This is a genomic window from Stenotrophomonas maltophilia group sp. msm1, from assembly GCF_032025805.1.
GTDB lineage: Bacteria > Pseudomonadota > Gammaproteobacteria > Xanthomonadales > Xanthomonadaceae > Stenotrophomonas > Stenotrophomonas hibiscicola.
Map to the genome: position 1 here is coordinate 565,617 of NZ_JAVSKH010000002.1, position 112,723 is coordinate 678,339.

The window sequence follows — 112,723 nt, forward strand, 5'->3', positions numbered from 1 at the left end:
ATCGGAGACATCGCCCGGGAAGATCGCCACGTGGTAGCCGCGCTCGGTCATCGCTTGCTGCCAGACGCGGGCCTTGGCCTCGTCGCGGTAGTTGGTGGCGACCCGGTGGCCCTGGTCGGCCAGGCGTTGGCAGATGGCGGTACCGATGCCGCCGGTTCCGCCGGTGACCAGTGCGACGCGAGATGTCATGGAGTGCTGTCCGGGTATCAGGTGGGTGAAGGGGGATTCTGCAACATCGGCGCGGAAAGTGCGCCGGCCGGCAACAGGACGTCGGTCCGCGGCAGCCGCGCCGGGTCGAACGCCCGTTGCGCAGCCTCCAGCAGCGCATCCCGCTCATCGGCGCCGTCCAGTGCGGCAGGCGCCTGGCCCAGCAGCTGCCAGAGCGCGCGCAATACCGGCACCGGCCGCGTGCTGTCCACCGGCAGCGACGCCAGCGACTTGGACAGTTTGTGCCCCGGGGCATCGAGCAGCAGCGGCAGGTGCCAGTAGCGTGGCACGGCCAGGCCCAGCGCCTGCTGCAGCAGGATCTGCCGCGCGGTGGAATCGAGCAGGTCGGCGCCGCGCACCACTTCGGTCACGCCCTGTTCGGCGTCATCGACCACCACGGCCAACTGGTAGGCCCAGCAGCCATCTGCACGGCGCAGCACGAAGTCGCCAACCTCGGCATGCACGTCCTGCTGCTGCGGGCCGCGCAGGCCATCGTCGAAGTGCACGATGCTGCCCGGCGGCACGCGGAAGCGGACGGCAGGGTCCGGTCGCGGTTGCCGCGCAACGCAGCGGTGATGGATGCCGCCGTTGGCAGCCAGTTCGCTGCGGCTGCAGTGGCAGATGAAGGCCAGATCGCTGGCCAGCAGCACGTCCAGTGCGGCCTGGTAGGCCTCGCCGCGGGTGCTCTGCCAGAGGATCGGGCCGTCGTGGGCGAGGCCGAACGCGGCCAGCGCCTGCAGCTGTGATGTGGCGGCACCGGGCACGGTGCGCGGCGGATCGACGTCTTCGATGCGCAGCCGCCACAGGCCGCCATGGTGGCGGGCCAGCAGCCAACTGCCGAAGGCGGCGAGCAGGGATCCGGGATGGAGCAGGCCGGTCGGCGAGGGCGCGAAGCGGCCGCAGGGAATGGGGGAGGTCATGCTGGCTGAATCGTCGGTCAGGTTGGCGCTTGAATTCAAGCTGACCACGCCGCAAATTGACCGGTATCGACCCCTTCCGAGCCGGATTTTCCCATGTTTACCCGCATTGCCCTGTTCCTGGCGACCAACTTCGCGGTCCTGATCCTCGCCAGCATCGTGATGTCGCTGGCGGGAACCGACCCGAGCAAGATGAGCGGTCTGCTGATCATGGCCGGCATCTTCGGTTTTGGTGGCTCCTTCATCTCGCTGCTGCTGTCAAAGTGGATGGCCAAGCGCTCCACCGGTGCGGTGGTGATCACCGAGCCGCGCAACCAGACCGAGCGCTGGCTGCTGGCCACCGTCGAGCGGCAGGCCAAGGCGGCCGGCATCGGCATGCCCGAGGTGGCGGTCTATGACGGCCCGGAGATCAATGCCTTCGCCACCGGTGCCAACCGCAACAACGCGCTGGTGGCGGTGTCCACCGGCCTGCTGCACAACATGAGTGAAGACGAGGCCGAAGCGGTGCTGGGCCACGAGATCGCCCACGTCGCCAACGGTGACATGATCACCATGGCACTGCTGCAGGGCGTGCTGAACACCTTCGTGATCGTGCTGGCCCGCGTGGTCGGCGGCATCATCGACAGCGCGCTGTCGGGCAACCGCGAAGGCGGCGGCCGCGGCTTCGCCTACTACATCATCGTGTTCGTGCTGGAGATGGTGTTCGGCCTGTTCGCGACGATGATCGCCATGTGGTTCTCGCGCCACCGCGAGTTCCGCGCCGATGCAGGCGGTGCCTCGCTGGCGGGCCGCCAGAAGATGATCGCCGCGCTGGAGCGCCTGCAGTTGAACCACGGCCAGAGCACGCTGCCGACCCAGATCGCCGCGTTCGGTATTGCCGGTTCGACGGCCAAGAAGCTGTTCATGAGCCACCCGCCGCTGGAAGAGCGCATCGCCGCGCTGCGGGCGTCGACGGTGGCGTAACTCTCTGCTCCTTGTTAGTGCAGGAACGCCTAGCCCCGCGCCGGGCGTTTTTGTTTTGCGCGCGCACGCATTGGTGGCGCCAGGCGATGCCTAGGATCATTTCCGCGACCGCGGAGGGGTGTCACTTCCGCGACCGCGGAGGGGTGTCACTTTCTTTGCTCGTGCAAAGAAAGTAACCAAAGAAACACGCCGCCGGGGCGCGAGCCGACGTGCTGCGCACGCCGGTACCCTGCGCTCCTCGGCCCGTCGAGGGACGGTGCGGGAACTCGCTGCGCTCAGACACCCGCACCTCTTCGCCCTCGCCTGACCTGCGGTGCTCGGCTCGCTCAAGGCGGACCCAACGTCAAATGCCACAGCTGCACCCAGTAGATCCGCGCCACGTGTGGATGCTGTCGATCTTGATCTTGATCTTCCAGTCCGCCTTGAGCGAGCCGAGCATCGCAGGGGAATCAGGGGCGAAGAGGCGCCGGTGTCTGAGCGCAGCGAGTTCGGCGCCGTCCCCTGATTCTCCGAGAAGCGCAGGGAACCGTCGCGTAGCGACGGCTCGCGGCTGGCGGAGCGTTTCTTTGGTTACTTTCTTTGCGCGCAAAGAAAGTGACACCCCTCCGCGGTCGCGGAAACGACTCTCCGTGCGCACAAACGAAAACGGCACCTTCGCAGATGCCGTCCCCATGAACCGCTTTACGCGAAACCTCAGAACTTCGCGTCGAACTCGGCGGCGTAGCCGGTGTTCACCAGCACCTTCTGCAGCGACTCGGCCACCTTCAGGTTGCCGGCTACGATCTGGTGGGTCTCCGGGCCACGGTTGTCCATGCGGCCCAGGGTCGCGCCCTTGAAGTCACAGACCTTGCCGCCCGCCTCGCGGACCAGCAGCAGGCCGGCGGCGATGTCCCACGCCTTCACACCGGCTTCGAAGTAGGCGTCGGCGCGGCCGCAGGCCACGTAGGCCAGGTCCAATGCGGCCGAACCGGTGCGGCGGATGTCCTCACCGTGCACCAGCAGGGCGTCGACCGCCTTCAGCTGGGCGCTGGCGCGGCTGCGCTCGCGCGGGGCGAAACCGGTGTGGATCATCGTGCCTTCCAGATCCTTGCGGTCGGCCACGCGGATGCGGCGGTCGTTCAGCACGGCACCGGCACCCCGGCTGGCGGTGAACAGTTCATTGCGCAGCGGGTCGAAGATGACCGCGTCGGTCGGCTCGCCGTTCTCGACCAGCGCGATCGACACGCAGTAGTGCGGCACGCCACGCAGGTAGTTGCTGGTGCCGTCAAGCGGGTCGATGACCCACATCTGGCGACGCTCGCCCTGCACGCCACCTTCTTCACCGAAGATGCCGTAGTCCGGGTAAGCGCGCTTGAGTTCCTTGACGATGACCTTTTCCGCGTCCGAATCCACTTCGCTGGCGTAGTCCATCCGGCCCTTCTGCACCACGTTCAGTGCCTCGAGCTTGTTGATGTTGCGCAACAGGACGTTGCCGGCGAGGCGGGCGGCCTTGACCATGACGGTGACGGCGGGTTTCTGCATGGCGTTGGCTCCCGGAAAGGCAGAAGAGATGGACTGGCGGGGGAAAAGAGCGGGTCCGGCGCAGTGGCCGGCCGCACAGTTTACCATTGGTCATCGTCCAGCTCGACCTTTTCCCTGTTCATGTCCCAGTTTCCCGCCGCCACCCGCCTCCGATTCGTCCTGGTCGGTACCCAGCATCCCGGCAACATGGGGGCCGCCGCCCGTGCCCTGAAGACCATGGGCCTGGCCCGCCTGGTGCTGGTCGCTCCCGAAAAGCCTCTGGACGAGGAGGCCTTCCGCCGCTCGGCCGGGGCCGAAGATGTGCTGGGGGACGCCCCGGTGGTCGCCACCCTGGCCGAGGCCGTGGCCGATTGCCGCCTGGTGCTGGGCTGCACCGCGCGTGCCCGCCGCGTCCAGCTGGAGGAATACCTGCCGGCCGACGCTGCCGCCCGCGCGGTGGCCAAGGCGGGCGAAGGTGCCGAGGTCGCACTGGTATTCGGCCGCGAGCGCACCGGCCTGACCAACGAGGAACTGCAGCTCTGCCATGCGGCGGTGCACATCCCGTCCGATCCTGAGTTCAGCTCGCTCAACCTGGCGGCCGCCGTACAGGTGCTGGCCTATGAAACGCGCATGCAGCTGCTGGGCGCGCAGCCGGCCCCCAATCCCGAGCCCGGCTTCCGCGAACAGGCCGCCAGCCATGAGCAGATGGAGAGCTTCTTCGCCCAGCTCGGCGACACGCTGGACGAGATCGATTTCCACAAGGGCCGCGCGCCGGAATCGGCGATGCGCAAGCTGCGCCGCCTGTTCCTGCGTAGCGAGCCAAGCGAGCAGGAAGTGCGCCTGTTGCGCGGCATCCTCGCCGACACCCAGCGCATGGCGCGACTGGCACAAGCAGGCAACAAGGACAGCTGACGACGTTCTCATTTTTTCGGGTAGTCTGTCTGGATACCCAGGGGGGGAATGAAGCCTGTGTCGGGTCTGCGAAAGGCAATGCAGGGGGGACTGCTGAGCCTGGCCATGGTCCTGCTGGCCGGGACGGTGCGTGCAGCACCGGACCACGTGCTGGTGCTGGGCCGGATCAGCGATGATCCCAAGGCCCACTACGAGCAGCTTCAGCCCTTGCTGGATTACGTGGTGGCGCGCATGCACGACGTTGGCATCAAGGAGGGGAGGATCCTGATGGCACGCGATCCACAGCAGATGGCCAGCTATCTGCGGCGCGGTCGTGTCGACTGGGTCACGGAAACCTCGGGTACGGCGGTGGCGCTGGGCCAGCGCAGTGGCGCCCGTCCGCTGCTGCTGACCGAGCGCAACGGTGTGCGGGAGTACCAGACGGTTTTCTTCGTGCGCCGCCACAGCCCGATCCAGCGCATGCAGGATCTGCGGGGCCATCGCCTGGCCCTGCAGAACACGTCGTCCACCAGTGCCTACCTGGTGCCGGTGATGACGTTGCTGCAGGAAGGCCTGTCGCCGCAGATCCTGGCCGGTGCATGGGACATGCCGGGCCCAGATAGCGTGGGCTACGTATTTGCACGCAGCGAGCTGAACATCGCGACGTTCGTGCACAAGGGGGTGGTTGACGTGGGAGCAGTGAGCAGCGTGGACTGGAATGACGAACGGCGGATGCCAGCAGCGTTCCGGCGCGACTTCCGCGAGCTGTTGCGCACCGAACCCTACCCGCGTGCGGTGGAGATGGTCCGCGCCGACCTTGATCCACGCGTGCGCGATCGCCTGCAGGAAGTGCTGCTGCAGGCGGCCGGCGACCCGCGGGCACGGGGAGCGCTGCATCGGTTTTTTGGCACTTCCGGGTTCCACCGTGTCGATGCGCATGCGCAGCAGCGGCTGGATGAATTGAAACAAGGATTGACGCGCGTGCGGATGGAAGTGGAATGAAGTGGCTTGGCTCGGGGATGCAGGCCCGGTTCCTGCTCGCGATGGGCGGGGCAATGGTCGTGGTGATCGCGATCCTGGCAGTGTTGTTGGGGCGGCAAGCGGCGATGCAGGGCGAGGTGCGCAACCTCAGCGGTGGCGTCATCCATGAATTGTTCGACCGCAGCGTGCGCAGCCGCGGCGAGGCGATGGCGCGCGAGTTGTCCGATGCGCTGGCCAACCCGTTGTACTACCGTGACCTGGACCAGGTTGGCGTACTGGTGCGCAGTACTGCGCGCCAGCCCGTGGTGCGCTACGTGCTGGTGTTCGACGAACGCGGCCGGCTGGTTCACGACGGCTCGGTCGAAGTATCCGGTTTCGGCCAGCCGATGGCTGATCCTCTTGCACCCAGGGCCGCGGCTGCGCAGGCGCTGGTCGTGCAGGAGTCGCCGAAGGTGCTCGACAACACCATGCCGATCATGGTCGGCAACCAGCGCATTGGCGGCGTCCGCGTCGGCATGGCGCTGGATGAGGTGCAGCAGCGCGAGCAGGCAGCCAACGCCACCTTGGGCGAACGCCTGCAGCAGGTCGGCAGCCGTCACCTGGGCTGGCTGCTGTTGATGCTGGGCCTACTGGTGGTGATCGGCGTGGTCGTTATCCTGTACGTGCAGCGTACTCTGGTTGCGCCGATCCGTGATCTCGCCGTCGCTGCCCGTCGCATCGAGGCGGGCGACTACCAGACGCCGCTGGCCGAGAACACCCGCGACGACGAGGTGGGTGAACTGGTGCGCGGTTTTGCCCGCATGCGTGATGCGATCGCCCGCCATGACCGCGAAGTGCGGCGCATGGCCTATACCGACGCGTTGACCGGGCTGACCAACCGGCTGGCATTCCGCGAGGCGCTTGATCATCGGTTGATGGCTGCCCGTGCCGCCAATCACCGGTTGGGCCTGTTGTTCGCCGATATCGACGACTTCAAGCGAGTCAATGACACCCTTGGCCACGAAGCTGGCGATGAAGCACTGCTGCAGTTTGCACAGCGTATCGATCGCGCGGTCACCGAAGCCGGGGGCGATGAAGCCCTGTTGGCGCGCTTCGGCGGAGATGAGTTCGTGATCCTGGTGGGCGATGGTGATGTGGCCGCAAATGCGCGGCTGCTGGCTGAAGTGCTGGTGCGGGAGCTGGGCAAGCCGCTGGTGGTGCAGGGCCGGGAACTGTTCCTGGGTACCTCGATCGGCGTGACCCTGTTCCCTGACGATGCGGCCGATGCCACCACCCTGCTGAAGAACGGCGACATTGCCATGTACCAGGCAAAGATGGCGGGCAAGAACTGCTATCGCTATTACAGCCGGGCGATGGACCATGCAGTCGAGCGTCGCGTGCATATGGAACAGGAGCTGCGCGGCGCCTGGGAGCGCGGCGAACTGCGCCTGGCCTACCAGCCGATCTTCCGCATGCGCGACCGCCGCATGGTCGGCGTTGAAGTGCTGCTGCGCTGGCAGCACCCGACCCTGGGCACGATCCCGCCTTCGGTGTTCATCGAGGTGGCCGAGCAGAGTGGCCTTATCGAAGTCATCGGCCCGAAGGTGCTGCGTGCGGCCTGCATGGAGGCCGCGCAATGGCCGCGCGGGACGGCCGGGGACGACCTGTTCGTGTCGGTCAACGTGTCGCCACGGCAGTTGCGCGGCGGCGAACTGCCGGCACTGGTGGCGCAGTGCCTGCATGAGTCCGGGCTACCGGCCTCGCGCCTGCATCTGGAGCTGACCGAAACCGCCGTGATCGGCGACGAGATGGTGGCCGCACAGCTGCTGGACAAGCTGCACCGCACCGGCGTGAAGGTCTGGCTGGACGATTTCGGCACCGGCTTCTCCGGTCTCAGCCATCTTCGCCAGGTACCGGTGGACGGGGTGAAGATCGACAAGAGCTTCGTGGCCGACATGCAGCGCGATCCCGACGATCTGGCGCTGACCACGGCGATCATCGCCATGGCCCACGCACTGGGCATCACCGTGGTGGCCGAGGGCATCGAGCAGCAGGCGCAGTTCGACCTGCTGGTGCAGCGCGGCTGCGATCTTGGCCAGGGCTACTGGCTGAGTCATCCGGTGACCGCCACCGAAGTGGTGCGGATGATCGAATCGGGCCTCTGACCGACACAAAAAAAAGGGACGGAGGGGAGTAAGTCGCTTATGCATTTGCGACTTAATCCCCTCCGTCCCCTTTTTTGGGGCTACAGCGGACGCTTGCTCGGGTCGCCGGGCAGTTCGCGCACCAGTTTCGGGATCAGATAACCGGACAGGCGCGCGGTCAGGCCGGCAATCAGCGCCTTGGCCTGGGCGTCATCCACTTCGAAGTGGGCCACGCCCTCGACCCGGTCCAACTGATGCAGGTAGTAGGGAAGCACGCCGGCGTCGAAGCTGCGCTCGCTCAGGTCCTGCAGGGCCTGCACGCTGTCATTGACCCCGCGCAGCAACACCGCCTGGTTCAGCAGTTGGGCGCCGGTAGCGCGCAGGCGGGCCATCGCCGCGTCCACGCTGGCGTCGAATTCATTGGCATGGTTGGCGTGGACCACGATCGCCAGCGGCCAGGGCAGACTGCCCAGCCAGGAGACCAGCTCATCGTCCACGCGCTCGGGCAGCACGATCGGCAGCCGGGTGTGGATGCGCAGGCGGTGGATATGCGGGATGGCGCGCAGGGCATCGGTCAGTTCGACCAGCTTGTGCGTGGCCAGCGACAGTGGGTCACCGCCGGACAGGATCACCTCGTCGATGTCCGGGTCGGCGGCGATGGCGGCTACGGCCTCCTGCCAGCCACCCTTGGCGGCGTTCTCCGCGCCATAGTCGAAGTGGCGGCGGAAGCAGTAGCGGCAGTTGATCGCGCAGCTGCCGGTGGCGACCAGCAGGGCGCGGCCACGGTACTTCTGGATGACGCCGGTGGCCTTCCTGGCGGCGCCATCGCCCACCGCATCGAAGCTGAACCCGGGCGCGGGACGCATTTCCTCGTCGATCGGCAGCACCTGGCGCAGCAGCGGATCGGCCGGATCACCCTTGCGCATGCGGGCCACGAACCCCTCCGGTACGCGCAGCGCGAACTGGGCCATTGCCGCTTCCGAGACGCCCAGCGCGGCCGGGTCCAGCTGCAGCCGGGCCAGCAGGGCCTGTGGGTCGCGCAGTGCCTGGCGCCAGAGCTGCTGCCAGCGCGCGGGCGCGCCTGGCGACTGGGGCCGGGGGAAGGCGGAAAGCTGCATGGAGAGGGGGCCTGCGGTTATCATGGGGGCAGAAAAACAGTCGCCCACCGGCATCCGGTGGGCTTTCCATTCTAACGGCTCGCCGCACCCGCGGCGTTTCTGCCACTCAGGAGTTTACGCATGGCCAGCTACGGCATGAACGACGTCAAGAACGGGATGAAGATCCTGGTCAACAACCAACCGGCCGTCATCATCGACACCGAATACGTCAAGCCGGGCAAGGGCCAGGCCTTCACCCGCGTGAAGTACCGCCTGATCAAGGACGGCCGTACCCAGGAAGTGACCATGAAGTCGACCGACTCGCTGGATGCAGCCGACGTCGTCGACACCGACATGAACTTCATGTACAGCGATGGCGAGTACTGGCACTTCATGGATCCGGAATCCTTTGAGCAGGTCCAGGCCACCAAGGCCGGCATGGGCGGCGCCGAGAAGTGGCTGAAGGGCGAAGAGTCCTGCGTGGTCACCCTGTGGAACGGTGAGCCGATCTTCGTGCAGCCGCCGAACTTCGTCGAGCTGAAGATCACCGAGACCGATCCGGGCGTCCGTGGCGACACCTCGGGCGGCGGCGGCAAGCCGGCCACCCTGGAAACCGGCGCCGTGGTCCGCGTGCCGCTGTTCGTCAACCAGGACGAAGTGATCCGCGTCGACACCCGTTCGGGCGAGTACTCCGCACGCGTCAAGTAATCCGGCGCAGCCGGATTACCTGTAGAGCCGAGCCATGCTCGGCTTTCCGGGCATAACCCGGAACCCGTTGCTGGCGCCCATGGCGCCGCAGCGGACAGCCGCCGGGCATGGCCCGGCGCTACCGCCTCCCGCCAGGCCCTTCTCCAATAGCCAGTGAGCCCGCATGAGCGATAGCCCGCACCTCCCCGAAGCCTGCGACCTGCTCATCGAAGCCGGTTACGTCGTTCCGATCGAGCCGCATGCGGTGGTGCTGGAAGACCATGCCGTGGCCGTGCGTGGCAGCGAGATCGTGGCCATCCTGCCGCGTGCCGAGGCGCGCGCGCGCTTCCGTGCCGCCCAGGTAGTCAGTCGCCCCGAGGCCGCGCTGATGCCGGGCCTGGTCAACGCCCACACGCACAACCCGATGACCCTGCTGCGCGGCGTCGCCGACGACCTGCCGCTGATGACCTGGCTGCAGCAGCACATCTGGCCGGTGGAAGCGGCGGTGATCGGCCCCGAATTCGTTGCCGACGGCACCACCCTGGCCATCGCCGAGATGCTGCGCGGCGGCACCACCTGCGCCAACGAGAACTACTTCTTCGGCGACGTGCAGGCCGCGGTCTACAAGAAACACGGTTTCCGCGCGCTGGTGGGCGCGGTCATCATCGATTTCCCCACCGCCTGGGCCAAGACCGACGACGAGTACTTCGCCAAGGCCGGTGAACTGCACGACCAGTGGCGCACCGATCCGCTGATCGCCATCGCGTTCGCGCCGCATGCGCCTTACACGGTCAACGATGCCAACTTCGAGCGGGTGCGGATGCTGTCCGACCAGCTCGACATGCAGGTGCACCTGCATACCCACGAGACCGCGCAGGAAATCAACGATTCGATCAGGCTGCACGGCCAGCGCCCGCTGGCGCGGCTGGATCGGCTCGGCCTGGTCAACGACCGCCTGATTGCGGTGCACATGACCCAGCTGACCGATGCGGAAATCCACCTGTGCGCCGAGCGCGGCGTGAGCGTGGTGCATTGCCCGGAATCCAACCTGAAGCTGGCCTCCGGTTTCTGCCCGGCCTGCGCCCTGCAGCGCGCAGGCGTGAACCTGGCGATCGGTACCGATGGCTGCGCCAGCAACAACGACCTGGACATGTTCAGCGAGAACCGCACCGCGGCGATCCTGGCCAAGGCCGTGGCCGACGACGCCACTGCACTGGATTCGGCAACCACGCTGCGCGCGTCCACGCTGGGTGGCGCACGCGCGCTGGGCTTCGGTGACCGCATCGGCTCGATCGAAGTCGGCAAGCAGGCCGACCTGGTCTGCGTCGACCTGTCTGCGCTGGAAACCCAGCCGCTGCACAACGTGCTGTCGCAACTGGTGTACGCCACCGGCCGCCAGCAGGTCAGCGACGTCTGGATCGCCGGCAAGCCGAAGCTGGTGCAGCGCGAACTGGTCGGCATGGACCTGCCGGGCATCATCGCCAACGCGCGCCAGTGGCGCGAGCGCATCCGTCATATCCGCGCCTGATCCCTGGCGCCGCAAGGACCCCTCATGACTGCCCCCCACGCTTCCTCCAATTTCGATCAGGCCGAGCTGGACAAGTTCGCCGCGCTGGCCAACCGCTGGTGGGACGCTGACGGCCCGCAGAAGCCGCTGCATGCGCTGAACCCGGTGCGCCTGAAGTACGTGGCCGACCGCGTGCCGCTGCGCGGCGCACGTGTGCTCGACATCGGTTGCGGTGGCGGCCTGTTGAGCGAAGCGCTGGCCCAGGCCGGCGCCGACGTCACCGCCATCGACCTGGCCCCGGAGCTGGTGAAGGTCGCGCGCCTGCATGCGCTGGAAAGCGGCGCCAAGGTCGACTACCGCGTGCAGGCCGCCGAGGATCTGGCCGCCGAGCAGCCGGGCAGTTTCGATGTGGTCACCTGCATGGAAATGCTTGAGCACGTGCCCGACCCGGGCGCGATCATCGAGGCCTGCAATCGCCTGCTGAAGCCGGGCGGCCACCTGTTCCTGTCGACCATCAACCGCACCGCCGCCGCGTTCGCGGTGGCGATCGTCGGCGCCGAGTACGTGGCGCGCCTGCTGCCCAAGGGCACGCACCACTACCAGGAATTCATCAAGCCGGCCGAGCTGGCGCGCTGGCTGCGCGAGGCTGATGTGCAGCTGGTGGATGTCAGTGGCATGGCTTACGAGCCGTGGCGCAACCATGCCCGCCTGAGCAGCCGCACCGACATCAACTATCTGGCCTACGCGGTCAAGCCGGCATGACCTCTGCACGCTTCCCGCGCGCGGTGCTGTTCGATCTGGATGGCACCTTGCTGGACAGCGCGCCGGACTTCGTCGCTACCTGCAACGCGATGCTGGCCGAACGTGGTCGTGCACCCATCGATCCGGCCGCACTGCGCCCGGTGGTGTCGAAGGGCTCGCGGGCGATGGTCTCGGCTGCCTTCCCGGAACTGGACGTCGCCGCACGTGACGCGCTGATCCCGGAGTTCCTGCAGCGCTACGAAGCGCTGATCGGCCAGCACGCAGTGCTGTTCGACGGCGTGGCCGGCATGCTCGCCGCGCTGGATGAGGCCGGTACGGTGTGGGGCATCGTCACCAACAAGCCGGAGTACCTGGCGCGCCTGATCCTGCCGCAACATGGTTGGCAGCATCGTTGCGCGGTGCTGGTCGGCGGTGACAGCTTGGCCGAGCGCAAGCCTCACCCGCTGCCGCTGCTGCACGCTGCGCAGGCCATTGGCGTTGCTGCCGAAGACTGCGTGTACGTGGGTGACGACGAGCGCGACATCATCGCCGCGCGGGCCGCGGCCATGCCGTCGGTGGCGGCGCTGTGGGGCTACCGCCTGCACAGCGACGATCCGCTGGCCTGGCAGGCCGACGTGCTGGTCGAGAACGCTGAACTTCTGCAACTGGCCAGTCTCTGGCCGACCCGGCCGGCAGCCCCGGCCCAGCCGTAAGGAATGGTGTAGTGAGCAGTACCGCGCTGGACAGTTTCCTCGACAAGTGGCGCAGCCGTTGGCCGGAATGGTCGGTGGCCGCCCCGTTCGTGGCCGAATCGCAACGCGAGCTGGCCGTGGCGTGGTTTGCGCTGCTGCAGGAGTTCGACGACATGCTCAACACCAGCGGCGACCCGTTGCCGGCCGACGCCAAGCTGGCGTGGTGGGGCGAGGAGCTGCGCAGTTGGGCCGGGCATCGTTCGCGCCATCCGCTGGGCCGGCTGCTGGAGCCGGTGCGTGCGCCGTGGGCGCAGTTGGCCGAAGCGCTGCCGGATCTGGTTGAAGCACGCACCGTCGCGCCCGATGCAGCCGGCGCCGAGCGCGCGCTGGCCAACTACGCCGAGGCCGTAGCCGCAGTGGAGGCAACCTTGTTCGCGGACAAGCCGCGCACCGGTGCCGGTCGCGCGGTGCAGCTGCAGACCCTGGCCCAGCGCCTGCAGGATGCCGGCGTGGCCGGTGTGCCGCGCAGCCTGCTGGACGGTGATGCCAGCACCGCTGCGCAGCGCTGGGCGCAGCATCTGTTGAAGGGGTGGGGCACCCGCGTGCCCGGCCCGCGCCCGCGCCGCGTGTGGTCCAGCCTGGCGCGTGCCCGTGTGGCCGCGCAGGCCGCAGGCAAGCCAATCGAAGCCACTCCGGTGCGCACCCTGCTGCGCGTGTGGTGGGCGGCGCGCGGTTGATTGATCGCCACTGGTAGTGCCGGCCGCTGGCCGGCAGCTCGGGCGCGTTGCGAAGGTGCATGGAGTGCTGGCCAGCGACCGGCATTACTGGTGCCGCAGCGGTAGATCCACGCCATGCGTGGATGAATTTCCAGTACTCGATAGCCCTCAGAATTCCCGTTGCGCTTCGACTGAATCAAGGATCGCTTGTCGCTCAAGCGGTGAGACATTAGTGCCCAGTTGCGTCTGCCGCACACTCTCCACCGCGCTGATGACAGCGGTCATGGCATCCAGGATTTCCTCGCGTTCAACGGTTTCGATGATCTGGGTGCGGCGGTCCATCGCGTTGAATCCATCGATGTAGTCTGTTGCGATCTGGGTCAGCGCCTCAGTCAGCGCTGCGGACTGCCCGGCCAGTTGAGCAGCGCGATCCAGCGCGCTTCTGCGCGCATTCCGATAGAGCGTAGCCGCCTTCTTGGCTTGCCCGGCACTGATGCCCGATCGGCCTTCCCAGTCGCGGAAAGGGTTATCCATGTTGTCGGCCAGCCAGTCGGGTTTTCGCGGGCGCCGCACATCGAGGTCGAGTTCGTCCGGAGCCAGTGACTTGAACGATTTCTTGACTGCCCTGGCCAGAGCATCAGGTGCGCTATGGAGTCTGAGCAACGTCAACTGTGGCCAGCAGGATGGCGATGGAAACTCGGGCTGTTCGGGAAATATTTCCGCAAGTGACAGGAACTGAAGATCTGCGAGTTTGCCCAGCGGAAGCAGCGTCGAAGTACGGCAGAGACGTCCTGCCACGGCCAGTGCGCTCAGTCTAGGAAACCGCGCAACCACGCGATCAGGATAGAAGCACTCCACCTCCCAAAGCTCCAGTCTTCCCAATTCGGGAAGCCCTGCCCACGGGAGGTTCGGGTCTTCCACGCAGACGGTCAGGTTGCAGCCGTTGCATTCGCTGCTGATGACCAGCGAGCTGTCGCAGGCCCCGATGATTGTGAGGTTCTCGAGAGTACTGCTGAGCCGCACATCTTTGAGGCCGGTGACATCCAGCACGAGACGGCGGATGTGCGTTCCGCGCAGATCGAGTATCGGATCCTGCTGCCCTGAGATGCGCATGCTTGTGATCAATGGGCGGGTGCCAAGCCAGCGAAAGAGTCCGTCATGCGATTTGGTGATGCCAATAGATTCCAGCATGGGTAGCTGGTTGAACAGTTCCAGCGAATCGGCCGCAGACAGGGATTCGCTATCAAGAGATCTTGCGTCACGCGTTACCGTCCAACCATCGCCTTGGACGAGCACTGTCTTGTCCGGGGGCGCCAGCTGCGATGACAGGTACGCCTGCGTCATCTGCGGATCGTGTGCGTCCCAGATGCGCTGATGCAGAATTGCCGTTCCATCGGGCCAGCTACTGAACATTCTCGGAGCGTCCAGAAGCATTGGTTCGCGCCAGCCCACAAGCTGGTAGCTGCGAGGCATGGCCCCATGCCATGCAACAACGTGCTGATAGGGGGAGGGCCGTTTCAGCAACGTCGGGTAAGTGAACTCGGCCGGTTGCATCGCATTGATTTCTGTCTCGGTGGGTAGTGTTGGACCACTCCAGTCGAGGGTTACAACCGGCCACGAGCCGCCCGGCTCGGTAGGGGTGAGCTGAAACGCGACAAACGCTCCGAGGCGTGGATTGAAGCTGGCGTAGATGTCCCCGGCCTTCGGCATGGATGGCCACCCTGTTGGAAGACCCCCAACCATAGAAAGCCTGCGCGCATGTCGGCAATGAATCGGTCTCGCGACTTGTGTGTCAGATGATAATTATTCTTTCAGATCAATTGCTTGTCGGGGGCGGGGCTATTTCCACTCTGAGGGGTACGGGCCGGTTGCGACATTTTTTAAGCGATGCCATTGCCCGTGAGTGACCGGGCGCGACCATTCATCGGGCGTGGTAGTACCGGCCGCAGGTCGGCATCCAGATTCGCCGCGAAGATCATGGGATTGCCGGCCAGCGGCCGGCACTACCATTACTTCCGCTCCAACACCAGCAGCGGGTCGATACGGGTCTCGAACCAGTTCATGCCCCAGTGCAGGTGCGGGCCGGTGGCACGGCCGGTGGCGCCGACGGCAGCGATCACCTGGCCCTGCTCCACACGGTCGCCGACTTTTACGTCGATGCGCGACAGGTGCAGGAAGTTGGAGCTGACCCCGAAACCGTGGTCGAGCAGCAGCGTGCCACCGGTCAGGTACAGGTCGGGGCCGGCGAAGGTGACGATGCCGGCGGCCGGTGCCTTTACCGGCGTGCCGGTCGGCACCGCGATGTCCATGCCGGAATGACCGGCACCGGGCTGGCCGTTGTACACCCTCGCATTGCCGAAGCGGCCGCTGATGCGGCCCTGGACCGGCCAGATGAAGGTCTGGGTGAAGTCGGTACGGTCGTCGTCGCGCGAACGTGCAGCGGTTACCTGCGCCTGTTCGCGCTTGATCCGCTCGGCAATCGCCGCCGGCGGATTCACCGTCTTCGGTGGCACCCCGTTGACCCGCTCGGTGGGCCAGTCGCGCGGCGTCACCGCGATGGTTGCGGTCTCGCTGCCACCATCGGGGCGTTGCACCTGCACGTGCAGCGGACCCTTCTCGTCGCGGCCGATGCCGAACACGACGCTGCCATAGCCGCTCACCCGCAGCTGGCGGCCGGCGTACTGCACGCGGCTGCCAGCGGGCACCTTGCCGATCACCAGCGCGCCCTGTGACGCACTGGCCGGGAACACCACGCGGCTGTCGATCAGGCTGCCGATGCCGTCCTGTGCCTGCGCCGACGGTGCGGTGAACAGGGGCGCGGCCAGCAGCAGCGCTCCGAACAGAAGTGCCGAACGCATCAGCGGTCGTAGGTCATGCGCTGGCCGGCGGGTTCGCCCACCAGCTTGCTGCCGTCCCACACCAGCTGGCCGTTGACCCAGGTGGAGGCGATGCGCGAGCGGAAAGTGGTGCCTTCAAACGGCGACCAGCCGCACTTGGACAGCACGTCCTCGCGCTTGACGGTGAACGGCACGTCCTCCACCAGCACCAGGTCGGCAAAGTAGCCTTCGCGCAGGAAGCCGCGTTCTTCCACGTCGAACAGCTGCGCCGGCGCATGTGCGAATTTCTGCACCACCTGCTCGCGGGTCAGCTTGCCTTCGTGCACCCGCTCCAGCGCGGCCACCAGCGCGTACTGCACCAGCGGCAGGCCCGACGGCGCCTGCGCGTAGGGCTTCTGCTTCTCCTCCCAGGTGTGCGGCGCGTGGTCGGTGGCCAGCACGTCCAGCACGTCATCGGCCAGTGCAGCGGTGATTGCCTCGCGGTCGGACACTTCCTTGATCGCCGGGTTGCACTTGATCAGGTTGCCCTTGGTCGCGTAGTCCGGGCGCGCGAAGTGCAGGAAGTGCACGCAGGTTTCGGCGGTGATCTGCTTGCGGCTGCCATCGGCGCGGATCAGCGGGCCCTTCTCGAACAGCGCCAGCTCGTCGGCGGTGGAGATGTGCAGCACATGGAGGCGGGTGCCGTGCTTGCGTGCCAGCGACATCGCCAGACGGGTCGACTTGATGCAGGCCTCGCGCGAACGGATATCCGGATGCATGTCCGGGGTCAGCGCGTCGCCGTACTTTTCCTGGAAGGCCTTCAGGTTGGCATCGATCATCGGCGTGTCTTCGCAGTGCGTGATGATCGGGGTCGGGCATTCGCGGAAGATCGCATCCAGCGTTTCCGGGTTGTCCACCAGCATGTTGCCGGTAGAGGCGCCCATGAACACCTTCACGCCCGGGGCCTTCTTCGGGTCCAGCGCACGGATCGCTTCGAGGTTGTCATTGCTGGCGCCATGGTAGAAGCCGTAGTTGGCCCAGGCGCGGCCGCGCGCGAGTTCGTACTTGGCTTCCAGGATGGTCGAATCCAGCGTCGGCGGGTTGGTGTTGGGCATGTCCATGAAGCTGGTCAGGCCACCGGCCACGGCCGCCGCCGATTCGCTGGCGATGTCGCCCTTGTGGGTCAGGCCCGGTTCGCGGAAGTGCACCTGGTCATCGATCATGCCGGGAAGCAGCCAGCGCCCGGCCGCGTCCACCACCTGCTCGCCGTCGCGCGGCGCCAGCCCATTGCCGATCTGCGCGATGCGGCCGTTCTCGATGCGCAGGTCGCCGTCGAAGGTGCGGCCTTCGTTGACCATCCGGGCGTTGGTGATGAGGGTGGAGGACATGTCAGTGTTTTCCTGTGCAACGGCAAGAGGGGGCGTGGTTGGATTCGGGCACCGGGTCGAAGCCGCCGGGGTGGAACGGGTGGCAGCGGCCCAGCCGGCGCGCAGCCAGCCAGCTGCCGCGCAGCGGGCCGTGCCGCGAGATGGCTTCCATCGCGTATTCAGAACAGCTCGGCACGAAACGGCAGCGTGGCCCCAGCAGGGGGCTGATGAAGCGCTTGTAGAAGCGCAGCAGGGCAATGAGCAGGCGCGAGATCACCCAGTCATCTTATGCCAGTTGGCATGAAGGCCGCATTTGTGCAGGATGGGCCGTTGGTCGCATGTCGCCGATGGCCTGCGACCGGTACCAGCACCTTCGGGTGCTGGCCAGGTTCCGTACCGCGCAAGGCGGTCCGTGTTCGTCGGACTGCCCATTGGGCGCCTTGGCTCCAAGACTGAATGGGGCAGGGTGCCGAGGTTGCTGCTGCGGGTCGGGTAGGCTATAAAGGCCCGCTTTCCCGGGCCCCGGGGAATCCAAGGAAGAGCGTTTCGTGGCTGCTAAAAAAACTGCAAAGAAGGCCGCAACGGCCGCCAAGAAAACCGCCAAGCCTGTTGTGAAGAAGTTGGCGGCAAAGCCCGTTGCCAAGAAGCCGGCCAGCAAGCCGGCGACCAAGGCAGCGTCCTCGCAACCGGCGGCCAGGAAGGCCACCGCAAAGAAAACGCCGGTCAAGGCAACCAAGCCGGTGGCGAAGAAAGCCGCTGCGCCCGCCAAGGCCAAGCCAGCCGCTGCCAGCAAGAAGGCGCCGGTGAAGAAGACCGTCAGCAAGGCTGCGCCGGTGAAGAAAGCTGCCGCCAAGCCGGTGGCCAAGAAGGCCGCCGCCAAGCCGGCGCCGAAGGCGGTGGTGAAGAAGGCTGCAGCCAAGCCGGTCGCCAAGCCCGTAGCAAAGAAGGTCGCTGTGGCCAAGCCGGTCGCCACGCCTGCCGCTGTAAAGAAGGGTGCCAAGAATGTTGCCGCGCCGGCCGTGAAACCGGCCCCGGCCCCAGTAGTGAAGTCCGCACCGAAGCCTGCTGCCAAGCCGGCTCCGGCCAAGCCTGTCCCGGCCAAGACCGTGGCAGTGGCAGCAGCCCAGCCGGCCTCCAAGCCGGCCCCGGCCGCCGCTCCTGCCGCTTCGAAGGCCCCGCAATCCAAGAATCCCGTGCCCGTTTCGAAATCGCCTGCCAAAACCGCCGTGAAATCCGATTCCGCCCCGAAGACCGTGTCGCGCCCTGTCGGCAAGGTTGCCGTGGCCGTCGCCGCCCGCTCGGCAGCACCGGCCCCGCGCAGCAAGTACAAGGTGGTCGAATACAAGACCGACGAAGCCACCGGCCGCCCGATCCTGCCGGCTGGCTACAAGCCGTCCTCGGAAGAGGAATACATGAGCCCGCTGCAGCAGGAGTATTTCCGCCAGCGCCTGCAGAACTGGCGCGCGGACCTGGTCGAAGAGTCCAAGCAGACCATCGAGAATCTTCGTGAGGAAGTGCGTGACATCGGCGATGAAGCCGAGCGCGCGACCCGCGAGACCGAGAACTCGCTGGAACTGCGTACCCGCGACCGCTACCGCAAGCTGATCGGCAAGATCGACAGCACCCTGAAGCGCCTGGAAGCAGGCGACTACGGTTACTGCGTCGACACCGGTGAAGAAATCGGCCTGGAGCGCCTCGAAGCGCGCCTCACGGCTGAACGCACCATCGACGCCCAGGAGCGTTGGGAGCACCTGCAGAAGCAGCAGGGCGACTGATTCCTGCTCGTTGTGTGGTCATGCGAAAAACCCGGCCTCGGCCGGGTTTTTCGTTGGGGTGGTTGGCTGAGTAGAACGGCGCCTTCCGCGTATCAGAGGGAGCCTGCGGGTGGGTCCGGGCAGGACACGCTGCAAGTACATCCCTGTAAGCTCGGCCGCGGCATCCATGCCGCGGACGGTCCTGCCCGGACCCACCCGCAGGCTCTCGACGGTTTCCTGCGTGCGCGGCCAATGTAGAGCCGAGCCCACGCTCGGCTCAGGCCGACAGGAGCGGTCATGCGTGCTCGCGGCTGTTGAGTCCGCCTTGTAGCGAGCCGAGCACCGCAGGGGAATCAGGGGCGAAGAGGCCGCTCTATCCTGTAGAGCCGACTGCTAGTCGGCTGGCTCTCCGCGCCGTCCCCTGATTCACCGAGGAGCACAGGGCACCGGCGCGCAGCGCCGGCTCGCGGATGGCGGAGCGTTTCTTTGGTTACTTTCTTTTCGCGAAAAGAAAGTGACAAGCCCAATCATCGAGGGAGAGCAACGGCCCCAGCCAAACACCCGGCGCCGCCGAATCCGCTGTTAGCAGCGTCACTGCAGGTCGCGAAGATTCAATTTCCGCAATGTCGGGTTCTTCCACGCGGTGATCCCGGCCACGCTCAGCACCGCAAACCCACCCAGCACCACGGCCGGCACCAGGCCGAGCAGCTTCGCCATCGTGCCTGCATAGAACGCGCCCAGCTCGTTGGACGAACTGATGAAGATGCCGTTGATCGACGACACCCGGCCGCGCATCTCTTCCGGCGTGGCCAACTGCAGGATGGTCGATCGGATCACCACCGAGACGCCATCGAAGGCCCCGTAGAACAGCAGGATCAGCGCCGACAGCCAGAAGTGCTGCGACAGGCCGAAGCCGATCACGCACAGGCCGAAACCGGCCACCGCGAACAGCAGCACGCGGCCGGCATTGCGGTGCAGCGGGTGGCGGGCCAGCCACAGGCCCACGCACACCGAACCGAGCGCCGGCATCGCGCGAAGGATGCCCAGGCCTTCCGGGCCGTGGTGCAGGATTTCGTGCAGGAACGCCGGCAGCATCGCCACCACGCCGCCGAGCAGCACCGAGAACATGTCCAGCGCCATCGCCCCGACCATGATCCGGTTGCCGACAACGAAGCGCGCGCCTTCGGCGATGCTCTTGAAGATCGGCGCGGCGGGACCGGTGTGCACCGGTTCTTCCACCGTCAATGTAGCCAGGCAGGCCATCGCCACCAGCGCAAAGGCCGTAGCCACCGCGTAGGAGAGGCCCTTGCCGCCGAAGCCGACCAGCACGCCGCCCAGCGCCGGGCCGGCGACCATGCCGGCCTGGAACACCACCGCGCCGAGGCCTGCGCCGCGCGCGAACTGATCGCGGGCCAGCACGCGGGCGAACAGTGCGTTGTAGATAGGTGACAGGAAGGCGCGGACCATGCCGGTCAGGGCGATGGCTGCATAGATGGGCCACACGCCTTCAAACGGCAGCCAGCCCTTGGCCACGCTGGTCAGTACCAGCGCGGTGGCGATCAGCCCGGAACAGGCCGCCATGCCCAACCGACGCCGCGGCAGATGGTCGACCAGGTAGCCGGCGAATGGCGCCACGCAAAAGAACGGCAGCACCTCGGCCAGACCGATCAGGCCCAGCGAGAACGGATTGCGGGTGACTTCGTAGATGTGCCAGCCGACGGTGACTGCCACCACCTGGTAGGACAGCATCGCGAAGATGCGGTAGGCCAGCAGCTTGGCGAAGCCGGGCCGGGACAGCAGGCCCAGCGCGGTGTCCTCGGCTGTGGCAGGCTCGTTCACGACGGATCGCGCTGCAGCTGGGTCTGCGCGGTCTCGCGGATGAAGGCCAGCATCGCAGCCACACCATTGCTGCGGGTCGGAGACAGGTGGCGGGCCAGGCCGATGTCCTGGATATAGCTCGGTTCGGTGGCCAGGATCTCCCGCGCCGAGCGCCCGGAGTACACGCGCAGCGCCAGGAAGATCAGGCCGGAGACGATGGCCGAATCACTGATGGCATGGAAGCGCAGCGACTGCGCATTGCCTTCCGGCACGATCCAGACCATCGACTGGCAGCCGAGCAGGCGATGCTCTTCGGTCTTCCATTCTTCCGGGAAGGCCGGCAGCTTGCGGCCGAGGTCGATCAGGTACTGGTAGCGCTCGGACCAGTCGCCGAAGAAGCCGAATTCCTCGGCGATGGCGGTCTGGGCCTCGGCGGCGGTGGGTTCAAGCGGGAACGGGGAGTCGGTCACAACAGTCTCTACAGTGGGGGCGGGGCCGGCGGGCCGCCCCCGGGGCGGGGCAGCAGGTCAGCCGCGCTTGCGCGACCAGCGCACGCCCTGCGGGGTGTCTTCCAGCACGATGCCTTCGGCGGCCAACTGGTCGCGGATGGCATCGGAACGGGCGAAGTCGCGCGCCTTCTTGGCCGCAGCGCGCTCGTCGATCAGGCCCTGGATACGGGCATCGTCGCCGTCAGCGCCCGCAGCGGTACCAAACCACTGCGCCGGATCGGCCTGCAGCAGGCCCAGGGCCAGGCCGGCACCGAGCAGCTCGGCCTTCAGGCGCGACTGTTCGGCGGGGTCCGTGGCACGACGCGCCTCGGCCGCGATGCGGGCCACTTCGGCCAGCGCCTGCGGGGTGTTGAGGTCGTCGTCGAGGGTCGCTTCGACCGTGGCCGGAATCACCGCGCTGGCCTCGACCGAGGCCAGTTCGCGCAGGGTGCCGTACAGGCGGTCCAGCGTACGCACCGACTGTTCGATCAGCGCATCGGACCAGTCCAGCGGTTGACGGTAGTGGGCCGACAGCAGGGCCAGGCGCAGTGCCTCCGGCGGATGCTGGCGAACCAGGTCATGCACGCGCTCGATGTTGCCCAGTGACTTGCTCATCTTGGCGCCGCCGAAGTTGAGCATGCCGTTGTGCAGCCAGTAGCGGGCGAAGATCCTGCCGCCATGCGCGCATTCGCTCTGCGCGATCTCGTTTTCATGGTGCGGGAACTGCAGGTCGACGCCGCCGGCATGGATGTCGATGGTCTCGCCCAGGTGGGCGGCGGCCATCGCCGAGCATTCGATGTGCCAGCCCGGGCGGCCACGGCCCCAGGGCGATTCCCAGCCGGGCAGGTCGTCGCTGGATGGCTTCCACAGCACGAAATCGCCCGGATCACGCTTGTAGGGGGCGACATCGACGCGGGCGCCAGCCAGCATCTCTTCCGGATCACGGCGCGAGAGCTTGCCGTAGCCTTCAAAGCTGGCCACCGCAAACAGCACGTGGCCTTCGGCGGCATAGGCATGACCACTGGCGATCAACTGCTCGATCATGGTGATGATCTGCGGCATGTGCGCGGTCACTTCCGGCTCGATGTCCGGCGGCACCACGCCCAGCGCGGCCATGTCTTCACGGTAGGCGGCGGCGAACCTGTCGGTGATGGTGCTGATCGGCACCCCCTGCTCGCGCGCGGCGGTGTTGATCTTGTCGTCCACGTCGGTGATGTTGCGGGCGTAGCGCAGTGCGCCGAAACGCCGCCGCAGCAGGTCGGCCAGCACCCCGAACACCACCGGGCCACGGGCGTTGCCGATGTGCACGTAGTTGTAGACCGTGGGGCCGCACACATACAGGGTCGGACAGGCCGGGTCGAGCGGGGTGAACGGTTCGAGCTGGCGAGTCAGGTTGTTGTGCAGGCGCAGGGTCATGGGGCTGTGGCTGGGGGACAAGTCTGTGATTTTAGAACGTGTCGCTCCCTTTGGGGGCGCTGGTTGCCACCGGGGGACGCCGGAGGGAGCCAGGGTGGGGTGGGCAGGAGCGGCGTGGACGGGTAATGTTCAGCCCCTTGCGCTCGCCACTGCCTACACTATCGCCGTGTCCTTGCTCCCGTCGCCACTGAAATCCACCGCATTGCTGACCCTGGCCTGCCTGTCGGCGCTGCCCGCAGTGGTGCTGGCGCAGGAGGCCGAGCCCCGCAACCGGGTGGTGATCGTGGAGAACGTGAAGTTCGACTACGCCCAGGTACTTAACGTCGAGCCGGTATTCCAGACCCTGCGCGCGACCCGTACCGAGGAGCATTGCGAGCCGGTGTCGACCCGCACCCTGGCCCCGGTCAACGTGACCGGCGAGGAGCCGGTCGAGGACAAGGGCCGGATCAGCCGTTTCTGGGACTCGGTGCGCTCGATATTCAAGCGCAGCGACGAGGAGCCCTCCGAAGAGGCCGGCCCCGAAACGCCGGCCCCGGCGCCTGCCAACAATGGCCCGATGCTGACCCGTGACTGCCGCATCGTGCCGGTGGGGCGTGAATTCCGCCGGCCCATCGCCTACGACGTGGACTACGTCTACAAGGGCACCAAGTATCGGTCGCGGCTGCCGGAAGACCCGGGCAACCGGCTCAAGATCCGGGTGTCGATCACCCCCTGGGTCGGTCCTGAGCAGGGCGCCGCCGGCAATCCCTGATTCTGCGACCCCGGCCCCTTGCGCCGGTCACGGCCGCATGCAAAGATATTCGGCCATGAAGCTCACCGACTTCCAGCACGACAGCAGCGCAGCCCGACAGGCGTCGGGCATGACCTCGCGTGCGCGTCGACCGGAACCCCACATTCTCGCTGGGTAACCGGAGCTTTTTGCTGTTCGTCCGAAAAAAAACCCAGCCCGCCGGCTGGGTTTTTTCGTTTCCGCGTTCTGAAAGCTGCAACTGCAACCTTTTCGTTTCACCTTTGCTTCCTGTTTTCCCTTCCACCGCGTCGAACCCGGCGCCGCCACGCAAGGAAAGAAGATGTCCCCCAAGCACTTCCTGAACACCCAGGACTGGAGCCGCAGCGATCTCGACGCATTGCTGACCCAGGCCGCGCTGTTCAAGCGCAACAAGCTCGGCGACCAGCTCAAGGGCAAGTCGATCGCGCTGGTGTTCTTCAACCCGTCCATGCGCACCCGCACCAGCTTCGAACTGGGCGCGTTCCAGCTCGGCGCCCATGCGGTGGTGCTGCAGCCGGGCAAGGATGCGTGGCCGATCGAGTTCAACCTCGGCACGGTGATGGACGGCGATACCGAGGAACACATCGCGGAAGTGGCCAAGGTGCTGGGCCGTTACTGCGACATCATCGCCGTGCGTGCGTTCCCGAAGTTCCAGGACTGGGCGTACGACCGCCAGGACATCGTCCTCAACAGCTTCGCCAGGTATTCGCCGGTGCCGGTCATCAACATGGAGACCATCACCCACCCGTGCCAGGAGCTGGCCCACATCATGGCGCTGCAGGAGCACTTCGGCACCCAGGACCTGCGTGGCAAGAAGTACGTGCTGACCTGGACCTACCACCCCAAGCCGCTCAACACCGCCGTGGCCAACTCGGCGCTGACCATCGCCACCCGCATGGGCATGGACGTGACACTGCTTTGCCCGACCGCCGACTACATCCTCGACGAGCGCTACATGGGCTGGGCCGAGCAGAACGTGGCCGAGAGCGGTGGTTCGCTGAAGATCAGCCATGATGTCGACAGCGCCTACGCCGGCGCCGACGTGGTTTACGCCAAGAGCTGGGGAGCGCTGCCGTTCTTCGGCAACTGGGAACCGGAAAAGCCGATCCGCGACCAGTTCAAGCACTTCATCGTCGACGAACGCAAGATGGCGCTGACCAACAACGGTGTGTTCAGCCACTGCCTGCCGCTGCGTCGCAACGTGAAGGCCACCGATGCGGTGATGGATTCGCCGCAGTGCATCGCCATCAACGAAGCCGAGAACCGCCTGCACGTGCAGAAGGCGATCATGGCCGCGGTTGCCGGGCGCTGATTTTTTCCGATTCAATCATTTCCGCCGGGCACGGCCCGGCGCTACCAGGACATACCCTCCCCATGAGCAATAAAGACGTCGTTCTCGCCTTCTCCGGCGGCCTGGATACCAGCTTCTGCGTGCCCTACCTGCAGGAGCGTGGCTACAACGTGCACACCGTGTTCGCCGACACCGGCGGCGTGGATGATGAAGAGCGCGATTTCATCGAGAAGCGTGCCGCCGAGCTGGGCGTGACCAGCCATGTCACTGTGAACGGTGGCCCGGCGATCTGGGAAGGCTTCGTCAAGCCGTTCGTGTGGGCCGGCGAAGGCTACCAGGGCCAGTACCCGCTGCTGGTGTCGGACCGCTACCTGATCGTGGATGCCGCGCTGAAGCGTGCCGCCGAACTGGGCACCAACATCATCGCCCACGGCTGCACCGGCATGGGCAATGACCAGGTCCGCTTCGACCTGGCCGTGAAGGCGCTGGGTGACTACCAGATCATCGCGCCGATCCGCGAGATCCAGAAGGAACACACCCAGACCCGTGCCTACGAGCAGAAATACCTGGAAGAGCGCGGCTTCGGCGTGCGCGCCAAGCAGCAGGCCTACACCATCAACGAGAACCTGCTGGGCGTGACCATGTCCGGTGGCGAGATCGACCGTTGGGAAACCCCGGGCGAAGGTGCGCGTGGCTGGTGCTCGCCGCGCAGCGAATGGCCGGAACAAGCGCTGACCGTCACCCTGAAGTTCATTGAAGGCGAAGCGGTTGAACTGAACGGCAAGGCGCTGCCGGGCGACCAGATCCTGGCCCAGCTCAACAAGCTGTTCGCCCCGTATGGCGTGGGTCGCGGCGTCTACACCGGCGACACCGTGATCGGCCTGAAGGGCCGCATCGTGTTCGAGGCCCCGGGCCTGGTCTCGCTGCTGGCCGCACACCGCGCGCTGGAAGATGCGGTGCTGACCAAGCAGCAGAACCGCTTCAAGCCGGACGTGGCGCGCAAGTGGGTGGAGCTGGTGTACGAAGGCTTCTACCACGACCCGCTGAAGACCGACATCGAAGCCTTCCTGAAGTCCTCGCAGGCCAAGGTCAACGGTGAAGTGGTGCTGGAAACCCGTGGTGGCCGCGTCGATGCGGTGGCCGTGAAGTCGCCGCACCTGCTCAACACCAAGGGTGCCACCTACGCGCAGTCGGCCGACTGGGGCGTGGAGGAGGCTGAAGGCTTCATCAAGCTGTTCGGTATGAGCTCGACGCTTTACGCGCAAGTCAATCGCTGAGCGATTGAATTGCGCGCGCGTCTCCCGCGCATTCCACCTTAACCCTGCGCCGTTGGCGCGCCCCCTTCAACAAGAAGGGGGCTCTCCACCAGACGCATCACGGTAGCGCCGGGCCATGCCCGGCGGAATTCCACAGGATCTTTGTTTCATGCTTGAACAGACGCTCGATCACCTGCAGGTCCTGGTGTCCTTCGACACCCGCAACCCGCCGCGCGCGATCACCACCGGTGGCATCTTCGATTATCTGCGCGCGAACCTGCCCGGCTTCAACGTCGAGGTGATCGACCACGGCGCCGGTGCGGTCAGCCTGTACGCCGTGCGCGGGACGCCGAAGTACCTGTTCAACGTACATCTTGATACCGTGCCCGATTCGCCGCACTGGAGCGCCGACCCGCACGTGATGCGCCGCCTGGACGACCGCGTGGTCGGTCTGGGCGTGTGTGACATCAAGGGCGCGGCCGCCGCACTGGTGGCCGCAGCCAATGCCAGCGACGGTGACGCGGCCTTCCTGTTCTCCAGCGATGAAGAAGCCAACGATCCGCGCTGCATCGCCGCGTTCCTGGCCCGTGGCCTGCCGTATGAAGCGGTGCTGGTGGCCGAGCCGACCATGAGCGAAGCGGTGCTGGCGCATCGCGGCATCAGCTCGGTGCTGATGCAGTTCGCCGGTCGTGCAGGGCACGCCTCGGGCAAGCAGGATGCGGCTGCCAGCGCGCTGCACCAGGCGATGCGCTGGGGCAACCGCGCGCTGGACCATGTGGAATCGCTGGCTTCGGCGCGCTTCGGTGGGCTGACGGGCCTGCGCTTCAACATCGGCCGCGTCGAAGGCGGGATCAAGGCCAACATGATCGCGCCCGCTGCCGAAGTGCGCTTCGGTTTCCGGCCGCTGCCGTCGATGAACATCGACGCGTTGCTGGCCACCTTCGCCGGGTTCGCCGAGCCGGAAGCGGCGGTATTCACCGAGACCTTCCGTGGCCCCAGCCTGCCGGCCGGCGACATCGCCGAAGCCGAGAACCGCCGCCTGCTGGCACGTGACGTGGCCGACGCGCTTGAGCTGCCGATCGGCAACGCCGTGGACTTCTGGACCGAGGCCTCGCTGTTCTCCGCCGCCGGTTACACCACCCTGGTGTTTGGCCCGGGCGATATTGCCCAGGCCCACACCGCCGATGAGTTCGTGACGCTGGACCAGCTGCAGCGCTACACCGACGCCGTGCACCGCATCATCGCCGCCGGCGCCTGATTCTTCCCTTTCCGACGAAACCGAAATGTCTCCTGCCCTCCAGCCCCACCGCCAGACCCGCCAGACCATCGTGCGCCTGCTTTCCAGCATGGCCAGCGCGAAGGAGATCAGCCAGTACCTCAAGCGCTTTTCGCAGCTGGATGCCAAGCGCTTCGCCGTGGTCAAGGTCGGCGGCGCGGTGCTGCGCGACGATCTCGACGCGCTGACCTCTTCGCTGTCGTTCCTGCAGGAAGTCGGGCTGACCCCGATCGTGCTGCACGGCGCCGGCCCGCAGCTGGATGCCGAGCTGTCGGCGGCCGGCATCGACAAGCAGACCGTGAACGGCCTGCGCGTGACTTCGCCGGAAGCACTGGCGATCGTGCGCCGGGTGTTCCAGCAGTCCAACCTGCGCCTGGTCGAGGCGCTGCAGCAGAACGGCGCGCGCGCCACCTCCATCACCGGTGGCGTGTTCGAGGCCGAGTACCTGGACGTGGATACCTACGGCCTGGTCGGCGAGGTGAAGAAGGTCAACCTGGCGCCGATCGAGGCCAGCCTGCGTGCGGGCTCGATCCCGGTCATCACCAGCCTGGGTGAAACCGCCGGTGGCCAGATCCTCAACGTCAACGCCGACTTCGCCGCCAACGAGCTGGTGCAGGAACTGCAGCCGTACAAGATCATCTTCCTGACCGGCACCGGCGGCCTGCTGGACGAGGCGGGCAACGTGATCGATTCGATCAACCTGTCCACCGAGTACGACCACCTGATCGCGCAGCCGTGGATCCACGGCGGCATGAAGGTGAAGATCGAACAGATCAAGGATCTGCTCGACCGCCTGCCGCTGGAATCGTCGGTGTCGATCACCCGCCCGGCCGACCTGGCCAAGGAACTGTTCACCCACAAAGGCTCGGGCACGCTGGTGCGCAAGGGCGAGAAGGTGCTGCGCGCCACCGCCTGGAACGAACTGGACCTGCCGCGCCTGAAGGGCCTGATCGAATCCAGCTTCGGCCGCACCCTGGTGCCGGACTATTTCCAGAAGACCAGGCTGCTGCGCGCCTACGTCAGCGAGAACTACCGCACCGCGGTCATCCTCACCGACGAGGCCGAAGGCGTGTACCTGGACAAGTTCGCCGTGCTCGACGACGCACAGGGCGAAGGCCTCGGCCGTGCGGTCTGGAACGTGATGCTGGAAGAAACGCCGCAGCTGTTCTGGCGCTCGCGCCATGGCAACCCGATCAATCACTTCTACTACGCCGAGTCCGATGGCTGCTACAAGCAGGATCAGTGGAAGGTATTCTGGTTCGGTGCCGATGGCATCGACCGGATCAAGACCTATGTCGATCATTGCGCGCAGCGCACCCCGAGCCTGCAGGGCTGAGCAATGAGCAACCTCGATGCCTGGAACACGGTTCCTACCCTGCGCGGCCAGCACGTAACCCTGCAGCCGCTGCAGATGGAGCACGTGCCCGGCCTGCGCGATGCGCTTGAAGGCAGCGGCCTGGACCAGCTCTGGTACACCCAGGTGCCATCGCCGGAACAGGCCGAGGCCTATGTGCGGGCCGCGTTGCAGGCGCAGAGCGAAGGCAAGGTGCTGCCGTTCGTGATCCGTGATGCGGCGGGTGACATCATCGGCAGCACGCGCTTCTACGACATGGATGCCAGCGTGCCCAGGCTCAGCCTCGGCTACACCTGGTACACGCCGCGCGTGCAGCGCACCGGCGCCAACACCGAAGCCAAGCTGTTGCTGCTGCAGCACGCCTTCGAGGCCATGGGCTGCATCAGCGTGGTACTGGAAACCAGCTGGTTCAACGTCACCTCGCGCACCGCCATCGCGCGCTTGGGCGCCAAGCAGGATGGCGTGCTGCGCAACCACAAGCGGCATGCCGATGGCACGCCGCGCGATACCGTCATCTTCTCCATCATCGATGCGGAATGGCAGGGCGTGAAGCGCCACCTGCAGTACCGCCTGGACAGTCACGCATGAACGATTCGACCTTTACCCTGGGCATCGTCGGTGCCCGCGGCCATACCGGCGCCGAGCTGATCAAGCTGGTGGCCGCCCATCCGCGGCTGGAACTGGCTTTCGTCTCCTCGCGCGAGCGCGCCGGGCAGCGCCTGTCCGACCACCACCCGGAATTCCAGGGCGAGCTGCAGTACGAAAACCTGGACGCCGACGCAGTGGCGGCCAAGGGCGTGGATGCGGTGATCCTGGCCCTGCCCAACGGCTTGGCCGCGCCGTTCGTGGCCGCCCTGGAGGCGGCGAAGGCGGATACCGTCATCGTCGACCTCTCGGCCGACTACCGCTTCGACAACAGCTGGTATTACGGCCTGCCGGAGCTGACCCGCGGCCGCTACAACGGCCAGAAGCACATCAGCAACCCGGGCTGCTATGCCACGGCGATGCAGCTGGCGGTGCATCCGCTGCTGGACCTGCTGGCCGGTCCGCCGCAGTGCTTCGGTGTCTCCGGCTACTCCGGCGCCGGTACCACGCCGTCGGACAAGAACAACGTCGAACTGCTGGCCGACAACCTGATGCCCTACGCGCTGACCAACCACGTGCATGAGCGGGAGGTGTCGGTGCAGCTGGGTGTGGCTGTTGAATTCATGCCACATGTCGCACCGCATTTCCGGGGCATCACGCTTACCGCCAACCTGTGGCTGAACCGCGTGCAGACCCGCGAACAGATCGTCGAGCGCTTCCAGCAGGCCTATGCCGGCGAACCCCTGATCGACGTGGTGGATGAAGCGCCGTGGGTCAGCCGTATCGCCGGCCGACACGGTGCCCAGGTCGGTGGCTTCACGCTCGCGCCGGGCGGCAAGCGGGTCGTCGTGGTGGCGACCCTGGACAACCTGCTGAAGGGCGCGGCCACCCAGGCCATGCAGAACCTCAACCTCGCGCTTGGCATCGACGAACTGACGTCGATCCCGCACTGAATACGCATTCCGGAGCCCCCATGGCAGACCTTCTTTGGCAGAAGCCCGGCGTCGCCGTCGACGCCCAGATCCAGACCTTCCTCGCCGGCGACGACGTGATCCTCGACCGCGAGTTCTTCCTGCATGACATCGCTGCCAGCGCCGCGCATGCGCAGGGCCTGCAGCACATCGGCATCCTCAGCGCCGATGAACTGGCAGAACTGCTGCGCGAACTGGAGATCCTGGCGCAGGACTTCCGCGAAGGCCGCTTCGTGCTCGATACCCAGTACGAGGATGGTCACTCGGCGATCGAAGCGCGCCTGACCGAACGCCTCGGCGATGCCGGCCGCAAGATCCACACCGGCCGCAGCCGCAACGACCAGATCCTGGTCGCCACCCGCCTCTGGCTGAAGGAGAAGCTGCAGCGCGTGGCACAGCTCAGCGCCGAAGCGGCCGAGGTTGCGCTGGACCGCGCACAGGCCGAGAAGGACCTGCCGATTCCCGGCTACACCCACATCCAGCGCGCCGTAGTGTCCTCGGCCGGCATGTGGTGGGCGGGCTGGGCCGAGGCCTTCATCGACAACGCCATCCGCGCCCGCGATACCCATGCGCTGGTCGACGCCAATCCGTTGGGTACCGCTGCCGGCTACGGCGTGAACCTGCCGCTGGACCGCGAGCACACCACGGCGGCGCTCGGCTTCGCGCGCATGCAGATCTCGCCGATCTATGCGCAGCTGTCGCGTGGCAAGTTCGAGCTGGCTGCACTGGAAGCGCTCGGTGGCGCCACGCTGGACCTGCGCCGCATTGCCTGGGACCTGTCACTGTTCACCAGCGCCGAGTTCGGCTTCGTTGCGCTGCCGGCGCAGTACACCACCGGCAGTTCGATCATGCCCAACAAGCGCAATCCGGACGTGATCGAGCTGATGCGTGCGACCCACGCCAGCGTCGCCGCAGCGCGTACCGAGATCGAGCAGCTGCTGTCGCTGCCGTCGGGCTACCACCGCGACCTGCAGTCGTCCAAGGGGGCCATCTTCCACGGCTTCGGCCGTGGCCTGGCCGCGCTGGAACTGCTGCCGGCGCTGCTGGCCAATCTGGAATGGCGTGACGACAAGCTGCGCGCGGCGATTGATTCGGGCATGTATGCCACCGACGTTGCGGTGGAAGCGGCCGTGGCTGGCGTGCCGTTCCGCGAGGCCTACAAGGCCGCAGCTGCCGGTGCCGACAGTGCAGGGCAGGGACGCACGCCGGAAGGCAGCCTGGCCGCCCGTGTGTCGCCCGGTTCGGCGGCCGACCTGCGCCTGGATGAACTGCGCACGCGCTGGCAGGCGCTGTCCTGATGGCGGGCACTGTCTACCTGGTGATGGCGATGCGCCGGCCGGACTTCAACGATGCAGCGGTGCAGCCGCACCGCGATTTCCTCGATGCGTTGCAGGCGCAGGGCAAGCTGCAGCTGACTGGTGGTTTCGCCGACGGCAGTGGTGGCGCCTATGTGCTGTGCAACGTGGACAGCCTGGCGCAGGCGCAGGCCATCGTCGCCACCGATCCGCTGGTGACGATGCATGCCTCCGACCTGACCGTGCACGAATGGAACACCCGCTGAGGCCCTGACTGATGACTCTGCATGCCAGCCACGTCGCTTCGCCGTTCCCGGAACAGGCGCTGCCGCCGTGGCGGCGTGCGGTGCTGAAAGTGGGCAGCAGCCTGCTCGCCGCCGATGGCGGCGGCCTGTCGCCCCGCCACGCGCTGGGCCTGGCACAGTTCGTTTCTGCCAATGTACTGGCCGGACGTGAGGTGGTGATCGTCTCCTCCGGCGCGGTTGCGGCGGGGCGGGCGATCCTGCCGCGGGCCGATGAGCCCGGCGCGGCGATGGCGGCACGGCAGGCGCTGGCCGCGCTTGGCCAGGCCCAGCTGATCGGGCTCTGGCAGCGCTTCTTCGAGCGCCCGGTGGCGCAGGTGCTGCTGACCCATGACGACCTGCGCAACCGCCGCCGCTACCTCAACGCACGCGCCACGCTCAACGAACTGCTGCGGCTGGGCGCGTTGCCGGTGGTCAACGAGAACGACACTGTGTCGGTGGATGAGCTCAAGCTCGGCGACAACGACAACCTGGCTGCCACCGTGGCGGCGCTGGTCGACGCCGATGCGCTGTTCATCGCTACCGATATCGATGGCCTGTACAGCGCCGACCCGCGCACCGTGGCCGATGCGCGGCCGTTGCACGACGTGCCGGAGCTGGGTGACGAGGTGCTGGCGATGGCGGGCGGCGCCGGCTCGCGCGCCGGTACCGGCGGCATGCGCACCAAGCTGGAGGCGGCGGCGAAGGCCGGGCGCCTGGGCATCGAAACCTATCTATTCAATGGCCGCAGCGGTGACGTGGTGCGCGCGCTGGCGCAGGATCGCCTGTTCGGCACCCGCATCCATGCCGCACGCAGCCGCGAGGCCGCCCGCAAGCACTGGCTGCGGCATGCACCGCTGGCCGAGGGCGTGATCGTCATCGATGCCGGTGCGGCACAGGCGATGCGCGAGAAGGGCGCCTCGCTGCTGCCCGGTGGCATCACCGGTGCAGAGGGCGTGTTCCGCCGCGGCGACATGGTGCAGGTGTGCTGGAACGCGCCACAGGGCCGCGTCTGCGTGGCGCGCGGAGTCAGCCAGTACGCGGCCGATGATGTGCGCCGGATCGCCGGCCGCCATTCGCGCGACATCGAGGCCGTGCTGGGCTACAACTACGGTGGCAGTGTCGTCCATCGCGACGATCTGGTGCTGCCATGACCGGTTTGAAGGACTCCCCGATGAGCGAAATCGAAGCGCAGGCGCGTGCCTGCCGTGACGCGGCCCAGATCGTTGCCGGCCTCGACAGTGCGGCGCGCCGCACGCTGCTGCTGGCAATGGCCCAGGCACTGGAAGTGAATGCCGGGCTGATCCTGGCCAGCAACGCGCGGGACCTTGCTGCTGCGCGCGACAAGGGCATTGGCAGTGCCATGCTCGACCGCCTGGCGCTGGACCCGGCACGCCTGTTCGCGATGGCCGAAGCGGTACGCGAAGTGGCGGCGCTGCCCGATGCGGCCGGCCAGGTCACCCGCGACGAAGTGCGTCCGAATGGCATCCGCGTGCAGAAGGTACGCGTGCCGCTGGGGGTGATCGCGATGATCTACGAAGCGCGCCCGAACGTGACCGCCGAAGCGGCCGCGCTGTGCCTGAAGGCCGGCAATGGCGTGATCCTGCGCGGTGGCTCCGAGGCGATCCACTCCAACACCGCCATCGCCCAGGCGCTGGCGGGTGCCTTGCAGGCCAATGGCGTACCGCCGGCAGCGGTGACCGTGCTGACCGACCTGCGTCGCGAAGCAATGCTGGAACTGCTGCAGCTGCATGAGCTGATCGATCTGGCGATTCCTCGCGGCGGCGAAGGCCTGATCCGTTTCGTTGCCGAGCATGCGCGGGTGCCGGTGATCAAGCACTACAAGGGTGTCTGCCACCTGTTCGTGGATGCCAGCGCCGACCTCGGCAAAGCCCTCGATCTGCTGGTGGATGGCAAGTGCAGCCGGCCGGCGGCGTGCAATTCCCTGGAAACGCTGCTGGTGCACCGCGAGGTCGCCGAAACGTTCCTGCCGCGCGTGGCGCAGGTGCTGGGCGAGCGCGGCGTGCAGCTGCGCGCCGATGCGCAGGCGCAACCGCTGCTGCCGGGCAGCACGGCGGCGACCGAGGAGGATTACGCTGCCGAGTTCCTCGACCTGGTGCTGGCCGTGCGCGTGGTTGATGACCTCGAGGCGGCCATCGCGCACATCCGTGCCTATACCTCCGACCATACCGAAGTGATCGCCACCGAAGACGCCGGCCATGCCGAGCGCTTCGTCACTGCGCTGCGCTCGGCGGTAGTGATGGTCAATGCCTCGTCGCGCTTCTCCGACGGTGGCCAGCTGGGCCTGGGCAGCGAGATCGGCATTTCCACCACGCGCCTGCATGCGTACGGCCCAATGGGCCTGGAAGCACTCACCGTCGAACGATTTGTCGTGCGCGGCGAAGGGCAGACGCGCAAGTAGATCCACGCGATGCGCGGATGCACTTCGCGGTAGACCCCGGTGCCGACCAAGGTCGGCGCCCACCAGGCCCAAGCGCCGACCAGGATCGGCAGCTACCAAAGCAAGCGCCGACCCGGGTCGGCGACTACCGGGGCGTCACACCACCTCGCGGCGGATACCGATCGGCCGCGCGTGATCGTCCATGTGCAGCGTGGCGGCCTTGCAGCCCAGCAGGCGCTCGGCAAGGCCGGTGCTGGCACCCAGATCGGCCGCGACTTCATTGAGGCTGGCCAGTGGTCGCGGCAGGCGTCGCTCGTGGCCACGGAAGCGCGCGCGGTTGTACTCGGCCCAGCCGATCAGCAGCACGCTGGCACACAGCAGCATCAGCGGCAGTGCCACCAGCACATAGGGGTCGAAGTGGCTTTGCCGTTCGTACAGCTGCTGCCAGGCCAGCTGGCCGCCGATCAGCCACGAGAACAGGGTCACCAACGGTGCCCACAGGTAGAAGTAGAACCCCCAGAACGCGAGGGTGACGAAGCCCCAGGCGGTGCGCTGGAAGCGTGGTTGGCGATGCGGCTTGCGGATCATCCGCGAGTCGAAGCGGTTGGACGGGCGTTGTGCCTTCATCGGATCCCCCGATCGGGACTGGTCCAGGTGGCGCGCTTGCTGCGACGGCGCAGCAGGGTCTTCGGCAACGCCACCAGGGTGGTGGAAAGACTGATCAGCCAGTACGCCATCGGGTACCAGATGACCCAGAAGTAGTTGCGTCCAATCTGTGTTTCGTAACGACGGTCGATGATCAGGCTGCTGGCGAACTGCATCAGGCAGACCAGGGCCAGGATCACGCCATGCCATTGCGGCAGCAGGCTGGCGATGTACAGCTGCGGCGGCATGTCGATGAGCTTGCCCAGCACCCACAGCACCACGATGAACAACATGGTGTAGGCCCAGATAACGCTCAGCACGTACTCCAGCAGTACGCCCCACATGCGCCGCTCCTTCCAGTGCAGCAGTGAACGCGCATGCCGCAGCATCACTTCCACGCCACCCTGGGCCCAGCGCAGGCGCTGCCGCCACAGGCCCTTGAGGGTCTCCGGCATCAGGATGAAGCACAGCGCATTGGGTTCGTAGCGGATGTCCCAGTGCGCGCGCTGCAGGCGCCAGCTGATGTCGATGTCCTCGGTCACCATGTCATCCGACCACCAGCCGACCTGGTGCAGGGCGGTGCGGCGAAAGCCTGCGATCACTCCGGAGATGGTGAAGATGCGCCCGTACACGCGCTGCGCGCGCTTGATCATGCCGATGATCGACGAGAACTCGGCCACCTGCAGGCGTCCGAGCAGGGTGGAGCGGTTGCGGATGCGCGGATTGCCGGTCACCGCGCCGACCCGGTTGCCGCTCACCAGGTGCCAGATCATCCAGTGCAGCGCGTGCTCCTCCAGCATCGCGTCGCCATCGATGCACACCAGGTACTCCGAGCGGGCCGCCAGCGCACCCATGCGCAGCGCGTTGGCCTTGCCGAGGTTGCGGTCAAGGTGCAGCACGCGCAGCCGCGGATGCTTCGCCGCCAGCACGTCGAGCCGGGCGCCGGTGTCATCACTGCTGCCATCGTCGATGGCGATCACCTCGTAGTCGGCCGGATAGCGCTGTGCCAGCGCCGCGCCGAGCGTGTCGTCGAGGTTCGCGGACTCGTTGTGGCAGGGAATCAACAGGCTCGCGAACGGTGGATCGACCATCAGCGGCGGGTCGTTGCGTGGGCGCGAATGGCGTTCGCGCCGGAAGTAGTAATACAGGCCGCCCGACATCCAGAAGAACGCCATCACCATCGGGTAGTAGAAGGCGAACTGGAACAGGACCTGCAGCAGCGGATGCATGTCCATGTCACTTCTCCGGGTACGGGAAGTTGCCGGCGGACATCGCCGCGCGGGCATCATGGGTGGAAGGCTGGCCGGCGATGAAGTCATCCGGGTACCAGGCGAAGTGGTGCACGCCCTGCGCCTGCAGCTGGCGGATCTGCGCGCGCAGCCGCTCGGCGGGAATCGGTTGCCCGCTGCGCCAATCGACGGTCTGCAGTTCGAACAGGGTGTGCTGCAACTGGGGATCGTGCGCGCGCACCGCGGCCAGCAGCTGGTCGAGCCAGCGTTCCGGATGCCTGCTGCCTTCCATCCACGGCATCGCCATCAGTGCGGTCTGGTCGTAGGCCTTGTTGAACAGGTCCAGGCGCTGCGCGAACCAGGCCTCGCTCTGCGGACGCAGCACCGGCTCCGCGTACAGGTTGCGCACCGTGGCCAGCTTCGGCCGCCAACGCTGCGCACTGTCGCGCAGGGCCAGGGTGAAGTCGATCAGCGCCTGTGTGCGTGCGCTGCCGTCCGTACCGGCCGACAAGGTGGGCAGCTCGGTGTCGCGCAGGTAGCCATCATCATGGAAGAGCAGGCCTTCGAAATACGAATTGACGGCCAGATCCTCGTAGATGTCGAGCATGATCTGGCGTGCCTTCGGATTGGTGAAGTCCAGCCGGTACATGCCGTCGGCATCACCGTTGTGGATCGCCAGTGCCTTGCGCTGCACGGGGTCGGGCAGCTCGAAGCCGAGCACCGGCAGCCATGCGTAAACCTTCACCCCCGCGCGCGACTTCAGCTGCCAGGCGACCCGGCTGAACAGGTCCGCGCGCATCGGCATGTGCCGGTTGGGGAAGTACAGTGCATCGGCGGTGTTGTTGCCGTCCGGATCGGCGAACGCCTGCAGGTAGACGTGGGTGGGCGAGATGCGCTTGACCCGCTCGATCAGCGCATCGAGGTTGCGCCCCTGCTGCGCCGGGTCCGGGTCGTACACATCATCCAGGTCGACCTGCAACGCGCGGATGCCGTCGAGCGCAACGTCGCGCCGCAGCTCGTAGGCGAGGCCCTCCACGGTCGGGTTGTCGCTGACCAGGAAGCGCGCCAGCCCATGCAGGTCGCTGGCCACTGGCGTGCTGCGGCCTTCCAGATCGAAGGACACCGGCATGCCCAGCTGTTCGGCGATGTCGTTGCTCAACTGGTTGTAGGCCGCGTACGGCCAGACAATGGCGCGCGGGCGCACGCCCAGATGCTGCTGGATGCGCTGCACGCTGCGGCCGAGATCGGCGCGCAGGCGCTGCTCGTACTGCGCCTCGCTCTCGTAGCTGCGCGTGGCCGGCCGGTAGATGCGGGTGACCACCGCTGGCGTCGAATTGCCCTGCGGATTGGCAAGCACTCCGTGGTGCAGGTCGTCGGTATGGCTGGCCACTTCGATCAGGCCGCTGTCGTGCATCTGCTTCAGCTGCGCCCAGGTAACGAAGTCATCGTGGCCGAACGGCCGGTAGCCATAGTCGATCGTGCGCCCGGGTGCCATGTCCACGTAATCGGTGATCACTGCCACCAGCGCCGGGTAGCGGTACGCCTGCAGCAGCGGGAACGCCTTGTCGTAGACGCTGCGCAGGCCATCATCGAAGGTCAGCAGTACGGGTTTCGGTGGCAGCGTGGCGCGTCCCTGGGAGGCGTCGATCACCTGCGACAGCGAGACCGGGTGATAACCATGCGCGCCGAGCCAGTCCAGGTGTGCGGCGAAGTTCTGCGTGCTCACCGCATAGGTATCGGCATCGCCCTTGGCCGCGACCCGGTCGCGGATGTCGTGGTAGCTGAGGATCAGCAGGCCGTTGTCAGTGGCATCGAGATGCAGGGCCTGCTGCGCGAACGCCGGCGGCGTGGCGGCCAGCAGCAGGAGCACGATCAGTCGCAGGATGCGGGCCATGTCACTCTCCCCAGCGCAGTGCGGCTTCGAAGCCGATATGACGCTCGCGGTGGCCGTCGTAGACCGGCCGCGACCAGCGCACGCCGTACTCGAACACGCGGCCCTGGCCCAGCTGCCATTCGTGCATGTAGGACACCGAAGGGACCAGAGCGCTGCCGAAGCCGTCCTGCCAGTAGTCACCCAGCGAGACCGTCAGGCGGTGCCGGAAGTGGCGCTCGTAGTGCCGCCACAGCTGCTGGTCGATGCGCAGCCCGATCTCGACCATGCGGTCGCGCTTCGGGTTGAAGTAGGGCGCGTCGTCGCGGCTGCCCCGGCTGGTGTAGGCACTGGCCAGGCCGTCGATCAACCAGCGCGGGCGGGTCAGCAGGCGCTGTTCGATGCTGGTGCTGAACAGCTCGCGGTGGTTGCCGTCGTCGTAGCGGAAGCGGCTGGCGCCGAACATCCAGTGGGTCAGCTCGCTGCGCCGGTAGTCGACCTGCGCGCTCACGCTGTCAGCGCTGATGCCCGCCACGCGCGCCTGCATCGAGGCTTCCGGGTCATTGCGTGCGGCCACCAGCCCGGCATGCCAGTAATCGTTGAACTGCCAACCCACGCCGATGCGCAGGCCGGTATCGCCAATGTGGTCGTTGGCGCGCAGTACCGCCGCTTCCGCATCCAGCTGGCCGAAGCGGTAGCGTACGCCCGCGCCCAGCCACAGCGGGTCGATGCGCTGGTCCTGGAAGTCGACCGAGCGCCTGTCGGCCAAGGCGAACAACCGCCAGCGGTCGTCGAGTACCGGTGTCTGCACTTCGACCCCGTAGTGACGGTCGTTGTTGCCCAGCGGCGAGGTGCCGCCACCGCCGGAGCTGCGACCAGTGTCGGTCCATGCCTTCAGCTGCCAACCGCGATGCGCCCGCCAGGCCTGGTCCATGCGTTCGACGGCGGGTTGGGTCGGGTAGCGTGCGACAAGATCGTCGTGCAGTGGCCTTGCCAGGTCATCGCGCTGCAGGGCGACGTAGGCCTCCTCCATGCCCAGCCGCGGCTCGATGTCGCGAGGGTCCAGCGCATGTGCCATCTGCTGGCGCTGCAGTGCCATGCGTGGCCATCCGCGCATCATGTACACGCTGCCCAGCGCGCTCTGCAGTCCACCGTTGCCGGGTGCGATCTCCACCATTGATTCCAGGTCGCGCTGCGCGGTGGGCAGGTCACCGCTGTAGGCGCGTACCATCGCCAGGTTGAGGTCAGCTTCGTAGCGCGACCAGTTCGCGTATGGGGATTTGCCATTGCTCCAGCGCCACGCTGGTTCCTTGTCGCGCCATGCCTGCAGCAGGTCGATCGCCTTTTCCTGCTGCTCGCTTTCCAGGTAGGCGTAGGCCAGTTCCGAATGCGAGGCGTCGCGCGCCGGATCGCCAGCGACGGCCGCCTGCAGCACCGGGATGGCTTCTTGCGGGTGCAGGGTGCCCATCAGCGAATCGCCGACCGCAGGCAGCACATAGTCGGGCAGGGCATGGCCTTCGGCCTGCAGTGCGCGGGCTTCCTCGCGCACCTGCGCATGGCGGCCCAGCCGGTTGAGCAGGATCAGCCGGTCCATGCGGACGCGAAGCGGCGCCTGCGCGGGCGGGGTGCCTTCGCTGGCCAGGTAGCGCTGCATGCGCGCCAGGGTCGATTCGGCTTCTTCCAGGCGGCTGTCTTCGCTGCTGCTGTAGGCCAGGCTCCAGACCACCCGCTTGGCCAGGTAGTCGCCTTCGATGCGTTGCTTCTGTGCAGCGTCGAACAGCTGCGGGCGCTGCTGGTACAGCTCCCAGGCGCGCCAGGCGTTGCCGATGTCGCCCAGGGTCAGTACGCGCAGCTTGAACAGCAGGTCGTCGTTGGGTTGCTCTTGGCTGGCGCGCTCGATCGCGCCGAGGGCATCCAGCCAGCGGGCCTGGTCGCGGTAGCGGCCGATCTCGGCCAGGGCCGCCTCGCGGTCAGGCGGGGCGGCGCCGCTGGCCCAGGCCAGGGCGGTGCAGGCAAGGCCGACGCAGAGCGCCAGCCGGCGGTGGACAACCATTGGGGACCCCCTTGGCTTCCGAACCAGACAACCTGAGAAATGTGACGCACATCACATGCCAGCTTTTGGCGTGGCCGTGGCCCGCGTCACTCCCTTCGTGCATTCCCGTCCAGCAAGGACGGATACAAACCCGGACAGCGACCTGCAATGTCTTGTCTGAAACGAGAGTCCCCCGCACACCGAATGGTGGCCTGGGCGGCGCTGCCGCCCCCATGCCCGATGCCGGCACGCGGCAAGGATGGGCATTCGTGGGCACTATCCGCCCGGAATTGTCAGCCCGGCGTCAAAATGCGCAGACGGGCTGACGAGCGGTAGGTGGGGCCGGTTGCGAGGCCCTGCGCGGCTTACCAGAGGTCTTCCAGCTTGCGCGGCTTGCAGGCCACCCAGGAGGCGCACAGCATCAGGGTGGCGCAGCCGAACAGGAAGCTGAACGGGAGCGTCCAGCCGTTGCTGACCGTATGCAGCCAGCCGACCAGGAACGGCCCCAGGCAGCTGAAGCTGTAACCCACGCCCTGCATGAAGCCGGACAGTGCCGCCGAGCCGGTGGGGGTGCGCGTGCGCAGGTTGATCAGGGTCAGCGCCAGCGGGAAGGTGGACGGGCCGACGCCGAGCAGGCACGCCCACAGCAGGGGGGCCTTCATCGGTGCCAGCAGCAGGCCGGTGAAGGCGATCACGAACGAGAAGAAGCCGATCAGCACCAGCGGGAACGGGTTCTGCATGCGAACTGCCATGGATGGAATGACCAGCGACGGCAGCAGGCCCAGCGCCGAGAACACTGCCACCATCACGCCACCGAACGCTGGCGTGCCACCGGCCTCGACCACGATGCGGGGCAGCCAGGTAAACATCGAATAGGTCATCAGCGAGGTCATGCCGAACATCAGCGTCATGCTCCAGCCCAGCGACGTGCGCCAGACCTTTCCGTGCGGCTGTGCGGTCGGATCGGTGGCGCCGGTCAGCGGTTTCGGCGCGCGCCTGGCCAGCAGCAGCCACGGCAATGCGGCGGCCAGCGCCAGCAGTGCCCACATGCCCAGCGACACGCGCCAGCCTGCGGCATTGGCCACCGGCACCGCCAGCAACGCCGGCAGCATCGTGCCCAGCTGCAGCACGCTGATGTAGAGCGTGCTCATGGTGCCGACCTTGTTGGCGAAGTAGCGCTTCACCAGCGGCGGCACCACCACGTTGCCGATGCCCATGCCGGCCAGTGCCAGCACCGAACCGAGCAGCAGCGTGCCGACGTTGCCGGCGCTGGAGCGCAGCAGCAGGCCGGCCATCGCCATCACCATCGCCAGCAGGGTGGTGCGCTCCAGGCCCAGGCGCCGCGCCAGCGTCGGCGTGGCCACGCCGAACAGCGCGAACGAGGCGGTCGGCAGCATGCCCAGCACGCCGGTCATGGTGGTACCGAAGCCGAACTGCTGGCCGAGTACGTCGAGCAGCGGGGTGATCGAGGTGACCGCCGTGCGCAGGTTGACCGCTGCCAGCAGGATCGCGGCAAACGCGAGGACACGACCGTGCAGCAGCGACGGCGAATCGGAAGTGGAGGAACTCATCGGTGGTCCTTGCAGGTGTCGCATGCCGCAGAAATGGCATGCAGCGCCGGCATCGGTCTACGCCGAAGCGGCAGGTGGGGGAGGGGCTGCTGGCGGGCCGGCAGCGCGGCCATTGTACGTGCGCTGCCTGGCAAGGTCCCGTCATGCGGGTGGCCTGGCGCCTGGTACAAAAAAACCCGGAGGACAGTGATGTCTTCCAGGCTTCTTGGTGACCACCGAAGTGGTCGGGGAGACAGGATTCGAACCTGCGACCTCTACGTCCCGAACGTAGCGCTCTACCAGACTGAGCTACACCCCGAAGGGAGCCGCCTATTCTAGCGATTCATCCCGATGGCGGCAAGGGGTGAACGCTGTTTTCTTCACACCGAGAAAGCGGTGCCACTTCAGGGAACAAAAAAGCCTGGGCGACATCACCAGGCTTCAATGCGACCACCGAAGTGGTCGGGGAGACAGGATTCGAACCTGCGACCTCTACGTCCCGAACGTAGCGCTCTACCAGACTGAGCTACACCCCGAAGGAGCCGCCTAAGATACCGTGTGAAGGCCAAGGCGGCAAGGTCTTTTTACATCTCAGCGACGATTTTCGTTCTCCATGCGGTTCTGCTCGCGGGCTTCGAACCACATGCCGTTGAGGATGGCCACCGTCGAGGCGAGGCCGGCACCGAGAATCCAGGCGAAATACCACATGATCAGTCTCCTTCATTCCGGGTAGGTGCCGACCGTTGGTCGGCACACGTGCAAGCAATCAATACGCGTTGGGGTTGTTGCCCATCTCTTCGGAGGTGGTCTTGCCCTTCAGCACGCGGTACACCCAGGTGGTGTAGGCGAGGATGATCGGCAGGAACACCGCCGTGGCCAGCAGCATGATCCACAGGGTCAGGTGGCTGGACGAGGCATCCCACACGGTCAGGCTGGAGGTGGGCTGGCTCGAGGACGGCAGCAGGAACGGGAAGATGGCGAAGCCGACGGTCAGGATGATGCCGGCGATGGCCGCACCGGAGGCGATGAAGGCCAGGCCACCACGACGGGCCCGCAGCAGCACCGCACTGGCCAGCAGGCCGGCCAGGCCGAGCAGGGGGGCCAGGATCGTGGCCGGCATCGCGCTGTAGTTGCGCATCCAGCCACCGGCGGCGCCGAGTTCGGCGGTCTTCAGCAGCGGATTGGTGGCGCCATCGGTAACCACCTGCGAGGTGATCTGGTAACCCGGCAGGCCGAAGGCCACCCAGGCGCCGCCCACCGCGAACAGCACGAAGGCGATGATCGCCGCGATGCTGCCGAATCGGGCGGCACGCTCGGCCACCGCGCCGTCGGTCTTGATCACCAGCATGGCGGCACCGTGGGCGACCAGCATCGACACGCTCAGCAGGCCGGCCAGCAGCGCGAAGGGCATCAGCAGGCCGAAGAACGAGCCGGTGTAGAAGATGCGCATGCTGTCATCGAAGTGGAACGGCACGCCCAGCAGCACGTTGCCCACTGCCACGCCCATGATCAGCGCCGGGATGAAGCCACCGATGAACAGCGCCCAGTCCCAGGTGTTGCGCCAGCGTTCGCTGGGCATCTTGCTGCGGAACTTGAAGCCGACCGGGCGCAGGATCAGGGCGAACAGGATCACGAACATCGCCAGGTAGAAGCCAGAGAAGCTGACCGCGTACAGCGGCGGCCAGGCGGCGAAGATGGCGCCGCCACCCAGGATCAGCCACACCTGGTTGCCTTCCCAGACCGGGCCGATGGTGTTGATCACCCGGCGGCGTTCGGCGTCAGTGCGGGCGACGAAGGGCAGCAGGGTGCCCACGCCCAGGTCGAAACCATCCATCACGGCAAAACCGATCAGCAGGATGCCGAGCAGCAGCCACCAGATCACGCGCAGCGTGGTGTAGTCCAGAAGAATGAAATCCATCTTGGTTCTCCTGCCTCAGGCCTGGCCGGCGACCGGCGCCGAGGCATTGTGGGAAGCATGCGGCTGGGGCGACTGCAGCGATGGCAGCAGCTCGTCCGGACCCTTGCGGATCGCCTTGAGCATCAGCTTGATCTCGACCACGATCAGCGCGGTGTAGATGGCAGTGAAGCCGGCCAGGGTCAGCACGATTTCATGCAGGGCCAGCCCCGATGCCGCATAGAAGGTTGGCAGCACGCCATCGACCGCCCACGGCTGGCGACCATACTCGGCCACGAACCAGCCGCACTCGATCGCGATCCACGGTGCCGGCAGCGTCCACAGGGCCAGCTTGAGGAACCAGCGCTTGTCCTGGAAGTTGTTGCGGCACGAGTAGTAGAAGGCCAGCGCGAAGAAGGCGATCAGGTAGAAGCCCAGGCCGGCCATCACGCGGAAGGTCCAGAACAGCGGCATCACGCGCGGCACCGTGTCCATCGCCGCCTGCGAGATCTCCTGCGGGGTGGCGTTGAGGATGTCATCGCGATAGCGCTTGAGCAGCAGGCCGTGGCCCAGGTCCTGCCAGTGGCGGTCGAACATCTCGCGCGCTTCCACGTCGTTCTTGTTCGCACGCAGGCGTTCCAGCGCGCCGTAGGCGAGCTGGCCGCCGCGCACGCGGTGTTCGGCGCGCTCGACCAGTTCCAGGATGCCTGGAATCGGCTGGTTCAACGAACGGGTGGCGATCAGGCCCATCAGGTAGGGGATCTTCACCGCGTAGTCGTTCTGGTGGGTGTCCTGGTTCGGGATGCCGAAGGCGGTGAAGTCGGCCGGCGCACGCTCGGTCTCCCACATCGCTTCGATCGCGGCCAGCTTCATCTTCTGGTGTTCGCTGGCGGCGTAGCCACTCTCGTCACCCAGCACCACCACCGACAGCGAGGACAGCAGGCCGAACGCCGCGGCCACCGCGAACGAACGTCGGGCCAGGTCCTTGTGCTTGTTGCGCAGCAGGAACAGGGCGCTGATCGCCATCACGAACACCGCACCGGTCACATAACCGGCGCTGACGGTGTGCACGAACTTGGCCTGCGCCACCGGGTTGAACACCACCGCCATGAAGTCGACCACTTCCATGCGCATGGTTTCCGGGTTGAACACCGCACCGGTCGGGTTCTGCATCCAGCCGTTGGCGACCAGGATCCAGATCGCCGACAGGTTGGTGCCCAGCGCCATCAGCCAGGTCACCATCAGGTGCTTGACCTTGCTCAGGCGGTTCCAGCCGAAGAAGAACAGGCCGACGAAGGTGGCTTCCAGGAAGAAGGCCATCAGGCCTTCGATGGCCAGCGGCGCACCGAAGATGTCACCCACGTAGTGGCTGTAGTAGGACCAGTTCATGCCGAACTGGAATTCCATGACGATGCCGGTGGCGACGCCCATGGCGAAGTTGATGCCGAACAGGACGCCCCAGAACAGGGTCATCCTGCGCCAGATCTCCTTGCCGGTCATCACGTACACGCTCTCCATGATGGCCACCATGAAGGACAGGCCGAGGGTGAGCGGTACGAATAGGAAGTGGTACATCGCGGTCAGCGCGAATTGCAGCCGCGACAGTTCTACGACTGTCTGATCAATCATGGCCTGGCTACCTCGTTGGATAGTGCCGTTGCAGGTGGCGGGAAGGGTGGTCTACGACGTGAATGATGTGACCGACTACTTCAAACAGCCTTGATCCAGATCAATGTATGAACAGGTGCCCCGGTTGATCGTATGCCAACCTGATGAAGACTGCGACCGCCGGCCGCAGGGGCGGGCTATTGCCTGCGCCTACAATGCCGTGTCTCCCCCGTTGCCCGTGAAGACCTCTTGAGCGCTGCCGAAACGACCCCTGACGGCCTGTCCCCGGAAGCTGAAACCGCCCGCCAGCGGCGTGTGCGCACGGCCTGGCTGGCCGACCTGGCACGCTCCGCCCGGGGCCGCCAGCGCTTGGCCGCGCTGTGCATCAGCCTGTCCGGCGCGCTGTTGATCGGCCAGGCTGCCGCCATCGCCTGGCTGGTGCAGCAGGTGCTGGTGGAGCGCGTGCCGCTGGCCTCGGGACTGCCAGCGCTGGGTGGGCTGGCGGTGATCCTGGTGCTGCGCACGCTGCTGGGCAGCGCCACCCAGGCGGCTGCCGGTGACGTGGCCGACGCCGCACGCCTGGCATTGCGCGAACGCGTGTTCGCACGCCTGCTGGGCCACGGCCCACTGTGGCTGCGGCAGCGCCGCACCGGCGAACTGGGCGAACTGATGCTGCATCACGGTGATGCGATCGAGAGCTATTACAGCGGCTTCCTGCCGGTGCGCACTGAAGTGGTGGTGGTGCCGCTGCTGATCCTGGCCGCTGTCGCCTGGGTCGACTGGGTGGTGGCGCTGATCCTGCTGTTCACTGCGCCGCTGGTGCCATTTTTCATGATGCTGGTGGGCTGGGGCGCCGAAGCGGCCGGCCGTGCGCAGCTGGGTGAGCTGGCACGCATGAGCGGCCATTTCGCCGACCGGATCAAGGGCCTGGGCCTGCTACGCCTGTATGGCCGCGGCGAAGCTGAGCTGGAGGGGATCGAGGCGGCTGCCGAAGGCGTGCGCGTGCGCACCCTGAAGGTTCTGCGCATCGCTTTCCTCTCGTCGACGGTGCTGGAATTCTTCGCCTCGGTGAGCGTGGCGATGGTGGCGCTGTACCTGGGCCTGAGCTATCTGGGCATGATGTCGCTGCATGCAGCGGTGCCGACGCTGGGTGCGGGGCTGTTCTGCCTGCTGCTGGCACCGGAATTCTATGCGCCGCTGCGACGGCTGGCCGCGCATTACCATGATCGCGCCAATGCACTGGCCGCCGCCGCCGAAGTGGAGCGCCTGCTGCAGTCGCTGCCTGATGAGCAGGGCCTGATCGAGAACGAGGTTGCACCGCTGGCGGTGGAGCCGGCCGAGGCCGCCTTGCCGCCGCTGCAGGCACAAGGGCTGGTGCTGCGCCCGCTGGGCGCGCCGCAGGATGTGCTGCAGGATCTGGACCTGCGGCTGGAGCCGGGCCAGCGCCTGGCCCTGGTTGGTCCCAGCGGCTCCGGTAAAAGCACCCTGCTGGAAGCGCTGGCCGGCTGGCTGCCGCCGCGCGCCGGCAAGCTGCAGCTGCGTCCCGGTGTGCAGGTGGCCTATGCCAGCCAGCGCCCCTACCTGTTCCACGGCAGCATTGCCGACAACCTGCGCCTGGCCGATCCGGGTGCCAGCGATGCGCGTCTTCGTGCGGTGGCCGAGGCCGCGCAGGTGCTGCAGTTCGCACAGCGCCTGCCACTGGGCCTGGACACGGTGATCGGCGAACGTGGCTTCGGCCTGTCCGGCGGCGAAGCCCGTCGTATCGGCCTGGCCCGGTTGTTGCTGCGCGATCCGCAGGTGCTGCTGCTGGACGAACCCACCGCGTTCCTAGATGCCGATACCGAAGCGGCGCTTTTGCGCAGCCTGGCCGCCTATGCACGTGGCCGCAGCGTGGTGGTCGCCACCCACAGCCCGGCGGTGATCGCCTGGGCCGACCGTTGCCTGCTGTTGCCGGAAGGCCGCCTGGTCGAGCCGGCACAGGCGGTGCGCGCATGAGCCGTTCGCCTGATTCGCTGCGCGCGGTGTTCCTGCGCCATCGGCCGCGCCTGCTGCTGACCGCGCTGCTGCTGTGGACCACCATGCTGGCCGGCACCGCATTGCTGGGTCTGTCCGGTGGCTTCCTCACCGCCGCCGCGTTGGCTGGCGCGGCCGGCCTCGGCCAAGGCTTCAACTTCTTTTCACCGTCCGCTGGCATACGCGGGCTGACGATGGCGCGCATCGTGTCGCGCTATTTCGAGAAGCTGGTCGGCCACGACGCCACGCTGCGCATCGCCCGCGACCTGCGCGTGTGGTTCTTCCGCCGCGCGTTGCCGCTGGCACCCGCACGGTTGGGGGCTACGCGCACCGGCGACCTTCTGGCGCGCCTGCTCGGCGATATCGGTGAAGTGGACGGCCTGCTGGTGCGTGCGATCGGGCCGCTGGTGGCGTTGGGCGGATTGTCGCTGGTCGCGATCGTTTCGGCGGCACTGATCCTGCCGTCGGCTGCGGTGCTGATGGCGGTGCTGGCGCTGCTGATCGCCTTCGGCGTGCCGTGGCTGGGCGTGCGTGGCCATGACGACGAGGAGGCCGACCGTGCCGCGCATCGTGCCGCATTGCGTACCGCTGCATTCGAAGGGCTGGAAGGTGCGGGTGACCTGGCCGCGCTGCACGCCGATGCGGCCTGGCAGCTCAAGGTACGCGTAGCTGCCAAGCAGCTGGCCTCGCGTGATCGCCGCCGCCGCTGGCGCCTGATCGCGGCCTCGACGCTGCACGGTCTGGTCGCCGGGCTGGGGCTGGTGGCGATGCTGGCATTGGCCCTGCATGCGGCCGAACAGCAGCGCATCGCGCCGGAGATGGCCGCGGGCCTGGTGTTCCTGACCGTGGCGTTGATCGAGCTGTGGGCCGGCATGGGCCTGGCCTGGCAGTCGCTGCAGTCCGGGCGCATTGCCGCCGATCGGTTGCAGGCCATCGTCGAGCAACCGCCGACGGTGGACGATCCGCAGGCGCCGCAGCCGGTACCGCAGGCCGCGCGCGTACAGTGGGATGACGTGCATTTCCAGTGGCCCGGTGCGGCGCGGCCGGTGCTGTCCGGCCTGCATCTGACCCTGGCGCCGGGCGAGCGCATCGCGATTCGCGGCGACAGCGGCAGCGGCAAGACCACGCTGTCCAGCCTGCTGCTGCGGCTGTGGGATCCGCAGCAGGGACGGCTGACCTACGGTGGCCGCGATCTGCGTGATTTCGCCCAGGCTGACTGGCACCGGCAACTGGCGTGGCTGCCGCAGAACGCGCCGGTGTTTGCCGGCAGCGTGGCCGAGAACCTGCGCCTTGGTGATCCCGATGCCAGCGACGCCGCGTTGTGGGCGGTGCTGCGCCGCGTGCGTCTGGGCGAATGGGCCGAGCGCAACGGCGGCCTGCAGGCCTGGGTGGGCGAGAACGGCGCGACGATGTCAGCCGGCCAGGCGCGGCGGTTGGCACTGGCGCGCGCGCTGCTGCGCAATGCGCCGATCCTGCTGCTGGACGAACCGACCGAAGGCCTCGACGTGGATACCGCACGCGCGCTGTTGCAGGACCTTTCCGGGTTGCTGGACGGGCGCAGCCTGCTGATGATCACCCACGATGATCTGCCTCAAGGCGTGGTCGATACGCAGTACAGATTGCGCGACGGGGTGTTGGTCCGCGAAGCGTGACGATGGGTCAGTGCCCCCCCCCCCCCCGCCCCCCCCCCCGGGGGGGGGGGGGGGGTGGGTGGGGGGGCGGCGCCGCCCCCCCCCCCCCCCCCCCCCACTACCGATTGCGAGGGTTACCGCGAGAACTCGCGCAGCATCACCGCGATCGAGGCCACGTTGGCCAGCACGCACAACCAGAACACCCACTGGAATGCGGCCTTGCGGTGCTTGTGGCGGAACATCGCCTGGCCCAGCAGTGCGCCCGGCCAACCACCGGCAAAGGCCAGCAGCTGCAGGGTGCGCTCGGGAATACGCCACTGCTTTCGCTGCGCCGCGCGCTTGTCATGGCCATAGAGGCCGAACGACACCGCACTGGCCAGCAGGCACCAGCCGCCCAGCCACAGCGGCAGCACGCCGCTGATCATCAGCGCGATCAACGCGCCGAACGCGGCCAGTGCGAGGTTACGCCGCCACGCCACTTACAATGCGTCGAGGAAGCCGCGCACGGCCGGGCCGAAACGCTCGAAATCGACGAGGAAGGCGTCATGGCCCTGCGGCGATTCCAAGCCGATGAAGTGCGCATCGGCGCCGCCGGCGCGCAGGCCATCGGCAACCTGTTGCTGCTGCTGCACGGGGAACAGGATATCGGTGTTCGCGCCGATCGCCAGCGCCTTCTCCACACGGATCTTCGCGAGCCCGGCCAGCACGTCGCCGTCGGCATACTCGGCCAGGTCGAACCAGTCCATCGAGCGGCTCAGGTACAGGTAGCAGTTGGGATCGAAGAAACGCACGAAGCGCCGTGCGTGGCCTTCCAGATAGCTTTCCACCTGGAATTCCAGGCCGAACGGATCGTCGTCGGTCTGGTCCGAATCCAGCCGCACGCGGCCGAAGCGGCCATCCCACTCCAGCGCCGAGCGGTAGGTGATCACGCCCAGCTTGCGCGCCATGCGCATGCCGGACTCGGGATACGCGTCGTCGTCGTAGTGGCCGCCATTCCAGCGCGGGTCAAGGCGGATTGCCTCGCGCTGCAGCGAGCGGATCGCGATCGAGAACGGCAACGCCTGCGCGCTGCCGGAAATGTTGACGTGGCTGCGCGCGATGCCCGGATGCAGCATCAGGATGGCAAGGGCCGTCATGCCGCCCATCGAGTTGCCGACCACGCAGGCCAGCTGCCCGATGCCCAGCGCACGCACGACTTCGATCGCGGCGCGAGCGCCGTCTTCGATCGACAGCTCGGGGAAGTCCAGGCGGTAGGGCTCACCGTTGGCCGGGTTGAGCGAAGCCGGGCCGGTCGAGCCCTTGCAGCTGCCCAGCGAATTCACGCACACCACGAACCAGCGGTTGGTATCGATGGGTTTGTCGGGGCCAACCATCGCTTCCCACCAGCCCGGTGCCGGATTGGCCTCGTTGGCCGCCGCATGCGCATCCGGCGACAGGCCGGTCACGATCAGGATCGCATTGCTGGCGTCAGTCGCCAGCGTTCCCCAGGTCTCGTAGGCCACCCGTGCACCATGCAGGGCGCCACCGCGCTTGAACGGGAAGGGCGAGGGCAGGGCGTGGAAGCGGGTGCCGGGCGGGATGAATTCGGTCATGCACGCATTCTAGCGGGGCCGCATGTGGAGCTGGCGACACGCTGGTTTCCAGCAGCGGGTGGACGCGGACCGGACCGTCGTATCCACGCATGGCGTGGATCTGCTGTAGAGCCGAGCCGATGCTCGGCTGGCGGGCGCCGGCAACCCAATCGCAGCCGAGCGTGGGCTCGGCTCTACAAGTCAGGGAAACCGCAGCTCAACCACGCCGTCATGCGGCAGCGTCACCCGCACCACGTCGCTTTGCAGGTCGCCCTCGCTGCGATTGGCGCTGCCGGTGCGCGAGATGCGTGCCAGCACTTCCACTTCGCGATGGGCCGACAGCGGTGCGGTTGGCATCGGACTGTCACCGTCGCCCAGCCCGACCGTGTCCGGGAATCCGCTCAGCGGCAGCTTGCGAGCGGCCACCGGCATCGGCGGGCCGCCGACGGCACGGGCCAGCACGAACACCCGGGTGCTGGCGGGCCACTCGTCGTTGTTCAGTGCCGGCAGCTGCACGCGCACCTGCAGCAGCGCCGGTGGCGCCGCAACGCCAGCATCGGGCGCATGGCCGGCGGCCTCGCGGGCAATCGCGATCTGCGCCTGCAGCGCCTGCGCGGCACCCGGTTCCAGTCGCGGCAGCAGGCCGCTCCACACATCCGCGGCCTCGGCATTCTTTCCGCGTTGGCGCAGGGCGATGCCCAGCAGCCAGCTGGCGCGCTCGGCGTCAGGGGCCTGTGTACGTGCCTGCTGCAACCAGGCCATCGCGGTGTCATCGAACTGCTTGCCGGCATCAGCCTGCGCGCGCGCCTGCGCGGCTTCCACCAGCACACCAGGATCATCCGGTGCCAATTCGGCGGCCTTCGCGAAGGCGTCTGCCGCAGCTGAGGCATTGCCCAGTTCGGCCTGCGAACGCCCGAGCAATGCCCAGCCATCGGCACGCTGAGGGTCGCGCTTCAGTGCATCCTGCAGGGCCTGCACGCCATCGCGCAGGGTGGCTACCGACGGCGTCGGCTGCAGCTGTGCTGCACGCGGATCACCGACCAGCAGGTACAGGCAGGCACCGGCCACGCCCAGTGCGAACACGCCGACCACGAAACCGCGACGACCGTGGTGGCGCAACGGCCACAGCACCAGTGCTGCCATCAGCGCAGCAACCAGGCCGGCCAGCACCGGCAGCCAATGGTTCACCATTCGTCTCCTTCATCGGCCTTGCCGGCCGGCGCCGCGCCGACGGTGCGTCCACGTCGGCGGACGATGCCCAGCACCACCAGTGCACCGGCGCCGAGCACCAGCAGGGGGCCACCCCACAGCAGCCAGGTGCCCGGCTGCAACGGTGGTTGATAGAGCACGAACTCACCGTAGCGGGCGACCAGGAAGTGCTTGATCTGTGCGTCGTCGTGGCCCTGCTGCATCAACTGCAACACCTCCCGGCGCAGGTCCTGGGCGATCTGCGCGTTGGAGTCGGCCAGCGACTGGTTCTGGCACTGCACGCAGCGCAGCTGCGCGGCCAGGTCATGGAAGCGGCGTTCCTCGGCACCATCGCGGAACTGCAGCGGCTGCGGATCGTGCAGCGGCTGCTGGGCCAGCGCGGCCAGCGGCAGCATCAGGAGCAGCAGCGCCAGCAGCCAGCGCATCGGCTCAGGGCGCCGTATGCAGGGTGTTGCCGGCACTGCCCTGGGCCTTCTCGATCTTCCCCAGTGCCGGGATCAGCTTCTCGTCGACCACGCGCTGGGTCATCGCTCCGCTGTACTTCCAGCGCACGATGCCACTGCCATCAACCAGGAAGGTTTCTGGCGCAGCGGTCACGCCCCAGTCGATCGCGGTGCGGCCCTCAACATCGCTGAGCACCACCATGAACGGGTTGCCCAGCTGCTCCAGCCAGTGCAGCGCGTCCTTCGGATCATCCTTCCAGTTGTAGCCGATCACGCGCACGCGCTTGCTTTCCGCGAAGCGGGTCAGCACCGGGTGTTCCTCGCGGCAGGCCGCGCACCAGCTGCCCCATACGTTCAGCAGGTAGGGCGCACCACGCAGGTCGTCGCTGTGCACGATCATCTCCGGATCGTGCAGCACCGGGAGCGCGAACGCGGGTGCCGGCTTGTCGATCAGCGCAGACGGCAGCACGTCGCGCTGCGGGTCACCCGATTTCATCACCCCGTAGATCATCAGCCCGAGCAGGCCGAAGAAGAACAGCACGCCGATCACGATGGCTACCGGCGGCAGCGGGCGGGAGGGGCGCGGGGCAGGGGACTCGGACATGGAAACTCCTACGGACGACGGAAACGGCGGTCGGCGGCGGCGATGAATCCGCCCAGGGCCATCAACAGCGCGCCCAGCCAGATCCAGCGCACGAACGGCTTGATGTGCACCCGTACCGCCCATGCATTGTTGCCCAGCGGCTCGCCCAATGCCACGTAGACATCGCCGTCGAAGCGTGCATCGATGCCGGCCTCGGTCATCACCTGGCCGCCGCTGGCGTACTGGCGCTTCTCCGGGTGCAGCAGGGCCAGTTCGCGGCCGTCGCGGAACACCCGCAGGTGACCGCGGTCGGCGATGAAATTGGGGCCTTCGCGATGGTCCACGCCCTCGAAGCGCACTTCGTAGCGACCGACCACCAGATGCTGGCCCGGTGCCAGCGCCACTTCACGCTGCACGTTCAGCGCTTCGACCAGCAGCGCGCCAGCCAGGAACACGGCGATGCCGGCGTGGGCGACGATCATGCCGAGCATCTCGGCGGTGAAGCGGCCATTGCCGCGCAGGCGCTGCCAGACGAAGCGTGCGGTGCCGAGTGCGACCCAGGCCGCAGCGGCGACGCCGATGCCGGCCTTCCAGCCGTTCTGCGGCGCCTGCCACCAGGCCAGCGCGCCCAGCAGCACGGCCAGCCCCAGCCATGGCGCCAGCAGCGCGAATGCACGCGAAGTTTGGTCGCGCTGCCACTTCACCAGCGGGCCGAACGGCAGCAGCAGGATCATCGGCGCCATCAGCAGCAGGAACAGACTGCCGAAGTAGGGCGGGCCGACCGAGATCTTGCCCAGCGACAGCGCATCGGCCAGCAGCGGGTACAGCGTGCCCAGCAGGACCATCGCGCAGGCGGTGGCCAGCAGCAGGTTGTTGGCCAGCAGCAGGGTCTCGCGCGAGGCGGCGGTGAAGCCACGGCGCGGATCGTCGGCGTCCACGCTCAGCTGGCTGGCGCGCAGCGCGTACAGCAGCAGGCTGCCGCCGACCAGCACCGACAGGAACACCAGGATGAACAGGCCACGCGACGGATCGGCGGCGAACGAATGCACGCTGGTCAGCACACCGGAGCGCACCAGGAAGGTGCCCAGCAGCGAAAGCGCGAAGGCCGCGATCGCCAGCAGCAGGGTCCAACTGCCGAACGTGCCGCGCTTTTCAGTGACGGCCTGCGAATGGATCAGTGCCGCACCGACCAGCCAGGGCATGAAGCTGGCGTTCTCCACCGGGTCCCAGAACCACCAGCCACCCCAGCCCAGCTCGTAGTAGGCCCACCAGCTGCCCAGCGCTATGCCAAGAGTCAGGAAGCCCCAGGCGACGTTGGTCCAGGGCCGCGTCCAGCGCAGCCAGCGGGCGTCGACGCGGCCTTCCAGAAGCGCGGCCACCGCGAACGCGAACGGCACCGCGAAACCCACGTAACCGATGTACAGCATCGGCGGATGGATGATCAGCCCCGGGTCCTGCAGCAGCGGGTTGAGGTCGCGGCCTTCCAGCGGCGCCGGGTTCAGGCGCAGGAACGGATTGGAGGTGAAGATCAGGAAGGCGAGAAAGCCGACGCTGACCACGCCCATCACTGCCAGCACGCGCGCCTGCACCGGTGCCGGCAGGTGCCGCGAAAGCAGCGCCACCGCGCCGGTCCACAATGCCAGCACCAGCGCCCACATCAGCAGCGAGCCCTCATGCGCACCCCACACCGCCGAATAGCGGTAGATCATCGGCAGCAGCGAATTGGAGTTCTCGGCCACGTAGCGCACCGAGAAATCCTGCTGCACGAACGCGGCGGTCAGCACCGCGAACGCGCCGGCCAACAGCAGCAGCTGCGCGAAGGCGGCAGGCCGCGCCACTGCCATCCATGCCGCGTTGTTGCGATGCGCACCGACCAGCGGCAGGCCGGCCTGCAGCAGCGAGGCCAGCAACGCACACAACAGCAGGATCTGACCCAGTTCGGGCAGCACTCAGCGCACCTCGGGGGCCGTCACCGGCACGTCGTGCCTGCGATGGGCATCGCCCATCTTGTCGGCCACTTCCTTCGGCACGTACTTCTCATCGTGCTTGGCCAGCACTTCGTCGGCGACGAAGACACCGTCCTGCAGGCGGCCACTGGCGACCACCGCGGTGCCTTCGGCGAACATGTCCGGCAGGATCCGCGAGGTGGTCACCGCCAGCTGTGCATCGCCGTCGGTCACTTCGAAGCGCGCCTCCAGCGAGCCGACCGGGCGGTTGAAGGAGCCCTTCACCACCATGCCGCCCAAGCGGAAGCGCGACTGCGCATCGACATCGCCGCGCAGCACTTCCGAAGGGGTGTACAGGTAGGCGATGTTGCGCTCCAGTGCCATCGCCACCAGCGCGGTGGCCAGGCCGGAGGCGAGCAGTGCCAGCAGTACCCAGGCCAGGCGGCGGCGTTGTACCGGCGTCATCGTTCCAGCTCCGTCGACAGCGGCGTCGCTGCGTCCTGCCTGCCCGCCCGGGTCTGCTGGCGTTGCTGGCGGGCCAGTGCCAGCCGGCGTGCCACGCGCAGTCGCAGCCACGAACCGATGGCATCGGCGCCGAGCACCAGTACGAACACGGCGTAGGCGCCGATCACATAGGGAAGGTGGGTCATGGCTGGGCCTCCGGGACAGGGCGTTCGGCACCGACACGTCCACCGACCCAGGCCTTGCCGGCCTCGCGGTCGAGATTGTCAGAGCGCGCCTTGGCCAGCACCGAACCGGCAAACCAGAACTTGGTGCCGATCACCATCCACCACAGCGGCGCGATCATCGCGCTGCTGATCGCCGATTCACCGAACACGTTGATGGACTGGCGCTGGTGCAGGCCGCCCCACCAGTCCACCGAATAGCGGATCACTGGCAGCAGGCTGACACCGACGATGGCCAGCAGGCCGGCCGCGCGTGCGGCGCTGCGGCGGTCCTCGATGGCGTGGTACAGGCCGATCACGCCCAGGTACAGGAACAGCAGCACCAGCTCGCTGGTCATGCGCGGGTCCCAGTCCCACCAGGTGCCCCAGGTGCCCTTGCCCCAGATGCTGCCGGTCAGCAGGGTGATCAGGGTGAAACCGGCGCCCATCGGCGCGCAGGCCATGGCAAGGATCTCGCAGACCTTGATCCGCCAGATCAGCGCGATGGCGGCATACAGCGCCATCAGCGCGAACACGAACAGGCTCATCCAGGCACTGGGCACGTGGATGTAAAGGATGCGGAAGCTGTCCAGCTGCTTGGCTTCCGGCGGAACCACCAGCAGCGCCTGCCACATGCCGACCAGCAGCACCGGCACTGCGGCGAGGTAGAACACCCGCGACCAGCGGGCGGCGAAACGGTCGAACGTGGGAGGCGAACCGAGTTGGTGGAACCAGCGGACAATCGGATTCATGCGTGGCGGCTATCCAGCAGGGGTGGATTGGCTCTCAGCTCGGTCAACTCAGAGAAATACGTATTGCAGCAGCAGTGGCCAGCGGAGCCAGCACCAGCGCGACCAGCAGGCCAGCGCCCAGCATCAGCAGCGCACCGACCGGATCCTGCCCGCGCCCGGCTGCCGCCAGGCTGCCTGCGCCGAACACCAGCACGGGCACGTACAGCGGCAACGACAGCAACGCCACGAGAATACCAGAGCGCCGGATGCCGACGGTCAGTGCAGCGACCACGCCACCGATCAGGCTCAGCAACGGCGTTCCCAGCAGCAACGATGCCAGCAACATCGGCAGCTGGTCATGCGGCAGATGCAGCATTTCGGCCAGCAGCGGGCTGACCACGATCAACGGCAGGGCGGTGGTGGCCCAGTGCAGCAGCACGCGTACCAGCACCAGCCAGGCCAGCGGCACCGGCGCCAGCAGCCATTGTTCCAACGAGCCGTCTTCGGCATCGGAACGGAACAGCGAATCCAGCGACAGCTGTCCCGCCAGCAGCACGGCCAGCCACAGCACCGCGCCGGCGGTGGCGGCCAACAGCTGTGGCTCGCGGCCCTGCGCCAGCGCGAACAGCACCACCACCAGCACCGCAAACAGCAGCGGCTGCAGTGCATCGCCACGGCGGCGCCAGAGCAGGCGCAGGTCGCGCTTGAGCAGGGCGCCTGCGGTCTGCCACAGGCCCGGTTCGGTACCCGGCGCGATCATGCGGCACCGCCGAGGTCGAGCTGGCGGGTACGCACCGGCGGTGCGGCATAGGCGCCGTGGGTGGTGACCAGCGCAGCGCCACCGGCGCGCAGGTGCGCCGAAATCATCCGGTTGACCAGGGTGATGCCCTCCAGGTCGAGGTTGGCATAGGGCTCGTCCAGCAGCCACAGCGGCGCCGGCGACAGCCAGATGCGCGCCAGTGCCAGCCGCCGCCTCTGCCCGGCCGACAGATGCCGCACCAGGGTGTCCTCGTAGCCGGCCAGGCCGACGATCGCCAGTGCGTTGCCGGGCATCTGCCGGGCACGCCGGCCATGCAGGCCGCACAGGAAGTGCAGGTTCTCCAGCGTATCCAGGTCTGGCTTCAGGGCCGGCAGATGGCTGAGGTAGGCCACGTAGCGTGCACGTTCGGCGTTGCTCGCCGGCTTGCCGTCGATCCGCACCAGGCCGGCGCCGGGCCGGGCCAGGCCGGCCAGCACGCGCAGCAGGGTGGTCTTGCCGGCGCCATTGCCGCCCTGCACCAGCAGGGCTTCGCCGGCGTCCACATGGAAGTCCAGCGGGCCGAACACCGGCTCGTCATTGCGGGAGAAGCTCAGGCCGCTGGCGGCCAGCAATGCAGGGGTGTTCAAGGGGCAGGGGTCTTCATGCCGGAGTGCGATGGCAATTGTAGCGGTGAATTCACATGGTAGTGCCGGCCGCTGGCCGGCAGTTTCGCCATCTGCCAGCCGAGGTTGCCGGTCAGCGGCCGGCACTACCGACGCGCGGATTGCGTAAACTCGGGGGCCCTTGTTCCCCACAGTCCAGGCCGATGCAACCCACCACCAAGCTGCCCAAGGTCGGTACCACGATCTTCACCGTGATGTCCCAGCTCGCTGCCGAACATGGGGCGGTCAACCTGGGCCAGGGGTTCCCGGACTTTTCCGCGCCGCAGCGCCTGATCGATGAAACGGCCAAGGCGATGGCTGCCGGCCTCAACCAGTACCCGCCGATGACCGGCGTGGCGCCGCTGCGCCAGGCCATCGCACAGAAGTCGCTGGACCTGTACGGCGCCACCATTGATCCGGACACCGAAATCACCGTCACCAGTGGCGCCACCGAGGCCATCTTCAATGCCATCCACGCGGTGGTGCGCGCCGGCGAGGAAGTCATCGTGCTCGACCCGGCCTATGACTGCTACGAGCCGGCGATCGAGCTTGCCGGTGCCAAGGCCGTGCACGTGCCGCTGGACCCGCAGACCTTCGCTGTGGACTGGGACCGCGTGCGCGCGGCAATCACCCCGCGCACCCGCATGCTGATGGTCAACACCCCGCACAATCCGTCCGGTGCGATGCTGGACGAGGCTGACATGCAGGCGCTGGCCGAGCTGCTGCGCGGCACGCAGATCTACCTGGTCTCCGATGAGGTGTACGAGCACATCATCTACGACGGTCGCCGCCATGAGTCGGCGCTGCGCTATCCCGAACTGCGCGAGCGCACCTTCGTCATTTCCAGCTTCGGCAAGACCTACCACTGCACTGGCTGGAAGATCGGCTACGCCGTGGCGCCGCCATTGCTGACCGCCGAGTTCCGCAAGGTGCACCAGTACAACACCTTCACCAGCTTCGGCCCGGCGCAGTACGGCTTCGCCGCGATGATTCGCGATGAGCCGGAACACCACCTGGAACTGGGCGCGTTCTACCAGGCCAAGCGCGACCGCTTCCGCGAGCAGCTGGCCGGTACCCGCCTGAAGGCGCTGCCGGTGCCGGGTGGCTACTTCCAGCTGGTCGACTACTCGGCCATCAGCGACCTGCCGGACCATGAGTTCGTGAAGTGGCTGACCATCGGGAAGGGCGTGACCGCCATCCCGCTGTCGCCGTTCTACGAGTCCCCGCCGGCCGGCCAGCGCCTGGTGCGCCTGTGCTTTGCGAAGAATGAAGCAACGATGGACGCGGCGATCGAACGCCTGCGCCTGCTCTGAGCGGAGGCGTGAACATGCAGGACCTGCGCATTTCCCTCGTCCAGGGTGACACCCGCTGGCACGATCCGGCCGGCAACCGCGCCTACTACGGCGCGCTGCTCGCACCGCTGGCCGGCACCACCGACCTGGTGATCCTGCCGGAGACCTTCACCAGTGGCTTCTCCAATGACGCCATTGCCCAGGCCGAAGGCATGGACGGCCCGACCGTGGCCTGGGCGCGCGAACAGGCCCGGGCCCTGGGTGCGGCGGTGATCGGCAGCGTGCAGCTGCGCGACGGCGAGGGCGTGTACAACCGCCTGCTGTTCGCCACCCCCGATGGCAACCTGCAGTACTACGACAAGCGCCACCTGTTCCGTTACGGCGGCGAGCACGAGCGCTATGCCGCTGGCCGTGAGCGCCTGAGCGTGGAATGGAAGGGCTGGCGGATCAATCCGCAGGTCTGTTACGACCTGCGCTTCCCGGTGTTCTGCCGCAACCGCTACAACGTCGAACGCCCGCAGCAGCTGGATTTCGACCTGCAGATCTTCGTGGCCAACTGGCCGTCGGCGCGCGCCTATGCGTGGAAGACCCTGCTGCGTGCGCGCGCGATCGAGAACCTGTGCTTCGTGGCGGCGGTAAACCGCGTCGGCGTGGACGGCAACCAGCTGCACTACGCCGGCGACAGCGCGGTGATCGACTTCCTCGGCCAGCCGCAGGTGGAGATCCGCGAACGCGAACAGGTGGTGACCACCACCATTTCGGCCGAAGCACTGGCCGCACATCGTGCGCGCTTCCCGGCGATGCTCGATGCCGATGCCTTTCACCTGGACGAACAGGCCTGAGCCACGGCCTGAACACCGCCGCACCAGCGCGCGCGCCTGCATCCAATCTGCACGCGCGCGCTGCTAGATTCGCCGGCAGTCCGACCGAACTGGAAGTGCCGCCATGAACAAGCCTCTCGCCCTGCTGCTGGCCCTGTCTGCTGCAACGCTGGCCCCAGCTGCACACGCCGCCGGCAATCTCGATTGCCAGCTGCGCTACAACCTGTCCGGTTGGTCGCTGATCTACAAGACCGCTTCCGGCACCGGCACGGTCACCTGCGCCAATGGCGCCAGCATGCCGGTGCGTATCGAAGTGAAGGGCGGGGGCCTGACCGTGGGCAAGTCGAAGATCACCAATGGGCGTGGCAGCTTCACCGGTGCGGTCAGCGTCAACGAACTGCTGGGTACCTACGCGTCGGTGGGTGCGCATGCGGGTGCGGTGAAATCCAGCAACGCGCAGGTGATGACCAAGGGCGACATCTCGCTGGCCCTGTCCGGTACCGGCAAGGGCTGGGACCTGGGCGTGGACGGCGCCGCCTTCACCATCAGCCGGCGCTGAGGCGCGTCGGCTGGGCAGTTCCCCAGCTGATGCGGATGTAGTGCTGTTCGGAATCGCTCAACAGCCGTTCGACATCGAAACCATTTTTCAGCAATTGTGCGACCGCGTCTTCGACGAGCTGCTCGCTGGCCATTACCTGGCTGAAGCCGAACACGATGTAGCGACGGCCATTTTCCGAGCCGGCCTGGATGGCGTTGTCGAGGTCGCGGTAGAACAGTTCGATCGGGCGCTTGGCGGCGTCAGCGTTGGCGCGGGCCTGTTCGGCGGTGATGGTGATCATGGGCATCGGTCTTGTGTGGGACAGCGCGCACGATAGCCAGCGAATCAAAGCCGTTCCCGGAAGCCGCGCACAGTGCGCTGTTTTTGCAGCAATTCCTAGGTCGCAGCGGGACGCCGCCGCTGCAGCCAGAAGGCCAGCAGGCCACACACGATGAGCGTCGGGGCCAGCAGCTGCACTGCACCGACCAACGCCATTGCCGCACCCATCAACAGGTAGTAGAGCAGGCCGAACAGTGCGCCTGCGCTGCCAAGACAATGTGGGTAGCCGCGCAGGGCCTGGCCCAGCACATTGGGAATGGCAAGGCCGAAGCCCGTCACCACCGGCACCATCGCCGCGACCACGGCAGGGTGATCATGCAGCAGCGCAGCCAGCAGGCCTCCCGTCAGGACCAGGCCTGCGGCGGTGCGGATGCGCGTGGCCGCGGCGACGCCGGCACGCAACAGGCGTCCATTGCCCCATGCACCCAGTGCCGAGCCCAGTGCCAGCAACGCGCCGCTGGCGCCGAACCAGGCGGCGGGCCAGTGCAGGCGCGCAAATACGAAAGGACCGAGCGCGTACCAGCTGTACATCGCTACGTTGAAAGCCATCACCAGCAATGCGTGTGACCAGATCCAGCGATCGCACAGCAGTTGCCGCAGCAGCGGCAGCATGGGCGTGTGCGGGATATGTGCAGGGCGGCTTTCGCGCAGGCCAGCCAGGCATGCGACTGCCAGCACGGCAGCGGTCAGCAGCAGGCCGGACTGTACGCCGACATAGCCATGGACGGCGACCAGCAGCGTGCCCAGTGCAAGGCCGATGGCCGGGCTCAGGGCCAGGGCCATGCCGATCCAGGAGAATGCCTGCGCCAACGCGGGTCCCTGCAGGTGGTCGCGCAGCACGGTCTGGGTGACCACCGAAGCGGCGGCGGCGCCAACCGCGGCCAGCGCTTGGGCCAGCAACACCTGGCCGAAGCTACCAGCGAGCAGGCCGCCCAGTGCAGCCACGGCAAAGACGCCCAAGCCACATAGAAGGGCCGGGCGACGACCGATACGATCGGCCAGGCGCCCCCACAGCAGCACGCCTGCAGCGAAGCCGAACAGATACAGGCTCATGGCCTGGCTGGCGGTACCCGGCGGCAGGGCGAAGCGTTTGGCCAGATCGGCCAGGGCCGGGCTGTACAGGGTCTGTGCCAACTGCGGAAACATCAGCAGTGCAATGGTGAGCAACAACAGGCGGCGCGACATGCGGGCGCTCCAGAAACGGGGCTGCGCATTGTGGTCGCGACTGCAATGACGCACCCTGTCTATCCTGTCATCGAATGTATGAAATCAGACATGGCCTGGTTGCAGCCGCACACGCACTTCGACGCCGATGCCTGGAGCGCTCCGGTGCTGGGGATCGCAGCCTCACTGGCGGATCACGACTCGGGTTGGCACCAGCATGCACGCGCGCAACTGCTCTACACCCGGCAGGGCTGCACGCGCCTCACCTACGGTGATCGCATCAGCCTGCTGCCGCCCGCGCGCGCCGCGTGGATTCCCGGTGGGCTACGCCATCGCGCGCAGATGCGCCAGGCGGTCGACTACCGTTCGTTGTACTTCGACGCCACCCTGTCAGCCCAGCTGCCCCGGCAACCAGCGATCATCGGCGTGGGGCCGCTGCTGCAGGCCTTGCTGGAGCCGATTGCGCAGGCGCCGTTCGACCATGACTGGCAGTCGCCGCGCGCGCACCACCAACTGGCGTTGTGCGTGCTGGAAATCGCTGCTGCACCGGTGGCGCCGATGGACCTGCCTTTGCCGCGTGATCCGCGCATTGCACGTTGCCTGCCGTTGGCCGAACAGCTGCCGCCCGAACTGCACGAACTGGCCACGCGTACCGGCCTGAGCGCGCGTACGGTTGGCCGGTTGATGCAACACGATACAGGCATGGGCTATCAGGCCTGGCGCCAGCAATGGCGCCTGATGCGGGCCATGGAGTTGCTGTTGCTCGGTCATCGCGTCGCGCATGTGGCCCAGGACACCGGCTTCTCCGCCGAGAGCCCGTTCATCGCCTTCTTCCGCGGCATGACCGGCACCACGCCCGCCGCGTTCCAGCGCCACGCAAAAGGGGACGGAGGGGATTAAGTCGCTTTCGCCCCTTTGATACAGGCCGTGGCAAAAACGACTTAATCCCCTCCGTCCCCTTTTCAAAGAAAAACCCCGGCCGGAGCCGGGGTTTTCATTTCAGTCGTGCCGGTAATCAGCCGCCGCGCGGGCCGCTGCGGCGCGGGCCGCTCGGTCCGCGGTTGCCACCGGGGCCGCCCGGACCACGGTTCCCACCCGGGCCGCCAGGGCCGCGATTGCCGCCCGGGCCACGGTTGCCGCCGCCCGGACCACGACCGCCCGGACGCGCACCGTGCGCCGGCTTCGGGCTGCCGTAGGGGTTGAAGCCCGGCGTGGCGTGGTCGGACGGGAAGCTTGGGGCATTGCCCGGATGGCCGTACGGGTGCCTGTTGCCCTGGCCCTGCGAGCGGTTGCCGGCACCGGCCGGACGACCCTGGCCGCCTGCGCCGCCACGGCCTTCGCCGCCGAAACCGCCACGGCCCTGCCCGCCACCGGCGCCTGCACCCGGACCCTTCGGCTTGCCATACGGACGGCCCTGGCCGCCTGCACCCGGACCACGGGCACCGGGGCCGCGCGCGCCCGGACCGGCGTTGCGATGGCCGCTCGGGCCGGTGCTCACGCCATCCGGCACGTACCAGGTGCGGAATGCCGCAGGATTGCCTTCCGGCAGCGAGCGATCATTCTTCGGGGCGCGCTGCTTGAACGGCTTCTGCGACTGCTTGGCTGCCGCTTCACCGCTGACCGTCAGGCCGCCCTTGAAGCCGCCACCCTTGCCGCCGCGACCACGGCCGCGGTCTTCGCGGACGTTGTCGAAACGGCGCAGCTCGCGACCTTCGTCAGCGGTGTTGTGGCCATTGACGTAGGCATTGCCGCGGCCACCTTCGCGCACGCGCACGGTGGTCTTGGCGGCGCGGCGCTGGCCGATCACCGGCTGCAGCGTCAGCGCCGACGGTGCGCCTTCTTCCAGCTTCAGCTGCGCACGCAGCGCTTCCACCTGGGCGGTACCCAGTTCCACCGAATGGCCACGGGCCAGTTCGCGCGGCAGGCTAACCTTGCCGTAGCGGGTGCGCTTCAGGCGGCTGACCTGGCAGCCCTGCGATTCCCACAGGCGGCGCACTTCGCGGTTGCGGCCTTCCTTCACCACGACGCGGAACCAGTCGTGCGAATCGGTGCCGCCGATGCGTTCGATCTCATCGAACTTGGCCGGACCGTCCTCCAGCGCGACGCCACGGCTGAGGCGGTCGACGATGGCGTCGGAGACCTTTTCCTCGCCTTCCGGCGCACGCACGCGCACCACGTACTCGCGCTCGACCTCGAACGACGGGTGCATCATGGCGTTGGCCAGTTCACCGTCGGTGGTGGCCAGCAGCAGGCCGGTGGTGTTGATGTCCAGGCGGCCGATGGCGATCCAGCGCGCGCCCTTCAGCGGCGGCAGCGATTCGAACACGGTCGGGCGGCCTTCGGGATCTTCGCGGGTGGTCACTTCGCCTTCAGGCTTGTTGTAGACCAGCACGCGCGACGGTTCGGACAGGGCGGTGGCGACGAAGCCGCGACCGTCCAGTTCGATCCTGTCGCCGCTCTTGACCGACATGCCGGTCTGCGCGACTTCACCGTTGACCTTGACCAGGCCCTCGGCGATGCGCTGTTCCAGCGCACGGCGCGAGCCGAGGCCGGCCTGGGCCAGCACCTTGTGCAGGCGCTCTTCCAGCTTGAACTGTTCGGAGGTGGCTTCGCGCTTCAGCGAGAGCTTGTTACGGGGGGTGTCACTCATCAGTTTTGCTCCGGCCGACGGTTTCGAGGTCGGCCTCTGGTTCGGAATCGGCTTGGTCAACAGCCACGGTCGTCATCGCGACGGCGTTGTCTTCGCGTTCGTTCAGGGGCACCGCGCGCTCGCCCGGCGCGGAATCGGGGTGCCCATCATCGAGGGGCGAAGGTGCTTGCTCATCGGTGGCCGACGCAGGCGCTGCATCGGCGGAATCGGGGGTGTCACTGCCGGCCAGGCCGGCGTCGTCGTTGGCGGCAGCGCCGTCGGCCGAGACGTCCGGACCGTCGGCGCCGGCAACGGCCGGAGCGTCGCGGTCCAGCGCCAGCTGCGGTTCCAGCTCGCCCAGGTCCTTCAGTTCCGACAGCGGCGGCAGTTCGTCCAGGCGCTTCAGCCCGAAGTAGTCCAGGAAGCCCTTGGTGGTGCCGAACAGTGCCGGCTTGCCGGGCACGTCGCGGTGGCCGACCACGCGGATCCATTCGCGTTCTTCCAGTGCCTGGATGATGTTGCTGCTGACCGCCACGCCGCGCACCTGTTCGATCTCGCCGCGGGTGATCGGCTGCCGGTAGGCGATCAGCGCCAGGGTTTCTAGGGTGGCACGGGTGTAGCGGGTCTTGCGTTCGGTCCACAGCCGGCTGATCCAGCCATGCACTTCGCTGGTGACCTGGTAGCGGAAGCCCGAAGCGACCTCGACCAGTTCCACGCCGCGTCCTTCGCAGGCCTCGCGCAGCCGTTCCAGCGCACGTTCGATGCTGCCCGGCGGTGCGGGCTCATCTTCCGGGAACAGGTCCTTCAGCTGGGCCAGGGTGAGCGGCTGGCTGGAGGCCAGCAGGGCACCCTCGACAATGCGGTCGATCAGCGATTGGTCCATCGGCACTCAGCGCTCACTCATTGGCATTGGCGGCGTCGTTGTCGTCAAACTCGCTGCTGAACTGCAGCGGGGCGTTGGTGTTGCCGGCCGCCAGCGACTTGACGTAGATCGGCGCCAGCGGTTCTTCCTGGACGATGTCCAGCAGCTGTTCCTTGGCCAGCTCCAGCACCGCCAGGAACGTGACCAGCACGCCCAGCTTGCCTTCTTCGGCCGTGAACAGCCCTTCGAAGCGATAGAACCTGCCGTCTTCCAGGCGGCCGAGTACCTCGCCCATGCGTTGCCGCACGCTCAGTGCCTCGCGCTTGATGGCGTGGCCGCTGAACAGCTCGGCGCGCTTGAGCACGTCGTGCAAAGCCAGCAGCATTTCCTTCAGGTCCACCGGCGGCGGCAGCTTCACCGTGGCGCGTTCGGGCATGAAGGCATGCGCCACCGTGGTGTCGCGGTCCTGACGGGGCAGGGCGTCGATGTCCTCGGCGGCCTGCTTGAAACGTTCGTACTCCTGCAGCCGGCGCACCAGCTCGGCGCGCGGGTCGGCCTCATCGCCTTCCTCGCTGACCGGGCGCGGCAGCAGCATCCGCGACTTCACCTCGGCCAGGATCGCGGCCATCACCAGGTACTCGGCCGCCAGCTCGAAGCGCAGCTCGCGCATCACGGTGATGTATTCCACGTACTGCCGGGTGATTTCGGCGACGGGGATGTCCAGTACATCGAGGTTCTGGCGGCGGATCAGGTACAACAGCAGGTCCAGCGGGCCTTCGAAGGCATCCAGGATGACTTCCAGCGCGTCCGGCGGGATGTACAGGTCCTGCGGGATCTGCAGGACCGGTTGCCCATGCACCACGGCCAGCGGCATTTCCTGCTGCTGGGGGGCGGGCGGCCGGGTTGGCGGGTTCGCGTCAAGCGCGAGTTCGGAAGTCATCTAATGGACATCAGGATTGCAACGGACCAGTCGCGGCACCGGGTTCGCCGGGCCAACGCCACGGCGCCCCAGGGCACCAGACACGCCGGGATCGGCGCGATTCCACACATATCAAACAGCAGGACGCGCCGCAGGAGACGGCAGCGACAGAACTACGGGGAGGTCGTCTACGTGGCCCGGCCGGATGGTCCGGTTTGAAGCAGCGGGACGGTCGTCGGGGGCTGCGTTGGCCGCAAAACCGACGGGCTGCTGCATCCACCACGTGCAATGGAGTCTAGGGTAAGCCTTTGTCGCGCCAGTGTCCAGCCGGGCCGGGGCAGGGAGCGCATTGGCTAGAATCTGCGCACCCGACAACGCAAGCGAGGAAATGCCGGTGTGGTATGTGATCGAAGGGTATGACGGCCAGAACGTGCTGGCGCAGCGGCTGCAGGCGCGGCCGGAACACCTGGCGCGCCTGAATGCGCTGCGCGACGAGGGGCGCCTGCTGCTGGCCGGGCCGTGCCCGGCGGTGGACAGCGAGGACCCGGGTCCGGCCGGCTTCAGTGGGTCGCTGGTGATTGCACAGTTCGAGTCGCTGCCACAGGCACAGGCCTGGGCCGATGCCGATCCGTACGTCGCCGCCGGCGTATACACCCATGTGCAGGTGCGGCCGTTCCGCAAGGTCCTGCCGTGAACGCGGAGCGGATCGAGCGGATGCGTGACGCACTGCAGCAGGCGCTGGCCCCCAGCGTGCTGGAAATCGAAGACGACAGCCATCGTCACGCCGGTCATGCCGGTGCACGCGATGGCCGCGGCCATTTCAACGTGCATGTGGTCAGTGAGCGCTTCGCCGGGCTGGGTCCGCTGGCCCGGCACCGCGCGGTCTATGCCGCGCTGGGGTCGATGATGGAGACCGATATCCACGCGTTGTCCATCCGCGCGCAGACCCCGTCAGAACAGGGCTGAGCCCTTGTCCCACGCTGTCCTGGCGGGTCCTTCATGGGCCTCGCCACGGACAGGTTTTCATGTCCATTTCGGGACATTCGCCTAACGGACTGTTTACAAGCCCAGATGGAAACGCTTACATTCCGCGCCAATGCTGGTAGGTCCAAGCCGTGGAGGGCGGCTTCGTGAACAAGGCAGCTATCACAATCAAAGACGTCGCACGCGAAGCCCGGGTCTCCGTGGCCACGGTTTCCCGCGCGCTCAACGGGCATGAAAATGTCGCCGAACCGGTCCGCCAGCTTGTGCTGGAGGTGGCCGCACGGTTGCGTTACACCCCGCACGCCGCCGCCCGCAGCCTGAGCAGCCGCCGCACCAATACGGTGGGCGTGGTGCTGCCTGACCTGTACGGCGAATTCTTCTCCGAGTTGATGCGCGGCATCGACGGCGTGGCCCGCAACCGCCGCCAGCACCTGCTGGTGTCCAGCTACCACGGCGACCAGGAACAGCAGGGCGCGGCCCTGCGTGCCATGCGCGGCCGCGTCGACGGCCTGCTTGTGCTCTCGCCCTACGCCGAGAGCCCGGGCTTCCTGACCGACAACCTGCCGCAGTCGCTGCCGACGGTGTTGATCAATACCTATCTGCCCGGGCAGGACCACCCGGTGCTGAGCATTGATGACCACGCAGGTGCGATGGCGATGACCCGCCACCTGCTGGACGCCGGCCACCGTCGCATCGCTTTCATTTCTGGCCCGGATCTCAACTTCGACGCGCGCGAGCGCCTGCGCGGCTTCCGTGACGCGCTGGTGGCTTTTGGCGGTGGCGCCGAAGGCATCGAGTTGCCCGGTGATTTCGACGAAGCTTCCGGCCATCGTGCCGGTCAGGAGTTGCTGGCAGCCGGAGCGCTGCCCGATGCCGTATTCGCCGCCAACGACATGATGGCCCTGGGGTGCCTGTATGCATTCACCCAGGCCGGCGTCCGTGTGCCCGCCGATGTTGCCCTGGCGGGTTTCGATGACATTCCACTGGCGCGTTTCGTCCACCCGTCGCTGACCACCATGCAGGTCAGCATCGCCGAGCTCGGCGACCGGGCCATGACGCGTCTGATGCAGTTGATGGACGGCACCTCCACGGATGGGGCAGGGGACAAGCAGACCCTGGTTCCCCGCTTGATTGTTCGCGATTCCACCACTCCGCCATCCGGCCGTTGAAGCCAGAGGCGTTCCTTCTTTTTTGATTGATCGCAGGGACCGCGCAAGCGGTTACCGCCACCCGGAGATTGAGTTGATGATGCATACCACCTTCCGCATGCCGGCGCGCCGGCTGCTGAGCACCGCACTGGTCAGCTGCCTGATGCTGGCTGCCGCCCCCAACGTCATGGCGCAGTCGGCCAACGCCAGCCTGCGCGGCCAGGTTGCCGGCGCCCAGGCAGGCACCGAAGTGACCGCCACCAACGTGGCCACCGGTACCGTCCGCCGTGGCACCATCCGCGCCGACGGCAGCTACTCGCTGATGGGCCTGGATCCGGGCACCTACAACGTGGTCGCCAACGGCCAGACCCAGAAGGTCACCGTCACCGTGGCCTCGACCGCGACGCTGAACTTTGCCGGTGCCGCCAGCAGCACCCCGGGTTCGACCGCGGCCACCAACCTGGACACCGTCAACGTTGTTGCGCCGACCCTGCTGCAGGAAGTGCGCACCTCCGAAGTCGGCAAGACCGTCAGCCTGCAGCAGATCCAGACCACCCCGCAGGTGTCGCGCAACTTCCTGGAGTTCGCCGACGCGGTGCCGGGCCTGATCTTCACCCGCGACGCCAAGGGCAACACCTCGCTGCGCGGCGGCGCCACCAATGCCGATGGCACCAACGTGTACATCGACGGCGTGGGCCAGAAGAGCTACGTCAAGGGCGGCGGCGTGGCCGGCCAGTCCGGCAGCGCCGGCAACCCGTTCCCGCAGCTGGCCATCGGCGAATACAAGGTCATCAGCGGCAACTACAAGGCCGAGTATGGCCAGGTGTCGAGCGCCGCGGTGACGGCTGCAACCAAGTCCGGCACCAATGAGTTCAAGGGTGAGGCGTTCTACCGCTACACCGATGAAGACATGCGTGCCAAGACCCCGGCCGAGCGCCAGGGTGGCAAGGAGAAGATGGTCTCGGCCGAGAAGGAATACGGCTTCGCCCTGGGCGGCCCGATCGTCCAGGACAAGGCGCACTTCTTCGTGACCTACGAAGCCAAGCGCTTCGACCTGCCGGTCACCATCGCGCCGGATGGCGCGGTCACCGGCGCTGCCGGCCTGCTGCCGCCGGCCGGCGCCGCCGGCCTTGGCCCGGCCAGCCAGCCGTTCCAGCAGGACCTGATCTTCGGCAAGATCGACTTCGAGCCGACCGACAACGATCGCATCGAGCTGACCTTCCAGGACCGCGACGAAACCCAGTCGCAGTTCAGTGGCCAGACCTCGCCGGAAGCCGGCCGTGAAGTGGTCAACACCGACCGTCGTTACGCCCTGCGCTGGAACCACAGCGGTGAGCGCTACTACAACGAGTTGATGGTCACGCACGAAGACTCGTTCAACAACCCGACCCCGCTGACGCTGGCCAACGGCATCACCTACACCGCACCGGACGGCCCCGAAGACCGCACCATCGTGAAGATCGGTGGCGCCTCGGCACTGGATTCGCAGGTGAAGGGCCAGAAGGGCTGGTCGATCGAAGACAACCTGACCCTGGATGGCATCCAGTGGGCCGGTGACCACACCATCAAGATGGGCGTGAAGTACAAGGCGATCGATCTGTACGCATCCGATGCGGCACAGATCAACCCGACCTTCACCTACTCGCTGGGCGATCCGGACTTCCCCGATTCGATTCCGTACAAGGCGCAGTTCGTCAAGCCGGTGACCGGCGTGTCCGGCGTGTCCGGCGAAGTGCGTTCGAAGTCCAAGCAGTACGGCGTGTTCATCCAGGACGACTGGCAGGTCAACGACCACCTGCAGCTGAACATCGGCCTGCGCTGGGACTACGAAAAGACCCCGTCCTACCTGGACTTCGTGACCCCGCAGCAGGTGGTCGACGCCATCTATTCGCAGGATCCGCGCGCCCCCGCCGGCCAGACCTATGCCGATTCGCTGGCACTGGGCGGCCTGGACATCAGCGACTACATCAGCAACGGCCACAACCGCAAGGCATTCAAGGATGCCTGGCAGCCGCGCCTGGGCTTCTCGTATGACATCAATGCCGACGAGCAGCACGTGATCCACGGTGGTGCCGGCCGTTCCTACGACCGTGACCTGTTCGACAACCTGCAGCTGGAAACCACCAAGCTGGCCCTGCCGCAGCCAACCATCTACTTCCGCAACCCGGCCACTGGCGCCTGCATCAACGGCCAGGCCGCCTGCTATGACTGGAACCCGAACCTGCTCAACGGCATCGGCAACCTGCAGGCACTGGTCGGCGCGACCAGCAATGCCGGGCTGGAGGTTGACCTGCTGAACAACAAGCTGAAGGCGCCGTACTCGGATCAGTTCAGCCTGGGCATGAGCAACCAGATCGGCGACTGGCTGACCGATGCCACCATCGCTCGTACCCTGAGCTACGACGGCTTCGCCTTCACCCTGGGCAACCGCTACCCGACCGGCCAGTTCTTCGATGATCCGCGCCTGTGCGGCGGCACCTCCGCAGGCCTGAGCCAGGCCTGGAGCTGCAACGTGCCGGGCTTCGGCAGCCTGATCATCGGCCAGCAGGGCATCAAGACCCGCGCCACCCAGGTCCTGTTGTCGGCACAGAAGCCGTTCACCAAGGAAAGCGGCTGGGGCACCTCGATCGCCTATACCTGGACCACTGCGCGCCATAACCGCGACATCAACGAGAAGTATGCGTTCGATCGCGGCCTGATCGGTGACTACCCGACCATCCGCTCCAACGGCGCGCCGCGCCACCGCCTGGTGGTGACCGGTTCCTACGCGGGCTTCTGGGGCATCACTTTCGGCGGCAAGATCACCCTGGCCACCCCGACCGCCGTCAACGACTGGTACCCGGTGATGCAGGCCAGCGGCTACACCCTGCCGACCCCGCAGGCGGCCGTGCCCAACGCCACCGGCAAGTTCCTGGTGGGTGGCAAGATCTTCGGCTACCGTTCGGTCGACCTGCAGGCGACGAAGACGTTCAAGCTGGCGGGCAACACCGAGCTGTACGCCCGCCTGGACATCATCAACGTGTTCAACTTCGACAACTTCTCCACCTACAACTACGTCAAGACCAACGGCAAGCTGCAGGCCAGCTACAACGAGACCGGCGACATCATCGGTACTCCGCGCCAGGTCAAGGCCGAAGTGGGCTTCCGCTTCTAAGCCCGGGCGGTGATGCATGACCCGATGCCGCCGGCTCGCTGGCGGCATCGGTCAAAACGGCAATGGCCGGCCCTGTGCCGGTCCATTGCCCACGCCGCTGCCGGCCAGGGGGCAGCGGCGTGGGCAATGATCGCGGTGTCAAGCCACGTTTTTCGTGGTTTTTTAAGAACGCACCTTGTAAACGATTTCAGATCATTGGACGTTATGCTTTCCCATCGATCAGACCACCGGAGGAACCGCGCCATGCAGGCACGCCATCTGTTGTCCGCCGCAGCGCTGAGCCTGGCCGTGGCCGCCTGCCAGCCGGCCCAGCAGGAACCTGCCAAGCCCCGCCCGCCGGTGATCCTGATCGAGGCCGACGCACCGCCGCGGCCGATGAAGCCGGAGCTTCCGCCGCTGTTCGATGACATCGAACGCCGCACCTTCCAGTTCTTCTGGGACACCACCAACGAAGTGAACGGCCTGACCCCGGACCGCTACCCGTCACGGCCGTTCGCCAGCATCGCCTCGGTCGGTTTCGCGTTGACTGCCTATCCGATCGGCATAGAAAACGGCTGGGTCAGCCGCAACCAGGCCATCGACCGCACGCTGACCACGCTGAAGTTCTTCCGCGATGTGCCGATGGGCCCGCAGCGCACCGGCAAGGCCGGCTACAAGGGCTTCTACTACCACTTCCTGGACATGCAGGAAGGCCGTCGCTACGACAGCTGGGTCGAACTGTCCTCGGTGGATACCGCACTGCTGATGATGGGCGTGCTGTTCGCGCAGTCGTACTACGACGGCGATGATCCGCGCGAGAAGGAGATCCGCCAGATCGCCGACACCTTGTACAAGAAGGTGGACTGGCCGTGGCTGCAGCAGCGTGCGCCGCTGATCTCGATGGGCTGGTTCCCCGAGAGCGGCTTCATCGACCACGACTGGATGGGCTACAACGAGGCGATGATGGTCTACATCCTTGCCCTGGGGTCGCCCACGCACCCGGTCAGCCCGGATGCGTGGACGGTGTGGACGCGCACCTACGACAACGACTGGGGTGTTTACCAGGGCCAGGAATACCTGTCCTTCGGCCCGCTGTTCGGCCACCAGTACAGTCACGTCTGGATCGACTTCCGCGATATCCAGGACGCATACATGCGCGAGCGCGGCAGCACTTATTTCCTCAACAGCCGCTCGGCTGCGCTGGCCCAGCGCGAATACGCCATCGCCAACCCGATGCAGTGGAAGGAGTATGGCGAGAATGTGTGGGGCCTGACCGCCAGCGATGGCCCGCAGAACACCACGCAGGAGTACCGCGGCGAGCAGCGCCAGTTCCGCCATTACTCCTCGCGCGGCGCTGGGCTGCGCGAGAATTTCGATGACGGCACCATTGCCCCGACTGCTGCGATCGCCTCGGTGGTGTTTGCGCCGGAGCAGGTGATCCCGGCCACGCTGGAAATGCACAAGCGCTACGGCGACTACATCTATTCCAGCTACGGCTTCCTGGATTCATTCAACCCCAGCTTCAACTACGACATCCCGATCAAGACCGGCCGCCTGGTGCCGGATCGCGGCTGGGTCGCCAGCGATTACATCGCCATCGACCAGGGACCGATCCTGACCATGATCGCCAACTACCGCAACGATTTCGTGTGGGAGGTGATGAAGAAGAACCCCTACATCCGCAAGGGACTGGAGCGGGCAGGGTTCAGCGGTGGCTGGCTGGCGCCGGAAGGCGCGTTCCAGCCGCTGGAGCTGCAGAAGGACGAAAAGGCCGCGGCGGCACGCGCGGTGGGTATCGCCGAATCACGCGCGGCTGCCGCGCAGGAACAGAAAAACAATGCCAACCGCAACACAGGGCAGGGGAAGTAACCCGGTGCCGAACTGGATCGACCGCCTGCGCCGCTGGGCGCTGCCCGCCCTGGCCGCTTTGGCCGTGGCCGGCTGCGCCCGCACCGAGCCTGGAACCACCACCGTGCGCTTCTGGGCGATGGGTCGCGAAGCCGAGGTGGTCAGCGAGCTGATCCACGAGTTCGAGGCCGAGAACCCCGGCATCAAGGTGGATGTGCAGAACATCCCGTGGACGGCAGCGCACGAGAAACTGCTGACCGCGTTCGCTGCCGATGGCCTGCCGGATGTCTGCCAGCTCGGAAACACCTGGGTGCCCGAGTTCGCCGAGCTCGATGCGCTGACACCGCTGCAGCCGTTCGTCGATCACTCGGCGGTCGTTGATGAAAAGGACTACTTCCAGGGCATCTGGGATACCAACGTGATCCACGGCGAGCTGGTGGGCGTGCCGTGGTACGTCGATACACGCCTGATCTACTACCGCAAGGACCTGCTGGCCAAGGCCGGCTACGACCACCCGCCGCGTACCTGGGCCGAGTGGGACGAGCAGATGGCGGCGATCAAGCGCATGCAGGGTCCGAACCGCTACGCGGTGCTGATGCCGATCAATGAGTTCGAGCAGCAGTTGTCCTTGGCACTGCAGCAACCCGATCCGCTGCTGCGCGACGATGACACCCGCGGCAATTTCGCCAGCCCGGGGTTCCGCCGCACGCTGGCCTTCTACGCCAACATGTTCGAGCAGGGCTGGGCGCCGAAGATGTCCGAGACGCAGATCTCCAACGTCTGGGACGAGTTCTTCCGCGGCTTCAACGTGTTCTACATCTCCGGCCCCTGGAACATCCGCGAGTTCAAGAAGCTGCAGCCGAAGGAACTGGAAGGGCAGTGGGGCACTGCCGCGCTGCCGGGGCCGGACGGTCCCGGCGCCGGCATCGCCGGTGGTACCAGCCTGGTGATCTTCCGCAAGTCGCAGCAGAAGGAAGCGTCGTGGAAGCTGATCGAGTTCCTGTCGCGGCCGCAGATCCAGGCGCGTTTCCATTCGATCATCGGCGATCTGCCGCCGCGCCGCAGTACCTGGAACGCACCGTCGCTGGCCAACGATCCGCTGGCAGCGGCATTCCGTGACCAGCTGGAGCGGGTCAAGCCGACGCCGAAGGTGCTCGAATGGGAGCGCATCGTGCAGGAAATGCGCATCGTCACCGAGAAGGTGGTGCGCGGTGGCCTGCCGCAGGACAAGGCCGTGGAAGAACTGGACCAGCGCGTGGACAAGGTGCTGGCCAAGCGCCGCTGGATGCATGAACAACAACGCCTGCAGCAGCGCGCACCGTCGTCGCAGTCCAGCAGTGCCGTAGCCGCCGGGAGCGCGCAATGAAACGTACTTCGCTTGCGGGCTGGATCTTCGCCGGGCCCTCGTTGATCGTGCTGGGCGTGTTCTTCGGCCTGCCGGTGGCTTCGGCGCTGGCGCTGAGCGTGACCGACTTCGACCTGTATGCCCTGGCTGACAGCAGCAACCTGCGGTTTGTCGGCCTCGGCAACTACATCGACCTGCTGCAGACACCGATGTTCTGGAAGTCGCTGTGGAATACCACCTACTTCGTGTTGATCGGTGTGCCCTTGTCGATCAGCGTGTCGCTGGGCGCGGCGATGCTGCTGAATGCACCGGCCGCGCGCTTCAAGGCGCTGTTCCGCACCGCGCTGTTCGCGCCGGTGGTGACCACGCTGGTGGCGGTGGCGGTGATCTGGCGTTACCTGTTCCACACCAGCTACGGCCTGGTGAACTATGGCCTGGGCCACCTGGGCATCAGCCCGATCGACTGGCTGGGCGATCCCAGCTGGGCGATGCCGACCATCATGCTGTTCGCGGTGTGGAAGAACTTCGGCTACAACATGGTGATCTTCTTGGCCGGCCTGCAGGCGATCCCGCATGACCTGTACGAGGCTGCGCGCATCGACGGCGCCTCGCGCTGGAAGCAGTTCCTGCACATCACCCTGCCGATGCTCGGCCCGGTGCTGCTGGTGGTCGGGGTGATCACCGTGTCCGGCTACTTCCAGCTGTTCGCCGAGCCGTATGTCATGACCCGCGGCGACCCGCTGCAGAGCACCGTCAGCGTGCTGTATTTCATGTTCGAGGAAGGCTTCAAGTGGTGGAACCTGGGACGCGCCTCCGCCGTGGCGTTCCTGCTGTTCCTGATCATCCTGGCGGTGACCACCGTGATGCTGCGTTTCGGCCGCAAGAGGCAGTTGGTATGAGTCGTGAAATCGGCCAGTCGCGCTGGTACCCGTGGTTGATCAATGGTGCGTTGCTGGTGCTGGCCCTGGTCAGTCTGGCACCGCTGTTGTGGATGCTCTCGGTCTCGTTCATGCCGCAGGGCGAGGCCAGCCATTTCCCGCCGCCGCTGCTGCCTTCGAGCATCACCACGCACAACTACCATGAGCTGTTCGCGCGCACTGGCATGGGCGGCAACTTCGCCAACAGCCTGCTCGTCTCGCTGGCGATCACCTTTGGCTCGCTGTTGCTCAACACCATGGCCGGCTATGCGTTCGCCAAGCTCAACTTCGTCGGCCGCGAGCGCCTGTTCCAGGTGCTGATGGCGGCGCTGGTGATTCCAGCGCAGGTGGCGATGCTGCCGCTGTTCCTGCTGATGAAGCAGCTGGGCCTGGTCAACAGCTTCGGCGGCGTGATCGTGCCGGCGCTGGCCAGCGTGTTCGGCATCTTCCTGGTGCGCCAGTACGCGCGTTCGATTCCGGACGAATTGCTGGAAGCGGCCCGTATCGACGGGGCAGGGGAGCTGCGCATCTTCTTCCAGATCGTGCTGCCGATGCTCAAGCCGGTGCTGGTGACCCTGGCGATCTTCACCTTCATGGGCGCATGGAACGATTTCATGTGGCCGCTGATCGTGTTGACCGATCAGGAGCACTACACTTTGCCGGTGGCGCTGGCCACCCTCTCGCGCGAGCACATCATGGACGTGGAAATGATGATGGCCGGCGCGGTGGTCACCGTGGTCCCGGTGCTGGCGCTGTTCCTGGTGCTGCAGCGGTACTACATCCAAGGTCTGTTGCTGGGGAGCGTCAAGGGATGAAGCGAGCGATCGCCGTTGGACTGGGCCTTTTGTGGACTTCCCTGGCGATCGCCGCACCACCGGCACTGCCGGCGCCGAAGGTACTGGACGATTTCGACGACATCGGCGCCTGGAAGCTGGTGCTGTCCGACCAGGTCAGCGGTTCGCTGCGGCCGGTCAGTGGCGCTGGCGGCGGCCGCGCGCTGTGCCTGGACTATGACTTCCACGATGTCTCCGGCTACGTCGGGATCCGCCGCGCGCTGAACATCGAATACCCGGTCAATTACCGTTTCGGCTTCCAGTTGCGCGGTGATTCACCGGGCAACGACCTGCAGTTCAAGTTGATCGATGCCAGCGGTGACAACGTCTGGTGGGTCAATCGTCCCGGCTACAGTTTCCCCAAGGGCTGGACGCCGGTCGAGTACCGCCGCCGCCAGATCGACAAGGCGTGGGGTCCCTCGCCCGAGAAGGAGATGGCGCGCAGCGCCGCAGTCGAGTTCACGATCTACAGCAAGGTCGGCGGCCGCGGCACCGTATGCTTCGACAGGTTGACCCTGCAGGGGCTGCCACCGCAGGATGATTCGGCGCTGGTGCCGTCGGTGATTGCCGATACCGCCACCGCGCTGCAGGACCGCATGATCGACGGCAAGAGCGACACGTTCTGGATCAGCGGTGGCGTCAAGCAGCAGACCATCAGCCTGGACCTGCACAAGAGCCGCGAGATCGGCGGTGTCGTGATCGATTGGCTGCCGAACCTGGAAGCCAATCGCTACACCGTGCGGACGTCCGAGGATGGCCGGGACTGGCGCATCGTGCGCGAAGTGACCAGCGGTGCCGGTGGCCGCGACTGGCTTGCCCTGCCGGATACCGACGCGCGCTACGTGCGTTTCGATCTGCGCGATGGCCCGAACTGGCGCTATGGCATCCGTGACATCGCACTCAAGCCGCTGGCGTTCGCCGCCACGCCCAATGCCTTCCTTTCCTCGGTAGCCGCCGATCTGCCGCGCGGTTCGTTGCCGCGCGCGTATATGGGCGAACAGCCCTACTGGACCCTGCTCGGCCTCGATGGTGGCCAGGAGCAGGCGCTGATCAGCGAAGATGGCGCGCTGGAGCCGGCCAAGGGCAGCTTCAGCATCGAGCCGTTCATCCGCCTGGACGGCAAGCTGCTGGACTGGTCGAAAGTGGCTATCACCCAGTCGCTGCAGGATCACTACCTTCCGATCGCCACCGTCGACTGGGTGCATGAGAAGGCCGGACTCTCGGTGACCGGTTTCGTGCAGGGCACGCCCGAGCGTGCGCAGCTGGTCGGCCGCTACCGGCTGAGCAATCCGGACAAGGTCGCGCACGAATACACCCTGGCGCTGGCGATACGGCCGTGGCAGGTCAATCCGCCCACCCAGTTCCTTAATACCGTCGGAGGCTTCAGCCGGATTGATGCCCTGGATGTAGGTGAGCAGCTGGTCCGGGTCAACGGTGAGCCGCGGATCTATCCGCTGCAGGTACCGGACGCGCGCTTTGCCAGTACGTTCGATGGCAAGCTCGATGCGATGCATCTGGAAAGCGGCACGTACCCGGCGACCACGGCGGTGAAGGACAGCACCGGCATGGCGTCGGGTGCGCTGGTGTACACGATCAGGCTGGAGCCCGGGCAGAACCGTGAGGTGGCGGTGGTGCTGCCACAGACCGGTGGCTGGGCGCCGCAGGCGCTGGATGTGGCCAAGGCGCAGGCGCAGGTGGCCGAGCAATGGCGGAAGAAGCTGGGCGTGGTTTCGCTGCAGGTGCCTGCTGCAGGCCAGCCACTGGTCGACACCCTGCGCACGGCGGTGGCGCACATGCTGATCTCGCGTGTCGGACCGCGCCTGCAGCCGGGCACGCGGTCGTATGCGCGCAGCTGGATCCGCGACGGCGCGATGATCTCCGAGGGCCTGCTGCGCATGGGGCGCAGTGATGCGGTGCGCGATTACATCAACTGGTATGCGCCGTACCAGTTCGAAAACGGCAAGGTGCCGTGCTGCGTCGACGCGCGCGGCAGCGACCCGGTGCCGGAGAACGACAGCCATGGCGAGTTGATCTACAGCATCGCCGAGTATGGGCGCTACACCGGCGACAGCACGTTCACCGAGCTGATGTGGCCGCACGTGCAGGGCGCCTACAACTACATGGAGCAGCTGCGCGCCAGCGAGCGCACCGAGGAAAACCGCGCGCGCAACCCGGCGTTCTACGGGATGATGCCGGCCTCGATCAGCCATGAAGGCTATTCGGCCAAGCCGATGCATTCCTACTGGGACAACTTCTGGGCGCTGCGCGGCTACAAGGACGCGGCGCTGCTGGCGACCCAGCTGGGCAAGGTCGAGGCGATGCAGATCGCCGAATCGCGCGACCAGTTCCGTGCTGACCTGCAGGCCTCGCTGCTGTCGGCGATGCAGCAGCACAACATCGATTACCTGCCGGGCTCGGCCGAGCTGGGCGACTTCGACGCGACCTCCACCACGATCGCGCTTGCCCCCGGCGGCGAGCAGGGCCGGCTGCCGCAGCAGGCGCTGGAGGTGACCTTCGAGCGCTACTGGAACGAGTTCGTTGCCCGTCGCGATGGCAAGCGCGAGTGGAAGGACTACACCCCGTACGAATGGCGCAACGTGGCAGCGTTCGTGCGCCTGGGCTGGCGCGAGCGCGCCTGGCAGGCCACCGAGTTCTTCTTCAGGGACCGCGCGCCACAGGCCTGGAACCAGTGGGCCGAAGTGGTCTCGCGCACGCCGCGCAAGCCGTTCTTCGTCGGTGACCTGCCGCACGCCTGGGTGGCTTCGGACTTCGTGCGCTCTGCGTTGGACATGTTCGCTTACAACCGTGATCTGGACGATGCGCTGGTACTGGCCGCTGGCGTGCCGACCGCGTGGCTGCAGGGCGAGGGCATTGCCGTGCAGGGCCTGCGCACGCCGCAGGGGCAGTTGAACTACCGCCTGCAGCGCAGCGACAAGCAGCTGGTGCTGGAGGTGCAACCGGGCCTGGTGCCGCCGGTCGGTGGTGTGGTGCTGCCGTGGCCGTATGCTGGCGACCCGGGCGAGGCGAGCATCAACGGTGAAGCGGCCCAGTGGGTCAACAGAGAACTGCACGTGCACCAGCTGCCGGCGCGGATCGAGATCGACGTGCCGAGCGCAGTGCGCCGCGCCGAACGCAAGGGGCAGTAACGATGAAGCAGCAGCGGGCGAAGGTGCGCACGTCGGTGCGCGCCCTGGGGCTGGCCATTGCAATGGCATTGCCGGGCGTGATGATGGCGGCTGAACCGGCTGGCACGACTGTGGCGCCCGACGTTGTCAGCGCGCCGGGCATGAGCATGGTCACGTTCAACCTGCACCACGACCGCGAAGACTGGCCGAGCCGGCGCCGCACCATCCTGGCCGAGCTCAAGCGCCTGCAGCCGGATGCGGTTGCCCTGCAGGAAGTGATCCAGCGCCGCAACGTGCGAAACCAGGCGCAATGGCTGGCCGGCCAACTCGGCTACAGGTATGTGTTCGTGTCCACCGATCCGGTCGCGGCACCCAAGCGCTACGGCAATGCGCTGCTGACCCGGCGGCCGATCCTCGCTCAGGGCGATCATCTGCTGCAGCCGCTGGACGACTACCGCACCGTGGCCCACCTGCGCATTGACGTCGATGGCACGCCGGTAAACATCTACGCCACGCATCTGAACGAGCGCAGCGACGAGAACGGGCAGCGCATCCGTCGCACCCAGGTCGAAGACCTGCTGCGCTTCATCACTGCAACCTCGGCCGGTGCACCGGTGGTGATCGCCGGCGACTTCAATGCACTGGTGGATGCCGGCGACCTGAGCGAGCTGCGCAGCCACTACGGCGACAGCTACGGCAGCGTGCATGTCAACACCGATCTGTCCGCGGTCAGTACGCTCAACCGTCACTATTACCAGGCGCCGTCGCGGATCGACCACATCTTCTTCCAGCAGGACGAGATGGTCGCACGCGAGGCGAAGATCCTGTTCGACCAGCCCGATGACAGCGGTCGCTGGGCCTCGGACCACTACGGCGTGTGGACCCGCCTGCAGTTCGCGCCGAAACCCTGACGCAGGCACGCTTGGGTAGGTGCCAACCTTGGTCGGCACGGTTCGGCCCGACGCACAAACAAAAACGGCGGGGATCATTGATCCCCGCCGTTTCGTTTTCACGCTATCAAGGCGCGATCAGTTCGACGGAGGCGTGCGCTTGGCGGCCTCTTCGTCTTCTTCATCGGCCCTGGCTTCTGCAGCCTGCGCTGCGGCGCCGGCATGGCCATCGGCGACCGGATCGATCGACGGCGTCACCACGGCTTCGGCGACCGGGGCAGCGGCCTCGATCGGCGCGGCTTCCACCGCCACCGGCGCGACCGGCTGTTCCACGATCGGCGCAGTCTCGACGACCGGCGTGGTTTCAACGGCCGGGGCGGCCTCCACCACCGGGCCACTCTCACTGGCCACCGGCTTGGTTTCAACCACCGGGGTTGCTTCAGCCACCTGCGGCTTCGATTCCACGACCGGCGCGGCCTCGACCGCGACCGGCTTCGTTTCGATCACCGGAGCGGCTTCAGCCACTGCGGTCGTTTCAGCCACAACCGGCTTTGTTTCGATCACCGGCGCGGCAGCGTCCACCACCGGAGTGGCGTCGGCGACCGGCTGAACCGGGGTCGCAGCGTCGATGGCATCGAGCATGCTGGTCTGCACCGGCGAGGACACCGTTTCAGTTTTCGCAGCAGCCTCGGCCGGCGCCTGCGCTTCAGCCGCGACGGGGGCGGCGACTTCGACCACGGCGCTGCTCACCACCGCAACCGGTGCGGAAACCGCAGCGGCGGCAGCGCGGGCCGGCTTCCCGGCTTCGATGGCGATCGGCTCGACTTCGTCATCGAAGTCGAACTCCGGCTGCGAACGGACCGGCTGCACCGCAGCAACCGGAGCGGTTCCGGCGGTGTTGTTGACGCTCGGCTCGGCGCCGTCGGTGTCTTCACCGTCATCACCATCGTCCTGGTCATCGCCCAGGGCGTCGCTGCCGACGGCATTCTCGGTGCCACCGCGACGACGGCGACGGCCACCACGACGGCCACGACGACGGCGGGTTGCGCCTTCGCCTGCCTGCTCGCCATTGGTGTCGGTTGCAGCCTCCTCGCCGGCAACCGCAGTCACCTCGGCCGCGCTGCCAGCGTTGGCAGCGGTGTCGGCCGACGCAGCAGCGGCTTCCACCGGAGCGGCGGGTGCCGGAGCAACCGGCGTCACCGGCGCGGTGGCTTCCAGCGCGTTCACCCCGTTGGCGGCGACGGCCGTAGCGGCTACGGCTGCCGCTGCGGTCACGGCTTCGGCAGCTGCTTCGGCGGCATTGCGCTGCGGCTTCTCGGCCGGCTTGTCACCGTCCTGCTGCTGCGGGCGCGGCTGCTTGGGCTGCTTCAGCTTCGGCTGCTGGTTCTGGTTCTGGCCCTGCTGCTCGTTGCGCGGCTTGTTCTGCTGCTGCGGCTGCTGCTGGCCATCCTTGGGCTGCGGCTCCTTCTGCTTGCCCTGCTGCGGCTGCTGCTGCGCATTGCCGTTGTTGCCGTTGCGGCCGTCCTTGCGCTGCTCGCCGCGGTCCTTGCGGTTGCCGCCATCCTTCTGCTGCTGCGCGTTGCCATTGCCACGACTGTCGTCGCGACGGTCCTTGCGGTCCTTGTTGCGATCCTTGTTGCGGTCCTTGCGGCCACCGTCCTGCGACTGACGCGCCGCCGGAGCGGCCGGCGCCGGCGCCGGGGCCGGCTCGCCACCGAACACGCGCTTGAGCCAGCCGATCACGCCGCCGCTGGGGGCCGGGGCCGTCGGTGCGATCGCGACCGGGGCCGGGGCTGCCTTGGCCGGCTCAACTTCCTCGCGAACCGGGGCGGGCGAGGTGTGCTTGACCTGGGTCACCGCCGGCGGCGGGATGTTCAGCTGGCCCTTGGTCAGCGCGTGCACCGGCAGCTTGCGCGGGGTGCCGCGCTGATAACTGGGCTTGCTGCTTTCTTCACCCAACTCGTTCTCGCGCAGGCGGGTGACGGTGTAGTGCGGGGTATGCAGCTGCTCGTCTGCCACGATCACGATCGGCGCCTCGTGGCGCTGCTCGATCTCGCGCAGGGCGCTGCGCTTCTCGTTCAGCAGGTAATTGGCGATCTCCACGGGGGCCTGCACCAGCACCTGCCCGGTGTTCTCCTTCATCGCATGCTCTTCGGCGACGCGGATGATCGACAGCGACAGCGACTCGACGCTGCGCATGCGGCCGTGGCCGTCACAGCGCGGGCAGACGATCTGGCTGGACTCGCCCAGGCTCGGGCGCAGGCGCTGGCGGCTCATTTCCAGCAGGCCGAAGCGCGAGATGCGGCCGACCTGGACGCGGGCCCGGTCGTACTTCAGCGCGTTGGCCAAGCGGTTCTCGACCTCGCGCTGGTGCTTGTTGGAGGCCATGTCGATGAAATCGATGACCACCAGGCCGCCCAGGTCGCGCAGGCGCAGCTGGCGGGCCACTTCCTCGGCCGCTTCCAGGTTGGTCTGGAACGCGGTGTCCTCGATGTCGCTGCCCTTGGTGGCGCGCGAGGAGTTCACGTCGACCGCGGTCAGTGCTTCGGTCTGGTCGACCACGATCGAGCCGCCCGACGGCAGGCGCACGTTGCGCTCGTATGCACCTTCGATCTGCGACTCGATCTGGAAGCGGTTGAACAGCGGGATGTCGTCCTTGTAGTGCTTGAGCTTGCGCAGGGTCTGCGGCATCACCTGCTGCATGAACTCGCGGGCGTGCTCGTACATCTCCTCGGTGTCCACCAGGATCTCGCCGATGTCGGCGCGCAGGTAGTCACGCAGGGCGCGCACGATCAGGCGCGACTCCTGGTAGATCAGGAACGGAGCGGGCTTGCTCAGCGCGGCTTCGGCGATGGCGCGCCAGACGTTGAGCAGGTAGTCCAGGTCCCACTGCAGTTCTTCCGCATCGCGGCCGACGCCGGCGGTACGGATGATCACGCCCATGTCGTCGGGAATGTTCAGCTTGTCCAGCGCGTCCTTCAGCGCGGCCCGGTCTTCGCCCTCGATGCGGCGGGACACACCACCGGCGCTGGGCGAGTTCGGCATCAGCACCATGTAGCGGCCGGCCAGCGAGATGAACGTGGTCAGGGCGGCGCCCTTGTTGCCACGCTCTTCCTTGTCGACCTGGACGACGATCTCCTGGCCTTCCTTCAGCAGTTCGCGGATGCCGGCCTTGTTGTGGTCGACGCCGGCCTGGAAGTAGTCGCGGGAGATTTCCTTCAACGGCAGGAAGCCATGGCGGCCACCGCCGTATTCGACGAAGGCCGCTTCCAGCGAGGGCTCGATGCGGAAGATCCGGCCCTTGTAGATGTTGGACTTCTTCTGTTCCTTCGACGGCTGCTCGATGTCGATGTCATACAACGACTGGCCATCCACGATGGCAACACGCAGCTCTTCAGCCTGCGTTGCGTTGATCAGCATTCGCTTCATTGTTGCGTTCCTCGCAAGCGGCTACCGCGCGGAACGCCATGGGGTTTCGCCTCTGGACACGGCTCGCCGCCCATTCGCGCAAGCGCGGGGAGGGCGGCTTGGGTTTCCAGCGCTACGACACCACGGCAGGCCGCGGGAGCGCTTCACTCTTATGGGTTTTGGGTGTTGCAGGGCCGCAGGCAGCTGTCAGCCAGGCTGGAGCGCCACGCGGGACATGTTCAGCACGGTTGCGTGTCAGGCATCCGGCGATGGCCGGGAAGGCCGGTGAGCCGCTAACATGGCCGCCCCGCGGGCGGTGGTCGCGCACTGTGCCGGATTCGTCGGAAGCTGGGCTTCTGGCCCTGAGTAACTTCCAACGAAATCAATCCCTTATCTCGCCCCCCGAGTGTAACAGAATAAACAGCCTGATGACCGCCCAAGACCCCACCAAGCCCGCAGGCGACAAGCCTTCCGTGCGCATGATCACCGTTCCCGCCGACCGCGCCGGCCAGCGCCTGGACAACTTCCTGCTCGGCCAGCTGAAGGGGGCCCCGCGCAGCCTGGTCTACAAGCTGGTGCGCAGTGGCCAAGTGCGGGTCAACGGCGGTCGCGCCAAGGCCGAGCGCAAGCTGGAGGCGGGCGATGAGGTGCGTGTACCACCCGTGCGTCTCAGCGAGGAGGGAGACAAGGCTGGTCCACCTGAGGCGTTCATGCGCCGCCTGGAGCAGGCCATCGTGTTCGAGGATGCCCGCCTGCTGGCCCTGAACAAGCCCTCTGGCGTGGCCAGTCATGGCGGCAGCGGCATCAGCTTCGGGGCGATCGAGACCCTGCGTGCGCTGCGCCCGGGGCAGACCTTGGAGCTGGTCCATCGGCTGGATCGCGACACCTCCGGCCTGCTGATCGTGGCCAAGAAGCGCTCGGCGCTGAGTGAACTGCAGGCCCTGCTGCGTGAAGACCATGGCGCCGGCATCCGCAAGCGCTACCTGACCCTGCTGGCCGGGCGCATGCCCGATGGCGTGATGACGGTGGACGCGCCGCTGCACGTGGGCCTGCGCCAGGGCGGCGAGCGCCATGTGCAGGTCAACGCGATCGGCAAGGAATCGATCAGCCACTTCCGGGTGCTGGAGCGCCGCGGCGGCCATTCGTACTGCGAGGTGCGCATCGAGACTGGCCGCACCCATCAGATCCGCGTGCACGCCCAGCATCTGGGCCACCCGGTGGCCGGTGACGACAAGTACGGCGATCCGGCGGTGAACAAGCGGCTTCGTGAGCAGATCGGGCTGAAGCGCCTGTTTCTGCACGCGGCTTCGCTGGAGTTCGCGCTGGATGACGGCAAGAGCCCATACGTGCTGAACGCGCCGCTGGCCGATGAGCTGGTTGAGGCGCTGGACCACCTGCGCTGACGGCGGTTCGGCGGCGCCGGGTGCTTGGTCGGCGCCGTCGCTTCCCTGCGATGAGTGGGCTCGTCACTTTCTTTGCTCGTGCAAAGAAAGTAACCAAAGAAACACGCCGCCATCCGCGAGCCGGCGCTGCGCGCCGGTACCCTGCGCTCCTCGGTCCGCCGAGGGGCGGCGCGGAACTCGCTGCGCTCAGACACCCGCGCCTCTTCGCCCTCGCCGGACCTGCGGTGCTCGGCTCGCTACAAGGCGGACCTGACAGCCGCAGCGTAGACCCATACCCGCACGCAGCCCTTGTAGAGTCGAGCCACGCTCGACTCACGCGCGCAGCGCGGGCTTCGCTTTTTCATTCTTTCATCGCGCGGCTGGCACGCCTATAGCCTGTCAGAGGCCGGGCGAGGTGGGTTTGCGGGGGTGTAAGCGCCATGGATGGCGCGCCCAAGCCCCCAAGGTGAAGTGACCCCCGCAAACCCACCTCGGCCGGCCCAACCCGGAATGTCGCTCCGCCAGCCGCGAGGGGGCTCAGCCCGTTGGCCGGGAACCCCTCACCACTTGAACAACACCAGGCTGATCGCCAGGGTGCCCATGCCGGCCACCAAGCCATACACGGTTTCGTGGCCCTTGGCATAACGCTTGGCCGCCGGCAGCAGCTCATCCAGCGCAAGGAACACCATCACGCCGGCGATCAGTCCGAACACCCAGCCAAACGTGGCGTGCGACAGCGATCCTGACAGCAGCCAGTAGCCCAGCGCCGCGCCCACCGGCTCGGCCAGGCCGGACAGCAGGCTGGCACTGAATGCATAGGCCTTGTTCTGGGTGGCGAAGTACACAGGCACCGCGATCGCGATGCCCTCGGGGATGTTGTGGATGGCAATGGCAAAGGCCAGTGGCATGCCCACCGACGGGCTTTCCAGCGTGGCGAAGAAGGTCGCCAGCCCTTCCGGGAAATTGTGCGCGGTGATCGCCACCGAGGTCAGCAGCGCGACCCGTTTCAGGTATTCGCGGCTGTTTTCGCGGAACGCGGGGTCCTGCTTGTCCAGGCTGTCATGCGGATTCGGAATGAAGTGATCGATCAGCACGATGACGATCACGCCCAGCAGGAACGCCAGGGTGCCGTAGGTGAAGCCGCTGCGCTCGCCATAGGCCAGGGCGAACGATGCGATGGACTTGTTGAGGATTTCTGATAGCGACACGTAGACCATCGCGCCGCCGGCGAAGGCCAGGCCAAAGGCCAGCAGGCGCGGGTTGGGGCGGCGCGAGAACAGCACCAGCAGGCTGCCGATGGCGGTGGCCAGGCCGGCCGCGAGGGTGACCGCCAGTGCGATCCAGACATTTTCGGGGGGAATCTGCAGCATGTACCGACGCGGTCCTGGTCAACAGACAGCCGCCCCGGATGAGCCCGGGGCGGGGAGGGCGAGGCGGGCGTCGGCTGGCCTCGTCGGGGCGCGCGCGATCAGCCGCCGCGGCGCAAGCGTTCTTCGATCGCGAAGCACTGATCGGGCTTCGGCTGCGGCGGGTTGAAGCTGACCGGCACCTGGATGGTGGCCGGCACGGCAGCGCCGTTACGGGTGGCAGCCTTGAACTGCCAGCCCTGAACGGCCGTTTTGGCCAGTTCGTCCAGCTGCGGGTTGCCGGCGCCGGTGAGCAGGGCGACCTCGCTCGGCTTGCCGTCGGTGCCGATGGTCACCTTGAACGTGCTGGTGCCACCCACGCCCATGCAGGCCAGTTCAAACGGGTACTGCGGCGGCGGCGTCTTCACCGCGGCCACCTCGGTCGGCGCGGTCGCTGGCGGCGCCGGCGGCTCGGAGGCACCACAGCCGGCCAGGCCGGTCGCAGCGATCAGGGACAGGCTCAGCAAACGAATGTTCATGGCAGTTGCTCCGTCAGGGCCGAAGTCTTTGCCGCGCAGATGAAGTCGTTCTCGCTCAGGCCGCCCACATCGTGGGTGGAGAAGCGCACCACAGCGCGGTCGTAGTGCACGCCCAGGTCCGGATGGTGGTCCTCGCGGTGAGCAATCCAGGCCAGCGCGTTCACGAAGGCCATGGTGGCGTAGTAATCCTTGAAGCGGAAGGTGCGCGTCAGGGCCTGTCCGCCCTCGCTCAACTCCCAGCCGGGAATCTGCGGCAGCAGTTCGGCCAGGCGGGCCTCGCCGAGCTTGTGGTCGCTGCCTTTGCGTGGCACGCAACGGGCCTGGGCCAGTGGAATCAGGTCGGCCATGGGAATCTCCACCTCGTGTTGACTGAACAATGCGCCGGACGGTGTATAAACCGAATGAGCGGCTGACGCGTACTTGGCTAGAATAGCCTGATGATCCAGATCTCCGACACTGCCCAGACCCACTTCCGCAAGCTGATCGAACGCGAGGGCGTGCCCGGCATGGGCGTGCGCCTGAGCGCGGTCGACCCCGGCACCCCGCGCGCCGACGCCCGGCTGGAGTTCGCCGAACCGACCGACCTGCTCGGCGACGAGTGGGCGGTGGACTGCGAAGGATTCACCCTGTACGTCGATGCCGGCAGCGTCGGCTGGCTCGATGGCGCCGAGATCGACATCGTCGCCGGTACCGCCGGCACCCAGCAGCTGACCATCAAGGCGCCGCGCATCAAGGGTGAAGCGCCCGGTGATGCGGCCTCGCTGGTCGAGCGCGTGCACTGGGTGGTGGAGAACGAAGTCAATCCGCAGCTGGCCTCGCATGGCGGCAAGGTGGCCGTGCAGGAAGTCTCGGCCGACGGCGTGGTACTGCTGCGCTTCGGCGGTGGCTGCCAGGGCTGTGGCATGGCCGACGTGACCCTCAAGCAGGGCATTGAAAAGACCCTGATGGGCCGCGTGCCAGGCGTGACCGCCGTGCGCGACGCGACCGACCACGACAGTGGCCACGCGCCGTATATCCCTCGCGGCAACGCCGCCTGATCGCTGACGCGTGCCTCTGACCCGGGCCGAGCAGTTCATCGACCTGCTGCTGGCCCGCCAGCAGCCCCGCGTCGTCCTCGAGAAGACCACGCGCCTGCCTTATGGCTGGGCGCTGTGGCTGCGCTCGCTGGGGCCGCTGCCGCGGCCGTACCACGCGCGCGACGTGATCGCGGTATTGCTGCCCCGACCGTTGCCGGGGCCACCCGGTCAATCGCCGCAGCTGTCGCCGTGGCAGGCACTGCGCCGCTTGTTCTGGCAGGACTGGGACGCCGCGCCGCGCGACCAGCGCTGGATGCGTTGGGTCTCGGCCTTGGCCAGTGCGCTGCTGCATCTGCTGTTCTTCATGCTGCTGCTATGGGTGGCAGTGATCCGCACCTCGTCACCGGAAGACCAAGGCGCCGAGGGCGAGCGCTTGCAGGTGGAATTCGTCGGTCGCGCGAGCCAGCAAGGCGGTGGCGATCAGCCAGGTGCGGAAGCGGCGGCCGCTGCACCGCCGGGCCAGGTTGCAGCTGGCCAGAACGCAGGGGCCGCAACGGCGCCTGAGCCGCGTCCGGCGTCCGCGTCGGCAGCTGCGTCCGCACCCGCTCCGGCTGCAGTGGCCAGCGTGCCGCCGCCGCCCGCCGAATCCGAGCCGGCGCCGGTCGCGGCACCGCCGCCGTCTCCGGTGCAGGCCACCGAAGTAGCCGAGGCCAGTACGGATTTCGTGGTGCCACCTGTCAGCGTGCCGCGGACGGAGATCAGCATCGTGCCGCGCGACACGGTACCGACGGTGCGCGAGCGCAGCGTGCAGCCGGTGCAGGCGCCGGCGGCCCCGGCCGCACTGCGTGCGCCGGAGATCGCGGTGCGGACGCCGCAGCTGCGTGACATCCCGGTGCAGGAGCGTGAAATCAGTACGGTCGATGCACCGGCGATATCGCAGCCGCTGCGCACGGCCGATGTACAGGTCCGTGTGCCGCAGCGCGATGTGCAGGTGCGCGAGCGTGAAGTGCAGGCCGTGGTCGATCCGCAGGTACGGATGGCTGCTGTGGCCGGGCGCGAGCCGACCGTGCGAGCGCCGGCAGGCCGTGACCTGCAGGTGCGCGAGCGCGAAGTTGCGTCGGCACCCGCGGCGGCGCCTTCAACGTCAAGTGGCAGCGCGCCAGCGGCAACGCCGGCGCCTGCGGCCAGTAGCACTGCAACCCAGGCCAACAGCAGCACGCCACGGCCATCCGCCTCCAGCACGAAACCGGCCCAGGCCGGAGCGCGCCCGGCCCCCGATCCGGGCAACTGGGCCACGCCCGCCAAGGGCGACGACTGGGGTGCATCGAGCCGCAACCATGACGGCGCCGACAATGGCGCCCGGCAGGCCAGCGCCACCGGCAAGGGCAGTGGCCTGTTCAACGCGGATGGCAGCGTCCGCGTGCCGGGCCAGGAAGGCGATGGACGTGCCGAGCGCGGTGCGCCCGGTGGTGCCAACGATGGCTGGAGCAAGGAACGCATCGCGCAATCTGGCACCTGGTTGAAGCGACCGCCTTACGACTACACGCCCACGTCATTCGACAAATACTGGGTCCCGCAGGAATCGCTGCTGGCCGAGTGGGTGCGCAAGGGAATAAAGGCAATGGAGATTCCGTTGCCGGGTACCAATACGAAGATTTCCTGCGTGATCTCGATCCTGCAGGCCGGTGGTGGCTGTGGCCTTACGAATCCGAACATGCAGGACCAGCCGGCCGTGGCGCGGCCACCGCCGGACATTCCGTTCAAGAAAGAACTGCAGGAAGATAACGGGAGCCGGTAGGCCAGGGAGCGCGCCACGCCCTGGCAGGCTCGCCTGGGTAGGTGTCAATCTTGGTTGGCACAGAAGCGCCGACCAAGGTCGGCCTCTACCAATGCATCGGCGCATGCCGACCAAGGTCGGCATCCACCACGGCAGTGACCTTACGCGCTCTGCGACAGGAACACCCAGAACGGGACGTCGCGGCCAAGCCAGTCGCGGCTGGTCTCGTCCATCACGTCCAGCAGGGTGTCGAAGTCCTTCTGCGCGGTGGCGCGCAGCGCGTCCACGTCGCACAGGAACAGTGCATAGCCGTTGGCTGGCAGCCATTGCAGGTCGCGTAGATTGTCCGACAGCGCATCCCAGTTACCGCCGAAACCGGCCGGAAAATCCAGCTGCGCGGCCAGCCGTGCGAGCAGGGTGCGCTTGTCGGCCACCCCTTCCAGATCGATGCGGATCACCTTCAGCCCGGCATCGCGCATTGCGGCGGCCAGGGCGCCGATGTCGTCGCTGTCGATGGCGTAGACACCGGCATTGTTGATGTCGTGCAGGCCGAGGCCGAAATCGTCATGGCTCATCACTGCGCTCCCTGGGCCGGTACGGTGAAGCTGCGGAATGATTCGTAGTGGTCGTCGGTGTAGTACCACGCCTCCGGCGGATCGCCGCCGGTGACGATGCGGCGCGTGCCACGGGTGCGCGCGCCGGGGGTGTCCACGGTGTATTCGCGGTAGTAGCCGCGCGGACGCTGCGGCAACTGCTGTTCGCGGTTGCCGAACGTGCTGCCATCCTGGCGGTGCGGGAACGGCCCGCCGCGCTGGATCAGCGCGATCGTCTGCCGGGCTTCGGCGGGCAGGAAGGTGGGCAGACCGTTGTCCCTGCCGGGCGTGGCCGTGGCCGGTGCGCGCGCGGCAGGCGCACCCTGCAGGTCCGGCGCGAACTGCGGCGCCGGCGGGCGCTGCATGAAATGGTTGACTACCAGGCCGAGCAGCAGCAGGGCGATGGCGACGATCAGCAGCCGGGGGTTGCGCATGGGCAAGGGAGCGGGCGAGGGTGGTGCTCGCACTGTAGCGCCTGCGCGCTGCACGGCGCATGAGGAGGGGGCTGCGTCACCGCCGCGTAACAATTGCCGTCGTGCTCACCGGCGGGACGCAACTTCCTTTACATCCCCCTTGGTAATCTGCCGTTCTGTCCCCATCATTCACCGCGCACCGCCCGACAACGTCGGGTGCCCTCGCAATCAGGAGATGCACCATGGCCTATACCCTGCCCAAGCTGTCCTACGCCTACGACGCGCTGGAACCGCATATCGATGCGGCGACGATGGAAATCCATCACACCAAGCATCACCAGACCTACATCAACAACGTCAACGCGGCGCTGGAAGGCACCGAGTACGCTGACCTGCCGGTCGAAGAACTGGTGAAGAAGCTCAAGTCGCTGCCGGAGAACCTGCAGGGTCCGGTGCGCAACAACGGTGGTGGCCATGCCAACCACTCGCTGTTCTGGACCGTGATGGCTCCCAATGCTGGCGGCAACCCGGTGGGCGACGTGGCCAAGGCCATCGACAAGGACCTGGGCGGCTTCGACAAGTTCAAGGACGCCTTCACCAAGGCGGCGCTGACCCGTTTCGGCAGCGGCTGGGCGTGGCTGAGCGTGACCCCGGACAAGAAGGTGGTGGTCGAAAGCACCGGCAACCAGGACAGCCCGCTGATGGAAGGCAACACCCCCATCCTCGGCCTGGACGTGTGGGAGCACGCGTACTACCTGAAGTACCAGAACCGTCGCCCGGAATACATCGGCGCGTTCTTCAACGTCATCGACTGGAACGAAGTCGAGCGCCGTTACCAGGAAGCGATCGCCTGATCGCGGTGATGGGATGAACGGAGAAGGCCGGGGAAAACCCGGCCTTTTCTGTTGCAGGAATCATTCGGTAGTGCCGGCCGCTGGCCGGCAATCGTGTGGTCCCCGGGGAGCCGGCCCGCGGCCGGTACTCCCTATTCGGCGGTGGCCGTATTGCCTTGCAGGCGCAACGTGGCCATCACGCCCAGGCGCAGGCCGGGCAGGTCGCCGTCGGCCGGCAGCAGGATCGGCTGCTGGCGGATGCCATCGAAATGCTTGACCTGGAAGAGCACATCCAGACCATGGCCAGTGCTGCCCCCGCCACTGGCCGCAGGCGCCTCGGCGCGGCCGCCGGGATTGCGCCGCGCCGGCTGGAAGCCCGGCGTGCTGCGCACCAGTTCCATCGTGTTGGCCGAGAAGTCGCCGGCGATCAGGCTCGGCATGCCCTCGGCGGTGGCACCAATCCAGGTCATCAGGTCGCTGGTCTGGTGCTGGCGCGCGGCGGCCTCGTCCGGGTCGGGGCGGAGCCGTGCCACATAGATGTTGACCAGCGCCTCGCCCAGCTTCAGCCGCATCATGCCGGCCGCGCTGAAGGTGCCGGGAGGATGCAGCAGGGTCACGCCGTCCTCGCTGACCGGCAGCCGGGTCAGCATCGCGTTGCCATGCCGCAATGTCTGGCTGGGTGGATCGGCGGTAACGAAGTCGCAGCTGTAACGCAGCCGGCTGGCCAGCCAGCAGGCCGGGTTGCGGCCCTGCTGCTGCAGCACCTGCTGCACCGAGATCACGTCCGGCTGCAGGTCGGTCAGCAACTGCGCGACCTGCTCGCGGCGCAACTTCCATTGCGCATCATCGTGGCTGGGCAGCTCCAGCGCGGCCACCGTCAGCTGGCGGGAGCCGCTTTCGCTGGCCGCCGTGGCCGGTGCCTGCGGCCGCGCCTGTGCCTGCAACGCCATCAGCAGCATCAGGCAACTGAGCAGGAGACGGGCGGGGGGGAGGGGGCGCATAACGATAAGTTTACGCTTTTGTCGTGCAGGTGCCGTGACTTCCGGCACGGAGCGCGGTTGCCTGCCATGGATGGGCACCGTTGTCATGCAGCCCTGCAGCGTGCTTCGCAAGGCCCGGTTCCGGTAACCTTGCGCCTTTCGCTTTGCAGGAATGCCTTACAGGATGAGCCACGACGCAGTTGCCCCCATCGCCGGCCAGGGAAAGATGCCGCGCCAGATCCCGTACATCATCGGCAATGAGGCCTGCGAGCGGTTCAGTTTCTACGGGATGCGCAACATCCTGGTGCAGTTCCTGATCACCTCGCTGCTGTTGCAGGAAATCACAGCCGAAGGCCGTGCCGGTGAAGCCAAGGACATCATGCACAGCTTCATGATCGGCGTGTATTTCTTCCCGCTGCTCGGAGGTTGGCTGGCCGACAGGTTCTTCGGCAAGTACCACACCATCCTCTGGTTCAGCCTGGTCTACTGCGCCGGCCATCTGTGCCTTGCCCTGTTCGAGAACAGCCGCGAGGGCTTCTTCCTCGGCCTGGGCCTGATCGCCCTGGGTGCCGGTGGCATCAAGCCGCTGGTGGCCTCCTTCATGGGCGACCAGTTCGACCAGAGCAACAAGCACCTGGCCAAGATCGTCTTCGACGCCTTCTACTGGATCATCAACTTCGGCTCGCTGTTCGCCTCGCTGCTGATCCCGCTGGCGCTGAAGAACTGGGGCCCGCAGTGGGCGTTCGGCATCCCGGGCATCCTGATGTTCATCGCCACCTTCGTGTTCTGGCTGGGCCGCAAGCGTTACGTGCTGGTGCCGCTGCCACCGAAGGACCCGCACTCGTTCGCCAACGTGGTGCGCACTGCGCTGACCGCACGCGCGGCCGGCCAGGGCCGCCCGGGCCTGGTGATCGCCGTGCTCGGCCTGGTGCTGGCAGCGGCGTCGTTCGGCCTGGTCGGTTCGCTGGGCATCGTGATCTGCCTGTGCCTGGCGCTGGTGGCCATTCTCGCCGGCATCGGTGGCGGCACCTGGTGGCAGCTGGACCGGGCCCGTGGCCAGCATCCAGCCGAAGCCGTGGAAGGCGTGCGCTCGGTGCTGCGCGTGCTGGTGATCTTCGCGCTGACCACGCCGTTCTTCTCGCTGTTCGACCAGAAGGCCTCGACCTGGGTCCTGCAGGGCCAGCAGATGCAGATGCCGAGCTGGTTCAGCGCCTCGCAGATGCAGGCGCTGAACCCGCTGCTGGTGATGATCCTGATTCCGTTCAACAACCTGGTGCTGTACCCGGCCCTGCGCCGCTTCGGCTTGGAGCCGACCGCGCTGCGCCGCATGACCGCCGGCATCGCCTTCAGTGGCCTGGCCTGGATCGTGGTCGGCGGCATCCAAGTGGTGATGGACGGCGGCAACGCTTTGTCGATCTTCTGGCAGATCCTGCCGTATGCATTGCTGACCTTCGGTGAGGTGCTGGTCTCGGCCACCGGCCTGGAGTTCGCCTACAGCCAGGCGCCGCAGGCGATGAAGGGCGTGGTGATGAGCTTCTGGAACCTGACCACCACCATCGGCAACCTGTGGGTGCTGCTGTCCAACGCTGCTGTGCGCAACGATGCGGTGACCCACAAGATCGCCAGTACGGGCCTGAGCGAGGCGGCATTCCTGATGTTCTTCTTCGCCGGTTTCGCCTTCGTCGCGGCGTTGGCCTTCGGTTGGTACGCGAAACGCTATCGTATGGTCGACAACTACCGTAGCGCCTGAGCCTGACATGACCCCCGTCAATCTGCTGTTGATCGCCATCACCGCCCTCCTGTCGTGGATGGCGTTCAACAATCGCAAGCTGGCCGACCGCCTGATCCTGTGGCCGCCGGCCATCGACCGTCACCGCCAGTACGACCGGCTGGTGACCTATGGCTTCATCCACGCCGACTGGTCGCACCTGATCTTCAACATGATCACCCTGTTCTTCTTCGGGGGATTCATCGAGAGCGTGATGGTGCAGCTGACCGGCAGCTACCTGACCTACCCGGCGTTCTACATCGGCGCGCTGCTGGTCTCGATCCTGCCCAGCTACCTGAAGAACCAGAAGAACCCGAACTATCTCAGCCTTGGCGCGTCCGGGGCGGTATCGGCGGTGCTGTTCGCCTTCATCCTGATCAAGCCGTGGTCGATCATCCTGGTGTTCTTCATCCCGGCACCGGCGATCATCTATGCCGCGTTCTATGTCGGCTACAGCATCTGGATGGACAAGCGCGGCGGCGACCGCATCAACCACAGCGCGCATCTGGCCGGTGCGGCGTTCGGCGTGATCTTCATGCTGGCCATGCAGCCGAGCATCTTCAACCACTTCCTGCGCGAACTGTCCAACCCGACCTTCCGCCTCGGCGGCGGTTGAAGCGGGTAGCGGGGCGAATCGGTGACGATTCGCCCCGGTTTTCAGAGCGTGTGCTGCTGGCCGTAGGTATCCAGCAGGCGGGCGAACACTTCCTCGCCGATGCGCTGGAAATCCTGGTCTTCGGTCTGCCCTTCCACCGCAAGTTGCAGCAGGCCCTCCAGCAGGGCGCGGTCAGTATCTGAATGGGAATCGCTGGGGTGCATCGGAGCCTCCGCGGGGGTGCGCATGGTCAACGGTCGCAAGGGGCGTGCCAAGCTGGCCGTACCCCTCCACAGGCGATAGCGGCCGTCAGCGCTCCAGCTTGAGGGTCGCAAACTGACGTGAATGGATCAGACTTGCCCCTGTTCAGGCTTCACGCGATCATGGCGCCCGGCTGCGCACCATCCACGCAGTCGCCGCAGGAGACAGTTCCATGGCTTCGGTCACGCCCCCCGGTCTGGCCTATGAGGTCGAACACGACCTGGCCAACCATCGCTTCACCGCCCGTGTGCGTGGACAGCTGGCGGTGCTGGACTACCAGATCAAGCGCAAACGCATGGTCATCACCCACACCGAGGTGCCTGAGCCGATCGCCGGCCGTGGGATCGCCGGTGAGCTGACCCGCGTGGCACTGCGTTTCGCCCGCGAGCAGAGGTACAAGGTGGTGCCGGCCTGTTCCTACGCCGAGGCGTTCCTGCAGCGGCATGAGGAGTATCACGATCTGCTCGCTGGCTGAACGCCGGCGGGCCACGCTTCAGCCATGGCAGGCAATGATGTACAAACATGAACAGGGGATCCCGATGAAGATTGGAAACAACCGGCCACTGCGCGGCAGCGCGTTGGCCGGCGTGGTGGGCGTGCTGTTGCTGGCCGGTTGCCAGCGTGAAAGCGAGCCGGCACCGGCGGCTGAGGCGGCTCCCGCCGTCGAGGCCACCGCCGCAGCCGAAACGCCGGCCACGGAAGCGCCGCTGGACCTGCGCGACGTGATCGAGAACAACGAGCGCGAAGTGGTGGGCATCAGCTACCCGGCCGGCATCGACCGTTATCCGGGGTTGGCCCGTGCGCTGCAGAACTATGCGACGAGTGCGCGCAGTGACCTGCAACAGGCGTTGGACGGGCTCGGCAACGACAAGCCGACCATGCCCTACGAGCTGTCGCTGAGTTTCGAGAAACTGCTGGAAACCCCGCAGCTGGTGGTGGTCAGTGCTGATGGCAGCCGCTACACCGGTGGCGCCCACGGCGAACCGCTGGTGGCGCGCTTCGTATGGCTGCCGCAGCAGCAGCAGATGCTCAGTGCCGAAAAGCTGGTGACCGATGCCAAGGGCTGGAAGGCGATCAGCGATTTCGTCGCCGACCAGCTGCGCGAACGCGTGGCCACACGGCTCAGCGGCGAGGACATGGACCCGGCCCAGCTGCAGGAATCGCTGCGCAACGCATCGCGCATGATTGCCGACGGTACCGGCCCGCAGGCCGAGAACTTCAGCCAGTTCCAGCCACTGACCGACGACAAGGGGCAGATCACCGCGCTGCGCTTTGTTTTCCCGCCGTACCAGGTGGGTCCATACTCGGACGGCACCCAGACCGCCGATGTACCGGCGGCGGTGCTGTTGCCGCACGTGGCCAGGGACTACGTGGAGCTGTTCGCACGCGGTTGACCGCAGTGGAGGAGGTGGCGTGGATACAGGGTTGCAGGAGCGGGTCACCGGCCTGCTTCACGAAGCCGGGGTCCGCATCGGCGGTACCCAGCCGCAGGACATCCAGGTGCATGACCCGCGCTTTTTCGCGCGGGTCATGGCCCACGGCTCGCTCGGCCTGGGCGAGAGCTACATGGACGGCTGGTGGGATGCCAACGTCCTGGATGAATTCCTTGTCCATCTGATGCAGGCGCACCTGGATGAACGGGTGCACGGCTGGCGCGAAGTGGCCGATGCGCTGAAGGCGCGCCTGTTCAACCTGCAGGCCGGGCAGGGCAGCTACGAGGTCGGCCGCCGCCACTACGACCTCGGCAACGATCTCTACCAGGCCATGCTGGGCCAGCGTCTGGTCTACAGCTGCGGCTACTGGCGCAATGCCGATGATCTCGATGCCGCGCAGGAAGCCAAGCTGGACCTGGTCTGCCGCAAGCTGGGCCTGCGCCCGGGCCAGCGCGTGCTGGACATCGGCTGTGGTTGGGGCGAGGCACTGAAGTTTGCTGCCGAACGCTATGGCGTCAGCGGCGTGGGTGTCACCATTTCGCAGGAGCAGGCCGGGTTCGCGCGCGAACTGTGCGCCGGCCTTCCGATCGAGATCCGCCTGCAGGATTACCGGGAACTGGACGAGCCGTTCGATGCGATCTTCTCGATCGGCATGTTCGAGCACGTCGGTGACAAGAACTACGCCAGCTTCTTCGAGGTGGCCAAACGCTGCCTGTCGCCGCGTGGCCTGCTGCTGTTGCACAGCATCGGCACCAACGTCTCCCGGCATCGCACCGATCCGTGGATCGCGCGCTACATCTTCCCCAACTCGATGCTGCCGTCGGCGGTGCAGATCACCCGGGCGTTCGAAGGCCGCTTCGTACTGGAAGACTGGCACAACTTCGGCACCGACTACGACCTGACCCTGCAGGCCTGGCGACGCAACGTGGAAGCGGCGTGGCCGCAGCTGGACGCGCGCTACGAGGAGCATTTCCGCCGCATGTGGCGGTTCTACCTGGCCGGATCGATGGCCACCTTCCGCTGCCGGCACGCGCAGCTGTGGCAGCTGGTGCTGTCGCCGGAAGGCGTACCGGGTGGGTACGTGGCGCCGCGCTGATCTGGAAGCGCATCCACGCGTGGCGTGGATCTGCTGGAGTGCGTCATGTGTGGATCGATGATGCCGGGGTTCGTGGCGCGAATGGATCGTGCCGCCCGACGGTCGGCACCCACCAGTAGATCCACGCCATGCGTGGATGTCCCAACAAAAAAACCGCCCGGTTTACCGGGCGGTTTTCGTTTCAGGCTACCGCACCGGCGATCAGTTGCCGGCGCCGGTCAGGCCACGCTTTTCCAGCAGCGGTTCGATCTGCGGCTCGTGGCCGGCGAAATCGCGGAACAGCTGCATCGCGTCGACGCTGCCACCCTTGGACAGCAGGGTGGCGCGGAAGTGGTCGCCGTTCTTGCGGCTCAGGCCGCCGTTGTCCTTGAACCACTTCTGGGTGTTGGCGTCGAGCACTTCCGACCAGATGTAGGCGTAGTAGCCGGCCGAGTAGCCACCCATGATGTGGCTGAAGTACGGGGTCTTGTAGCGCGGCGGCACCGGCGCGTAGTAGATGCCGTCCTTCTCAAGCGCGGCGCGCTCGAAGGCCATCACGTCCTTGGCGGCCGGCACCTGGTCGGCACCGATCTGGTGCCAGCGCTGGTCCAGCATCGCTGCACCCAGGTACTCGGTGGTGGCGAAGCCCTGGTTGAACTTGGCCGCCGCCAGCACCTTGTCCAGCAGCGCCTGCGGCATCGCCGAACCGTTCTGGTAGTGCTTGGCGTAGTTCTTCAGGATGACCGGGTTGTCGGCCCACATCTCGTTCACCTGCGAGGGGAACTCGACGAAGTCACGCGGCACCGAGGTGCCCGAGAAGTACGGGTACTTCACATTGGAGAACATGCCGTGCAGGGCGTGGCCGAACTCGTGGAAGGTGGTGTTCACCTCGTCCCAGGTCAGCAGGGTCGGCTGGCCGGCCGGCGGCTTCGGGATGTTCAGGTGATTGGCGACCACCGGCTTGAAGCCGGTCAGCTTCGACTGCGAGACGTAGGAGTTCATCCACGCGCCGCCGCGCTTGGAGGCGCGTGCGTACGGGTCGAAGATGAAGATTGCCAGCTGGCTGCCGTCGGCGTCGAACACGTCGTAGACGGTCACGTCGTCGTGGTAGACCGGCAGGTCTGTGCGCTGCTTGAAGGTCAGGCCGAATTCCAGGTTGGCGGCATGGAACACGCCGTTCTCCAGCACGTTCTTCATTTCGAAGTACGGCTTCAGCTGCGACTCGTCGAAGTTGTACTTGGCCTGGCGCACCTTCTCGCTGTAGAAGGCCCAGTCCCACGGTTCCAGCTTGAAGGTCGGCTTGCCTGCGGCCTTCTGTTCCTGGTCGATCATCGCCTGCAGGTCGGCGGCTTCGCGCTTGGCGTTGGCCACCGCGGCCGGGGCCAGCTTGCCCAGCATCGCGTTGACCGCTTCCGGCGTCTTGGCGGTCTGGTTGGTCAGGTTGTAGGCGGCGAAGTTCGGGAAGCCCATCAGCTTGGCCTTGTCGGCACGCAGCTGCATGATGCGCGAAACCAGCGCGGTGTTGTCGAACTCACCGCCGCGGCTGCCGCGGCTGACCGACGCTTCGTAGATCTTCTGGCGCAGGGCGCGGTTGGCCAGGTTGGTCAGCGGCGGCTGGCCGGTGGTGTTGAGCAGGGTGATTACATACTTGCCTTCCAGGCCCCGGGCCTTGGCGGCTTCGGCGGCGGCGGCGATCTGCTCCTTGGACAGGCCGTCCAGTTCCTTGACGTCGTCGACGGTGATCGCCGAGGCGTTCACCTCCGACTGCACGTTCTGGCTGAACCTGGTGCCCAGGCTGGCCAGCTCGGCGTTCATCTCCTTCAGCTTGGCCTTGTCGGCCTCGGACAGCTTGGCGCCGGCGCGCACGTAGTTGTCGTAGTACTTCTCGACCAGGCGCACGCCTTCGGCGTCCAGGCCCAGCTGGCTGCGGGTGTCATACAGCGCCTGGATGCGGGCGAACAGCTTGCCGTTCAGCGCGATCGCATCGCTGTGCGCGGCGAACTTCGCCGAGTAGTCGGCCTGCAGCTTCTTGCGGGTGTCATTGGTGTCGGCGCCGACCAGGCTGAAGAACACGGTGGTCGCACGGTCGAGGATGTCACCGCTCTTCTCCAGGGCGATGATGGTGTTGTCGAAGGTCGGCTTGGCCTTGTTGTTGGCGATCGCTTCCACTTCCTTCAGCTGCTGCGCCATGCCGGCGTCGAAGGCCGGGGCGAAGTCGCTGTCCTTGATCCTGTCGAACTGTGGGAAGTGCAGCGGCAACGGGCTTTCGGCGAAGAACGGATTGGCCTGCTGAGCGGTGCTGCTGGCGGCCGGGGCGGCGCCGGCCGAGAAGGCGGGCAGGGCAAGGCCGAGGGACATGGCCACGGCAAGGGCAAGGCGGGTGGTCAAGGCAGGAACTCCGGTAAGGCAAACAAGGGCCCGAGGGTAACCCGGCCGGCGGCGTCCGCACTTGTGTCAAAAGGCATGTTGCCGGGGCCGGGCGCGGGTACCATGCATTCACCGCCCACGGCCCGCCATCATGACCAGCGCCTACGATTTCAGTTTCCGTGACCTCGACGGCCAGCCGCATGCGTTGGCCCGTTATCAGGGCCACCCGTTGCTGCTGGTGAACGTCGCCAGCCGCTGTGGCTTCACCCCGCAGTACAGGGGGCTGGAACAGCTCTGGCAGGACTATCGCGAGCGCGGCCTGGTGGTGATCGGCTTTCCCTGCAACCAGTTCGGTGCGCAGGAGCCTGGGGATGCGGCGCAGATCCGCCAGTTCTGTTCGCTGGACTATCCGGTCAGCTTTCCGCTGTCGGAGAAGATCGAGGTCAACGGTGAAGGCGCCGATCCGCTGTGGGCATGGCTGTCACGCGAGAAACGCGGCCTGCTCGGCAGTGCCCGCATCAAGTGGAATTTCACCAAGTTCCTGGTCGACCGCCAGGGGCAGGTGGTGTCGCGGCATGCGCCCACCACCAGGCCGGAACAGCTGCGCGGCGCGATTGAAGCGCTGCTGTGAGGTAGTGGCCGGCGCCGGGGCGGCCCCCCAAAAAGACCCAACCCCGTAGTGCCAGGAAGCGCCGGCCAGCGGCCGGCACTACCGTTGCGGGTTATTTCTCGACGAACGCGCGCTCAAACACGTAGTGACCCGGCTGGCCGATGCGCGGCGAGACCTGGAAGCCTCGTGCATCGAGCACGGTGCGGAGGTCGGCGAGCATCTGCGGGCTGCCGCAGATCATCGCGCGATCGTTTTCCGGGCTCAGTTCCGGCAGGCCGAGGGTGCGCTGCATCTCGCCGCTTTCCATCAGCGCGGTCAGGCGGCCCTGGTTGGCGAAGGGCTCGCGGGTGACGGCCGGGTAGTACAGCAGCTTGTCGCCGATCATCTCGCCAAGGAACTCGTGCTCTCGCAGTTCCTTCTCGAAGTAATCGCGGTAGGCAAGGTCCTTCTCGTAGCGCACGCCATGGCAGAGGATCACCTTCTCGAAGCGCTCGTAGGTTTCCGGGTCCTTGATCACCGACAGCCAGGGGGCCAGGCCGGTGCCGGTACCCAGCAGGTACAGGTTCTTTCCCGGGTGCAGGTCGCTGACCAGCAGGGTGCCGGTGGGCTTCTTGCCGACCAGCACCTTGTCGCCCGGCTTGATGTGCTGCAGGCGCGAGGTCAGGGGGCCGTCCTGCACCTTGATGCTGAAGAACTCGAGCTGTTCTTCCCAGTTGGCGCTGGCAATGGAATAAGCGCGCAGCAGCGGCCGCGCCTCCGTTTCCAGGCCGATCATCACGAACTGGCCGTTCTCGAAGCGGAAGCCGCTGTCGCGGGTGGTGGTGAAGCTGAAGTAGGCGTCGGTCCAGTGGCGGACCTCAAGCACCGTTTCGGCGCCGAAAGCGGAGGACATGGGCGTATCTATCAAAAGTCGTCGGGGGTGATTCTATCTCAAATGAGACGGGTTCTCATTGGGCGAAACGAGAGGCGTTCTCAGCGATAGCCCGCCGCCTGCAGCTCGAACAGTTCGGCATAGCGGCCGCCCTGCGCCATCAGCTGCGCATGCGTGCCGCTGGCCTCGATCCGGCCATCGGCCAGCACCAGGATGCGATCGGCCATGCGTACCGAGGAGAAACGATGCGAAATCAGCACTGCGGTGCGATTATCCGCCAGCTCCCTGAACCGCTGGAACACCTCGAATTCACTGCGCGCATCCAGTGCCGCCGTCGGCTCGTCCAGGATCATCACCTGCGTATTGCGCATCCACGCGCGGGCGATGGCGATCTTCTGCCACTGGCCACCGGACAGGTCCACGCCCTGGCTGAAGCGGCGGCCGATCAACTGGTCGTAACCGCCGGGCAACGCCTCGATCACTTCCTCGGCCATGCCGCGCCGAGCGGCGTCGGCAATGCGGTCGCGGTCGTCCATCGCCTCGACCTGGCCAACGCCGATGTTCTCGCCCGCGCTGAGGTTGTAGCGCACGAAATCCTGGAAGATCACCCCGAGGTTGGCGCGCAGGTCGTCCAGGTCGTAGTCGCGCAGGTCGCGGCCATCGAGCAGGATGCGGCCCTCGTCCGGTTCGTACAGGCGTGCGAGCAGCTTGACCAGCGTGGTCTTGCCCGCTCCGTTCTCGCCGACCAGGGCCAGCACTTCGCCCGCGTGCAGGTGGAAATCCAGATGGCGTACCGCCCATTGCTCGGCGTCGGGATAGCGGAAACCGACGTTCTCGAACACAAAGCCTTGGCGGATCGGCCGCGGCACGCGCATGGCGCCTTCGCGCGAGTGGATTTCCGGCTGGATCTGGAAGAACGAGAACAGGTCATCCAGGTACAGGGCCTGGCTGGCCACCTGCGAGAACCCGATCAGCAGGCCTTCCAGCAGCTGGCGCAGGCGCAGGAAGCTGCCGGCGAGGAAGGTCAGGTCGCCGATCGAGAAATCGCCGCGCACGGTACGCCAGGCGATGTAGGCGTAGGCGGTGTAGTAGCCCAGCGTGCCCAGCGCGGCCAGCAGCGTGCCCCAGAACGCGCGGCGCCGGGCAAGCGCACGGTTGGCCAGGAACAGCGCCACCGACAGGCGCCGGTAGCGCTCCACCAGGAAGCGGTGCAGGTTGTAGATCTTCACCTCCTTGGCCGTCTCCACGCTGGCGCCGAGCTGGCGCAGGTAGTCGAGCTGGCGGCGCTCGGGCGTCCACTGGAAGTTGAGGCTGTAGCCGGCGGCATTGAAGTGCGATTCGCCGATGAAGGCCGGCACCAGTGCCAGTGCCAGCAGCAGGATCAGCCACGGCGCGTAGACCAGCAGGCCGACGGCCAGGCTGGCCACGGTGATCGCGTCCTGGACCTGGCCGAACAGCTGGCTCATCAGGTTCATCCGGCCCATGGTCTGGCGCCGCGCGCGGTCCAGCTTGTCCTGCAGGTCCGGGTCCTCGAAGTCCTCCAGGTCCAGTGTCGCGGCGTGTTCCATCAGCCGGATGCTGGTGGCGTTGGCGAACAGCTCCGAGAGCAGTGCATCGGCATAGCTGACCAGCCGGCCGAGCAGGTCCGAGGCGATGGCCAGGCCGAATTCCAGCGCCAGCAGGCCCAGCAGTGGATTGAGCAGCCCGCTGGACAGCGCCTCGCCCAGTGGCGGGAAGCCGGCACCGTGCTGGCTCAGGTGCAGGGCGCTGTCGATGATCAGCTTGCCCACGTACAGCATCGCCACCGGCAGCAGCGCCCGGATCAGCCGCAGGCCAAGGCTGGCCAGGGTGAGCGCGGGGCTGGTTTTCCAGACCATGCGCAGGAACGGCGGCAGGTTGCGCATCGCCCTGAAGCGCTGGCGCAGGCTGGGTCTGTTCGCGGCGGCGGCGCCAGCGGTGGGGGTAGCAGGCATGCGCATATTGTGCGGCCTGATACGTGCAGAGGGGGTCAGTGCAGCCGTGTGGCCGGCACCGGGGTCCGATCCCTCTGCCACGCAACGGGCTCTGACCCCATCAGCCCGGATCGGGTCAGAGCCCATCGCGAAGCGAAGGGATCCGACCCCCCCGCATCCACGCATGGCGTGGACCTACCGTGTCGACCAAGGTCGACACCTACCAACAGCAGTAGAAGTCTGTCGAGGGCGGGGTGGGTCAGGTCGTAGGGGCGTGAGCCGCATGGATGCGGCGACCGAGCTTACATGGACGTACTTGCAGCGTCCCCTGCGACCTGACCCACCCTGCCAACCCGCAGAAGAGCCAGCTTCTGCCGTTGCTCCAGCTGTTGCTCTGGTCTCTGCGGGTGCCGGGCGGCAGCCCGGCCAACAGGCCCCTTTTACGGCAGCGGCGGCAGCAACCCCGCACCCAGCCGGTTCCACGCATTGATCACCGCAATGCCCATGCTCAGGTCACTGATGCCCTTCTCATCGAAGTGCGGTGCCAGTGCATCGAACGCCGCCTGCGACGGCGCACCGTCGGTCAGCCGGGTCAGCGCCTCGGCCCAGCCCAGCGCCGCACGTTCACGGGCATCAAAGAAGCGGCTTTCGTGCCAGGCGGGCAGCGTATCGAGCTTGCGCGGCTCGATGCCGCCCTTGCGCAGCGCAGTGCCGTGCATGTCCATGCAGTAGCCGCAGCCGTTGAGCTGCGACACGCGCAGGAACACCAGTTCCATCAGGGTCGGATCGACCGAGCTGTCATGCACCGCCTGGCTGGTGGCCAGCAGGCCCTTGAAGGCCTCGGCGGCCAGGCGGGTGTAGGGGACGCGGGGAGAGGCATGGTTCGACATCGTGGGCTCCACGGCGGCCACAGTGGCCGCCTTTCACTACCAGGACGCCCTACCGTCGCCGCGCGTGACAACGTCCGGCAGCTTCTCCGGATTCAACACGCTGTACACGTTGGCGATGCGGCCATCGACCACTTCGATGGTGGTGATCGAGTGCAGGCGGTCGCCCTGGAAGCGCAGAATCGCCGGCTCGCCATTGACGCAGCCCAGGTGGGCCGGATGCACCGCGCCACGGCGGGCGATGGCCCAGAACAGGCGGCCGATGCGCTCGGCACCCAGCAGTGGGCGGATCGCTGCGGTAACCACGCCGCCACCGTCGGAGACCAGTTGCGCGTTGGCGTGCAGCAGGGCTTGGATCGCCTCGCTGTCGCCGCGCTGCGAGGCGTCCATGAAGCGCGCCAGCAGCTGCCGGTGCTGGCTGGCATCGGCGTTGAAGCGCGGCCGCCGGGCCTGCAGGCGTTGCCGGGCACGGTGCACCATCTGCCGGCAGTTGGCCTCGCTGTGACCGATCAGCTCGGCGATCTCGCGATAGTCGTGGTCGAAGGCCTCTTTCAGCAGGAAGGCGGCGCGTTCTTCGGGGCCGAGTTGTTCGAGCAAGGTCAGGAAGGCCACCGAGACATCGTCGGCCAGCGCATGCAGCTGGGCCGGGCCGGGCGCCGGGTCAGGCTCCAGCGTGACGGCCAGCGGCTCGGCCAGCCACGGCCCGACGTAGTGCGCGCGCTCGCGCTTGGCCGCACGCAGGCGGTCCAGGCCGAGCCGCGTGGTGGTGGTGACCAGCCAGGCCTCGGGGTCGCGGACGCCGGCCGGATCGGCGCCGGACCAGCGCAGCCAGGCATCCTGGACCACGTCTTCGGCGTCGGCGCGGCTGCCGAGCAGGCGATAGGCCAGGGCCATCAGGCGCGGGCGGTGGGTCTGGAAAGCGATTTCGGCGTTCATGTGGGCAAGGACGCGCCAACGGGGCGGGGCGTGACAGGGCTTCTGGATCTGATCTTGCCGGCCAGCGCCCAGCACGACCACCCCGGGGCCGGGGGAGGGGGTAAAATGGGCGGATTACCCCCGCCAGCCTCGAGCAAGCGAGCAAGCCGTGACATCGATCAAGCAGGAAGACCTCATCCAGTCCATCGCCGACGCGCTGCAGTACATCTCGTACTACCACCCGGTCGACTACATCAAGAACCTCGCCGCTGCCTACGAGCGCGAGGAGTCGCCGGCCGCGAAGGAAGCGATGGCCCAGATCCTGATCAATTCGCGCATGTGCGCCGAGGGCCACCGCCCGATCTGCCAGGACACCGGCATCGTCACCGTGTTCCTGGAAATCGGCATGGACGTGCGCTGGGACGACGCCACCATGGGCGTGGAAGAGATGGCCAATGAGGGCGTTCGCCGCGCCTACATGCACCCGGACAACAAGCTGCGCGCCTCTGTGCTGGCTGATCCGGCCGGCAAGCGCATCAATACCAAGGACAACACTCCGGGCGTGGTCAACGTCAAGGTGGTGCCGGGCAACACCGTCGACGTGATCGTCGCCGCCAAGGGCGGTGGTTCGGAAGCGAAGACCAAGTTCGCCATGCTCAACCCGTCCGATTCCATCGTCGACTGGGTGCTGAAGACCGTGCCGACCATGGGCGCCGGCTGGTGCCCGCCGGGCATGCTCGGCATCGGCATCGGTGGCACCGCCGAGAAGGCGATGCTGCTGGCCAAGGAAGCGCTGATGGAGCCGATCGACATCACCGAACTGCAGGCCCGGGGCGCGTCCAACCGCATTGAAGAGCTGCGCCTGGAGCTGTACGAGAAGGTCAACGCGCTTGGCATTGGTGCGCAGGGCCTGGGGGGCCTGACCACCGTGCTCGACATCAAGATCAAGGATTACCCGACCCACGCGGCCAACCTGCCGGTGGCGATGATCCCGAACTGCGCGGCCACCCGCCATGCGCACTTCACCCTGGATGGCAGCGGCCCGGTGATGCTGGACCCGCCGTCGCTGGAAGACTGGCCGAAGCTGACCTATGACGCGTCCAAGGGCACCCGCGTGGACCTGGACACGATCACCCCGGAAGACGTGGCCAGCTGGAAGCCGGGCCAGACCCTGCTGCTCAACGGCAAGCTGCTGACCGGCCGCGACGCCGCGCACAAGCGCATGGTCGACATGCTCAACAAGGGCGAGGAACTGCCGGTGGATCTGAAGGGCCGCTTCATCTACTACGTCGGCCCGGTAGATCCTGTGCGCGACGAAGTGGTGGGCCCGGCCGGCCCGACCACGGCGACCCGCATGGACAAGTTCACCGAGCAGGTGCTGGCGCAGACCGGCCTGCTGGGCATGGTCGGCAAGGCCGAGCGCGGCCCGGCCGCCATCGAAGCGATCAAGAAGCACAAGTCGGCCTACCTGATGGCCGTTGGTGGTTCGGCCTACCTGGTGTCCAAGGCGATCAAGGCGGCCAAGGTGGTCGGTTTCGCCGACCTGGGCATGGAAGCGATCTACGAGTTCACCGTGCAGGACATGCCCGTGACCGTGGCCGTCGATTCCACCGGCGAATCGGTGCACAAGACCGGCCCGCGCGAATGGCAGGCCCGTATTGGCAAGATTCCGGTGGTGGTGGAGTAATCCTTCCACCCAGTGTTCAGACAACGGCGCCCGTGTGGCGCCGTTGTTGTGTGCAGCCTGCCTGCGCGTGGCCTGCTCTGCTAACGTACTGGCTGGCGTTCTGGAAGGGAGTCCATCGTGCTGCAGTGGCCGCGTGTTTTCGTGTTGCTGGTCGCTGCGCTGGCGTGCAGCGCCTGCGGGCCACGTTACTTCGTCGAGCCTCCCACCCACGAAGCGGGGAAGATCTGCGCGTCGGTCTGCGAGAACCGGAAGGCAACGTGCGACTTCCACAACCGCGCCCTTGCCGAGTCGGATCAGCGCAGCTGCGAAAGCGAGAAGAGCCGGGTCATCAGCCGTTGCAGTGATATCGCCGATGACAAGCAGCGGCACAACTGCGAAGGGGGCAACGGTGCCGGCAACTACTGCGGTCCCCCGGTGCTTCCTTCATGCGGCGCTCCGTACGCCCAATGCCTGCTCTCCTGCGGCGGCACCGTGAATGACGTTCGCACCGACACCGGTGTTCCCGTGTACTGATCGGGGCGCGCGTCGGGCCTGCACGAGTAACCGTAGTCTGCTAGGGTCGGCACATCCCTGCACTGGATGTGCCCATGCGCCTGCATCGATCCGTCGCGACCGTGTTCCTGCTGGTCCTGGCCGGCTGCAGCACAACGTCCTCCTATGAAGGTGCGGATTTCTCCGCCTCCTCGCAGTGCCGCGTGCAATGCCAGGCCGATTATCGGAGCTGCATGGCGCGGGGGAGTATCGGCAGCAACGACTTCAGCTGCGAACAACAGATGGTGCCGGCGCCGGACAAACGCTGCAAGGACGTTGCCAATCCCGAACTGCGCCGTTCCTGTGAACTGAAGACACACGACTGCGCGATACGCACGCCGATCATGTCCTGTAGCGAAGGCCGCGATACCTGCATGAGCCGCTGCGGCTGAGCAACGATTGCCCGTGCAGGGCATAATCGGCCGATTCATCCACCCGGGACTTGCGCATGAGCACCACGCTGTATGGTTCGACAAGCACCGCCGCCCTGGTGGTGCACTGGCTGCTGATCGAACTCGGCATCGAGCACGAACTGGTGCTGCTGGATTTCGACGCACGCGAGCACAAGTCGGCTGAGTACCTGGCACTGAACCCTGCTGGCGTGGTGCCGACGCTGCTGATCGATGGCCTGGTACTGACCGAAGCGGCGGCCATTGCACTGTACCTGGCTGATCGCCATCCGGACGCCAACCTGCTGCCCGCGCTGGGCACACCGCAGCGCGCCGATGCCTACCGTTGGATGTTCTGGTGTGCCAATACGCTGCAGCCGGCCTATCGAGCATGGTTCTATCCACACGAAATGGCGGGCGAGGCGAATATCGAGGCCAGCCGCGGGATGGCACGGCAGCGCCTGGAAGCGGCCTGGCAGCATGTGGCCGCGCACCTGCATGCACATGGCCCCTACCTGCTGGGCGCCACGCCCTGCGTGGCCGACTACATGCTGGTGATGCTGATGCGCTGGTCGCGCAACATGCCGAGGCCCAGCGACACCTGGCCGGCGCTGAAGGCGCATGCCACGTCGATGAAGGCGCGCCCGGCGTTCGCCGAGGTGTATCGCCGCGAGGGCATCACCGACTGGCAGTAGCCCGTTCTGCAGCGCCGAGCCACGCTCGGCTGCATTCACGGGTGGCACGCGAGCAGCAGCCGGGCAGCAGCCGGCCAGGGCTCGGCTCTGGCAGTGCGGGTTACAGGATCTCCAGCACCGTTTCCGGCGGGCGGCACAGCCGCGTGCCCTTGGGCGTACGCACCACGGGGCGGTTGATCAGGCGCGGGTGTTCGGCCATCGCGGCCAGCAGCGTGGCCTCGTCCGCATCCTCCAGGCCAAGTTCGGTGAACTGCGCCTCCTTGTTGCGCACCAGCGCCCGCGCGTCCAGTCCGGATTCGGCCAGCACCTGGCGCAGCGTGGCCGCATCGGGTGGGTTGCCCAGGTATTCGATCACCTCCGGATCGAAGCCTGCATCGCGGATCAGCTTCAGTGCGCCGCGCGAGTTGCTGCAGGCCGGGTTGTGCCAGATCGTCACGTCCATCAGAACCACTCCAGCAGGGACACACCCACGCCCACGTAGGTGGCCTTGTGGTTGTAATCGATCAGGCTTTCGCCGTAGCCGTCGAAGACCTGCACATGGCCGCGCAGCAGGTTGCTGATCGGGAAGCCGTAATCCAGCTGCAGGGCGCCGTGCGAGCGGCTGCCGGTGCGCAGCGAATGGCGTGCCATCAACGAGACTTCGTGGCCGTTGCGGTTCCAGGTCAGGGTCGCGTCACCGCGGCCCATGTAATCCTCGATGTCCGGGTTGTTGTCATCGCTGCGGGTTTCCGGGATGCGGTACCAGGGGCGCAGCACCAGCGCCCAGTTCTCGCGGTCCAGGCCGATGTTGAGCATGACCCGGTTCCAGCTGCGCGACAGTGGGTCGGCCCGGCCATTGGACTGGTGGTTCAGCGCGATGCCGGTCATCCGCCCGCGCCAGCCACCGATCGAGTAGCCGTTGCGGAAGACCATCATCACTTCCGGTTCGTAATTGGTTTCGCGGAAGGGGCGCGAATCCTCGCTGTTGTAGGCCTGCCAGCGCGAGCTCTGGGTGTAGCCGGCCCAGATGTCGCCGTTGTCGCCGAACAGGTTCTCGGCGATCTTGGTCTTGAAACTGATCTGGAACTTCAGCTCGGCACTGTCCAGCACCTGCGGCGTGGTGACCGTGTTGGCCGGATTCGGCGAATGCGGTGTGGTGTTGCGGTCGCTGGTCCAGAACGCAGGCAGCAGGTACACCGGCTTGTAGGCGCGCAGCTGGAACGGGCCGAGCTTGGAGTCCTCGGCCAGTTCCCAGCGGCTGTCCAGCAGTGAGCCCCGGCCAGCGTTTGCCAGCGCGCTGTCGGGCTCTGCTGGGCGGAGCAGATCACTGACCCGCTCGCGCAGTTTCTCTTCGCCCTGGCTTACGCGTGCAGTCTGTCGTTCTTCGCGACGGGCCTGTGCTGCTGCCTCGGCGGCAGCGTCGGCCTCGGCGGTGGACTGCGCGGAGCGCCCGAACTGCCGGTCATAACAGGCCAGGCGGGCAGCGTCTGTGGTAATCGCCGCACATGCGGCCGGCGAGGCTTCGGCGCTGGGCGCGAACTCCTGCGCAGCGAGCGGAGCACTGGCCAAGGCCAGCGCCAGCGGTGCGAGGCGGGGAAGCAGCGGGGGGAGGGTCATTCCAGCAGGCCCTTCGGTGAATACGGGAGTCGCACAGTGTGGCGGCTGTACCGGGTCGCGGCCAGCCCCCACGGTTTATGCACGCCCACCGCGTGCGTGCGGCGTGAAGGCGGTGCCGATTACAGGAACCACGCGAAGGCGAACAGGCCAAGCATCGCGATCACTACGGCCAGTTTCAGCGCCAGGCCGAGCAGGATGCCGAGCCAAGTGGCCAGTCCCACCCTGGTCGAGCGGCCCAGCTCGCGGGTGTGCCAGTACTCGCCGAGCAGGGCGCCGAGCAGTGGGCCCGCAAACAGGCCGATGGGCATGAAGAACAGCCCCACGATGCTGCCGGCGAAGGTGCCCCACAGCGCCTTGCGGCTGGCACCCACCCGCTGTGCACCCACTACGGTCGCCAGCACGTCCGCCAGCAGCGAGAGGACGGTCAGTACGCCCAGCGCAACCAGGGTCGGCCAGCCGACGTGGACGAAGCCGTCCGCCCAGGCCGCCAGCAGCAGTCCGATGAACACCAGCGGGATGCCGGGCAGGGCCGGGAGGATGATGCCCGCGATGCCGGCGAGGACAAAAATGACCGCTAGCAGATACAAGATGAATGAGAGTCCCATGCTGTCCCGTATGGTGGCCGTTTTGGGGTTGACAGTGAAAGATTTTGCCAGTTGCTTTTTCGTTTTGGGCGGGTTAAGTTGCAGTCGCTGAGCTTGGCAAGGTCACCGTGGATCGTGGCCTGATGAAGCAAGATCTTCTCGATCCGCTGCATCGATGCACCTCGCTTCCCCCTTGCTTGTCAGCCGCCCACCAGGCGTTTCCAACAACAAGAGAGAGTCACCAGGGAGTTAGTGAGATGTCTGATCGCGAGACCGGTACCGTCAAGTGGTTCAACGATGCGAAGGGCTTCGGCTTCATCAGCCGTGAAAACGGCGAAGACGTGTTCGTGCACTTCCGCGCCATCCAGACCCAGGGCTTCAAGAGCCTGAAGGAAGGCCAGAAGGTCACCTTCACCGTCGTGCAGGGCCAGAAAGGCCTGCAGGCCGACGCCGTGCAGCCGACCTGATCGCGCTGCAAGCCGTCGCATGAAAAAGGCCCGCGCAAGCGGGCCTTTTTCTTTGCGATCGGCCCGGTGCAGATCAGCGCAGGATGACCTTGCCGTTGACTACGCGCACGTAGGTGTTTTCGCGGATGCCGCCGAGGTCGCGCTGGTTGACCACGATGGTGCGGCCATCGTCCATGCGCACGCTGATGTCGTAGGTATCGCTGGTGACGTTCTTCTGGATCTGGTTGCCCGCCAGCGCGCCGCCGACCGCGCCCGCAGCGGCGGCGATGTTCTTGTTGCCACGGCTGCCGCCGGTGTGGTCGGAGATCTCGTGGCCAGCCACCGCGCCGACGATGCCGCCGAGGATCGCGCCGGTCGCGCTGGGCGCAGTGCGGCCCGAGGGCACGGTGTTGATGCGGGTGACGATGCCGCAGTCGGCACAACGGCCCTGGTTGTAGCCGCCGTTGTTGCCGTAGCCGCCGTTGTTGTAGCCGTTGTTGTAGCCGCCACCGCCATAGCCGGGGGAGGTGGCACAGCCAGCCAGGGCGAGGGTAGCGATGGCGCTGGCGGCGATGAGCTGGATCTTCATGGGGCGTCTCCTGGCCGTGAAGGCGGGTGCGTTGGGTGGTACTGCGTCGTGCAGCAGGGTGGACGAATCGTCCCCTTTTGAACGTGAACAAGGCGCCAACCGCGCAGCCCTTGCCCGGCTGCAGGATGAATGCGGCTCAGCGGAAGTCCTGGTGGCAGGCGCGGCAATCGGCCTGCACCGTTTCCACCACCTGCGCCAGGGCCGTGCAGTCGCTGGGCGGCGCGGCCAAGGCGGCATTGAGGCTGCCGCGCAGCTGGCTGGCATGCTGCTGGAACTGCGCGCTGTCCTTCAGCCAGGGGAAGCCAAGATCCAGGTCGTTGGACAGCAAGCGCATTGCCTGCAACCGCGGCACGCTGTCGGCCAGGCTGCAGCGGTTCTGCTGCTGGGCCTGCAGCAGCAGCTGCGACTGCCGTTGCATCACCTGCATCAGGCTGTCGGGGAACGGGTCGCGGCGGGACTGCAGGGCACGGCCGACCATCACCGTGGCGACCAGCCCGATCTGCAGGCCCAGGCCGAGCACGAACAGGTAACGGTAGGCAGGGGACGGGCGGCGGGGCGGGCTGGCGTTCATGGCAGGCTCTTCGGCGTGCAACGGTGGGTTCGATGCCGGCGCGCAGCAGGTGCCGGCAGGTGCACGTTAAAATAGCGGCATGAACGAACTGGTCAAACAACGCTTCGCCGGCATCGAACGGCTGTATGGCGTGGGCGCACTCGAGCGCCTGCAGGGCAGCCGCGTGGCGGTGGTGGGCATGGGCGGCGTCGGCTCGTGGGTGGTGGAGGCATTGGCCCGCTCTGCGGTCGGCCACCTGACCCTGATCGATGCCGATGACATCTGCGTGTCCAACACCAACCGGCAGCTGCCGGCGATGGAAGGCAACTACGGCCGCAACAAGGCCGAGGCGATGGCCGAGCGTTGCCGCGCGATCAACCCGGACATCGAGGTCGATGCCGTGCAGGCATTCCTGACCGTGTCGAACATGGCCGAGTTGCTGGACCGTGGCTTCGACTTGGTGATCGATGCCTGCGACAGCTTCCGGGTCAAGGTCGAGACGATCGCCTGGTGCCGTCGCCGCAAGCTGCCGCTGCTGACCGTGGGGGCTGCCGGTGGTCGCACCGATCCGACCCTGGTTCGCATCCGCGATGTCTCGCGCACCGAGCACGATGCCATGCTGGCACTGATCCGCAAGAAGCTGCGCAGCGAGTTCAACTTCCCTAGG

The 112,723-nt window shown here is 66.8% G+C and carries 106 protein-coding genes and 2 tRNA genes (2 of these 108 only partly in view); 53 read left to right on the forward strand and 55 right to left on the reverse strand.

What is annotated here, in order from left to right:
* Positions 1 to 189, reverse strand: partial view of an acetoacetyl-CoA reductase gene (gene phbB, locus ROV95_RS10250; RefSeq protein ID WP_019660520.1) — the start only. Its footprint begins 552 nt before the window's first position; the window shows 189 of its 741 coding nt (coding positions 1–189); its start codon is at positions 187 to 189; its stop codon lies beyond the left edge, outside the window.
* 17 nt (positions 190 to 206) lie between these two features.
* Entirely contained in the window at positions 207 to 1,127 is a 921-nt protein-coding gene (gluQRS, locus tag ROV95_RS10255; protein ID WP_207049766.1) for a tRNA glutamyl-Q(34) synthetase GluQRS, read from the reverse strand.
* Between the two features lie 93 nt (positions 1,128 to 1,220).
* Here gluQRS and htpX point away from each other — a divergent pair, with 93 nt between their 5' ends.
* Positions 1,221 to 2,087 carry a protease HtpX gene (gene htpX, locus ROV95_RS10260; RefSeq protein ID WP_111097871.1) on the forward strand — a complete coding sequence of 289 codons (867 nt, stop codon included), beginning with the start codon at positions 1,221 to 1,223 and terminating at the stop codon, positions 2,085 to 2,087.
* A gap of 693 nt (positions 2,088 to 2,780) precedes the next feature.
* On the opposite strand, the gene ROV95_RS10265 is transcribed toward htpX, so the two are convergent.
* Positions 2,781 to 3,608 (reverse strand): inositol monophosphatase family protein, encoded by an 828-nt coding sequence (locus ROV95_RS10265; RefSeq protein WP_233653926.1) that lies wholly within the window; start codon positions 3,606 to 3,608, stop codon positions 2,781 to 2,783.
* A 120-nt stretch (positions 3,609 to 3,728) separates the two neighbouring features.
* On the opposite strand from ROV95_RS10265, the gene ROV95_RS10270 reads away from it, so the two are divergent.
* From ROV95_RS10270 to ROV95_RS10280, 3 genes are read left to right on the forward strand one after another with little or no spacing between them, the layout of a single operon-like run.
* The gene (locus ROV95_RS10270; protein ID WP_019660517.1) at positions 3,729 to 4,499 is read left to right on the forward strand and encodes an RNA methyltransferase; all 771 of its coding nucleotides are present in this window, start codon (positions 3,729 to 3,731) and stop codon (positions 4,497 to 4,499) included.
* Positions 4,500 to 4,547: 48 nt separating this feature from the next.
* On the forward strand, positions 4,548 to 5,480 hold the full coding sequence (locus ROV95_RS10275; RefSeq protein WP_312544254.1) for a phosphate/phosphite/phosphonate ABC transporter substrate-binding protein: 933 nt from the start codon (positions 4,548 to 4,550) through the stop codon (positions 5,478 to 5,480).
* Complete coding sequence (locus ROV95_RS10280) at positions 5,477 to 7,603, forward strand: EAL domain-containing protein (RefSeq protein WP_021204177.1); 2,127 nt, start codon at positions 5,477 to 5,479, stop codon at positions 7,601 to 7,603. Before ROV95_RS10275 ends, ROV95_RS10280 begins: the two co-directional genes overlap by 4 nt.
* An 80-nt stretch (positions 7,604 to 7,683) precedes the next feature.
* Here ROV95_RS10280 and epmB read toward each other — a convergent pair whose 3' ends face one another.
* A complete protein-coding gene (epmB, locus tag ROV95_RS10285; RefSeq protein WP_152525815.1) occupies positions 7,684 to 8,724 on the reverse strand; it encodes an EF-P beta-lysylation protein EpmB in 1,041 nt (346 codons plus the stop codon).
* A 96-nt stretch (positions 8,725 to 8,820) separates the two neighbouring features.
* On the opposite strand from epmB, the gene efp reads away from it, so the two are divergent.
* The 5 genes from efp to ROV95_RS10310 all read left to right on the forward strand — a co-directional run bounded on the left by efp (position 8,821) and on the right by ROV95_RS10310 (position 13,043).
* Entirely contained in the window at positions 8,821 to 9,387 is a 567-nt protein-coding gene (gene efp, locus ROV95_RS10290; protein WP_005410381.1) for an elongation factor P, read from the forward strand.
* A gap of 163 nt (positions 9,388 to 9,550) precedes the next feature.
* Positions 9,551 to 10,894 carry a TRZ/ATZ family hydrolase gene (locus tag ROV95_RS10295; RefSeq protein ID WP_312544258.1) on the forward strand — a complete coding sequence of 448 codons (1,344 nt, stop codon included), beginning with the start codon at positions 9,551 to 9,553 and terminating at the stop codon, positions 10,892 to 10,894.
* Positions 10,895 to 10,918: 24 nt separating this feature from the next.
* On the forward strand, positions 10,919 to 11,635 hold the full coding sequence (ubiG, locus tag ROV95_RS10300) for a bifunctional 2-polyprenyl-6-hydroxyphenol methylase/3-demethylubiquinol 3-O-methyltransferase UbiG (RefSeq protein ID WP_312544260.1): 717 nt from the start codon (positions 10,919 to 10,921) through the stop codon (positions 11,633 to 11,635).
* The gene (locus ROV95_RS10305) at positions 11,632 to 12,327 is read left to right on the forward strand and encodes a phosphoglycolate phosphatase (RefSeq protein ID WP_312544261.1); all 696 of its coding nucleotides are present in this window, start codon (positions 11,632 to 11,634) and stop codon (positions 12,325 to 12,327) included. Before ubiG ends, ROV95_RS10305 begins: the two co-directional genes overlap by 4 nt.
* Positions 12,328 to 12,338: 11 nt before the next feature.
* Positions 12,339 to 13,043, forward strand: a complete 705-nt coding sequence (locus tag ROV95_RS10310) for a squalene/phytoene synthase family protein (protein WP_019660510.1) — start codon at positions 12,339 to 12,341, stop codon at positions 13,041 to 13,043.
* Positions 13,044 to 13,190: 147 nt separating this feature from the next.
* On the opposite strand, the gene ROV95_RS10315 is transcribed toward ROV95_RS10310, so the two are convergent.
* From ROV95_RS10315 to yidD, 4 genes are all read right to left on the reverse strand, one after another.
* Entirely contained in the window at positions 13,191 to 14,732 is a 1,542-nt protein-coding gene (locus tag ROV95_RS10315) for a hypothetical protein (protein ID WP_312544262.1), read from the reverse strand.
* Between the two features lie 299 nt (positions 14,733 to 15,031).
* Positions 15,032 to 15,880, reverse strand: coding sequence for a M23 family metallopeptidase (locus ROV95_RS10320; RefSeq protein WP_164144710.1), 849 nt, complete (start codon positions 15,878 to 15,880; stop codon positions 15,032 to 15,034).
* Positions 15,880 to 17,226 carry a dihydroorotase gene (locus ROV95_RS10325; RefSeq protein WP_111097867.1) on the reverse strand — a complete coding sequence of 449 codons (1,347 nt, stop codon included), beginning with the start codon at positions 17,224 to 17,226 and terminating at the stop codon, positions 15,880 to 15,882. The genes ROV95_RS10320 and ROV95_RS10325 overlap by 1 nt, the downstream gene beginning before the upstream one ends.
* A 1-nt stretch (position 17,227) precedes the next feature.
* On the reverse strand, positions 17,228 to 17,482 hold the full coding sequence (yidD, locus tag ROV95_RS10330; protein WP_010486626.1) for a membrane protein insertion efficiency factor YidD: 255 nt from the start codon (positions 17,480 to 17,482) through the stop codon (positions 17,228 to 17,230).
* A 271-nt stretch (positions 17,483 to 17,753) separates the two neighbouring features.
* Between yidD and dksA the strand changes: the two genes are divergently transcribed.
* Entirely contained in the window at positions 17,754 to 18,980 is a 1,227-nt protein-coding gene (dksA, locus tag ROV95_RS10335; RefSeq protein WP_312544263.1) for an RNA polymerase-binding protein DksA, read from the forward strand.
* Between the two features lie 570 nt (positions 18,981 to 19,550).
* Here dksA and ROV95_RS10340 read toward each other — a convergent pair.
* The 3 genes from ROV95_RS10340 to cysS are packed head-to-tail and all read right to left on the reverse strand — an operon-like array spanning position 19,551 to position 22,681.
* Positions 19,551 to 20,798, reverse strand: coding sequence for an MFS transporter (locus ROV95_RS10340; protein WP_312544264.1), 1,248 nt, complete (start codon positions 20,796 to 20,798; stop codon positions 19,551 to 19,553).
* On the reverse strand, positions 20,795 to 21,247 hold the full coding sequence (locus tag ROV95_RS10345; RefSeq protein WP_019660505.1) for a SufE family protein: 453 nt from the start codon (positions 21,245 to 21,247) through the stop codon (positions 20,795 to 20,797). The genes ROV95_RS10340 and ROV95_RS10345 overlap by 4 nt, the downstream gene beginning before the upstream one ends.
* Before the next feature lie 57 nt (positions 21,248 to 21,304).
* On the reverse strand, positions 21,305 to 22,681 hold the full coding sequence (gene cysS, locus ROV95_RS10350) for a cysteine--tRNA ligase (protein ID WP_058979683.1): 1,377 nt from the start codon (positions 22,679 to 22,681) through the stop codon (positions 21,305 to 21,307).
* Positions 22,682 to 22,868: 187 nt separating this feature from the next.
* Here cysS and ROV95_RS10355 point away from each other — a divergent pair, with 187 nt between their 5' ends.
* The 11 genes from ROV95_RS10355 to ROV95_RS10405 all read left to right on the forward strand — a co-directional run bounded on the left by ROV95_RS10355 (position 22,869) and on the right by ROV95_RS10405 (position 34,181).
* Complete coding sequence (locus tag ROV95_RS10355; RefSeq protein WP_026347073.1) at positions 22,869 to 23,432, forward strand: hypothetical protein; 564 nt, start codon at positions 22,869 to 22,871, stop codon at positions 23,430 to 23,432.
* A gap of 319 nt (positions 23,433 to 23,751) precedes the next feature.
* Complete coding sequence (locus tag ROV95_RS10360) at positions 23,752 to 24,762, forward strand: N-acetylornithine carbamoyltransferase (protein WP_019660502.1); 1,011 nt, start codon at positions 23,752 to 23,754, stop codon at positions 24,760 to 24,762.
* 62 nt (positions 24,763 to 24,824) lie between these two features.
* The gene (locus tag ROV95_RS10365) at positions 24,825 to 26,018 is read left to right on the forward strand and encodes an argininosuccinate synthase (RefSeq protein WP_021204186.1); all 1,194 of its coding nucleotides are present in this window, start codon (positions 24,825 to 24,827) and stop codon (positions 26,016 to 26,018) included.
* Positions 26,019 to 26,166: 148 nt separating this feature from the next.
* Complete coding sequence (locus tag ROV95_RS10370; protein ID WP_111097865.1) at positions 26,167 to 27,255, forward strand: acetylornithine deacetylase; 1,089 nt, start codon at positions 26,167 to 26,169, stop codon at positions 27,253 to 27,255.
* A 25-nt stretch (positions 27,256 to 27,280) separates the two neighbouring features.
* Positions 27,281 to 28,609, forward strand: a complete 1,329-nt coding sequence (locus tag ROV95_RS10375) for an acetylglutamate kinase (protein WP_019660499.1) — start codon at positions 27,281 to 27,283, stop codon at positions 28,607 to 28,609.
* A 3-nt stretch (positions 28,610 to 28,612) separates the two neighbouring features.
* Positions 28,613 to 29,215, forward strand: coding sequence for a GNAT family protein (locus ROV95_RS10380; RefSeq protein WP_019660498.1), 603 nt, complete (start codon positions 28,613 to 28,615; stop codon positions 29,213 to 29,215).
* On the forward strand, positions 29,212 to 30,165 hold the full coding sequence (gene argC, locus ROV95_RS10385) for an N-acetyl-gamma-glutamyl-phosphate reductase (RefSeq protein WP_111102828.1): 954 nt from the start codon (positions 29,212 to 29,214) through the stop codon (positions 30,163 to 30,165). The genes ROV95_RS10380 and argC overlap by 4 nt, the downstream gene beginning before the upstream one ends.
* Positions 30,166 to 30,185: 20 nt before the next feature.
* Complete coding sequence (gene argH, locus ROV95_RS10390) at positions 30,186 to 31,481, forward strand: argininosuccinate lyase (protein ID WP_312544266.1); 1,296 nt, start codon at positions 30,186 to 30,188, stop codon at positions 31,479 to 31,481.
* A complete protein-coding gene (locus ROV95_RS10395; protein WP_019660495.1) occupies positions 31,481 to 31,744 on the forward strand; it encodes a YciI family protein in 264 nt (87 codons plus the stop codon). Before argH ends, ROV95_RS10395 begins: the two co-directional genes overlap by 1 nt.
* An 11-nt stretch (positions 31,745 to 31,755) precedes the next feature.
* Positions 31,756 to 32,913 (forward strand): glutamate 5-kinase, encoded by a 1,158-nt coding sequence (gene proB / locus ROV95_RS10400; protein ID WP_312544268.1) that lies wholly within the window; start codon positions 31,756 to 31,758, stop codon positions 32,911 to 32,913.
* Complete coding sequence (locus tag ROV95_RS10405) at positions 32,910 to 34,181, forward strand: glutamate-5-semialdehyde dehydrogenase (RefSeq protein ID WP_312544270.1); 1,272 nt, start codon at positions 32,910 to 32,912, stop codon at positions 34,179 to 34,181. Before proB ends, ROV95_RS10405 begins: the two co-directional genes overlap by 4 nt.
* Positions 34,182 to 34,316: 135 nt before the next feature.
* On the opposite strand, the gene pgaD is transcribed toward ROV95_RS10405, so the two are convergent.
* The 10 genes from pgaD to ROV95_RS10455 form a co-directional block, all read right to left on the reverse strand.
* A complete protein-coding gene (gene pgaD, locus ROV95_RS10410; protein WP_312544272.1) occupies positions 34,317 to 34,787 on the reverse strand; it encodes a poly-beta-1,6-N-acetyl-D-glucosamine biosynthesis protein PgaD in 471 nt (156 codons plus the stop codon).
* A complete protein-coding gene (pgaC, locus tag ROV95_RS10415; protein WP_021204194.1) occupies positions 34,784 to 36,040 on the reverse strand; it encodes a poly-beta-1,6-N-acetyl-D-glucosamine synthase in 1,257 nt (418 codons plus the stop codon). The genes pgaD and pgaC overlap by 4 nt, the downstream gene beginning before the upstream one ends.
* Position 36,041: 1 nt before the next feature.
* Complete coding sequence (gene pgaB, locus ROV95_RS10420; protein WP_164144819.1) at positions 36,042 to 37,928, reverse strand: poly-beta-1,6-N-acetyl-D-glucosamine N-deacetylase PgaB; 1,887 nt, start codon at positions 37,926 to 37,928, stop codon at positions 36,042 to 36,044.
* A 1-nt stretch (position 37,929) separates the two neighbouring features.
* Positions 37,930 to 39,957, reverse strand: a complete 2,028-nt coding sequence (pgaA, locus tag ROV95_RS10425) for a poly-beta-1,6 N-acetyl-D-glucosamine export porin PgaA (protein ID WP_312544275.1) — start codon at positions 39,955 to 39,957, stop codon at positions 37,930 to 37,932.
* A gap of 344 nt (positions 39,958 to 40,301) precedes the next feature.
* On the reverse strand, positions 40,302 to 41,507 hold the full coding sequence (locus ROV95_RS10430) for an MFS transporter (RefSeq protein WP_312544277.1): 1,206 nt from the start codon (positions 41,505 to 41,507) through the stop codon (positions 40,302 to 40,304).
* Positions 41,508 to 41,728: 221 nt separating this feature from the next.
* Positions 41,729 to 41,805, reverse strand: a tRNA-Pro gene (locus ROV95_RS10435).
* A 140-nt stretch (positions 41,806 to 41,945) separates the two neighbouring features.
* Positions 41,946 to 42,022 (reverse strand) — tRNA-Pro (locus tag ROV95_RS10440).
* A 55-nt stretch (positions 42,023 to 42,077) separates the two neighbouring features.
* Complete coding sequence (gene cydX, locus ROV95_RS10445; protein WP_312544279.1) at positions 42,078 to 42,194, reverse strand: cytochrome bd-I oxidase subunit CydX; 117 nt, start codon at positions 42,192 to 42,194, stop codon at positions 42,078 to 42,080.
* 58 nt (positions 42,195 to 42,252) lie between these two features.
* On the reverse strand, positions 42,253 to 43,404 hold the full coding sequence (gene cydB, locus ROV95_RS10450; protein WP_058982786.1) for a cytochrome d ubiquinol oxidase subunit II: 1,152 nt from the start codon (positions 43,402 to 43,404) through the stop codon (positions 42,253 to 42,255).
* A gap of 15 nt (positions 43,405 to 43,419) precedes the next feature.
* Positions 43,420 to 45,009, reverse strand: a complete 1,590-nt coding sequence (locus tag ROV95_RS10455; RefSeq protein WP_019660486.1) for a cytochrome ubiquinol oxidase subunit I — start codon at positions 45,007 to 45,009, stop codon at positions 43,420 to 43,422.
* Positions 45,010 to 45,237: 228 nt separating this feature from the next.
* Here ROV95_RS10455 and cydD point away from each other — a divergent pair, with 228 nt between their 5' ends.
* Both cydD and cydC read left to right on the forward strand, forming a co-directional pair.
* Positions 45,238 to 46,983, forward strand: coding sequence for a thiol reductant ABC exporter subunit CydD (gene cydD, locus ROV95_RS10460; RefSeq protein WP_134735486.1), 1,746 nt, complete (start codon positions 45,238 to 45,240; stop codon positions 46,981 to 46,983).
* The gene (gene cydC, locus ROV95_RS10465; RefSeq protein WP_312544282.1) at positions 46,980 to 48,653 is read left to right on the forward strand and encodes a thiol reductant ABC exporter subunit CydC; all 1,674 of its coding nucleotides are present in this window, start codon (positions 46,980 to 46,982) and stop codon (positions 48,651 to 48,653) included. Before cydD ends, cydC begins: the two co-directional genes overlap by 4 nt.
* Positions 48,654 to 48,766: 113 nt before the next feature.
* Here cydC and ROV95_RS10470 read toward each other — a convergent pair whose 3' ends face one another.
* From ROV95_RS10470 to ccmA, 11 genes are all read right to left on the reverse strand, one after another.
* Positions 48,767 to 49,111, reverse strand: a complete 345-nt coding sequence (locus ROV95_RS10470; protein ID WP_019660483.1) for a DUF1294 domain-containing protein — start codon at positions 49,109 to 49,111, stop codon at positions 48,767 to 48,769.
* A complete protein-coding gene (locus ROV95_RS10475) occupies positions 49,112 to 50,224 on the reverse strand; it encodes a homoserine O-acetyltransferase (protein WP_019660482.1) in 1,113 nt (370 codons plus the stop codon). It lies immediately after the preceding gene.
* A gap of 180 nt (positions 50,225 to 50,404) precedes the next feature.
* A complete protein-coding gene (locus ROV95_RS10480; RefSeq protein ID WP_312544285.1) occupies positions 50,405 to 51,394 on the reverse strand; it encodes a cytochrome C biogenesis protein in 990 nt (329 codons plus the stop codon).
* Entirely contained in the window at positions 51,388 to 51,837 is a 450-nt protein-coding gene (locus tag ROV95_RS10485) for a cytochrome c-type biogenesis protein (protein ID WP_312544286.1), read from the reverse strand. Before ROV95_RS10485 ends, ROV95_RS10480 begins: the two co-directional genes overlap by 7 nt.
* Positions 51,838 to 51,841: 4 nt before the next feature.
* A complete protein-coding gene (locus ROV95_RS10490; protein WP_312544287.1) occupies positions 51,842 to 52,459 on the reverse strand; it encodes a DsbE family thiol:disulfide interchange protein in 618 nt (205 codons plus the stop codon).
* An 8-nt stretch (positions 52,460 to 52,467) separates the two neighbouring features.
* Positions 52,468 to 54,387 (reverse strand): heme lyase CcmF/NrfE family subunit, encoded by a 1,920-nt coding sequence (locus tag ROV95_RS10495; protein ID WP_312544289.1) that lies wholly within the window; start codon positions 54,385 to 54,387, stop codon positions 52,468 to 52,470.
* Positions 54,388 to 54,849 carry a cytochrome c maturation protein CcmE gene (ccmE, locus tag ROV95_RS10500; protein ID WP_019660477.1) on the reverse strand — a complete coding sequence of 154 codons (462 nt, stop codon included), beginning with the start codon at positions 54,847 to 54,849 and terminating at the stop codon, positions 54,388 to 54,390.
* The gene (ccmD, locus tag ROV95_RS10505) at positions 54,846 to 55,034 is read right to left on the reverse strand and encodes a heme exporter protein CcmD (RefSeq protein ID WP_019660476.1); all 189 of its coding nucleotides are present in this window, start codon (positions 55,032 to 55,034) and stop codon (positions 54,846 to 54,848) included. Before ccmD ends, ccmE begins: the two co-directional genes overlap by 4 nt.
* Complete coding sequence (ccmC, locus tag ROV95_RS10510) at positions 55,031 to 55,801, reverse strand: heme ABC transporter permease CcmC (RefSeq protein WP_019660475.1); 771 nt, start codon at positions 55,799 to 55,801, stop codon at positions 55,031 to 55,033. The genes ccmD and ccmC overlap by 4 nt, the downstream gene beginning before the upstream one ends.
* Positions 55,802 to 55,844: 43 nt before the next feature.
* Positions 55,845 to 56,540, reverse strand: coding sequence for a heme exporter protein CcmB (ccmB, locus tag ROV95_RS10515; protein ID WP_006456616.1), 696 nt, complete (start codon positions 56,538 to 56,540; stop codon positions 55,845 to 55,847).
* Complete coding sequence (gene ccmA, locus ROV95_RS10520; RefSeq protein WP_312544291.1) at positions 56,537 to 57,166, reverse strand: heme ABC exporter ATP-binding protein CcmA; 630 nt, start codon at positions 57,164 to 57,166, stop codon at positions 56,537 to 56,539. The genes ccmB and ccmA overlap by 4 nt, the downstream gene beginning before the upstream one ends.
* A gap of 179 nt (positions 57,167 to 57,345) precedes the next feature.
* Here ccmA and ROV95_RS10525 point away from each other — a divergent pair, with 179 nt between their 5' ends.
* From ROV95_RS10525 to ROV95_RS10535, 3 genes are all read left to right on the forward strand, one after another.
* Complete coding sequence (locus tag ROV95_RS10525; RefSeq protein WP_312544292.1) at positions 57,346 to 58,494, forward strand: pyridoxal phosphate-dependent aminotransferase; 1,149 nt, start codon at positions 57,346 to 57,348, stop codon at positions 58,492 to 58,494.
* Between the two features lie 14 nt (positions 58,495 to 58,508).
* On the forward strand, positions 58,509 to 59,315 hold the full coding sequence (locus ROV95_RS10530) for an amidohydrolase (RefSeq protein ID WP_111097850.1): 807 nt from the start codon (positions 58,509 to 58,511) through the stop codon (positions 59,313 to 59,315).
* 103 nt (positions 59,316 to 59,418) lie between these two features.
* Entirely contained in the window at positions 59,419 to 59,853 is a 435-nt protein-coding gene (locus ROV95_RS10535) for a hypothetical protein (RefSeq protein WP_111097849.1), read from the forward strand.
* Here the strand turns inward: ROV95_RS10535 and ROV95_RS10540 are convergent.
* Both ROV95_RS10540 and ROV95_RS10545 read right to left on the reverse strand, forming a co-directional pair.
* Positions 59,840 to 60,133, reverse strand: coding sequence for a hypothetical protein (locus ROV95_RS10540; RefSeq protein WP_019660470.1), 294 nt, complete (start codon positions 60,131 to 60,133; stop codon positions 59,840 to 59,842). The genes ROV95_RS10535 and ROV95_RS10540 overlap by 14 nt on opposite strands.
* A gap of 95 nt (positions 60,134 to 60,228) precedes the next feature.
* Positions 60,229 to 61,356, reverse strand: a complete 1,128-nt coding sequence (locus ROV95_RS10545; protein ID WP_312544296.1) for an MFS transporter — start codon at positions 61,354 to 61,356, stop codon at positions 60,229 to 60,231.
* Positions 61,357 to 61,446: 90 nt separating this feature from the next.
* On the opposite strand from ROV95_RS10545, the gene ROV95_RS10550 reads away from it, so the two are divergent.
* Complete coding sequence (locus tag ROV95_RS10550; RefSeq protein WP_021203002.1) at positions 61,447 to 62,235, forward strand: helix-turn-helix transcriptional regulator; 789 nt, start codon at positions 61,447 to 61,449, stop codon at positions 62,233 to 62,235.
* A 115-nt stretch (positions 62,236 to 62,350) separates the two neighbouring features.
* On the opposite strand, the gene ROV95_RS10555 is transcribed toward ROV95_RS10550, so the two are convergent.
* The 3 genes from ROV95_RS10555 to ROV95_RS10565 are packed head-to-tail and all read right to left on the reverse strand — an operon-like array spanning position 62,351 to position 65,766.
* The gene (locus tag ROV95_RS10555) at positions 62,351 to 63,985 is read right to left on the reverse strand and encodes a pseudouridine synthase (protein ID WP_188249604.1); all 1,635 of its coding nucleotides are present in this window, start codon (positions 63,983 to 63,985) and stop codon (positions 62,351 to 62,353) included.
* On the reverse strand, positions 63,978 to 64,847 hold the full coding sequence (gene scpB / locus ROV95_RS10560; RefSeq protein ID WP_019660466.1) for an SMC-Scp complex subunit ScpB: 870 nt from the start codon (positions 64,845 to 64,847) through the stop codon (positions 63,978 to 63,980). The genes ROV95_RS10555 and scpB overlap by 8 nt, the downstream gene beginning before the upstream one ends.
* A 13-nt stretch (positions 64,848 to 64,860) precedes the next feature.
* Complete coding sequence (locus ROV95_RS10565) at positions 64,861 to 65,766, reverse strand: ScpA family protein (protein WP_019660465.1); 906 nt, start codon at positions 65,764 to 65,766, stop codon at positions 64,861 to 64,863.
* A gap of 373 nt (positions 65,767 to 66,139) precedes the next feature.
* Here ROV95_RS10565 and ROV95_RS10570 point away from each other — a divergent pair, with 373 nt between their 5' ends.
* The 10 genes from ROV95_RS10570 (at position 66,140) to ROV95_RS10615 (ending at position 79,989) form a co-directional block, all read left to right on the forward strand.
* On the forward strand, positions 66,140 to 66,439 hold the full coding sequence (locus ROV95_RS10570; protein ID WP_312545113.1) for a YciI family protein: 300 nt from the start codon (positions 66,140 to 66,142) through the stop codon (positions 66,437 to 66,439).
* A 20-nt stretch (positions 66,440 to 66,459) separates the two neighbouring features.
* Entirely contained in the window at positions 66,460 to 66,711 is a 252-nt protein-coding gene (locus ROV95_RS10575; RefSeq protein ID WP_032953611.1) for a BolA family protein, read from the forward strand.
* A 149-nt stretch (positions 66,712 to 66,860) separates the two neighbouring features.
* On the forward strand, positions 66,861 to 67,898 hold the full coding sequence (locus tag ROV95_RS10580) for a LacI family DNA-binding transcriptional regulator (protein ID WP_019660462.1): 1,038 nt from the start codon (positions 66,861 to 66,863) through the stop codon (positions 67,896 to 67,898).
* A gap of 76 nt (positions 67,899 to 67,974) precedes the next feature.
* On the forward strand, positions 67,975 to 71,031 hold the full coding sequence (locus tag ROV95_RS10585) for a TonB-dependent receptor (protein ID WP_312544301.1): 3,057 nt from the start codon (positions 67,975 to 67,977) through the stop codon (positions 71,029 to 71,031).
* A 243-nt stretch (positions 71,032 to 71,274) separates the two neighbouring features.
* Complete coding sequence (locus tag ROV95_RS10590; RefSeq protein ID WP_019660460.1) at positions 71,275 to 72,879, forward strand: glucoamylase family protein; 1,605 nt, start codon at positions 71,275 to 71,277, stop codon at positions 72,877 to 72,879.
* Between the two features lie 4 nt (positions 72,880 to 72,883).
* Positions 72,884 to 74,224, forward strand: coding sequence for a sugar ABC transporter substrate-binding protein (locus ROV95_RS10595; RefSeq protein ID WP_019660459.1), 1,341 nt, complete (start codon positions 72,884 to 72,886; stop codon positions 74,222 to 74,224).
* On the forward strand, positions 74,221 to 75,102 hold the full coding sequence (locus ROV95_RS10600) for a sugar ABC transporter permease (protein ID WP_312544304.1): 882 nt from the start codon (positions 74,221 to 74,223) through the stop codon (positions 75,100 to 75,102). The genes ROV95_RS10595 and ROV95_RS10600 overlap by 4 nt, the downstream gene beginning before the upstream one ends.
* Positions 75,099 to 75,935 (forward strand): carbohydrate ABC transporter permease, encoded by an 837-nt coding sequence (locus tag ROV95_RS10605; protein ID WP_111097843.1) that lies wholly within the window; start codon positions 75,099 to 75,101, stop codon positions 75,933 to 75,935. The genes ROV95_RS10600 and ROV95_RS10605 overlap by 4 nt, the downstream gene beginning before the upstream one ends.
* Complete coding sequence (locus tag ROV95_RS10610; protein WP_312544306.1) at positions 75,932 to 79,099, forward strand: discoidin domain-containing protein; 3,168 nt, start codon at positions 75,932 to 75,934, stop codon at positions 79,097 to 79,099. Before ROV95_RS10605 ends, ROV95_RS10610 begins: the two co-directional genes overlap by 4 nt.
* Before the next feature lie 2 nt (positions 79,100 to 79,101).
* Positions 79,102 to 79,989, forward strand: a complete 888-nt coding sequence (locus ROV95_RS10615; protein ID WP_312544307.1) for an endonuclease/exonuclease/phosphatase family protein — start codon at positions 79,102 to 79,104, stop codon at positions 79,987 to 79,989.
* Positions 79,990 to 80,106: 117 nt separating this feature from the next.
* On the opposite strand, the gene ROV95_RS10620 is transcribed toward ROV95_RS10615, so the two are convergent.
* Positions 80,107 to 83,397: an Rne/Rng family ribonuclease gene (locus tag ROV95_RS10620; protein WP_312544308.1), complete on the reverse strand. Its 3,291-nt coding sequence runs from the start codon at positions 83,395 to 83,397 to the stop codon at positions 80,107 to 80,109.
* Between the two features lie 407 nt (positions 83,398 to 83,804).
* Here ROV95_RS10620 and ROV95_RS10625 point away from each other — a divergent pair, with 407 nt between their 5' ends.
* Complete coding sequence (locus ROV95_RS10625) at positions 83,805 to 84,779, forward strand: RluA family pseudouridine synthase (protein ID WP_312544310.1); 975 nt, start codon at positions 83,805 to 83,807, stop codon at positions 84,777 to 84,779.
* Positions 84,780 to 85,318: 539 nt separating this feature from the next.
* On the opposite strand, the gene zupT is transcribed toward ROV95_RS10625, so the two are convergent.
* From zupT to ROV95_RS10640, 3 genes are all read right to left on the reverse strand, one after another.
* Positions 85,319 to 86,128, reverse strand: a complete 810-nt coding sequence (gene zupT, locus ROV95_RS10630) for a zinc transporter ZupT (RefSeq protein WP_019660453.1) — start codon at positions 86,126 to 86,128, stop codon at positions 85,319 to 85,321.
* Between the two features lie 98 nt (positions 86,129 to 86,226).
* Positions 86,227 to 86,643: an energy transducer TonB gene (locus ROV95_RS10635; protein ID WP_312544311.1), complete on the reverse strand. Its 417-nt coding sequence runs from the start codon at positions 86,641 to 86,643 to the stop codon at positions 86,227 to 86,229.
* Positions 86,640 to 86,990 carry a 4a-hydroxytetrahydrobiopterin dehydratase gene (locus tag ROV95_RS10640; RefSeq protein WP_005410315.1) on the reverse strand — a complete coding sequence of 117 codons (351 nt, stop codon included), beginning with the start codon at positions 86,988 to 86,990 and terminating at the stop codon, positions 86,640 to 86,642. Before ROV95_RS10640 ends, ROV95_RS10635 begins: the two co-directional genes overlap by 4 nt.
* Positions 86,991 to 87,080: 90 nt before the next feature.
* Here ROV95_RS10640 and ROV95_RS10645 point away from each other — a divergent pair, with 90 nt between their 5' ends.
* Both ROV95_RS10645 and ROV95_RS10650 read left to right on the forward strand, forming a co-directional pair.
* The gene (locus tag ROV95_RS10645) at positions 87,081 to 87,680 is read left to right on the forward strand and encodes an NfuA family Fe-S biogenesis protein (protein ID WP_312544312.1); all 600 of its coding nucleotides are present in this window, start codon (positions 87,081 to 87,083) and stop codon (positions 87,678 to 87,680) included.
* A 10-nt stretch (positions 87,681 to 87,690) separates the two neighbouring features.
* Positions 87,691 to 89,457: a hypothetical protein gene (locus ROV95_RS10650; RefSeq protein WP_312544313.1), complete on the forward strand. Its 1,767-nt coding sequence runs from the start codon at positions 87,691 to 87,693 to the stop codon at positions 89,455 to 89,457.
* Positions 89,458 to 89,597: 140 nt separating this feature from the next.
* Here ROV95_RS10650 and ROV95_RS10655 read toward each other — a convergent pair whose 3' ends face one another.
* Both ROV95_RS10655 and ROV95_RS10660 read right to left on the reverse strand, forming a co-directional pair.
* A complete protein-coding gene (locus ROV95_RS10655; protein WP_019660448.1) occupies positions 89,598 to 90,011 on the reverse strand; it encodes a barstar family protein in 414 nt (137 codons plus the stop codon).
* Positions 90,011 to 90,463, reverse strand: a complete 453-nt coding sequence (locus ROV95_RS10660; RefSeq protein WP_019660447.1) for a ribonuclease domain-containing protein — start codon at positions 90,461 to 90,463, stop codon at positions 90,011 to 90,013. Before ROV95_RS10660 ends, ROV95_RS10655 begins: the two co-directional genes overlap by 1 nt.
* Positions 90,464 to 90,684: 221 nt before the next feature.
* Here ROV95_RS10660 and ROV95_RS10665 point away from each other — a divergent pair, with 221 nt between their 5' ends.
* Positions 90,685 to 91,296: a superoxide dismutase gene (locus ROV95_RS10665; protein ID WP_005410310.1), complete on the forward strand. Its 612-nt coding sequence runs from the start codon at positions 90,685 to 90,687 to the stop codon at positions 91,294 to 91,296.
* Positions 91,297 to 91,427: 131 nt separating this feature from the next.
* Here ROV95_RS10665 and ROV95_RS10670 read toward each other — a convergent pair whose 3' ends face one another.
* Positions 91,428 to 92,276 carry an endonuclease/exonuclease/phosphatase family protein gene (locus ROV95_RS10670; protein ID WP_021203014.1) on the reverse strand — a complete coding sequence of 283 codons (849 nt, stop codon included), beginning with the start codon at positions 92,274 to 92,276 and terminating at the stop codon, positions 91,428 to 91,430.
* A gap of 163 nt (positions 92,277 to 92,439) precedes the next feature.
* Between ROV95_RS10670 and ROV95_RS10675 the strand changes: the two genes are divergently transcribed.
* Together ROV95_RS10675 and ROV95_RS10680 are read left to right on the forward strand one after the other, a co-directional pair.
* Positions 92,440 to 94,005 (forward strand): oligopeptide:H+ symporter, encoded by a 1,566-nt coding sequence (locus ROV95_RS10675; protein WP_312544315.1) that lies wholly within the window; start codon positions 92,440 to 92,442, stop codon positions 94,003 to 94,005.
* A 7-nt stretch (positions 94,006 to 94,012) separates the two neighbouring features.
* Entirely contained in the window at positions 94,013 to 94,639 is a 627-nt protein-coding gene (locus ROV95_RS10680) for a rhomboid family intramembrane serine protease (protein WP_164145193.1), read from the forward strand.
* A gap of 41 nt (positions 94,640 to 94,680) precedes the next feature.
* On the opposite strand, the gene ROV95_RS10685 is transcribed toward ROV95_RS10680, so the two are convergent.
* Positions 94,681 to 94,842, reverse strand: coding sequence for a hypothetical protein (locus ROV95_RS10685; protein WP_167692790.1), 162 nt, complete (start codon positions 94,840 to 94,842; stop codon positions 94,681 to 94,683).
* A 209-nt stretch (positions 94,843 to 95,051) separates the two neighbouring features.
* Between ROV95_RS10685 and ROV95_RS10690 the strand changes: the two genes are divergently transcribed.
* The 3 genes from ROV95_RS10690 to cfa are packed head-to-tail and all read left to right on the forward strand — an operon-like array spanning position 95,052 to position 97,408.
* Entirely contained in the window at positions 95,052 to 95,354 is a 303-nt protein-coding gene (locus ROV95_RS10690) for a GNAT family N-acetyltransferase (RefSeq protein ID WP_312544316.1), read from the forward strand.
* A gap of 37 nt (positions 95,355 to 95,391) precedes the next feature.
* A complete protein-coding gene (locus ROV95_RS10695) occupies positions 95,392 to 96,273 on the forward strand; it encodes a DUF3298 and DUF4163 domain-containing protein (protein WP_019660441.1) in 882 nt (293 codons plus the stop codon).
* Between the two features lie 19 nt (positions 96,274 to 96,292).
* The gene (gene cfa / locus ROV95_RS10700; protein ID WP_312544318.1) at positions 96,293 to 97,408 is read left to right on the forward strand and encodes a cyclopropane fatty acyl phospholipid synthase; all 1,116 of its coding nucleotides are present in this window, start codon (positions 96,293 to 96,295) and stop codon (positions 97,406 to 97,408) included.
* 201 nt (positions 97,409 to 97,609) lie between these two features.
* On the opposite strand, the gene ROV95_RS10705 is transcribed toward cfa, so the two are convergent.
* Positions 97,610 to 99,775, reverse strand: a complete 2,166-nt coding sequence (locus ROV95_RS10705; protein WP_155029833.1) for a M3 family metallopeptidase — start codon at positions 99,773 to 99,775, stop codon at positions 97,610 to 97,612.
* A 130-nt stretch (positions 99,776 to 99,905) separates the two neighbouring features.
* Between ROV95_RS10705 and ROV95_RS10710 the strand changes: the two genes are divergently transcribed.
* Positions 99,906 to 100,385, forward strand: a complete 480-nt coding sequence (locus ROV95_RS10710; protein ID WP_312544319.1) for a glutathione peroxidase — start codon at positions 99,906 to 99,908, stop codon at positions 100,383 to 100,385.
* A gap of 91 nt (positions 100,386 to 100,476) precedes the next feature.
* On the opposite strand, the gene ROV95_RS10715 is transcribed toward ROV95_RS10710, so the two are convergent.
* From ROV95_RS10715 to ROV95_RS10730, 4 genes are all read right to left on the reverse strand, one after another.
* A complete protein-coding gene (locus ROV95_RS10715; RefSeq protein ID WP_065197583.1) occupies positions 100,477 to 101,256 on the reverse strand; it encodes a ferredoxin--NADP reductase in 780 nt (259 codons plus the stop codon).
* 80 nt (positions 101,257 to 101,336) lie between these two features.
* Positions 101,337 to 103,208, reverse strand: coding sequence for an ABC transporter ATP-binding protein (locus ROV95_RS10720; RefSeq protein ID WP_312544321.1), 1,872 nt, complete (start codon positions 103,206 to 103,208; stop codon positions 101,337 to 101,339).
* 419 nt (positions 103,209 to 103,627) lie between these two features.
* Positions 103,628 to 104,077, reverse strand: coding sequence for a carboxymuconolactone decarboxylase family protein (locus tag ROV95_RS10725; protein ID WP_019660434.1), 450 nt, complete (start codon positions 104,075 to 104,077; stop codon positions 103,628 to 103,630).
* A 36-nt stretch (positions 104,078 to 104,113) separates the two neighbouring features.
* Positions 104,114 to 105,010 (reverse strand): RNA polymerase sigma-70 factor, encoded by an 897-nt coding sequence (locus ROV95_RS10730; protein WP_312544324.1) that lies wholly within the window; start codon positions 105,008 to 105,010, stop codon positions 104,114 to 104,116.
* A 148-nt stretch (positions 105,011 to 105,158) separates the two neighbouring features.
* Here ROV95_RS10730 and ROV95_RS10735 point away from each other — a divergent pair, with 148 nt between their 5' ends.
* The 4 genes from ROV95_RS10735 (at position 105,159) to ROV95_RS10750 (ending at position 108,291) form a co-directional block, all read left to right on the forward strand.
* Positions 105,159 to 106,676 carry a fumarate hydratase gene (locus ROV95_RS10735; protein ID WP_019660432.1) on the forward strand — a complete coding sequence of 506 codons (1,518 nt, stop codon included), beginning with the start codon at positions 105,159 to 105,161 and terminating at the stop codon, positions 106,674 to 106,676.
* A gap of 117 nt (positions 106,677 to 106,793) precedes the next feature.
* Positions 106,794 to 107,189 carry a hypothetical protein gene (locus ROV95_RS10740; protein WP_021203025.1) on the forward strand — a complete coding sequence of 132 codons (396 nt, stop codon included), beginning with the start codon at positions 106,794 to 106,796 and terminating at the stop codon, positions 107,187 to 107,189.
* Between the two features lie 74 nt (positions 107,190 to 107,263).
* Positions 107,264 to 107,599 carry a hypothetical protein gene (locus tag ROV95_RS10745; RefSeq protein ID WP_019660430.1) on the forward strand — a complete coding sequence of 112 codons (336 nt, stop codon included), beginning with the start codon at positions 107,264 to 107,266 and terminating at the stop codon, positions 107,597 to 107,599.
* A 56-nt stretch (positions 107,600 to 107,655) separates the two neighbouring features.
* Positions 107,656 to 108,291: a glutathione S-transferase family protein gene (locus ROV95_RS10750; RefSeq protein ID WP_019660429.1), complete on the forward strand. Its 636-nt coding sequence runs from the start codon at positions 107,656 to 107,658 to the stop codon at positions 108,289 to 108,291.
* A 100-nt stretch (positions 108,292 to 108,391) separates the two neighbouring features.
* Here ROV95_RS10750 and arsC read toward each other — a convergent pair whose 3' ends face one another.
* The 3 genes from arsC to ROV95_RS10765 all read right to left on the reverse strand — a co-directional run bounded on the left by arsC (position 108,392) and on the right by ROV95_RS10765 (position 110,492).
* Positions 108,392 to 108,733, reverse strand: a complete 342-nt coding sequence (gene arsC, locus ROV95_RS10755; protein WP_019660428.1) for an arsenate reductase (glutaredoxin) — start codon at positions 108,731 to 108,733, stop codon at positions 108,392 to 108,394.
* Positions 108,733 to 109,887, reverse strand: a complete 1,155-nt coding sequence (locus ROV95_RS10760) for a phospholipase A (RefSeq protein ID WP_019660427.1) — start codon at positions 109,885 to 109,887, stop codon at positions 108,733 to 108,735. The genes arsC and ROV95_RS10760 overlap by 1 nt, the downstream gene beginning before the upstream one ends.
* A gap of 119 nt (positions 109,888 to 110,006) precedes the next feature.
* Entirely contained in the window at positions 110,007 to 110,492 is a 486-nt protein-coding gene (locus ROV95_RS10765) for a DUF456 domain-containing protein (RefSeq protein WP_019660426.1), read from the reverse strand.
* Positions 110,493 to 110,728: 236 nt separating this feature from the next.
* Here ROV95_RS10765 and ROV95_RS10770 point away from each other — a divergent pair, with 236 nt between their 5' ends.
* Entirely contained in the window at positions 110,729 to 110,938 is a 210-nt protein-coding gene (locus ROV95_RS10770) for a cold-shock protein (RefSeq protein WP_005410290.1), read from the forward strand.
* Between the two features lie 73 nt (positions 110,939 to 111,011).
* On the opposite strand, the gene ROV95_RS10775 is transcribed toward ROV95_RS10770, so the two are convergent.
* Entirely contained in the window at positions 111,012 to 111,506 is a 495-nt protein-coding gene (locus tag ROV95_RS10775; RefSeq protein WP_005410289.1) for a glycine zipper 2TM domain-containing protein, read from the reverse strand.
* 136 nt (positions 111,507 to 111,642) lie between these two features.
* Positions 111,643 to 112,077: a hypothetical protein gene (locus ROV95_RS10780; RefSeq protein WP_312544328.1), complete on the reverse strand. Its 435-nt coding sequence runs from the start codon at positions 112,075 to 112,077 to the stop codon at positions 111,643 to 111,645.
* 79 nt (positions 112,078 to 112,156) lie between these two features.
* Between ROV95_RS10780 and ROV95_RS10785 the strand changes: the two genes are divergently transcribed.
* Positions 112,157 to 112,723 carry the 5' portion of a tRNA threonylcarbamoyladenosine dehydratase gene (locus ROV95_RS10785; RefSeq protein ID WP_312544330.1) on the forward strand. 261 nt of this gene lie beyond the right edge of the window, so the window shows 567 of its 828 coding nt (coding positions 1–567); its start codon is at positions 112,157 to 112,159; the stop codon falls past the right edge of the window.

Bases quoted from the DNA above. Each gene is read 5' to 3' on its own strand.
- gluQRS (WP_207049766.1), bottom strand. From the start codon at position 1,127: ATGACCTCCCCCATTCCCTGCGGCCGCTTCGCGCCCTCGCCGACCGGC.
- htpX (WP_111097871.1), top strand. From the start codon at position 1,221: ATGTTTACCCGCATTGCCCTGTTCCTGGCGACCAACTTCGCGGTCCTG.
- ROV95_RS10265 (WP_233653926.1), bottom strand. From the start codon at position 3,608: ATGCAGAAACCCGCCGTCACCGTCATGGTCAAGGCCGCCCGCCTCGCC.
- ROV95_RS10270 (WP_019660517.1), top strand. From the start codon at position 3,729: ATGTCCCAGTTTCCCGCCGCCACCCGCCTCCGATTCGTCCTGGTCGGT.
- ROV95_RS10275 (WP_312544254.1), top strand. From the start codon at position 4,548: ATGAAGCCTGTGTCGGGTCTGCGAAAGGCAATGCAGGGGGGACTGCTG.
- ROV95_RS10280 (WP_021204177.1), top strand. From the start codon at position 5,477: ATGAAGTGGCTTGGCTCGGGGATGCAGGCCCGGTTCCTGCTCGCGATG.
- epmB (WP_152525815.1), bottom strand. From the start codon at position 8,724: ATGATAACCGCAGGCCCCCTCTCCATGCAGCTTTCCGCCTTCCCCCGG.
- efp (WP_005410381.1), top strand. From the start codon at position 8,821: ATGGCCAGCTACGGCATGAACGACGTCAAGAACGGGATGAAGATCCTG.
- ROV95_RS10295 (WP_312544258.1), top strand. From the start codon at position 9,551: ATGAGCGATAGCCCGCACCTCCCCGAAGCCTGCGACCTGCTCATCGAA.
- ubiG (WP_312544260.1), top strand. From the start codon at position 10,919: ATGACTGCCCCCCACGCTTCCTCCAATTTCGATCAGGCCGAGCTGGAC.
- ROV95_RS10305 (WP_312544261.1), top strand. From the start codon at position 11,632: ATGACCTCTGCACGCTTCCCGCGCGCGGTGCTGTTCGATCTGGATGGC.
- ROV95_RS10315 (WP_312544262.1), bottom strand. From the start codon at position 14,732: ATGCCGAAGGCCGGGGACATCTACGCCAGCTTCAATCCACGCCTCGGA.
- ROV95_RS10320 (WP_164144710.1), bottom strand. From the start codon at position 15,880: ATGCGTTCGGCACTTCTGTTCGGAGCGCTGCTGCTGGCCGCGCCCCTG.
- ROV95_RS10325 (WP_111097867.1), bottom strand. From the start codon at position 17,226: ATGTCCTCCACCCTCATCACCAACGCCCGGATGGTCAACGAAGGCCGC.
- cysS (WP_058979683.1), bottom strand. From the start codon at position 22,681: ATGACCCTGCGCCTGCACAACAACCTGACTCGCCAGCTCGAACCGTTC.
- ROV95_RS10360 (WP_019660502.1), top strand. From the start codon at position 23,752: ATGTCCCCCAAGCACTTCCTGAACACCCAGGACTGGAGCCGCAGCGAT.
- ROV95_RS10365 (WP_021204186.1), top strand. From the start codon at position 24,825: ATGAGCAATAAAGACGTCGTTCTCGCCTTCTCCGGCGGCCTGGATACC.
- ROV95_RS10370 (WP_111097865.1), top strand. From the start codon at position 26,167: ATGCTTGAACAGACGCTCGATCACCTGCAGGTCCTGGTGTCCTTCGAC.
- ROV95_RS10375 (WP_019660499.1), top strand. From the start codon at position 27,281: ATGTCTCCTGCCCTCCAGCCCCACCGCCAGACCCGCCAGACCATCGTG.
- ROV95_RS10380 (WP_019660498.1), top strand. From the start codon at position 28,613: ATGAGCAACCTCGATGCCTGGAACACGGTTCCTACCCTGCGCGGCCAG.
- argC (WP_111102828.1), top strand. From the start codon at position 29,212: ATGAACGATTCGACCTTTACCCTGGGCATCGTCGGTGCCCGCGGCCAT.
- argH (WP_312544266.1), top strand. From the start codon at position 30,186: ATGGCAGACCTTCTTTGGCAGAAGCCCGGCGTCGCCGTCGACGCCCAG.
- ROV95_RS10395 (WP_019660495.1), top strand. From the start codon at position 31,481: ATGGCGGGCACTGTCTACCTGGTGATGGCGATGCGCCGGCCGGACTTC.
- proB (WP_312544268.1), top strand. From the start codon at position 31,756: ATGACTCTGCATGCCAGCCACGTCGCTTCGCCGTTCCCGGAACAGGCG.
- ROV95_RS10405 (WP_312544270.1), top strand. From the start codon at position 32,910: ATGACCGGTTTGAAGGACTCCCCGATGAGCGAAATCGAAGCGCAGGCG.
- pgaD (WP_312544272.1), bottom strand. From the start codon at position 34,787: ATGAAGGCACAACGCCCGTCCAACCGCTTCGACTCGCGGATGATCCGC.
- pgaC (WP_021204194.1), bottom strand. From the start codon at position 36,040: ATGGACATGCATCCGCTGCTGCAGGTCCTGTTCCAGTTCGCCTTCTAC.
- pgaB (WP_164144819.1), bottom strand. From the start codon at position 37,928: ATGGCCCGCATCCTGCGACTGATCGTGCTCCTGCTGCTGGCCGCCACG.
- pgaA (WP_312544275.1), bottom strand. From the start codon at position 39,957: ATGGTTGTCCACCGCCGGCTGGCGCTCTGCGTCGGCCTTGCCTGCACC.
- ROV95_RS10430 (WP_312544277.1), bottom strand. From the start codon at position 41,507: ATGAGTTCCTCCACTTCCGATTCGCCGTCGCTGCTGCACGGTCGTGTC.
- cydX (WP_312544279.1), bottom strand. From the start codon at position 42,194: ATGTGGTATTTCGCCTGGATTCTCGGTGCCGGCCTCGCCTCGACGGTG.
- cydB (WP_058982786.1), bottom strand. From the start codon at position 43,404: ATGGATTTCATTCTTCTGGACTACACCACGCTGCGCGTGATCTGGTGG.
- ROV95_RS10455 (WP_019660486.1), bottom strand. From the start codon at position 45,009: ATGATTGATCAGACAGTCGTAGAACTGTCGCGGCTGCAATTCGCGCTG.
- cydC (WP_312544282.1), top strand. From the start codon at position 46,980: ATGAGCCGTTCGCCTGATTCGCTGCGCGCGGTGTTCCTGCGCCATCGG.
- ROV95_RS10475 (WP_019660482.1), bottom strand. From the start codon at position 50,224: ATGACCGAATTCATCCCGCCCGGCACCCGCTTCCACGCCCTGCCCTCG.
- ROV95_RS10480 (WP_312544285.1), bottom strand. From the start codon at position 51,394: ATGGTGAACCATTGGCTGCCGGTGCTGGCCGGCCTGGTTGCTGCGCTG.
- ROV95_RS10485 (WP_312544286.1), bottom strand. From the start codon at position 51,837: ATGCGCTGGCTGCTGGCGCTGCTGCTCCTGATGCTGCCGCTGGCCGCG.
- ROV95_RS10490 (WP_312544287.1), bottom strand. From the start codon at position 52,459: ATGTCCGAGTCCCCTGCCCCGCGCCCCTCCCGCCCGCTGCCGCCGGTA.
- ccmE (WP_019660477.1), bottom strand. From the start codon at position 54,849: ATGACGCCGGTACAACGCCGCCGCCTGGCCTGGGTACTGCTGGCACTG.
- ccmD (WP_019660476.1), bottom strand. From the start codon at position 55,034: ATGACCCACCTTCCCTATGTGATCGGCGCCTACGCCGTGTTCGTACTG.
- ccmC (WP_019660475.1), bottom strand. From the start codon at position 55,801: ATGAATCCGATTGTCCGCTGGTTCCACCAACTCGGTTCGCCTCCCACG.
- ccmB (WP_006456616.1), bottom strand. From the start codon at position 56,540: ATGATCGCGCCGGGTACCGAACCGGGCCTGTGGCAGACCGCAGGCGCC.
- ROV95_RS10525 (WP_312544292.1), top strand. From the start codon at position 57,346: ATGCAACCCACCACCAAGCTGCCCAAGGTCGGTACCACGATCTTCACC.
- ROV95_RS10530 (WP_111097850.1), top strand. From the start codon at position 58,509: ATGCAGGACCTGCGCATTTCCCTCGTCCAGGGTGACACCCGCTGGCAC.
- ROV95_RS10535 (WP_111097849.1), top strand. From the start codon at position 59,419: ATGAACAAGCCTCTCGCCCTGCTGCTGGCCCTGTCTGCTGCAACGCTG.
- ROV95_RS10540 (WP_019660470.1), bottom strand. From the start codon at position 60,133: ATGATCACCATCACCGCCGAACAGGCCCGCGCCAACGCTGACGCCGCC.
- ROV95_RS10545 (WP_312544296.1), bottom strand. From the start codon at position 61,356: ATGTCGCGCCGCCTGTTGTTGCTCACCATTGCACTGCTGATGTTTCCG.
- ROV95_RS10550 (WP_021203002.1), top strand. From the start codon at position 61,447: ATGGCCTGGTTGCAGCCGCACACGCACTTCGACGCCGATGCCTGGAGC.
- ROV95_RS10555 (WP_188249604.1), bottom strand. From the start codon at position 63,985: ATGAGTGACACCCCCCGTAACAAGCTCTCGCTGAAGCGCGAAGCCACC.
- scpB (WP_019660466.1), bottom strand. From the start codon at position 64,847: ATGGACCAATCGCTGATCGACCGCATTGTCGAGGGTGCCCTGCTGGCC.
- ROV95_RS10565 (WP_019660465.1), bottom strand. From the start codon at position 65,766: ATGACTTCCGAACTCGCGCTTGACGCGAACCCGCCAACCCGGCCGCCC.
- ROV95_RS10575 (WP_032953611.1), top strand. From the start codon at position 66,460: ATGCGTGACGCACTGCAGCAGGCGCTGGCCCCCAGCGTGCTGGAAATC.
- ROV95_RS10585 (WP_312544301.1), top strand. From the start codon at position 67,975: ATGATGCATACCACCTTCCGCATGCCGGCGCGCCGGCTGCTGAGCACC.
- ROV95_RS10590 (WP_019660460.1), top strand. From the start codon at position 71,275: ATGCAGGCACGCCATCTGTTGTCCGCCGCAGCGCTGAGCCTGGCCGTG.
- ROV95_RS10600 (WP_312544304.1), top strand. From the start codon at position 74,221: ATGAAACGTACTTCGCTTGCGGGCTGGATCTTCGCCGGGCCCTCGTTG.
- ROV95_RS10605 (WP_111097843.1), top strand. From the start codon at position 75,099: ATGAGTCGTGAAATCGGCCAGTCGCGCTGGTACCCGTGGTTGATCAAT.
- ROV95_RS10610 (WP_312544306.1), top strand. From the start codon at position 75,932: ATGAAGCGAGCGATCGCCGTTGGACTGGGCCTTTTGTGGACTTCCCTG.
- ROV95_RS10615 (WP_312544307.1), top strand. From the start codon at position 79,102: ATGAAGCAGCAGCGGGCGAAGGTGCGCACGTCGGTGCGCGCCCTGGGG.
- ROV95_RS10620 (WP_312544308.1), bottom strand. From the start codon at position 83,397: ATGAAGCGAATGCTGATCAACGCAACGCAGGCTGAAGAGCTGCGTGTT.
- ROV95_RS10625 (WP_312544310.1), top strand. From the start codon at position 83,805: ATGACCGCCCAAGACCCCACCAAGCCCGCAGGCGACAAGCCTTCCGTG.
- zupT (WP_019660453.1), bottom strand. From the start codon at position 86,128: ATGCTGCAGATTCCCCCCGAAAATGTCTGGATCGCACTGGCGGTCACC.
- ROV95_RS10635 (WP_312544311.1), bottom strand. From the start codon at position 86,643: ATGAACATTCGTTTGCTGAGCCTGTCCCTGATCGCTGCGACCGGCCTG.
- ROV95_RS10640 (WP_005410315.1), bottom strand. From the start codon at position 86,990: ATGGCCGACCTGATTCCACTGGCCCAGGCCCGTTGCGTGCCACGCAAA.
- ROV95_RS10645 (WP_312544312.1), top strand. From the start codon at position 87,081: ATGATCCAGATCTCCGACACTGCCCAGACCCACTTCCGCAAGCTGATC.
- ROV95_RS10655 (WP_019660448.1), bottom strand. From the start codon at position 90,011: ATGAGCCATGACGATTTCGGCCTCGGCCTGCACGACATCAACAATGCC.
- ROV95_RS10660 (WP_019660447.1), bottom strand. From the start codon at position 90,463: ATGCGCAACCCCCGGCTGCTGATCGTCGCCATCGCCCTGCTGCTGCTC.
- ROV95_RS10665 (WP_005410310.1), top strand. From the start codon at position 90,685: ATGGCCTATACCCTGCCCAAGCTGTCCTACGCCTACGACGCGCTGGAA.
- ROV95_RS10670 (WP_021203014.1), bottom strand. From the start codon at position 92,276: ATGCGCCCCCTCCCCCCCGCCCGTCTCCTGCTCAGTTGCCTGATGCTG.
- ROV95_RS10675 (WP_312544315.1), top strand. From the start codon at position 92,440: ATGAGCCACGACGCAGTTGCCCCCATCGCCGGCCAGGGAAAGATGCCG.
- ROV95_RS10680 (WP_164145193.1), top strand. From the start codon at position 94,013: ATGACCCCCGTCAATCTGCTGTTGATCGCCATCACCGCCCTCCTGTCG.
- ROV95_RS10685 (WP_167692790.1), bottom strand. From the start codon at position 94,842: ATGCACCCCAGCGATTCCCATTCAGATACTGACCGCGCCCTGCTGGAG.
- ROV95_RS10690 (WP_312544316.1), top strand. From the start codon at position 95,052: ATGGCTTCGGTCACGCCCCCCGGTCTGGCCTATGAGGTCGAACACGAC.
- ROV95_RS10695 (WP_019660441.1), top strand. From the start codon at position 95,392: ATGTACAAACATGAACAGGGGATCCCGATGAAGATTGGAAACAACCGG.
- ROV95_RS10710 (WP_312544319.1), top strand. From the start codon at position 99,906: ATGACCAGCGCCTACGATTTCAGTTTCCGTGACCTCGACGGCCAGCCG.
- ROV95_RS10715 (WP_065197583.1), bottom strand. From the start codon at position 101,256: ATGTCCTCCGCTTTCGGCGCCGAAACGGTGCTTGAGGTCCGCCACTGG.
- ROV95_RS10720 (WP_312544321.1), bottom strand. From the start codon at position 103,208: ATGCCTGCTACCCCCACCGCTGGCGCCGCCGCCGCGAACAGACCCAGC.
- ROV95_RS10725 (WP_019660434.1), bottom strand. From the start codon at position 104,077: ATGTCGAACCATGCCTCTCCCCGCGTCCCCTACACCCGCCTGGCCGCC.
- ROV95_RS10730 (WP_312544324.1), bottom strand. From the start codon at position 105,010: ATGAACGCCGAAATCGCTTTCCAGACCCACCGCCCGCGCCTGATGGCC.
- ROV95_RS10745 (WP_019660430.1), top strand. From the start codon at position 107,264: ATGCGCCTGCATCGATCCGTCGCGACCGTGTTCCTGCTGGTCCTGGCC.
- ROV95_RS10750 (WP_019660429.1), top strand. From the start codon at position 107,656: ATGAGCACCACGCTGTATGGTTCGACAAGCACCGCCGCCCTGGTGGTG.
- arsC (WP_019660428.1), bottom strand. From the start codon at position 108,733: ATGGACGTGACGATCTGGCACAACCCGGCCTGCAGCAACTCGCGCGGC.
- ROV95_RS10760 (WP_019660427.1), bottom strand. From the start codon at position 109,887: ATGACCCTCCCCCCGCTGCTTCCCCGCCTCGCACCGCTGGCGCTGGCC.
- ROV95_RS10765 (WP_019660426.1), bottom strand. From the start codon at position 110,492: ATGGGACTCTCATTCATCTTGTATCTGCTAGCGGTCATTTTTGTCCTC.
- ROV95_RS10770 (WP_005410290.1), top strand. From the start codon at position 110,729: ATGTCTGATCGCGAGACCGGTACCGTCAAGTGGTTCAACGATGCGAAG.
- ROV95_RS10775 (WP_005410289.1), bottom strand. From the start codon at position 111,506: ATGAAGATCCAGCTCATCGCCGCCAGCGCCATCGCTACCCTCGCCCTG.
- ROV95_RS10780 (WP_312544328.1), bottom strand. From the start codon at position 112,077: ATGAACGCCAGCCCGCCCCGCCGCCCGTCCCCTGCCTACCGTTACCTG.